The organism is Pedobacter glucosidilyticus (genome assembly GCF_002483235.1).
Classification (GTDB): domain Bacteria; phylum Bacteroidota; class Bacteroidia; order Sphingobacteriales; family Sphingobacteriaceae; genus Pseudopedobacter; species Pseudopedobacter glucosidilyticum_B.
This window is the reverse complement of the sequence record NZ_DLHN01000001.1, coordinates 1-114354: the sequence shown is the minus strand read 5'-3', so window position 1 is coordinate 114354 and position 114354 is coordinate 1. Positions and strand designations below refer to the sequence as shown.

Sequence of the window (114354 nt, the reverse complement as noted above, 5' to 3'; positions counted from 1 at the left end):
GTTAGGTGGTTAGGTGGTTAGGTGCCAAAACATATTAGCATAAATTGTTTTATAGAATCCTGAAATAATTCGGGATTTTTTATTTTTATAGCATGAGTATAGAAAAATGGGAGACTTGCTCTTCTGAATATATTGTAAAACGCCCATGGGCAACTTTAAGGGTTGATGAATGTAAACTACCTGATGGCAGAATTGCTAAAGAATATTATGTTTTAGAATATCCCAATTGGGTTAATATTGTTGCTATTACTGAGGATGAAAAAGTTATTATGGTTAGGCAATATCGCCACAGTGGAAATTTAGTTTCTATTGAGATACCTGGTGGTGTTATAGATGGGGATGAAAACCCTGCTGATGCTGCTAAGAGAGAACTATTAGAAGAAACAGGCTATCTGTTTAACGATTTAGAATTGGTTTCTACCATTTATCCCAACCCTGCAACATCAAACAATGTTACTTATTGCTATTTGGCTAGAGGTGGCAAAAAAGTGCAGGAACAGGATTTAGATGAGCATGAAGATATTGATATTGAATTTTACAGTATTGATGAAGTAAAACAAATGTTATTGAATAATGAAATCCCTCAGGCTTTACATGTTACTGGTTTGATGTATGCTTTTTTGAAGATGGGAGTGTTGAAGTAAGTCGGGAGTCCGAAGTCCGATGTCCGATGTTGGAAGATTGAAGACTAAAGTTTGGGTTTAATTATTTTTTTGTAAAGCAGGTTTCTTCTTTCATAGCTTACGATAGTCTGGTTTTACGCTGTATTTTTTGGCAGAAAAAGCCAAAAAGATGCCGCTTCAACCCAGTTTATTTACGCAGGTTTTTGCTAGAAATTAGGAAAGAGAAAAATCAGCTAAAACTTAAAACTACTGAGATTTGTTTAAAAAGTCTAGCACTGCTTTGTTAAATAGTTCGGGGTTCTTTAAAGGAGCGTAATGATCTGTCTCTTTTAGAATTAATAATTTAGAATTGGAGATTGATTTTTCTATTAATTCTGAATGTTTGAGCTTTACTACATCATTCTCTCCAGCTATTAATAAAATAGGGATTCCTTGAATTCTATTTAATTGATTTGGTGAGATATTTGGCTCCTCTAAAACTAAATTTATCAATCTAGCTTCAGAATTATTATTTTTTAAAAATGGATCTTGCTGGATTTTTTCCTTTCTAATTTTGAAACTATTAATAACTTCTTCTGATAATGCATCAGTACCATGAAATATATTAGCTCCCATAGTAATTAATTTATCCACTCTATTTGAATGATTTAATGCGAGTAAAATACCTATGTTGCCTCCGTCACTCCATCCAAGAATACTTGCTTTTTTAATTTTAAGCGTATCCATTAAAGTAATTACATCTTTTGAAAAAAGCTCATAAGTATATCTAGACTTACTATAATCTTGACTATTTCCTTGCCCTCTAGAATCTAACGCAATAACATTAAAATAATCAGATAACAACTTTACTTGCTCTCTAAAAGATGAAATAGACTCTCCATTACCATGAAGTAATATCAAAGGTTTTCCTTTACCATAGGTTTCGTAATAAATTTCTCCACTATCAACCTTACAAATCTTTCCTGCATGGATATTATTTCCAAATATGAGTTTTAAATCAGGCTCATCTTCTTCAAACTTATCTCTAATACTAGCTTTTAAAGAAGGTATCATTGCCCTTATATTAATATACAAATGAGAGTTTGAAGCAGAATTCCATTTAGAGAATGATTTCTCTCTATAAAAGCTCTTTTTAAAAATTGATGGATAGGAAGGAATTAGATAAGAATACTTTGTAGAATCAGGTGCTTTATTTAAAATTTCTAACCCGATTGCAATTTTATTTTCTCCTTTTATTCTAATATTATATTTGCTTAAGTCTATACTATTCCAACCACTTTGTTGAGCAACTTTAAAAATAATATCTCTCTTTAAAATATTATCACTAGGCTCGCCATTTACAACAGAATAAATATTCAATCTAACATTCAGATTTTCCAGCTTATTTCTTATCAATAAAAAGTCAATACTTTTTATTAAAATATCACCATCAATATCAATAATAGTGGCTTGTTCTAATCCAGATAAATCATTTTCTACATACATTTTTGTATATGCCCGTGGATTTAAAACTAAATTTCCTTTTGTTCTACCATAAACAACTTCTGATAGCTTTTTTTCATTTACAATAACTTCATTCAAGAAAGTATTAAGATTAGGTTCTAGAATAATTTCTATATAATTTTTACGAGTTAACAATTCAATAGCATTAAATCTTTTTGATTTAAAACCAGTTCTAGATACTACTATAGAATCTTGATTATTTAATAATGATTTATTTATTTTTAGATTAAAAACACCAAGTGAATCAGCTACAGTACCGATAACCTTTCCTTCAATTCCAAAATAAACATAAGGAATTGGATGTTGATTTTTATCCTTAATAATACCCTGAATATTAATGTTTTGTGAAAATACTAAGAGTGATTTGATAATTAAAAAAGCTATTGCTAGAGTAATTTTCATAGGCTTTAAGTAGAGTGATAAGCTAATATATCTTTTTTATGCAGAATCTTTTAGCTAAATAGAATTTGACCACCTAAAAATGCTATTTTTTATTTAAAATCAGTAAAACTTAAATAGCACCAAAACCCCACCTAAACTGAACGCAATGGAAGCAAATACCCTAGCGAAGCTCGGAGTATTGCATACAGTCCAGAAGGGATGGTTTACCACCCGACTGCTTTTGCCGAAGCGATACTACAAGACCTTTTCAAAAAAGATCATAAAACAAAAAAATCCCGTTAAGTGTGTACCTAACGGGATTTCTTCAGAAAATTTAGATTAGCTCATTTTAAGCTTTTTCTGAATATCGTGGACATAAGCTTTAAATTTCTTATCGGTATCTATTAAATCTTCTACGGTTTGGCAGGCGTAAATTACAGTTGAGTGGTCTCTACCTCCAAAGAACGCTCCGATTGATTTTAATGATGTTTTAGTATGGCTCTTTGCCAAGTACATAGAAATTTGGCGAGCTTGAACAATTTCTCTTTTTCTGGTTTTTGATTTTACCATCTCTACCGGAACTTCGAAATATTCGCACACCAATTTCTGGATATACTCCATTGATATTTCTTTGCTTGTGTTTTTGATAAAATTCTTTAGCATTTGCTTAGCTAACGAAATATCTATCTCTTTCTTATTTAAGGTTGATTGTGCAAGTAAAGAAACCATTGCACCTTCTAACTCACGAACATTGTTGTCTATGTTGTGCGCAACATACTCGATAACATCATTTGGAAGTTCAATACCATCTTGATACATTTTCTTTTTCAGGATAGCCATACGGGTTTCGATATCAGGAACAGAAAGATCTGCTGATAAACCCCATTTGAATCTTGAAAGCAATCTTTCTTCTAAACCTGCTAAATCTTTTGGGGCTTTATCAGAAGTGATGATTAATTGCTTACCAGATTGGTGTAAGTGATTAAAAATATGGAAGAAAATATCTTGTGTTTTATCTTTTCCGGCGAAATTGTGTATATCATCCATGATGATAACATCCATTGCTTGATAGAAATTCACAAAATCATTAATGGTATTATTCTTTAAAGAGTCTACAAATTGCTGGCAAAATTTCTCGCAAGAAACATAGATAACCAATTTATCTGGCATATTTCTTTTGATTTCATTACCAATAGCTTGCGCTAAGTGGGTTTTACCTAAACCTACGCCTCCATAAACCATTAAAGGGTTAAATGAAGTACCACCTGGTTTTGCTGCCACAGCATAGCCTGCCGAACGAGCTAAACGGTTGCAATCTCCTTCAATGAAATTCTCGAAAGTGTAGTTTGGATTTAGCTGTGGATCTACCTGTAGCTTTTTTAATCCGGGGATTACGAAAGGATTTTTAATATCCTTATTTAAAGCAACAGGCATAGGGATAGACTGGTTTTTACCTTCAGCCCCGTTACCACTTGAGGGAATATTTGTAGTGTAAGGCTTTTGTGAGGATGATTTTTCTACAACAATGTTATACTCTAATCTGCCAGAATCGCCTAACTGGTTTTTAATTGTCTTCCTTAAAAGACCTACATAATGTTCTTCCAACCATTCATAAAAGAACAAACTAGGTACCTGAATCGTAAGAACACTTCCTTCTAATCTAAGTGGAGTGATAGGCTCAAACCAGGTTTTAAAACTCTGGCTGGGGATATTATCCTTAATGATTTGAAGACAGCTTTCCCAAACATGGGTACAAGTTTTTTCCATATATTTCTTTAATAATCTGATTCTAAATGCGATGGAAGCACTGCGGGGTTGCTTGCTTCCGAGTCTCGAAGATTGAAAAAAAAATCGGTTTAAAAAAGCTAAATTTTGAAATTATTTTCAACCACTTCAATAGCAGAAGAATAAGTTATTTTTTTCTTTTTTTCTTTTGTGAAAACATAATCAATACGCCCCAAGTTAATTCCTGCAAAACCTACTTGATTAACCAAAATTTCTTTACCTGATAGATTTTTTACGCTTTCTGGAGTACTTAAAAATGTATGCGTATGGCCACCAATAATTAAATCTGTAAAGTATATACTTTGGGCTAAAACTATATCAGAAACCTTATTTTCGCGGTATTTAAAGCCCAAATGAGAAAGACATATTACTAAATCGCACTTTTGGTCTTGTTTTAAAAAGCGCTCCATTTCTAAAGCTTTTTTAATAGGCTCGGTATATTGGGTTTCTCCGTATTGTTGTTGGTTTACTAAACCTGTTAACTCTATTCCTAAACCATAAACTCCTATTTTTAAGTCTCCTTTATTAAAAATTTGGTAGCCTTTGGTTTTACCTTCTAATGCGGTATTTGTAAAATCGTAGTTAGCGTTTAGGATAGGGAATTTTGCATGTGGTAATTGTTTAGCAAAACCTTCCACTCCATTATCAAAATCATGATTGCCCATAATAGCGGCATCATACCCCATCATGCTCATCATTTTAATTTCTAACTCGCCCCCCCAATAATTAAAATAGGGTGTGCCTTGGAAAATATCTCCAGCATCAAGCAATAAAACATTCTTTTCTTCTTTCCTAATTTTATTGATGAGTGTAGCTCTAGGGGCAACACCGGCCTTACCTTGGTTACGAGAGCCGTCCATAGGGAATGGGTCTATCCTACTATGCACATCATTGGTATGTAATATGGTAAGTTTTACAAAATCTTCTTCAGCAAATACACTTATCGGATTAAAACCCATTGCTAATAAAGCTGCGGTTGATAGAGAACCTTTTATAAAACCTCTCCTATTTAAGTTTAATTCTTCCATCTTTTACAGGATTTAAAATTTGATTATTGTTTTTAAATGTTGCTAGATAATCTAGCAGACCTTCTCTAAGTTTATACTCATAAACTTTTGTAGATAAGGCTTTGGTAAAAATCTCGCCACCATCGCCACCGTTTATCATATAATCGGAAGTTAAGACGGTATAGTTCTTTTCTAAGTTGATAGGTTCTCCGTTGATTTTAATATCTGAAGCTTTACCATTTTCTATGGTAAATGTTGCTCCTGAAATAGGCTCGCCACCACTATTGGCAATAAAGTTGAAAAACTCTTTGATATTTTGACCAGAGAAAGTAGCCGTTGCAAATGCATTTTCAAAAGGCATCAGCTCAAAAATTTTGTAACGTGGGATATTTCCTTTTGGTAAAGAAGTACGTAAACCACCATAATTGGTATAGGCAAAATCAAACTGAATATTTTTTGATTTGGCACTTACATACATAGCATCTGCAAAGAAATTGTTTAAAGGTGCTTCGGGCTTACCTTTCTGAATTTCTTGAGCTGATACCGCAACAACATCATTCATGATAGAATCTAGCTGTTGTTTGTAGGGCTTATAAAAATTACTTAGGCTAGTATCAGCAGAAAAATCCGAAGAGACAGGATAAATTTGCTTTTGGATATTTTTAACTTGATAATGAACACCACAAGCTTGTAATAATAGTGCTGCAAAAGCAACTATTAAAAATTTAAATTTCATATTTTAATTGAGTTAGTGTTTTAGTATTCTCCAAATACTTCTCTAAAAGTATCGGCAATTTCGCCTAAAGTTGCATATTCTTCAACTGCGGCAAGTAAAAAAGGCATTACGTTTATGTTATCTTCTGCCGCAAGCTTTAAATCGGCTAGTTTTTGTGTAACGGCTTCTTGATTTCTTCTTTCTTTTAATAGCTTAATCTTCTCAATTTGTGTTTTTCTGATGCTGTCATCAACCCTAAACACATCTTGTCTAATGCTTTCTGCTTCTTGATATTTGTTTACACCCACAATAATTTGCTCGCCATTTTCTATAGCTTTTTGATAATCATAAGCAGCTGCGGCAATTTCTCCTTGTACAAAACCATTTTCTATGGCTTGTACAGCCCCACCCATATTATCTATCTTGTCTATATATTCCTGAGCTAATTTCTCTAATTCATCTGTAAGAGATTCTATAAAATAAGAACCTGCCAAAGGGTCTACCGTTTGTGTAACACCTGTTTCAAAAGCAATAATTTGTTGTGTTCTTAAAGCTATTTTAGCGGCTTCTTCTGTTGGCAGAGATAAAGCTTCATCAAAACCATTGGTGTGTAAAGATTGAGTGCCGCCCAAAACGGCAGCCAAAGCCTGATTGGTTACCCTTACTATATTATTTTGAGGTTGTTGTGCAGTTAAGGTTGAACCACCTGTTTGGGTATGAAAACGTAATTGTTGTGCCTTACTATTTGTTGCTCCTAAAGATTTGGTGATGTTTGCCCACATTCTTCTGGCTGCTCTAAATTTGGCAATTTCTTCAAAAAAATTATTATGGCAATTGAAAAAGAATGATAAACGTTGTGCAAAAAGATTTATATCTAAGCCTTTATCTATGGCTGCTTGTAAATATGCTTTTCCGTTTGACAAAGTAAAGGCTAACTCTTGTACTGCTGTTGAGCCCGCTTCTCTAATATGATAACCAGATATTGAAATGGTATTCCATTTTGGAAGCTCTTTGCTGCAATACTCAAAAACATCCGTAATAAGACGCATTGAGGATTTTGGCGGATAGATATAAGTACCTCTTGCTGCGTATTCTTTTAAAATATCGTTTTGGATAGTTCCTGAAATTTGAGATAAATCTGCTCCTTGTTTTTTTGCTAAAGCGATGTACATAGCCAGTAATGTAGCTGCTGTGGCATTAATAGTCATGGAAGTAGTAATATCCGCAAGCTTGATACCATCAAAAAGTATTTCCATATCTGCCAAAGAATCTATGGCTACACCTACTTTACCCACTTCGCCTTCGGCCATATCATGATCAGAATCATAACCTATTTGTGTGGGTAAATCAAAAGCTACAGATAAGCCGGTTGTACCTTGCTGCAGTAAATAATGGTATCTTTTGTTTGATTCTTCGGCAGTAGAAAAACCTGCGTATTGGCGCATTGTCCATAATCTACCACGGTACATATCTTTTTGTATGCCTCTGGTGAAAGGGAATTCGCCAGGTTTTTCAATATCCTGCTTAGGCTGATGATAAACTTCTTTAATTTCAATACCTGAAGTTGTTTTATTGATTTTATCAGCCATATAATGATGATTTACATTTCTTGAATATCTTTCTTAATCACTAACAAAGCTAACTCGTAAGGGTTTTCCTCGATACTATCTAAACGAGAAAAAACAACTTTACTTAAATCAACAGCACTTGCATCAGCCGGAAGATTTTTTACTGCCGAGTTGATGATGCTAATTGTATCATCTTTTACTCTTTTGATGATTTGCCAAGCATCATTGGTAAGATAAATTTGCTGAGCTAAGTTGTGCTGATATTCTGCCCTAACTTCTGTTAAAATTAAATTTTGCATTTCTTTTGCAGACATCCCAGAAACATGCAATCTTAACAATAAGTTTGATGGATTGATACGCTCTATAAAAAGTGTCATTCTTTCATAGGCTTGTAGCCTAAGCGGTAAAACATCTTTAAGTACAGATGAGCGATATTCCAATTCTTTTAAATTGTAATAAGCGTCAAACTGGCTTTTAAATAAGAAGTAAGAGCCTAGAATAACAAAAAAACCTGATAATGTGTATTTTAAAATATCTAGTAAAAACGTTAAAGCATCCATTCTAAATTGTAAAGTATTGGTAAAATTGATTCTTGTGAAAACAAAAATCTGCATTTTACCTTATATTTGTGCAACAATAAAATAATTATTATGAGTACAGCAGTAACAGCAGTTTCACCTGTAACATTAACCGAAGGTGCGAAAAAAGAAGTGAAAAAGTTAATGGAACAACAAGAATTAAGCGAAGAATTTGGTTTAAGACTTGGTGTTGAAGGTGGTGGTTGTGCCGGAATGAATTATGTTTTGGGTTTTGACCAAAAGAAAGAAGGTGATACAGAATACGATATAGATGGTATAAGATGCTTCATGAATAAAGCTCATGGCTTGTATTTAGCAGGCATGGAGGTTGATTTTCAGCAAGGATTAAACGCCAGAGGCTTTGTTTTTAATAACCCAAATGCGGCTAAAACTTGTGGCTGCGGTACCAGTTTTTCTGTTTAAAGAATTAGTTTTTAGTTTTGATAATAAGAGACTGTCTTCTAAAAGGGCAGTCTCTTTTTTTTATTATAAAACAGCCTCAATAAATTTAGACATTTATTGAGGCTGTTTAGCTTTTACTATAAAATTAGCTTTCTTTATTTCTAAAGTGTTTATTAAGTTCCGACTTATAATTTTTCGCCATGTTGCGAAATATCTAAACCTGCATCTTCATCTTCTTCTGAAACTCTTAATGGACTAATGATATCTGTTATTTTTAATAATAACCAAGAACCAAAGAATGCAAAAATAGATACACCTATTAAAGCGCCTAAATGCACTAAGAATAAATGCGTTTCTCCAAAAATTAAACCGTTACCTGTTTCATTTGCTCCGTTAATAGATTGATGCGCAAAAACACCGGTTAACAACATACCAACCATACCACCAACGCCATGACAAGGGAATACATCTAAGGTATCATCTATAGAAGTACGTGTTCTCCAATCTACAATTAAATTACTTACAACGGCAGAAACAACACCTATAATTAATGAATGAGGAATAGTAACAAATCCTGCGGCTGGAGTAATTGCCACTAAACCTACTACCGCACCAATACAAGTACCCATTGCAGATGGCTTTCTACCTTTATAAGAATCAAAAAATATCCAAGCAAGAGCTGCAGCGGCTGATGCTGCCATGGTATTGGCTAAAGCTACTGTAGCTAATGTTCCGGCACCATAAGCAGAACCACCGTTAAAACCAATCCAGCCGAACCATAAAAGACCTGTACCTAATAAAACATAGGTAATTCTTGCTGGTGAATGACTAGGCTCGTTTCTCTTTTTTAAGTATAAAGCAGAAGCTAAGGCTGCCCAACCTGCCGACATGTGAACTACTGTACCACCAGCAAAATCAAGTACACCTAATTGAAATAATAACCCATCAGGATGCCAAGTAGCATGTGCTAAAGGTGCATATATCACAATAAAAAACAGACAAATAAATAAACAGTAGGAAATGAATCTGATACGTTCTGCAAAAGCTCCGGTAATTAAAGCAGGAGTTATGATAGCAAATTTTAATTGATAAATAGCAAATAATACCAAAGGAATGGTTGGTGCTAATACCCAAGGTTTACCATCTATCACATTACTCATCATAAAAAATGTTCTAGGATCACCAATGATACCACCGATAGAATCGCCAAAAGCTAAACTAAAACCAAATACTACCCAAATAACAGTAATAATTGCCATACAAATAAAGCTTTGAAGCATGGTAGAAATCACATTTTTCTTTTTTACCATACCACCATAGAAAAACGCTAAACCTGGCGTCATGATTAATACTAATGCTGTAGCGCATAACATCCATGCTATATCTGATGAATTATACTCACCAGCAAACATTTCCCCTGGTACGGACGGGTAAAAAATTGTTAATAATGCAATAATTGCAAGAAAAATAAATGGAACTTTTGATAATTTCTTAGCCATTGTATAAGTTTTAGATTTATTACGGCCGAAAATTAGAAATAATTATATGATTTATACTAAACATTATATTTTTTTAGTTTTTTATCAAAAAACATACTGCTTTTTACAATATAAATGAAATTCATTCAAAAAATTAGGGATATTTTTTAGCATTTTTTCAATAAGAATACATTTTACAAATCATATTTTAAGCAATATTTAGTCAAAAAAAACCTTAAAAACATGACTTGAAATCTTATTTTCTATATAAACCCTAAAATATTTTAAAAATATCAGGAAAAACACCAGCTATCAATACCATAATAGCAAGAATCAAAATAAAAAAATCGAAAATCATAGATTTTTTCTTCTTAACTATCAATTCTTCTGGTTTTTTTAGATAAATATGAAGTGGAATATTAAAATAATAGAACAAAGACAATACAGTGGTTAATACTGCAACGATTAATACTGGCGCAAGAAAGTTAATAGCTATAGTTTCAGAAATTAGAGAAGAAAACACTACAAATTTCGCCATGAAACCAACCGTTGGAGGTAAACCAGTTAAAGAAACCATAAACACAACCAAACATGGTGCTATTATGGTATTCAATTTACCCAAGCCTTTCAATTGTTGCAGTGTTTTAATATTAAAACGATCTTCTAAATAAGCTATACTCATGAAAGCACCAATATTGGTGATACTATAAGCAAATAGGTAAAACCACAAATTGCTAGACATGGTGCTATCATCTGGTAAAACCAACAACATTAATAAAAAACCTGTATGCCCTATAGATGAATAAGCTAATAATCTTTTTAAATCTTTCTGGAAAACCGCCATCACATTTCCTACCAGCATGGTTATACCTGCTGCAAACAAAATGATGGTTGAAAAATGTATAGCAACAAGCTGAAATGGCGCTGCCAATCTAAATAAAAATGCAAAAACTGCAATTTTTGGTACTGTTGATAAAAAAGAACTTACAGAAGTAGGTGCTTGCTGATAAGCATCTGGTGTCCAAAAATGAAAGGGAACAAATGATAGCTTAAAACCTATTCCTGCCAATACCATTAGCAATACTAAACTCGCCGAAAAGCTGTTTATTTGTTCAAAAGCTGTGAAAATATTTTCGTTATACAAGTTTAGCGTTCCAGAAAAACCATATAAAAATGTTAAACCATATAACATGATGGCCGAAGCTGTAGCCCCGAAAAGCACATATTTCATACCCGCTTCTGCCTGTAGTTTCTCTTTATTGGTATAAGAAACCATTAGATAAGAAGCTATAGACAACATCTCTATGGATAAAAAAAGCATTAATAAGTTTGCAGATGATATCAGCGTAAGCAAACCTAATACACTGCCTAGGAAAATGGTATAAAAATCATTTATTCCTTTTGGATGGTTTTTAAGCTCTTTATCCTGGTTAAAAAATACTAAAGATATTATTGAAGCAAACAAAGCCAATAGCTTAAACCCAATAACATAGCTATTATGTAAAAACATCCCATTAAACAATAATAAGCTGTTCGTTTGGATAATATTTAACTGAAGAAGATATGCAACAGCAGCTAAAACCAGTGTAAGCATAGTTGCAAAAAATACCAAACGCTCTGCCTTTTTTAGAAATAAATCTATGATAATGACAAGCATAAAGCCTATAGTTATGATAAACTCTGGAATAAAGTAAGACAGAGAGGTTATGATATTCTCCGTTGATTGCGCTATATCTAAACCTGTTTGCATTAGGTAAATAATAAAATAAACTGGTTTACAGATGTGTTGATGATATTAAAAACCAAAGAAGGCATGACACCCAATAATATCGCAAAAAATGCTAATGGTATCAGGGTTAAAATTTCTCTTACATTTAAATCTTTCAATTTTATGAGCCAGTTTTCTTCCTTTACTCTTAGTTGTCCAAAAAACATTCTTTGCAAGGTCCAAAGTAAATAAGCGGCCCCTAACAATATTCCTAAAGAGCCTAAAATAGCCATCCAACGTGGAATAAGGCCATTTACACTTTCTGAGTTAAAAGCTCCTATCAAAGAAAATGCTTCAGCAATAAAAGCAGAAAAACCTGGCAAACCTAAAGAGGCAAAAAAGGCAATCATCACAAAACCTGTATAAATAGGCATGTGCGTGGCTAAGCCTCTAAAGTTATAGATATACCTATCATGAACACGATTGTAAATAACCCCTACAATAAAAAACAACATCACTGATAAGAAACCATGAGAGATCATCTGCATCATGGCGCCACTAATCCCTTCTGAGGTTAGTGATGCCAAACCCAATAATACAAAACCCATGTGAGATACAGATGAATAAGCAATTAAGCGTTTTAAATCTGTTTGTGCTAAAGCAACTAGTGCTCCGTAAAGTATAGAAATTACACCTAACAAACCGATGTAGAAAGAAAGATTTAAGGCTACATCGGGGAATATACTGTAAGCGATTCTGATAATTCCGTAACCTCCTACTTTTAATAAAATACCTGCTAATATGATAGAAATTGGTGTTGGTGCTTCCACATGGGCATCAGGCAACCAAGTATGAAAAGGCACAATAGGCACTTTAATAGCAAAAGCTATAAACACGATTATAAAACCTAATAACCTTGCCGGGATTCCTAAAATATCTTGATGTGCTAGGAAAGAAAAAATACCGTCTGGCACATAGTTTTGTGGGTTCATCATGTGTACGATATTGAAGGTATGGTTTCCGGTTAGAGGGTCTATCACAGAAAAATATAAGCCTGCAATTACCAATAACATAAATACCGAACCTAGTAAAGTATACAAGAAAAACTTAATAGCTGCATATTCTCTTCTTACTCCGCCCCAAATCCCGATAAGGAAATATAAAGGAAGTAGCATCAACTCGTAAAAAACGTAAAATAAAAAGATATCTAAAGCACAAAAAACACCCATGATGGCGGTGTTTAGCAACATCATTAAAGAAAAATATCCTTTATGATTTTCTTTTATTTCCCATGATGATAATGCCCCAATTAACATAACCAATGCTGATAAAAACAAAAGTGGAATAGAAAAGCCATCGACACCTAATAAATAATCTATTTGTAAAGCGCCAAACTTCCCTATATCTAAACGTATCCAAGGTAAATACTCTTTAAACTGATAGCTATCTAATTGATTTACGCCCGTAAAAGCTGCTCCGGTTTGAAATTGGCAATACATATAAGCTGTTATAACTAGCTGTATTACAGCTACAGCAATGGTAAAATATTTATAAGTTTGGCTATACTTTTTAGGCAATAACAAAATCATTAAAGCAAAAAGTAAAGGCGCAAATATTAAAATTGATAATAAACCCATTTTAAAATATCATTAGATATATAAAGAAAGTAATCATGATTAAAAGCATCCAGATGATGTAATGCTGTACTTTTCCGTTTTGGACATTTCTAAACCAAATATTCAAACGTTCTACCACGCTGGCTAAACCATTAACTAAGCCGTCTATAATGTGTACATCAAACCAGTTAGCGATACTTGAAATATGTATAATAGCTGTAGCTGATGAATTTACTAAACCATCTATCACATTTTTATCAAACCAATAATAGGCTTTAGCTTTAAGTAAAATGGGTTTTACGATGGCTGCATCATAAATCTCATTAAAGTACCATTGTTGATAAGAAAACTTATAAACCCAGGTTTGTTCTAAACCAAAACTGAATTTGTTTTTAGCATAAGCCAAATATGTAATCAACAGCAAACCTAGGCTTAAAATATTGATGTAAACAGGCACTAAAATATGATAAATACCACCTACATGCTGTTGTGGTGCCAACTGATGGAATAACCACGATGCCTCTAAACTAAATGGTTGATAGGAGAAAACAAATGCCACACAAAAAACAGCTAATACCATTACTGGATATTTTAACCAAGCATTAGCTTCGTGAATGTGAAATTGATGGTTTTCTACATCTAACAACTGAGGTAGTCTAAAATCGCCAAAGAATACTTTAAAAACTACTCTAAAAATATAAAAAGTAGTTAACCATGAGGTTAATGAAACGATGATTGGAAAAATCCAGAAAATACCACCTTTTACATCAGCCCACTCGAAAACACTAATCAAAATAGCATCTTTAGATAAATAACCTGAGGTAAAGGGTAAACCCGATAAAGCCATGGCTGCTATAATGAAAACAATAGCTGTTATAGGCATACTTTTAAAAAGCCCGCCCATGAAAGTCATATCTTGTTCATCAAACTGTAGTTGATGTTTTTCTTTTAAGTGATGTAATTCATGAATAATGATACCTGCACCTAAAAACAGTAAACACTTAAAAAAAGCATGGGTTACGAGATGAAAAATTGCAGAAGCTTCGTCGCCCACGCCAATGGCCAACATCATAAAGCCTAATTGAGAAATGGTAGAAAAAGCTAAAACCCTTTTGATATCATTTTGAGTAAGTGCAATAGTAGCAGCCATAAAAGCTGTAAATACACCTATTGATGCTATTACGATTAAAACGGTTTCATTAAATAAAGGCGCTATCCTTACCAATAAGAAAACACCAGCAGCCACCATAGTTGCAGCATGTATTAAGGAAGAAACTGCGGTTGGCCCCTCCATAGCATCGGGCAACCAAGTATGTAGTGGAAATTGTGCCGACTTAGCAACAGCGCCAGCAAAGAAACAAATACCTGCTATTGTTAACCAATAATCAGGCATCATGTTAAACGGACTTACCCACATGCCATTGGTAACAAAAGAAGATGCAATTAAATTACCGCTACCAAATAAAGCCTCGATATCTAGTGTATGGAAATGGCTTAGCATAATCATGATACCGGTTAGAAAACCTAAATCGCCAAGCCTATTCATAATAAAAGCTTTTTTATTGGCCAAAACAGCTTTTTCCTTAGTAAACCAGAAACCTATCAACAAGTAAGAGGAAAAACCTACCAATTCCCAAAAAATATAAATCAAGAAAAGGTTATCGGCTAAAACCAAGCTCAGCATAGAGAAACAAAACAAGCTTAAATAGGCAAAATAACGTGGTTTAAGCTTATCTTTTGCCATATACTCTACGGAGTAGATATGAACCAATAAGGCTATTAAGGTGATTAATAATAGCATGATAACCGTGAGGTTATTCAATAAGAAGCCTAAACGGATATCAAAATTATTAAAAGCTATCCAAGGGATAGAAAAATGAAGCGTTTTACCAAACCAAATCTTTATAAAAAGGATAATAGCTGTTATAAAACTTGTTGAAATACTAGTTATAGCAATAACTGATGCAAAACGCTTAAAAATTAAACTCAAGAAAAAAGATAATAATGGAGCACAAACAAGTAAGAAAGCTAAAATTAGCACTACTTGATTTGATATGTTGATGATATTATCCATTAACCTCTTAAAGAATTAGCTTTATTAGGGTCGATGGTTTTTACCCTTTTAAAGAAGTTTAATATGATAACCAAACCAACGGCTACAGAAGCAGCAGCCAAAACAATAACAAATAAGGCAAAAAGCTGCCCATTGTTATTGACAACATCGTATCTAGCAAAAGCTACCAAATTTAAGATAGAAGCATTTATCATCAATTCTATACCAATTAAAACTTGTATGGCATTTTTTCTAGTGATAACTGCGTAAATACCTAAACAAAATAAAATAGCTGCTATAAATAAAAAATGCTGCAAACTAATCATTAGTAGGCTCCTTTCTAGCTAAATGAGCTGCACCTACTAAAGTCATCATCAATAAAATAGAAATCAACTCGAAAGGCAGTAAAAATCTTCCCATAATATTCACCCCAATGTTATGAACATTACTGGTTTGTGCTTTGTCTATCAATAATTTGTTTGATTTTATCCAATCTAATTGCTCAAAATCAACTAATAAAATGGCGTAGCTTATGATGGCTAGTAAGGCTATAGTGATTATAGTTGCTGGAATTCTGTTTGCAGAGAGAGCTTCTTTCTTTAGATTGATGATATTGTCTAAAGAATCTTTTGAAGAAAGCATAAAAACAAACAAGAGCATGACCAATACACCACCAACGTAAATAACAATTTGGGTTAGGGCTACAAAATCTGCTAAGGCAAAAATATATAATCCTGCTACGCTTAACAGTGTAACAAAAAACATAAAAACAGAACGCACCAAGTTTTGACTAGCTACTACATAAACGCCACTTAAAATGGCTATCGCTGCAAAAACGTAAAATACTATCTGTTCTACCATATTATATTTTTCTGATGGATGGCTTAATCGCCAAACAAAAGAAATGTGTTTATTCTTTATTATCTTGCTTAAGTGCTGCTAATTTTGCCGCTTGTCGTTCTGCCAATTGTTGTTCTAATGCCTGTCTTTTTTCTTCTGCCTCGACATCAGTCATGGTTGCAAATTTATAATTCAAATCAGAAATATGAGGCACACTTCTGTCGTATTCGCTTGTCATGGTGATACATTCTGTTGGGCAAACTGTAGTGCATAAACCGCAATACATACATTTGGCCATATCGATATCAAACTTTGGCGCATACAATCGTTTAACAGAGCCATCGGAGGTTTTGCCTATAGCTTCTGTGGCTTTAATAGATTCTATATCAATACAATTAACGGGGCATATTTTTGCGCATAAATCACATACAATACAATCATCAATTTCTACATGTAATTGATATCTACCTACTTCTGGTACAGGTATAGTTTCTTTTGGATATTGAACGGTTACTATGCCCTCTGTTTGATCAAAATATCCGCTTTCTTCTACAGATTTTATTTTCTTATCCGCTTTAGCGTTAAAAAAATGCTTGATGGTTAAGGTTAACCCTTTCCATGCTGTAGTAAATCCGTTTAAAGCTTCTTTTATCATATTAAAACAACAACAGCCTCCATAAACCTGAAATAACTAAACATGCAAAAGCTAAAGGCGTGAGCACTTTCCAACATAAACTCATCAATTGGTCTACCCGTAAACGTGGTAAAGTCCATCTAATCCACATTTGGGCTGCAACTACAAGCAAGCTTTTTATCAACACCCAAAATACACCCCAAAACATACCTGTAGTATAATCTGCTAGTTTTAAACTTCCGATATTTGGTAAAGGTGTATTCCAAGCACCTAAAAATAAGGTTACACCAAACATGGCTACTAAAAACATCATAGCATATTCTGCTAAGAAAATAAAGGCAAATCTTAATCCGGTGTATTCTGTATGGAAGCCTCCAATCAATTCAGATTCCGCCTCTGGAATATCAAAAGGTGCTCTGTTACACTCGGCCAATGAAGCTATAAAGTAAATGATATAAGCGATGATTAAATGTGGTGCTTGAAAAACATTCCATGCTAATATGCCACCAATGTCTTTAACATCCCAAAAGCCAAAAAATCTTATTTCTTGTTGAGCTAAAACACCTTGATTTAAACCAATAAGCTGTAAATCTAGCGTCTGAGCTATCATAACCGCAGCTATAATGGCAAAACCAATAGGAATTTCGTAAGAAACTATTTGCGCTACAGAACGTACCGCACCAATTAAACTATATTTATTGTTTGAACCCCAACCGGCCATTAAAATACCCAAAGCTTCAACTGAAATAATGGCGAATACATAAAAAACGCCTAAATTCATGCTTACAGGTGTTAAACCTGGAGCCCAAGGTAAAGCTGCAAAACCTAAGTAAACGGCTACAAATATGATGACAGGTGCTAAAGTAAAAAGTACTTTATCTGCAACGGTAGGAACTATAAATTCTTTTTGAATAAGCTTTAGAATATCGGCAATGGTTTGCATCCAACCAAACTTACCTACTTCCATTGGACCAAGTCTGTCTTGAATAAAAGCCGATATTTTCCTTTCTGCATAAACGCCAAATAGAGAAAACACTGCAATAAATGCAAAAATGAGGCTTGCGGTAAGGATATAGAGGATGTAAAAGTCCAATCTTAAACAGCTTAGTTTATTAAGATTGCAAACTTAATGATTTAGATTCTAAAATGCCCCTAAGAATGATAAAATAGCTTATTTATCCCAAATATTTTTTTGAACGAGGTTGATTTTGTCCCCAAAAAATATTTTAGTGCTACGCTCAAAAGATGGTGTTTTATCAGAAACATAAAATTCATCTTTAGGTAGCTCTACAGTAGGGTTAATGAGATTTAGTACCTCTAATTGCCTTTTAACATCATCAGCAACAATATCTGCCGTACTTAATACTTCAACTTTTTCGTGATAGTAAGCTTCTATTTCCTTTTTTATTAAGGGATAATGGGTACAAGCTAAAATAAGCGAATCTATTTTTTTAAGCTTTGGCGATGATAAATAAGAGTTGATAATTGTTTGACTGATGTTGTTTTCAAAAAAGCCTTCCTCTATCATAGGAGCTAGCAAAGGGGTTGCTAAAGATTTAACTTCTACAGTTGGCTTTGCCTGTTGAATTTTTAGGGCATAAACATTAGAACGTATGGTAGCTTTGGTAGCTATTACCCCAACTTTTTTATATTCATGATGATTCACGATATAATCAACAACTGGGTCTATCACATTAAAAATGGGTAACTCTTCTCCCAAGAAGTCTTTTAAATCCTGATAACCCAAAGAGGACGCTGTATTGCAAGCTATAACAATTACTTTACAACCTTTTTCTTGCAAAAACTTGCCAATTTTAAGACTGTAGTATTTTATAGCTTCCGGAGATTTATCGCCGTAAGGCATGTGTGCAGTATCTCCAAAATAAATAATTTTTTCATGCGGAAGTACTTTTCTGATAGCACTAGCTACCGTTAGCCCACCAATGCCAGAATCAAAAATACCTATGGGTTGTGTTTTTTTCATGTAATTGGTTATAAGCTACAAATAAAATAAAAAAATGCGAAGCCTTATAAATTGACTTCGCATTTAGACGTTTTACAGTGCTTAAAGCAATATTATTTTAAACCTAATTTAGTTTTAACATCTGCAATGATATTGATACCACCATCAAAGTAAACAATACCTGGTTGGGTTGTATCAAAAACATAAGCATAACCTTTTTCTTTAGCTACTGCTTTTACAGCATCTTCTGCTTTTTTAAGAATTGGATCGTATAACTCACCTCTTTTTTTCTCGAAATTTTCGCCGGCTTTTTGTTGAAACTCTTGGATTCTTTTCTCTAAGTCTTGAATTTCTTTGATTTTCATCTCTTTCATAGCATCGCTTAAAGTTTTTTCTTTAGATTGATAATCTTGAACTTTAGCTTGATACTCTGAATACATTGTTTTACCGTCTGTATCTAAGGTGGTTTTATACGTTTCTAATTGTTTGTCTGCTGTTGCTACTTCTGGCATAGCTTTAATAAGCTCTGCGGAATTGATATAAGCAATTTTCTGTTGTGCATTAGCCACATTCCCAGCAAAAAATAAACATCCTGCTACTAACGCAATCTTAAATAATCTTTTCATTTCTATTTGTATTTTTTGTTTTTACGAGTTTATAATAAATTTTCCTATTTAGCAAATGAACCTGGCTTATATCCTAATCTTGTTATAATATCATTACTTCGATCAAAATTGGGCCTAGCAAAAAGCATGGTTACAGAAGCTTTGTCTAATATCATATCTAGTCCTTCTCTGGCTGCATATTCTTCAATTGCTTTTCCTATTTTTTCTTGAATGGGTTTGATTAATTTTAATCTTTGTTGATAAAGCTCTCCTTCAAAGCCAAAGCGTTTTTGCTGTAGCTCTGTAGCTTCTTGTTCTTTTGCTTTGATTTCTTCTTCTCGCTTGTTACGCATCTCATCGGTTAATAAAACCTGATCTGCTAAATAAGCTTTATTTAAGGTTTCTACTTCCTGAAACTTTTTATCAATTTCTTTTTGCCATTGTTCTGATAAACCATCAAGCTGTTTTTGTGCCGATGAATATTCTGGAACATGCTTTAATATATAGTCTGAATCAACATAAGCTAAACGCTGTGCAAAAACTCCAACGCTACTTATAACGATTAATAAAACAGATATTATATATCTCATGATTTTAATTAGTTAAATCCTCCTAATTGTTGTGCTATACTGAATGTAAATGGCTGTCTACCTCCTTCTTGTTGACCGGGTATTCTATCAAAGGCAAAACCATAATCTATGCCCAATAAACCAAATATAGGTAAGAATATTCTGGCACCTATACCAGCAGATCTTTTTACGTTAAATGGATTAAAGTCTGCAAATCTATTCCAAGTGTTACCACCCTCCATAAATGCTAAGGCAAAAACCTGAGCAGATTCGCTTAAAGTAATAGGATGTCTTAACTCTAACACATATTTATTAAAAATAGGGCTACCTGCTGTTGTTACAGCCCCTTCTGGTACAACAGCGTTATTGGCATAACCTCTTAAGCCAATAACTTCAGACCCTTGCAAAAAGTCGAAGCCCTGTAAACCATCTCCACCCAATCTAAACCTTCCGAATGGTGCTTGCCCAACTGCTTTGTTATAAAAGCCAATAAAACCAAATTGTGCTTGTGCTTTTAATATCATTTTACCATAAACTCTTTGGAAAAATTGAGATTCGAATTTCCATTTGTGGTATTCTGTAAATTTATACCTATCTGAAGTAGCTAAGTTATCGTAATTTTTACCGTTAAAAGATGAGTAAGGTAAAGTAGCTTGTACAGTAAATTTAATATTTGAACCCGATGTTGGGAATATAGGTGCATCGATAGAGTTTCTACTGAAAACTTGAGACAAACTTAAATCGTAAGAATCTCCGTTTTCAAACAAATAACCTGCATAATTCTTTAACCTAAACTGTTGTAAGTTGGCAGAGTAATCTACCCTAAAGAAGTCATCTGGCCATTTCAACTGCTTACCTAAACTAAATGTTAAGCCATTCAGACGGATTTTTTGCTGAATTGGGTTAGAATTAGCTAAACCATTACTTTGTAAAGATGTAAATGCACTTATACCAAAATAAATAGGTTTTTTACCTCCAAACCAAGGCTCAGAAAATGAGAAACTGTAGGATTGGTAGAATTTACCATTGGTTTGCCCTCTAATGCTTAGTTTTTGCCCATCTCCTTTTGGTAATGGTTTATAAGCTTTTAAGTTAAATAAGTTTTTTGCAGAGAAGTTATTAAAAGTTAAACCTAAAGTACCCACTACCCTGCCACCTCCAAAACCTCCTGAAAGTTCAATCTGGTCTGATGGTTTTTCTACTACTGTATATTGAATGTCTACCGTACCATCTGCTGGGTTAGGAATAGGTTTAATATCTACTTTTTGCTCATCAAAATTACCTAATTGGGTAATTTGTCTTTGCGAACGAATTAATGCGTCTTTAGAAAATTTCTGGCCAGGTTTTGTTCTAATCTCTCTTAAAACTACTTGGTCATTGGTAAGCTCGTTACCTTTTAAAATAATTTTATTGATGGTATACTGCGGACCTTCAAATATTCTGATTTCCAAGTCAATGGTATCATTATAGATTTTTGTTTGTACTGGGTCTACGTTAAAAGTTAAGTAACCATCATTTAAATAAAGAGAAGAAACATCATCGCTATTAGGACTAGAGCGTAAAGTTTTCTCTAATTTTTCTTCGCTAAAAACCTCTCCTTTTTCAATTTTTAAAACTTGTTTTAAAACAGATGTAGGATACTTTGCATTACCCACAAAGGTTACATCTCCAAAATAATATTTAGGTCCTTCGTGTACCTTCATGTCTATATTGATAGACTTTTTATTGTGCGGATAAATGGTATCAGAAACGATTTCTGCTTCGCGATAACCTTTTTCTCGCATCTTGGCTACCAGCTTATCTTTATCTTCTTCGTACTTCTCCTGAATAAATTTACCAGAACCAAAAACTTTATACCATGCTTGCTCATGTGTTTTTTTCATGAATTTCTTAAGCTTAGCATCAGAAAATTCTTTGTTACCTTCTATATTGATAGCATTTACTTTTACTTTATTATTCTTATCAACTTTAACATTAACAATTTTACTGTTGGCATCAGAAGTATCTGCTTTGTAGGTAATATCTATTTCTGTATTGAGGTAACCTTTTTCAAAAAAGTGCTTTTTTATAATAGCATTAATGGTTTTATTTAAATTCTCATTAACTACCTTGCTTTTTTGATTATTGAGTTTTTCTTGAATTTCTGTAGTTTCTGATTTTGTTAAACCGGATAATTTAATAGATGATACACGAGGTACCTCAACCAAATTAAGATCAAAGTAAACAGAGTCTCCTTGAATTTTTGCTATAGAAAGTTCAATGTCTTCAAACAAACGCTGATCCCATAGATTTTTTACTGCGGCAGAGGTAGCTTCACCTGGCACCATAATTCTATCGCCAACAGCCAATTTAGAAATGGTAAGCAAAACAGCGGTATCCAAGTAATTTACACCGTTGATTTTAATACCTGCAATAGTGTATTCTTTTGGATTAAGGTATCCTATTTCATCATCTGAGGCTTTTGGAGTGTTATTTCTTGAAGACGGACGTAGTTGTGCAAATCCAGAAAAACAAAGATTGATGAATATAATGGCTAAAAATAATTTCTTCATTTATTTACGTATCGTGGCTAAATTAACTTTATTCTTTGTTAAAATTTGTTAAAAGTAAAATTTAGCTAATTTGTTCGCTTGTTAAACCGAACCTTCTTTCTCTTTGTTGATAATTAAAAATGGCTTCAAATAGGTCTTCTCGCCTAAAATCTGGCCAAAGCTTGTTGGTAAAATATAATTCGGCGTAAGCTAATTGCCAAAGCAAATAATTACTAATTCTATGTTCTCCGCTGGTTCTTATCATTAATTCTGGATCAGGTAATTGATGTGTAGAAAGATAAGATGAAAACAAAGCTTCTGTTATATCCTCTTCTTTTATATTACCTGCTACAACATCAGCAGCAATTTTTTTTGATGCTTCTGTAATTTCCCATCTAGAACTGTAAGATAACGCTAGGGTTAAGGTTAAACGTGTATTACCGGCAGTTTTTTCCATAGCTTCTTTTAGTTCTTTATAACATCTTGATGGTAAAGCTTCTAAGTTTCCTATGGCATTCAATCTTACATTATTTTCCATTAAGGTTTTAGTTTCTTTATTGATGGTACTTACCAAAAGCTCCATTAAAGCGGTAACTTCTAATTTTGGTCTGTTCCAGTTCTCGGTAGAAAAAGCATAAAGGGTTAGATTTTTTATACCCAACTCTGCTGCACCTTCTACGGTATCTCTAACGGCTAAAACACCGTTTTTATGGCCAAATACTCTTAATTTCCCTTGCTCTTTTGCCCATCTTCCGTTACCATCCATAATGATAGCAACATGGTCTGGTAATTTAGAAACGTTAATTTGATTTCTGAAACTCATCTATTTGTGTAAGATATTTTAACTAAAACAACGGACAATTTTGACGCACAAAGGTATAAGATAAGGTAATACCCGCAAATAGGAAAGTATCGTTTTTTCTAAAATCGCCTCTTTGTATACCTTTTACATCCGGGGTGGCGGGGTTACCTAACTTGTTTTGACCTAATGAACGGTCTGCAAGTGCGGCCCTATCGGTACCGTAAGGTATGTTTGGATATCTCTGGCTCACGTCATCTAAATAATCTGTGTTGGCTTTTCTAAAGCCAAACTCTGCTGCTATATTAAGTTTTTCATTAATTCTATACTTTACACCAGCTCCTAAGGGAATAGCTGTTGCAATTGTTTTGTATGCCACATCCCCAGGCTGTCCTTCTGTATTGAATAGTTTTAATTCAACTTCTCTGCCATTTAAAGTGGTTTTAGGATTAAAAGCAAATGCAGATACTCCGCTAAATATAAAAGGTGTAATTCTTGATTGACCAAAGTTAAAGCCGTAATCAAAGAAATTAAACTCTACCAATAGACTTCCTTCGGTAATGTTTGAAAAAAAATTTAAATTTCTTTCTCGATCTTGTTCAAAGTTTGACTGAGCATCATTTGCACTGATTCTTCCACTCAGGATTGAAAACTTTAAAGACCAGTAACCATCAAAATTTCTTTTTACCGAGCCACCTAAACCCAGGTTATTAAATTTATAAAATTTGTGTTGATTTAAGTCTCCTTGATAGGCCATTCCCCCGGCACTTATTCCTAGCTCCCAAGTTTGAGAAAAAAGTTTAAAAGTACTTATTCCGTAAAGAAAAAATGTAAGCCAAAAGGATTTAATCATTTAAAGATTTAGTAGTTTCTGGTGTCTATTCCCCAAAGTAATTTGTTTCTTAACGTTGATAAATAAGTTTCATTGTTTAACCTCACAAGGTTGATATCAAAATCAGCTCTTTTAACACTTATCCTGATAGATGAATCTACTATTTCTGTCCTAGAGTCGCAGGTTATCAAATACTTAGAACTTCTACCTTCAATTTCAAAAGTTAAGGTATGAGCATCCGATAAAACGACAGGTCTTACGTTAAGATTATGCGGAGATATAGGTGTTATCACCATATTTCCAGATCGAGGAAATACAATTGGACCACCACAACTTAAAGAATAAGCTGTAGAACCGGTTGGTGTAGCTACAATTAAACCATCGGCCCAGTAAGAGTTTAAAAATTCGCCATCTTGATAACAATGAATAAGCATCATGGCAGAATTATCCCTTTTATGAATGGTTAAATCGTTAAGTGCAAAATTAAGGTCTTGAAACAGATTTTGGTTTGATTCTACTTTGAGTAACCGTCTTACATCTAAAGTAAATTTATGATGAATGAGACCTTCTATTGCTGTCTTGATTCCTTCTTTACTTACACTTGCCAAAAAGCCCAGTCTGCCAAAGTTTATACCTACCATCGGAATTCCAGAATCTCTAACAAAAGTTACCGTATCTAACATGGTTCCATCACCACCAAGGCTTATCATAACATCTACCTTGTTTTTAATATCTGTATGTGTTTTAAATGTACCAAATTGTTTGGGTAAGAATAATTTATCTTTTACGAATTCAAAAAAATCTTGATAAACAAAAACTTCAACCTCATGCTGTACCAAACAATCAAAAACCTGCTGTACATAGGGTAAAACCGAGTTATTAAATTGTCTACCGTAAATTCCAATGGTCATTACTTTATATTTTATATCAGTGGATGAGGATTAATTTCTTATCAGCTTATATCAATCAAAACTTAAATAATTCATCAAAGAATCAAAACGATCTTTAGAGTCATTATCTCGCTGTAAATGATTAAAAGTAGCTTTTATGGTATAATCATATCTTAAAAAAGATGCAATTATTGGGCTTATATCGGTTTTATTAACTTTTATGGTAATTTCTAATTTTGTAGAATTGGCAACGGTATCTATATAAGAGCTTAAGATTTGTGCATTATTAGATTCTACAATTTGTGCAATATGCGATAAAGAATTGTTGCGGTTACTGATTTCTAAGATGATAATTCCACCAGGATCTGCTACGGAAGTAATTTTTGCAAAATAAGCTGTTAAAGTATTGATAGAGATTAATCCTAAATAATTCATGCTACTATCTAAAACAGGCACAGCAGTTAATTTTTGCTCATAAAACAGCCTAATGACTTCATAGATATGTTGATCTTCGTAAACGAAAGGATTTATTAAAGATAAATTTACGTTTCCTACGGTTGTATCATAATCAGGTATTTCTATGATATCTTCATCAGAAATTAAACCTAAAAATTGAGTTTCATTTACAATGGGCAAATGATTTAGCCTAAACTCTGCCATGCGATCTTCAACTTTCTGAATGCTATCAGAAGTTTTTATGGGTGGTATCGCATCTGATATGAGCTGCGCTGCAATCATTGATTTTCTATCTTTTCTAAAACTTTATTTAAAATCTGATTAAATTCTGCTGGCTGTTCCATCATTGGGGCATGGCCGCATTTATCTATCCAGTATAACTCAGAATTTGGCAATAAATTGTGAAACTCTTCTGCTACTTCTGGCGGGGTAATTCTGTCATTTTTACCCCAAATTAAAGCAACTGGAAGTTTTATTTTGTGTAAATCTTTAGACATGTTGTGCCTGATGGCTGATTTAGCCATAGCTAAAATCCTGATAACTTTATTTCTATCGTTTACGGTTTCAAAAACTTCATCAACCAATGCTTTGGTTGCTGTAGCTGGGTCATAAAAAGTAAATTCTACTTTTTCCTTTATAAAATCGTAATTTTCTCTTTTTGGAAATGAGCCACCAAAAGAGTTTTCATATAAACCAGAACTTCCTGTTAAAACCAATGCTTTAACAAATTCTGGATGTGAGGTAACAAAAACTAAACCAACATGCCCCCCTAAAGAATTCCCTAAAACAATCATGTTTTGAAATTTCTTATACTTCACAAATTTATGCACAAACTTAGCCAAACTTTTTACTCCGGTGGTAAGTAGTGGTAAATCATAAATAGGTAACATAGGGATAACTACTCTGTATCTGCTTTTGAACTCTAAAATAACTTCTTCCCAGTTACTTAAAGCCCCCATTAAACCATGGAGCAACAATAAAACCTCTCCTTCTCCTTCCTCTATATATTTGAAACCGTTTTCTTCTTTAATTGTGAACTCCATAAAAAAATATATCTCGATAATTTATATCAGCTGCTAAAATAGTAGTCTGTTTTTAATTTGGGTACAAAACCTTATTAAATGTTTATAAAATTAATATTTTAAGCGGTTCACTAAAGAACTATTTTATTAAAATTTAAGATAAAAGATTTTTGATACACGCTGATATCGCTTTTCCATCTGCTTTACCAGAAAGTTCTTTACTGGCAATCCCCATTATTTTTCCCATTTCTTTAACAGAAGTTATACTTAATTTCTCTATCAATTGCTTGATATAAGCACTTAACTCTTCTGTAGATAATTGTTTTGGTAAATAATGTTCAATCACTTCAATCTCCTCTGCCTCTATTTGATATAAATCTTCTCTGTTTTGACTTTTATAAATATCTGCCGATTCTTTTCTTTGCTTTACTAGCTTTTGTAAAACTTTAACTTCTGCTTCTTCTGTTATTTCAGATGAGGCTCCTTTCTCTGTTTTGGCTAATAAAAGAGCTGATTTTATAGCTCTTAAAGCTCTTAATTGAGCTTCATTCTTAGCTAACATAGCAGCTTTAATATCTTGATTAATGGTATTTTCTAAAGACATAATAATAAGGATTAAGACCTTCTTTGTTGAAATTAAAAACTAAATTAATTATTTTTTAGATGATGACTAGTACTTGCTTGCGAAGTTGGCATAATCACTAGATCATTAATATTAACATGTGCTGGCCTTGTAGCTATAAAAACTATGGTTTCTGCAATATCTTTAGCTAGCAAGGGCTCATAACCTTCATAAACTTTAGCTGCTTTTTCTTTGTCGCCACCAAATCTTACTATAGAAAACTCTGTTTCCACAGCACCCGGATGTATTGCACTCACTTTTATACCATGAGGTAACAAATCAATTCGCATAGCTTTGTTAAGCGCATCAACAGCGTGTTTGGTAGCACAATAGACATTTCCATTAGCATAAACTTCTTTTCCGGCAATAGAGCCCAAGTTTATGATATGACCCGATTTTTTGTTTACCATCCAAGAAGAAACTATTTTAGAAACATACAACAGCCCTTTAATATTGGTATCTATCATGGTTTCCCAATCTGTTAAACTCCCTTCATGTATAGGGTCTAAACCTTGGCTTAAGCCTGCATTATTAATTAAAACATCAATATTGCGCCAAGCATCTGGTAAATTATTTAAATTTTGGGTAACGGCTTTGTTATCTCTAACATCAAAATTTAGAGCTATAACTTGTATTCCAAAATTTTGTTCGAGACTTTGTGTTAGACTTTCTAATTTATCTTTTCTTCTTCCTGTAATGATGATTTTATAATTAAGTGCTGCAAAAGCTTTTGCACAAGCCTCACCAATACCTGATGTAGCACCTGTTATCAACACAATTTTAGACATAGCTTATTTTTTGCGAAAATATGATTTAAAATATGGCTCTTACTCGAAATATAAACTAAAAATAAAGTTTCTTAAAAAAAGTTTGTCTAAAGGGGTAGAATATGGATCTTCTCCTCTGCGTAAAACACTATTTATAGAATTAGAAATTTTTATTTCAGGTGATAGCTTAAAAAACTCAAAATATAAATCGAAACCTAAACCGGCTTCGTAGGAAAGTATACCTTGTTGGTTTTTAAGAAGTTTATTGAAATAGGTATTATCAGCATCATCGGCATTTTTTTTTGCACCAATATCATACCCGTATTTTAACCCACCTATAAGATAAGCTCTAAAGTTGCCTTTTCTATCAGATTTTAATTTTAGTAATAAGGGGAAATCTATCATCGTAGAAGACACTGCTCTTCTGGTAAACCCTTCTGGTGATGGAACTGTTTCTTGCTCATACTTGTTTCCACTCTCAAATTCGTAATCTATAACCCTATCGGCAAAAATTAAGGTAGGTGTAAATCTTAAATCCAGATGTTTGGTTACATATAAATTAGCCAATAAACCAATACCAAAGCCAGGATTTAAACTAGAACTAACACTTTTTAAACGCTCTGTTATACTGTTATCTACTAAATTATCACGCCAATTTAAACCTTTTTGTATTTTATATTCTGATTGAATATACTGAAAAGTAAAGCCAAAATGTAAGGTTTCATCATCTACCCCACCACCCCAATTACCTTGTGCTTGCGCACCAATTGCAAAAAAAATGGTTAATAATAGAACTGATAAACTTTTTATCATTTAACGCCTGTGTAAATAGAACAAATGCCAAACGCTAAAGGACGACATTTGGTATCTTTGTAGCCAACTTTTTTCATCAAATCTGTAAATCTGCTTCCATCAGGAAAAGCTTCTACAGATTCTGGTAAATAGCTATAAGCACTAGCATCTTTAGAGAAAATCTTACCGATTGTTGGGGTGATATAATGAAAATAAAAATTATATAATTGTTTTATAGGGAATGCCTTGGGCTTAGAAAACTCTAAGATAACGGCTTTACCACCTGGTTTTAAAACCCTTAGCATATCGGCAACACCTTTTTCCAGATTTTCAAAATTTCTAACTCCGTAAGCAACTGTTACAGCATCAAAAGTATGGTCATCAAATAAAAGTTTTTCAGAATCTCCAAGTCTTACCTCAAAAACTTCGCTTTTATTTCTTTTGATAATTTTCTCATCCGCAATGTTAAGCATCCCTTGAGAAATATCTACACCAATAATTTTTTTAGGTTTTAAAATATCTAAAGCCTCAAAAGCAAAATCTCCGGTACCTGTTGCTACATCTAAAATATACTGTGGCTGATCTTTTAAAAGCTCTTTTATTGCTTTTTTTCTCCAGATAATGTCTATCCCTAAAGACAAGAAATGATTTAAAAAATCATAAGTCTTAGATATATTATTAAACATGGTGGCTACTTGCTCTTTTTTTGTAGCCTGCTGATTTTTATATGGGGTTACGTTTTCTGCCATTATTGTGCACAAAGATAAAATATATTTTACGAGCTAAGATTTTTTTAAACGATGATTTATAAGTTGCCTTACCATACTCGGTAATTTAAACCTCAAACTCAAGTGTTTTGTTCAGTAAAATCATAACTTATTAAATTTATACAGCAAAGCACTAATAAATAAACAGGATATATTGAACTAAAAAACTAAACCTTACCTTTACAGGATGATTATAAAATCGGCAGAATTTACTGTTAGTAATACCAAAATAAGCAAGCTACCACCACCAATATTGCCAGAATATGCTTTTATTGGTCGTTCTAACGTGGGTAAATCATCGCTCATTAACATGTTATTAAATGCAAAAGGCTTAGCTAAAACATCGCAAAAGCCTGGTAAAACTCAATTAATAAATCATTTTTTGGTTAACAAAAATTGGTATGTGGTTGATTTACCCGGCTATGGTTACGCCAAAAGTTCTAAAAGCAACAGAAAAGAGTGGGCTAAATTTATCAGAAACTATCTAGAAAAAAGAGAAAGCTTACAATGTGTTTTTGTTTTGATAGATAGTAGGCTTGAACCTCAGAAAATTGATATAGAATTTTGCTGCTGGTTAGGAGAAAGAAGCATACCTTTTATATTGCTTTTTACAAAAGCTGATAAACAATCTAACGTAAAATCACAGCAAAATATGGCGGCATTTAAAAAAGCGCTGCTTGCCTTTTTTGAGGAAATACCACAAATGATTTTAACATCATCAGAAAAACAATTAGGAAAAGAAGATGTATTAAACTTTATCCAAGAGGTTAATCAGAATTTTATTGCTCCACAATTTGATTTTGAAGAAGAAGAACAGGAATAAAGCATGAAGAAATATTTATCATTAGTAACTTTTTCGCATACCATTTTTGCAATGCCCTTTGCCTTTATTGGCTTTTTTCTGGCTGTAAACACCACCACTCATTCTTTTTCGTGGTTTAAGTTGCTTTTAATGGTACTTTGTATGGTATTTGCCAGAAATGCTGCCATGGCATTTAACAGATATTTAGACAGGGAAATAGATGCTAAAAACCCAAGAACAAAAGTGCGTGACATACCTTCTGGAAGAATATCAGCTACCCATGCACTTATTTTCACCATTGCTAACTGCTTACTTTTTATAACCACAACATGGTTTATCAACATGCTTTGTTTTTGGCTTTCGCCGATAGCTTTACTAGTTATTTTAGGCTACAGTGCTACCAAGAGATTTACCGCTTTATGCCATTTGGTATTAGGTTTAGGCTTATCATTAGCACCAATTGGCGCTTATTTGGTTGTAACCGGAGAATTTGCCCTTTTACCAATCATGTTTTCTTTAGCAGTTTTATGCTGGGTAAGTGGTTTTGATATTATTTATGCTTTACAAGATGAAGAGTTTGACCGAGGTGAAAAACTGCACTCTATACCCTCTTATTTTGGTAAAAGTAAGGCTTTATGGATTAGCAATATTTTACATATTTTATCTGCCTTGTTTGTAATAGCACCCATTTTTATTGCTGCTGATAATTTTTCTTGGCCATACTATTTGGGCTTAATCATCTTCGTCAGTATGCTTGTTTATCAACATCAACTAGTTAAACCAAATGATTTAAGCCGCGTAAATTTTGCCTTTATGACTACCAATGGTATTGCTTCTGTTGCTTTTGCAATTTGCTTTTTATTTGATATTTACTACCGTTCGTTATGATTATAGAAAAGAAAAAAAGAACCTATCTTCCTGAAAATCTAGAAATTAAATGGGATAATTTAGAACCCATATTTCAGGAATTATTACATAGAGAAATTAATTCTCCAGAAGAATTAGAAACATGGCTAAAAAACAGAAGCGAACTTGAAGCCGCTTTAGAAGAAGATTTCGCTTGGCGATACATCAAAATGACTTGCGATACCGCAAATGAAGATTTAGTTAAAAGCTTTCAATATTTTGCTACCGAGATTGAGCCTCAAATAGCGCCATTAAGCAATCAGTTAAATGAAAAATTAGTAGCTTCTCCATTTCTAAATCAATTAAATCAAGATAAATACTTTATTTACTTAAGAGGAGTTAAAAAAGCTTTAGCCCTTTTTAGAGAAGAAAATATCCCTTTGCAAACCGAGCTTCAGGTAGAACAGCAAAAATATCAAGCTATTACCGGTAGCATGTCTGTAACTTTAAACGGACAAGAATACACTTTAGAACAAGCTTCAAATTTCTTAAAAGATTTAAACAGAACTACCAGAAAAGAAGCTTGGGAAAGTATTACAAATCGCCGTTTAGAAGATAAAGATAAATTAGATGAGCTTTTTAACAAACTAAAAGCTTTACGTCATCAAGTAGCTTTAAATGCTGGCTTTGATAATTTTAGAGATTACATGTTTGAATCTTTAGGCAGGTTTGATTACAATGCGCAAGATTGCTTTGATTTTCATGAGGCAATAGCAAAAGAAATTGTTCCTATTTTAGCCGAGCAAGCAGACGAAAGAAAAAAAGCATTACAATTATCTAACTTAAAACCTTGGGATACAGAGGTTGATACATCTGGTAAACCCGCTTTAAAACCTTTTGAAAATGGTCAAGAATTGATTGATAAATCTATCCAATGCTTTAACAAATTAAACCCTGTCTTAGGCAAAAAACTAGCAATCATGAAAGCCAATGGTTTTTTTGATGTGGAGAGTAGAAAAGGTAAGGCTCCCGGTGGATATAATTATCCTTTAGCAGAAACAGGTGCTCCTTTCATTTTTATGAACTCGGCAGGTTCTTTTAGAGATTTAACTACCATGGTACACGAGGGCGGACATGCCATCCATACTTTTGTTACTGCGGATTTAGAATTAAATGATTTTAAACACTGCCCTTCTGAAGTAGCAGAACTAGCTTCTATGTCTATGGAATTAATTTCTATGGACCATTGGGATGAGTTTTTTGCAGACCCAGAAGAATTAAAAAGGGCAAAAAAATATCAGCTTAAAGATGTTTTAAAAACGCTTCCTTGGGTAGCCGTAGTTGATGCTTTCCAGCATTGGATTTACACCAACCCAGAACATACTACGCAAGAACGAACCCAAGCATGGAAAGAAATATTCACCAGATTTGGAGCCAACTTTGTTGATTGGACCGAAAACGAAGAAGCATTAGAAAATCTGTGGCAAAAACAACTACATATATTTGAAGTTCCTTTTTATTACATAGAATATGCCATTGCCCAGCTAGGTGCCATAGCTGTTTGGAAAAATTATAAAGAAAACCCAGAAAAAGGTTTAAATAATTATTTAGAAGCTTTGAAATTGGGATATACCAAATCTATAAAAGAGATTTATAAAACAGCAGGAATTGAGTTTAACTTTAGTGCAGGTTATGTAAAAGAATTAGCTTATTTCATAAAAGACGAACTTAAAAAGCTAGATTAAAATAAAAGCCGATTTTGTATCGGCTTTTATTTTTAAAACTATCTATGCTATTGCTGCCAACAACTGTGCAGAAGCATTTTTGGTATCTACTTTTGTAATAATGGTTTGGATGATGCCATTTTCATCGATAACAAAAGTTTTTCTATCTGTCCCCATATATTTCTTACCGTACATACTTTTTTCAACCCAAACACCGTATTTTTCTACAATATCCTTTTCGGTATCTGCTAGTAAAGTAAAAGGGAGTTCAAACTTGTCTACAAATTTTTTATGAGATTTTTCATCATCTGTACTTACGCCTAAAACTTCAAACCCTTTGGCTTTTAAACTTTGATAGTTGTCTCTAAAATCACAAGCTTCCGCAGTGCAACCTGGTGTATTGTCTTTTGGATAAAAATATAAAACAACTTTTTTTCCAATAAAATCACTTAAAGAAACCGAGTTTCCATATTGGTCTGTTGATGTAAATGCTGGAGCTTTATCTCCTTCTTTTAATTCCATTTTAATTTGTTTTTTAGCTTATCTAAAGAAATTTAATTGAATTGTTTTTGTGTTTTTCTTCATGTCACTAACAACTAAGGTAAAAGTATGTTTGCCAAAGCCCGTTCTTTCATCAAAGTTATGCCAAAGCAAACCTCTTTTATAATCATATTCCATCAAAATCCATTTTCCATTGATATAGCCTTTAAACTCCTTTATTCCCGATAAGTTATCGCCTATTTTAAAAGAAATAGCTTTTTGTAAAGATAGATTAGCATGATCAACTATATTGATAGGCGTTACATTTGGTGCTATGCTATCAACCTTTAAATAAAATCTTCCGAAAGATTTTGGATAAGCTCTAATGTATCCATTTGTTAATTCGCCACCTTGATAAATACCGCTTTCATTTACAATAACCAATTTATCTTTCATCTTATTTAATGATGAATCTACTTTTAATAAGAGTTCAAAAGCTTGGTGTAAAGGAGTTAATTTGTTATGGATGATGTGTATTGGCGACAAACTGTTACTAGTTTTAGCAGATTTTGAATATGTGAAATCAACATCATCATAAAAAGTTCCTTTTAAAAATTTAATTGCTATATCTTCTTTTATAAAGGTATTTTCTTGCTCGTGGTTAAATAGTGTCCCCCTAGCTTTATAGGGAGAAGGTAAGTTTGTATCAATACTTTTGATTTTAAAGTTTAAAACAGCTTCGTTCCCATTAGCGTCTTTTACTAAATATTTAACATCGTGGATATTATTATCCTGCAAGTAAATAATACCATTATTGACAAGAGTTTTATGGAAACTGGTTTTACCGCCTTTACTTATAAAGCCTTTTTCTATGACTCTGCCAGATGATATTTTACTAGGATAATCTATATAAGCGTTTACAGCTCTAGTTTGGTCAAAATAAAACTGATCTGCCTGTGTTTCATAAATTTTCTCGTTATCTAACCAAATTGTTGTACTGTAAATACCGTTTCTATTTCCAGAACCATTCATCAAGTCATGTGTTACTAAACCAAAACCAATTTTACCAGAGACATTAACTACACTTACCTTATTTAAAGTGTATTTTCCGTTTGTACCCATAGTTTGGAAATATTGTTTGGGAGTAAACTCATTAAACGGAGCATGATTGATTTTATAAATGTAAAATCCGTTTATTTGGGGTTTAACATCATCCTGTATCTTAATGCCTAAAGCCAATGGATTAATAGTTTGTTCGGTTTTGGTGTTTCTAACTTCAAAATGTAAGTGCGGCCCAGCAGAACCACCAGTATTTCCAGACCAAGCAATAATATCTCCCTTTTTAACAGGTATTTCTATTGGGGTTAACGGAAAATCTGCTTCAAAGCTTTCTCTTAGATATTGATAGTTTTTAATTGCTAAACTTATCTTACTGTTAAACCTTTGTAAATGAGCATAAACACTGGTTAATCCGTTCGGATGATTGATATAAACTGCATTTCCAAAACCTCCAATTTGCACTCTTAATCTAGAAATATATCCATCAGCTACGGCATAAACCGGGTAACCTTCCCTCTGGTTGGTTTTAATATCAATTCCAGAATGAAAATGGTTTGTTCTTATTTCTCCAAAAGTTCCTGATAAAAAAAGTTTAAGATCTAGAGGGTTTAAAAAATAATTGGGTGGTATTTCTGGAAGTTTATCTGGTTGAGAAAAAGAAGAAATAGGAAATAAACAAAAAACAAATAGTGCTGCTCTAAAAAATCTCATAGAAAGTGATATTATTTAATCTCGAAGTTTAAAAGCTCTTTATTTTCAATATAGCCTTTCAACCTATCTCCCATATTAATTTTACCTACGCCTGCGGGGGTTCCGGTAAAAATCAAATCGCCTTTTTTTAAAGTAAAATACTGTGAAACAAAACAGATGATTTCATCAAAGCTGAACATCATGTGGCCGGTATTGCCTTGCTGCTTTAATTGGTCATTAACTTTTAAGGAAAAATCCAAATTATTTAAATCTTTAAACGCATTGATAGGTAAAAACTCGCTTATTGGAGCAGAGTTATCAAAACCTTTAGCTAACACCCAAGGTAAGCCTTTGGATTTTAATTCTGATTGTAAATCACGAGCTGTAAAATCTATTCCTAACCCAATTTCTTCATAGTACTTATGGGCAAATTTTTTAGCAATGTATTTCCCTTCTTTAGATATTTTTAAGACTAATTCAACCTCGTAATGAATATCTTTTGAGAAATCTGGATGATAAAATGGCTTATTACCTTTTAATAAAGCTGTATCTGGCATCATAAAAATAACAGGTTGCTCTGGCACTGCATTATTTAACTCTTTTGCATGTTCTGCGTAATTACGTCCTATAGCTATAATTTTCATTTATAATCCAAATGTTTTTAAAAAAAAAGCCCCAATTGCTTAGCAATTGGGGCTTAAAGTTAAGTCTTTATTTATAATACCGAGATTCTTTTAATAATAGATTCTGAGCCAGCAACCACTCTAACAAAATACAAACCGCTACTTAATTTAGTATTTAGGTTAAAAGAATTTAATTGCTCACCTGCAGCAACTTTCTGAGATAAAAGTGTAACTACCTCATTACCTAAAACATCTAAAATCTTAACAGTTACCTGATTCTCTTTACTAAGTGTATAAGCAATGTTGATGTGAGTAGAAATAGGATTAGGATAAATTCTAACGTTATCTAGAGGTTTTTGTATTTCTACACTAGCACTTACACTTTTATTATTTTTTATCACTAAACTTTTACCAGGTGTATTGATGGATTTTATTGCAGAAACTTTTATCATAAAAGACTGAAAATCTGCGGCGATTGGAGGTAAAAAAGTTGGTCTGTTTGGTCTACTATCTTTTAACTTGATTGTGGTTTTAGTAGAGTCAATAATACTTTTTATATCGTTTACTACAGCGAAAGACACACTAGTGTAAAGCACAATAGTGATAGCTGTTATAAACGTTATGATGAAGTATTTATTTTTCATTGTTTATTATTCTCATCAAAAATATAAATAAAATTATAACAATAATTAAACTTCGTTAAAAAACATGATTTTTTTAACAGTATTTAACATCTGTTTATATTTACTTTTTAACTCGTACGTAAATATGCGGTTAAGGTTGTGTTTGTTAAGAAGTTGAATTACTTTTGTTTCCGACTAATACATACAAATGTGTCTGCACATAAAGATTTAAATAAATTAACCGCTGCCGGTGTTTTAATTAGTTTAGGAATAATTTATGGTGATATTGGTACTTCGCCATTATATGTTTTTAAGGCTATTATAGGCAACAGAATAATAACAAAAGAGCTTATTTATGGGGGTTTAAGTTGTGTTTTTTGGACTTTAACTTTACAAACAACACTTAAATATGTAATTATTACCTTAAAAGCTGATAATAAAGGCGAAGGTGGAATTTTCTCTCTATACTCTTTGGTTAAAAGAAAAGCTAAATGGCTAGTTATACCAGCTATTATTGGCGGTTGCGCTTTACTTGCCGATGGGATTATTACACCTCCAATTACGGTTTCATCAGCTATAGAAGGTTTAGAAATTCTTTATCCAGGCTTACAAACCATTCCCATTGTAATTGGTATTATAACTGGTTTATTTATTATCCAACAATTTGGAACCTCATTGGTAGGCAAAGCATTTGGACCAATCATGTTTATTTGGTTTAGTATGATGGGTGTTCTAGGCTTAAGCTATTTGATAAAATCTCCTGATATTATTGAAGCTATCAACCCTTATTATGCTTATAATTTACTGGCTAACTATCCGGCTGCATTAGCCATTTTGGGGGCTGTTTTTCTTTGTACCACAGGTGCAGAAGCTTTATATTCTGATTTAGGACATTGTGGTAGAAGTAATATCAGAATAAGCTGGATTTATGTTAAAAGCTGCTTAGTTTTAAATTATTTAGGCCAAGGGGTTTATTTGATGAGCTTACAAAATGAGCTATTAGATAATCGGAATCCTTTTTATAGAATGATGCCAGATTGGTTTTTAATATTTGGTATTGCCACTGCAACTGTAGCTGCGGTTATTGCAAGCCAAGCTTTAATTTCTGGTTCTTTTACATTGATATCAGAAGCAGTGCGGTTGAATATATGGCCTAAGGTTAAAATCAATTACCCAACAGATCAAAAAGGACAACTTTATGTACCAAGTATGAATTGGTTGCTATGGTTAGGTTGTATTGTGGTTGTATTATACTTTAAAAGATCCGAACACATGGAGGCAGCTTATGGTCTTTCTATTACCATAGCAATGCTCATGACCACCATTTTATTATCAACTTATCTTAGCAAAAAGAAATATCCTATTTATCTTATTGTCTTATTTTTAGCAGTTTATATAAGTATAGAAGGAGTATTTTTTATTGGTAACTTAGCTAAATTCTTTCATGGAGGTTGGTTTACAGTGTTACTTGGTGGGATATTATTCTCTGTCATGTGGGCATGGTACTCTGCAAGAAAGATTAAAAACAAATTTTTGAAATTTGTTGAAATAGAGCAATATTACGACATCATTAAAGAATTAAGTGAGGATGAATCGGTTCCAAAATATGCCTCTCAACTAGTTTATCTTACAAGTGCTAATTTTCCATCAGAAATTGAATCAAAAATTATATATTCTATCCTTCAGAAAAAACCAAAAAGAGCAGATGTTTATTGGCTTGTTCATGTTGATGTTGTAGACGAACCTTACAGATGTGAATATAAAGTTGAACATTTGGTAGAGGGTAAATTAATCAGAATAGATTTTAAACTAGGCTTTAGAATAGAGCAAAAAATAAGTACTCTTTTTAGAAAAGTTGTAGAAGACTTAGTTAAAAATAATGAGGTTGATATTACTAGCCATTACAAATCACTAAACAAACATAAAATAGTTGGCGATTTCAGATTTGTAGTTTTAGAAAAAACCCTTTCTAGAGCCAATAATTTATCTTTTTGGGATAAACTTATAATGGGATACTATTTTAACCTTAAAAAGGTCAGCTTATCAGAAGAGAAAGGTTTTGGCTTAGATTTAAGTTTTGTTACGCTTGAAAAAGTTCCTTTAATGGTTACGCAAACAGAAAAGATTGATATTACAAGAATAAACTAGCCATATATAATTCTAATTTATTTAGTTAAAGAGCTTTTAATTTAGCTTCTTTACATATATTCTTTTCTAGATTCTTTGTCTTTATCTGTTTTTGATTTCAGTATTAGTTCAACCTCAGCTTTAGATTTCACAAAACCTTCTGGATTATTTTTTTTCCAATGGTATTCGTTCATGAAATAATATATCCCAATACAGGTAATAAAAATTAATGTTATTAAAGTTTTCATCTCAAATTCATTTAAAGTAACTTTTATTCAATTTTAAGTCCCAAAATTTGAGAAGGCCGAAAAGGTAATCCATAAAAAATTACAACAACTCATTAAACTAATATAAAACGCTGTAAAACAACAACTTAAAGTAACATAATTTCAAACAATAGGCTAGAAATAGGCAAATAAATACCTATTGTGTAGAAAATTATCTATCATACTAATTTAACGTAGCTAAAGCGGATTTGATTATTACTGTGTAATATTGATGAGATTTGAGGAAATTTACAGCCTTACTATTCTGTTTGTATTTGATTAAGTTTACTTTTTCTTATTCCGTAGCAAAAGTAAATCACAAGACCAATGCCTAGCCATATTAGAAATCTTAACCAATTGGTATATCCCAATTCTGTCATCAAATAACTACAACTTAAAAGCCCCAGAACAGGTATTAAAGATAGATTTTTAAGAAAAGATAATATAGCCATGGTTATAGCCAAAATCATAAATAAGTAAAAAGGAATTTGTTCTTTAATAATTTCCCAGCTTTGGTTAAAATTAAAAAGATTTAAAATTTGATTATAAAAAGCTGCACCCAGGGTCATCATTAACAATGGAACAATATACTTTCCATTGATATAAGGCATTTTAAACCTTTTTTTACTACTTGTATCTTCATCTTTTGGTAAAAGTAAAACTCCTCCGCAAACCAACACAAAAGCAAATAAAGTTCCTATACTTGTTAAATCGGTTACTTCTGTTAAGTTCATAAATAGTGCTGGTATTGCTACAACAAGCCCTGTAACTATGGTTGAAAAAGAAGGTGTTTTAAACTTAGGATGTATTCTGGAAAAAGCTTTTGGGAGCAAACCGTCTCTACTCATGCTCATCCAAATTCTGGGTTGCCCCATTTGAAAAATTAGTAAAACACTGGCTGTGGCAATAACCGCACTAACAGAAATGATATAACCAATCTGATTTAACCCCACTCTTTCAAAAACAAAAGCCAGAGGATCAGACACTTGTAATTCTTTATAATTAACCATTCCTGTAAGTACTAAGGCAATTAAAATGTAAAGTACTGTACAAATAATCAAAGAGTATATCATTCCTTTGGGTAGGTCTTTTTGCGGATTTTCACATTCTTCGGCAGTGGTAGAAATAGCATCAAAACCAATATAGGCAAAGAAAACTCCAGATACACCTTTCATCATACCACTAAAGCCATTTGGCAAAAAGGGATGCCAGTTGGCAGGTGTTACATAAAAAAAACCTACCACAATAACCGCTAAAACCACAACTATTTTTAATATAACCATAGCATTAGTAGCTCTTTTAGTTTCTTTTATACCAATATATACCAAAAAAGTTATTAAGAATACAATCAATAAAGCAGGTATATCAGCAATAATTTTTAAGCCACCAATACTTGGGGCACTTGTCCAAGCTTGAGCAGCGTTTAAAGTATTTTCACTAAGGGTATTTAAAGAAACTCCTCTCTTAATTAACGTTAGTACTTCTTCATTCGCTTTAAAGGCACTTAAATAATCCATGGTAAGGTAGGCTGGGATATGAATATTAAACCCTTGTAAAAGATTAACGAAATATCCACTCCAAGAAATAGCAACTGCAATATTACCAATAGCGTACTCCATCAATAAGTCCCACCCTATAATCCAAGCTATCAACTCTCCAAAAGAAGCGTAGGCATAAGTGTAAGCACTGCCAGAAACTGGTATCCTAGAAGCAAACTCAGCATAACAAAGTGCAGAGAATCCACAAGTTATTGCGGTTAAAACGAAAAGTATAGAAACCCCAGGACCTCCGTTATAAGAAGCTTCTCCGATAGTAGAAAATATACCTGCACCTATTACTGCAGCTATACCCATGAAAGTGAGGTCTTTTACTTTTAAAACTTTATTTAAACCATGATGCTCACCATCATTAAAGCCTTCTTTGCTATCTTGCAGTATTTTAGCAATACTTTTCTTTCTTAGTAAATCTTTCTTCATATTGAAATCTCAACAAAATAAAGATTATTGTATCATTTACAGAAAGAAAATAAAAAAATGAGCTATAATTTTTACATCCACTCTATTAATGAAACTCCTAACCCAATAACAGTTTGTTTATAGTTATAATCAATCATGGTTTCACCATAACCTTCAAATAATTGGAAATGGCCCTTCAAATAACCCTTTATTGGGAAAGCCCAATCTAACTGAATATTACCCCTATTGCTTTTATTTAATGAATGACGACCTATAAAAGTAAATATATGCTTACCTTTTGCATGTATAACTGTCATATCTCCACGACCAGTAAAATCTAAAATAGAAGGATTTTCATCCTCTTCATCTCTAAGCCTTATCCATGGTCTAATATAAATTTGCCAGTTGTCTTTTTCAAAAGCAGTATGAAAGATAATTCTATTCCAACTTCTAGATAACGGAACAATTCTTCCGTTTGATTGATGATTAAGCGCAACACCAACCATTTTATTTTCAAATCCAAACAAATTAAACTTCATAGGGAAGTTTAAAATTACTTCAGGTTCGTAATTGGTTTCTCTAAATGGTCTAGACAGTTCTGAATTATAAACCTGCCAATGCGATTTTTGTGTATAAGCTACCCATAAATCTCCATAACCATTAAATATACCTTCTATAATTTTTGATTTAAAACTAAGCTGAATTTTAGCTTCTACTTTATTGTAAGGCACTACAAGGGGTAAAACATAATCTGGATTTTCACTTGCTGGCTGAAAATTGGGATTGGTACTAAATCTGGTTGGTAAAACATAGGTTGGCTTATAGGGTAGAATTAAAAAAGTACCTTTTCTTGTAGTTGAATCTAATTCCCAGTTATCAGAAAGGGTTCTTTTGATATTTCCATTAGCAAAAACGGGATCAAATACCTGGGCAAAGAGCTTAGAATTAGTAACAAGTAGAATAAAGCAATAGAGGCCAAAGTAAAATTGTTTCATACAAAAATTTTAAATAAATATAAAACAATTTTTGTTTGAAGTATCCAAGAAGTCATCCACAACTTCTTGGATTAGTTTTTAAATAGAATCGTAAATGATAACTTTTTCAAACAACACTCTGAACTCGTCTAAGAAAGCTAAATGTAATGGGTGAGTTTGATAAACATCATGCCCTGCTAAATCCTCAAATAAAGTAATTAAAGAGAAGGTGTAAGTGGTATCAACCACCGCTCTTTCAATAGGAGCTGGTGTTCCAATAAAAATAGATTTAATGGTTTCAATTTTTTCTAAAGACTCTAATCCTTTACGAAAAGTATTTTTTTGATTTTCAGTTGTATCGGCTTTAAGCCAAAATAATACGTGATGAGTAAGCATAAAATATTTTTTTGCCAAAGATAGCATTTGAAAAAAATAATTAATATCGTTTAAATAACCAAAAATAAATACCGATATTTGGGGGATGTGGGAAATAGACTTATCATACAGAGAAGAATACGACTTAGTTTTTGAGCGGCTTAATACTAAGTTGGAAAAACTTAAGGCTAGTAGACCTTTGCCCATCAGTGCTCTTCATAAAATTAAAGAAAGCTTAGTGCTAGAATGGACTTATAATTCTAACTCCATAGAAGGTAATACCCTTAATTTAAGAGAAACACAATTGGTCATTCAAGAAGGGATAACTATAAAAGGAAAATCCTTAAGAGAGCATTTTGAAGCTTATAACCATGATAAAGCTATTGATTATTTATACAACTTGGTTGATGAAAAGTATCAGTTAAGAGCTATTGATATTCTTTCTTTACATGGTTTGGTATTAAAAAGTATTGAAGATGATTTTGCTGGAAGGTTAAGAAACGGTGGCGTAAGAATTTCAGGTGCTAACTTTATTCCGCCCAATGCCAATAAAGTATCAGATTTAGTTGATGAACTTATCAATTTTGTTAATTATAATCCATTAGGTTTAAATGATATTGAACTGGCTACAGTTTTTCATCATAAATTTGTTTGGATTCATCCTTTTTTTGATGGTAATGGAAGAACAGTACGTTTAGTCATGAATTTATTATTGATGCGTAAAGGTTTCCCGCCTGCTATTATTCTTAAAAATGATAGAAAAAAATATTATGAAGCCTTAAACCAAGCTAACAATGGTAGTTACAGTAAACTAATCTTATTAATTACACAGGCCGTAGAGCGTACCCTTAATATTTATTTAAATGCCATGCCAGGTGCCGATGATAACTTTATGGAAATTGCTAATTTGGTACAAGAACCCGGTTTTGATTATGGGCAAGAATACATTAGTTTACTTGCCAGAAGAGGTAAAATTGATGCTTATAAAGAAGGTAAGAACTGGCTTACTTCTAAAGAAGCAGTATTGGCATATATGGCTAATAGAAAACGAAAAAGATAGTTTGTTTTATCATCTCTAAGAAAATTGATTTATCCAGAAAATAGTTTTTACAATTACCCCCTCCATTTTCGTTTAAAATGGAGGGGTTATCATTTATAAGCTAATAATTTATATTTAAAACTTTTCTTAAGCTTTTGTTGGGGTAACTATTAACGATATGAAAAACTCTTAAAAGGTACCGGAGCGTAAGAAAACACTGGATTTACTTTTACAACTTTAAACTCTGTTCTTCTATTTAGCTGATGTTGCTCTTCAGAGCATTGAGTACCATCAACACATTTATTTAAAAGTTGGCTTTCGCCATAGCCTTTAGAACTTAAACGCTTTATCTCTATACCCTTTGTTTTTAGATATTCTTTTGCTGATGCTGCTCTTAGTTCTGATAGTTTCTGATTATAAGCAGCCTTACCTCTTGCATCAGTATGAGATCTTAACTCGATGTTTACATCTGGTGTACTATTTAAAAAAGCAACAACTTTATTTAATTCTGGTTCTGCATCTTTTCTGACTTGATGTTTATCAAAATCATAATAAATATTATTTAGTCTTACCAGATAAGCTTCTTCAACCTTTTCAACTTCAAATTTTACATTAAAAACAATAGACTCTGTAGCCCCTTTAGTGGTTATATCTCCCTCTTGTCTAGAAAAGAATTTATCCATATCTCCTCTTACGGTATAATCTGTTTCTTTATCTAAGTTAAATTTAAAAGATCCATCTTCTGCTGATAAGGTAGATTTCTCCTCTCCAGTATTTTTGTTGATTAAAAATATCTTTAAACCTGCAATTGGGCTACCAGTTCCTTTCTCGGTTACTTTACCATCAACTGCATAAAATTGTTCTTTGGGCTTTTGATAAAATCTATAAATATCATCTGAGCCTTTACCACCTGGACGATTAGAAGATAAATAGCCGCTTAAATTGTCTTGAAAGAAAAATACACCAAAATCATCTCTTGTTGAATTAAATGGAGACTTTAAATTTTCAGGTTCTGTCCAATTATTTTTAACTCCTGTTGATGAAAAAATATCTAAGCCCCCTATAGTAATGTGCCCTCTTGAGGAGAAATACAAAGTACCATCTTTTCTCACAAACGGAAATACTTCATCTTCCTCTGAGTTTATAGTATTTCCACAATTTACAGGTTTTGACCACCCATTGCCTGATTTCTCTGAGTAATATAAATCCATCCCTCCGTAACCGCCTGGCATATCAGAAGCAAAATAAAGAATATTACCATCAGGGCTTAAAGCTGGATGTTGTACAGAATATTCATAAACATTATTATAAGGAAATGGTGTTGCTTCAGACCAAACACCATTTCTTTTAGAGGAAATATAAATGGTTTTTTTGATCACTACATCTTTTAATTTTTTCAGATCTGTATCTTCTACAACACCGGCTCTTGTAAAATATATAATGTTTCCATCAGCACTTATAGTAGCAGGACCATTATGATATTTATCATTAATTTGCTCTGGCAAAAGAGTTAGTTGCATTACACCAGCTGCGGAATCTTTAGCCTGCTCTGCCTGATAAATTTTAAGGAAAGAATTACCTGTCCAGCCATAAACTTTAGCATTTTTATCGCTTCCTGGTGATTTTAGAAACCATCTATCAGATATAATTAAAAATCCGTTATCATAAGCTACTGGAGAAAAATCTGCATGCTCCGTATTAAATGAATTTTCGTTTTCAATATCTACGTTCAAATCTGGATTTTGCAACCATAACCTTGCAGCATCGCAACTATTAGCTAATCTTACAGCGTAATCACTTTTTGCTGGAACACGCTCAGCATACATCAAATAATTACGCTTAGCTTGATCAAATTTACCGTTCTGCTTTAAAATTCCGGCATAATAAATATAATTGATAGGATCAAATCCAGGAAAAGTTAAAACTGTTGCATAAGCTCTTTCTGCGGCAATGGTATTATTTATGAAGCGATAACAATTGGCTAATTTTTGTGCAACCTCCAGGCTAGGGCTTTTTTCTAAAAGTTTTTCATAAATCTCGATTGCAAATTTATAGTCATACTTTTCATAATATTTGTTTGCTTTACCTAAATCATCAGATTTTAACATTTTAGGTGCAACCAACACACCTAAGGTTATTAAGCAAAAACTTCCGCCAATGAATAACAGATTCTTAAGTTTCATATCTAAAAATATCTAGGTGATAAAATTGTTAAATCTCTTTTCCCACCATTTATTATCAAACCTAAAGAGATTTCATGTGTACCATTATTATATCCTCTTATATTAGATAAAGAATAATCATACGCATAACCTAGTCTCCAAGATTTACCTGCAAAAAACTCTAACAACCCCACAACTGCATTGTTAAAATTAGGTGTACCGATAATAGCAGGCTTATCCCACAGTTTTAAAGAAGTACGATAAGAGGCTCCCAACCAAATACGCTCTCCTAGTAAAAAAAAATTATTTATATCAAGGTTAGTAGGTCCTTTAGTATCTTCTCTTAACATAATAGAAGGTTTAAACTTTAAAAAATCAGAAACTTCTACTAAATAACCTGCTGTTAAAAAGTAATTTTGGCTTTGTTTTACTTGCAAGGTTTGAGATGATGTACTAAAATCAACAGCTTTCTCCATTAAATTTATAGCTGATAAACCAATGTATAATTTTTCAGTACTGTAATGAATACCAAATCTGATATCTGGTGCTAATCCGGTTGATTTGCCTGATAAAAATTCAGTATCGGAAATATCATCTATGATAGCTGCGCTACCATTAACTCCTAATTGAGTAAAACCTAATCCTAAACCAAAAGACAACCTCGACTCTCCGGCTAAGGGAATACGGTAGGCTATATTAGCGAAAGCAGAAAATTGATCTTGTATTCCTGATTTATCATTTACCACACTAAGACCTAAACCAATTTTATCATCTGCTACAGCAGCATCTAAAACTAAAGATTGTGTTTTAGGAGCCCCTTCTACATCAACCCATTGGTTTCTGTAAAGTAAACTAAGGTTAACAGTTTCTTTATACCCAGCATAAGCAGGATTTATAACCAAACTATTAAACATGTATTGACTGTATTGCGCATCTTGTTGAGCCCAAACATTTAAACTAGCTACTAGCAAAATGAAGTTTAAAAGGATTTTTCTCATTTCTTATTCATTTTTAAGTAAAGCAATAAATCCTTTATAAACTTTTGGCTCGCCGTTTACATTTACCTTTAATAGGTAATAATACGTTCCAGAACTTAAGCCAGAACCATCCCAAGCTTTGCTATTATTATAATTCTTGATGTTAAATACTTCTGCCCCCCACCTATTCAAAATAATCAATTCGTTATCCGGAAATAAATCAATGTTTTTAATCTCCCACCTATCATTTTTTCCATCTCCGTTAGGTGTAAACGTATTGAAGAAAGTAAAAGGATCATTATTGGTTAAGGTACCTGCAAAAGTTACTGGTATATTTGTAAAAGACTTTAAAGAAGAAAAAGTTAAAGAAGCATCAAAACCATTATTACCTGGTATAGTTTGTGAATTTGATATACCTGCCTTTTCCCACCCTATCAATGGTTTAAGCCAACTTACAATTTGATTAAAACTACCATCGTTAACGGCATTATAGAATAATGTAAAATCGGCAGGTGTATTGCCAGATACATGGTCTAAAACATAGTAATATTTATCATTAACCGTATTTACATCAAATCTTTTTTGTGTAGTTGCGTAACCATCATTAGAAGGATTTCTGTTGATAAAAGTAACACCATAAATATTGTCTGTATTATCTTTTGGACTTACTATCAGATTACTAAGTCTTAAAGTTCCTCCTTCATTAGAACCTAAAGGAAATAAATAATTATCAGTAAGATTGGTTAATCTTTGAAATTTTCCTCCTGTATTGGTGCTAACAAAACCAGTAGTTGTTTTTACCGCATCTGCTTTACCCGATAATATTGTGAGCGTTTTATCATTTAATTTAAGTTCCTTATCGGCTAAGTCTAATGCAACATTAACATCCGTGTTTACATTTAAAGTTTTGAAACCGGTACCAGCAAGGGTTAAAACAGGAAAACGTGTTGTAGATAAGCCCCCTATGGATTGATTTGCTCCTGAAAGCAAGACATTACCAGAAGAAACATTATTAAAAGCCATACCGGACGAATTATTTATCCAGTTACCATAAATACTAATAATTCCATCATTAAAAATAATACCATTACCCGCATTGATAAAATCGCTTTTTACAGTTATCACTCCATTAGCCCGAACAGACAAAGTGCCATTATTAACAAACTGAGCCTGTAATTTAGAAAAAACAGAACCAGATAAAAGGAGAGAAAAAAGTATTAATCTTTTTTTCATCTTAGTTTGTTACTACAAAAGACAAGTTCCCAACAGGTAAATTGATATTACCACCAGAAACATTTGTAAATTTTACTTCTACAATATCGTTGGCTATAATTCTGGCATAAGCTATGATTAAACCATCTGGCAATTCTATATCTGGAGAAACAGAAATAACGCCGCCAGGTAAAGCACCAACAACCGTGTAAGTTTGTTTTAATGAAGGTGTAACCTGTACGGTACCTGCAAGAATTGGTAACGTAGCTTTGATTCCTTTTAAATTAACGTGGATATTAGCCGTACCAACCCTAAGCGGAGACCAGCTACTACCTTGCTTAACATAAACAAAACCAGTAAAACCGTCTAAATATAAATCACCACTATTGCCTAAAGAACTTAAGTTAGGTGCTAGCCCTCCTGGCGGGATACTAGCCCCCACAAACCATTGGGTACCATTTAAAGGAGTTGATGTTACCCCTACATCATTCCATTGTGTACCGTTCCAATAGTTAAATCTTGAGGTACTAAGGTTATAAATCATCATACCATTGGCTGCTGTTGGGTTTGTTCCGAAGCTTGTTTGCAAAGTATTTCTTTGAGCCGTAGTTAAACGTGGTATTAATAAACCTTTAGTTGTAGAAGATATATCCAGAGCTGCACTTTGATATGGCGTGTTAGTACCAATACCAACATCACCAACAGCTTGCGCTTGTACAGTATTTAAACTCAACAACAAATATTGACACACTAAATAGCATGTAAAAACTGGCAAACGAAAAGAGCACATAAAGGCAGGTAGGAATTTATTCATATAGGTTATTAAGTTATCAACATAAAGTTATAAACATTTTCATCAATAAAAAATCTTTATTATAATTATTCTAACAAAGATTCTTTTAATTTTAACCAAATCAACAATAAAGTTTTCAACATCAAAATGTTAATTTCTTAACAATTCTAATCTATTCAATTTCATCAAAATGTTTACTTTAGTGTAATTATTACAACAACCAAGAAATGACTACAGAAATTAGCGACTTAGAAAAAATGGCTTCTCAAGTGAGAAGAGATATTATCAAGATGGTTTATGAATGCCAATCGGGGCATCCGGGGGGTTCATTAGGATGTGCAGATTACCTTGTTGCACTATACTTTAGAGTGATGAAACACAACCCAGAGTTTAATATGGATGGCGCCGGAGAAGATTTATTCTTCTTGTCAAACGGTCATATTTCTCCTGTTTTTTATAGTGTTTTAGCTAGAGCAGGTTATTTTGATGTTGCCGAGCTTAAAACCTTTAGAAAATTAAACTCAAGACTTCAAGGCCATCCAACTACTCACGAGCATTTACCAGGAATAAGAATTGCTTCAGGTTCTTTAGGACAAGGCATGTCTGTTGCTATTGGTGCTGCTTTAACCAAAAAAATAAACAAAGATAATGGTATTGTATTCTCTTTACACGGAGACGGAGAATTACAGGAAGGCCAAAACTGGGAAGCTGCCATGTTTGCTCCTTTTAATAAAGTAGACAACTTAATTTGTACTGTAGACGTAAATGGCCAACAAATAGACGGACCAACATCTAAAGTACTAGATTTAATGAATCTAGAAGCTAAATTCTTGGCTTTTGGTTGGGATGTAATGCACACAGATGGCAACAACATGAAAGAACTAGTAGCTACCTTAGAAGAAGCTAAATCAAAAACAGGAAATGGTAAACCTATCATGATTTTGATGAAAACAGAGATGGGCAAAGGTGTTGATTTTATGGAAGGTTCTCATAAATGGCATGGTATTGCACCAAATGCAGAACAACTTGCCGAAGCATTTACTCAACTAGAAGAAACATTTGGCGATTTCTAATCTTCCATCACCTTTAACCAAAAATTATAATGAAAAAATATACTTATACTGAAAAAAAAGATACTCGCTCTGGCTTTGGCGCTGGATTATTAGAAGCTGGTAGAAAAAACGAAAATATTGTTGCGCTTTGTGCTGATTTAATCGGCTCATTGAAAATGGGAGATTTCCAAAAAGAATTCCCTGATAGATTTGTACAAGTTGGTATTGCAGAAGCTAACATGATTGGTATTGCCGCAGGTATGACTATAGGTGGCAAAATTCCTTTTACCGGAACGTTTGCTAACTTTTCTACAGGAAGAGTGTACGACCAGATTAGACAATCTGTAGCTTATTCGGATAAGAATGTAAAAATTTGTGCTTCTCATGCAGGTTTAACTTTAGGAGAAGACGGTGCTACACACCAAATTCTTGAGGATATTGGCATGATGAAAATGTTACCAGGGATGACAGTTATCAATCCTTGCGACTATAACCAAACAAAAGCCGCTACTTTAGCTATAGCAGAACACGAAGGTCCTGTTTACTTACGTTTTGGTCGTCCAGTAATTCCTGTATTTACTCCTGCCGACCAAAAATTTGAGATTGGTAAAGCTTGGATGGTTAACGAGGGTACAGATGTTACCATCATCGCAACAGGCCATTTAGTATGGGAAGCTATTTTAGCTGGCGAGAAATTGGCTGAAGAAGGTATAAATGCTGAAATTATCAATATACATACTATTAAACCGCTGGATGAAGAGGCTATTTTAAATTCAGTTAAAAAAACAGGCTGTATTGTAACTTGCGAAGAACATAACAGATACGGTGGTTTAGGAGAAAGTGTAGCACAACTTTTAGCAACACAACTACCAACGCCTCAAGAATTTATTGCTGTTAATGATACTTTCGGAGAAAGCGGAACACCAGCAGATTTAATGAAAAAATACGGATTAGATAGCTCTAACATTATTGAAGCTACTAAGAAAGTAATGAAGAGAAAATAATCTTCAAAACATATTCGTTAAAAGCCGAAGTTATGCTTCGGCTTTTTATATTTGGGTAAAGATGCAAATAGAGGATTCAGAAATATTAGAAAAGTTTAACAATCCGCAAACCCAAGAATTGGGTTTTAAATTACTATTAAATAAATATCAACAAAAAATTTATTGGCATATACGTAGGATTGTTATTGAACACGAGGATGCAGATGATGTTGTACAAGATGTATTTATTAAAGTATGGAAAAACTTAGCTGCTTTTCGTCAGGATTCTCAACTTTATACATGGCTTTATAGGATTGCAACTAATGAAAGTATCACATTTTTAAACAAAAAGAAAACCAAATTCAACTCATCTTTTGAAGAACTATCAGAGAAATTAAGCGAAAGTTTAAACGATGATAATTACTTTACCGGAGACCAAATACAAAAAAAACTACAAAAAGCATTATTAACACTTCCAGAAAAACAAAGATTAGTTTTTAATATGAAGTATTATGATGATTTAAAATTTCAAGAAATATCAGACATTTTGGGAACTAGTGTAGGCGCTTTAAAAGCTTCTTATCATCTTGCGGTTAAAAAGATAGAACAATTTTTATTAGCATCTGATTAAACCTTTGTTAAAAAAAACAATCATTAAGAGTATGGACAGAGAGGAAAATAAGGAAAGAGAAATAGATAGCACCTTTTTGAATGATGATTTAAAAAGAAACCCTTTTACTGTAGATGAAAATTATTTTAACCAACTACAAGAAGATATTCTTGCCCAAATAAAACTATCAGCTATAAATAAAGCTGATTTTACTATACCAGAAGCTTACCAAGAGAATCTTACGCAAAAATTGTTAAGTGAAGTTAAATTAGCAGCCCTAAAACAAGAAAGTTCTGATTTGTTTAAAGTTCCTACGCATTACTTTGAAGTACTTGAAGAGCAAATCATATCTAAATCAGTAGATAAAAAAACAAAAATATTTAAATTAAATATCCTTAAATATGCTTCTGCTGCGGTAGTTTTGCTAGCTATAAGTTTTGGTATTTATTTAAATTATCAAGATACTCAAACCGTAGATCATCAATTATCTACCATTCCTGACGAGGAGATTATTAATTATTTAAAATTCCATTCTGATGCTAATGATGTAAACTTAATGATAGAAAATTTAGATGATGTTGCTACCTTTGAAAGCGACTTATATCAGGATATAAATCAGGAATAAGTAATTAACGAAACATGAAAAAGCTTTTATATATCATCTTCATTTTACTTTTTGTAGTTTCTGTTAATGCTATTCAGGCACAAACTCCACAAAAAAAAGGAGAAAGAATTGAAGCCCTAAAAATTGAATTTGTTTTAAAAAAGCTAGAACTTAATGATGAAGACTCTAAAAGTTTTGCTTTTATGTATAAATCTTATTTACAAGAGGTTAACCTCCTTCTTCGCCAGAAAAGAGAAGCTAGAGAAATCAATAAAAATAATCCTCAAAAACTTGTTGATGATGATTTTTATTATGATGAAAAAATGTTCCAACTTAAAAAGCAATACAGAAAAAGATTTCAACAAGTTTTATCTCCAGAACAAATTAAAACGCTTTACATTGCAGAAAGAGAGTTTAGAGAAGAACTCATTAAACATTTGAAAAAGTAAATAGCTTTATGCTGCTTAATAATATGTTTATATTTGAACATGTTAAGCCAAAAGCAATTATTCTTACTTAATACAGCACAAACTTCTGATTTTCCCCGCCTATTAGAAATAGAAAAAGCAGAAGGTATTTATCTTTATGACACTCAAGGAAAAGCGCATATAGACCTCGTTTCTGGTTTTGCTGTCAGCAATTTAGGGCATCGCCACCCCAAAGTAATTGAGGCTATCAAAAACCAACTAGATAAATACATGCACTTAACCGTTTATGGCGAGTTTATACAAACACCACAAGTTAAATTTGCTAGTCAACTAGCCGCTGTTTTACCTAAGCCGTTATCATCAGTTTACTTTACAAATTCTGGAGCAGAGGCTACCGAAGGTGCCTTAAAACTAGCTAAAAGATTTACTAACCGAACAGAAATTATTGCTTTTAAAAATTCTTACCACGGCAGTACACATGGCGCTTTAAGCGTTATGGGGAATGAATATTACAAACAAGCTTATCGCCCCTTATTACCAGATATACGTTTTATCGAGCTTAATCAAAAACAACAAATCAATCAAATCACTACAAAAACAGCAGCCGTAATATTAGAAACCATACAGGGTGAAGCTGGAATTAGAGTTCCAGATAAAGAGTATATCCAAGCTTTAAGAACTAAATGTGATGAAACCGGAACCTTACTTATTCTTGATGAAATACAAACAGGTTTTGGTAGAACAGGAAAACTTTTTGCGTTTGAGCATTTCAACATACAACCTGATATTTTGCTATTAGCTAAGGGAATGGGTGGTGGTATGCCTATTGGAGCTTTTATTGCTTCAAAAGAAGTTATGGATAGCATCAAAGCTAACCCAATTCTTGGGCATATTACAACTTTTGGGGGGCACCCAGTAAGTTGTGCCGCTGGTTTAGCAAGTTTAGAAACTATTTTGAACGAAGGTTATATTCATCAAGTACAAGAAAAAGAAAATCTGCTTAGACAACTCTTAAAACATCCTAAAATAAAAGAAATCAGAGGATTGGGTTTTATGCTAGCTATCCAACTTCATAGCTTTAAACAAGTAGAAAAAGTGAGTGCAAAATGTATTGAAAAAGGCGTTATCATAGATTGGTTTTTACATTGTGATACCGCTATGAGGATTGCTCCACCTTTGATTATCACTAATGAACAAATTAAAACAGCTTGTGAAATTATTCTTCAAGTTATAGATGAAGTAGAAGAATAAAGCAGTAAGTTTTAATTTTTGGAAGCATTTTTGTAACTATTCATTCATATATGGAATACCTTTTAGACGCAAAAGAGTTCTTTATTGCCCGAGGGGCAGATATTGTTCTCACCTTGATTAAAGCTTTACTACTTTTAATTATTGGCTGGCAAGTTGTTAAATTTTTATCCAGAACGTTTAAAAACATCATCATAAAAAAAGGGGTTGAGCCCTCTTTACAAGTATTTTTAAGTAGCCTGATTCATAACGCTCTGATCATTTTACTTATTTTAACGGTACTTTCTACTTTAGGTGTAGAAATGACATCTTTTATAGCCATACTTGGTGCGGCAGGCTTAGCGATAGGTTTAGCCCTACAAGGTAGTTTATCTAATTTTGCTGGCGGTATTTTAATTTTACTAATTAAACCCTTTAAAGTTACAGATGTAATTGAAGCACAAGGTGTTATTGGTTCGGTATCAGAAATACAAATTTTCCACACGGTATTAAAAACATTTGATAATAAAACAATTATCATCCCAAATGGACCACTTTATAACGATGTAATTATCAATTACACAACAGAAGCAAACCGTACTGTAGAGTGGATTTTTGGTATAGGCTATAATGATGATATAGACAAAGTTAAAAGTATTATCAAAGAGGTTATTTTTACTGATAAAAGAGTCATCAATAAAGACAACCCTTACATTTATGTCGGCGCTTTGGCAGATAATTCTGTAAATCTTAAAGTTAGAGCTGTGGTAGAAAACAATTTATATTGGGATGTTTACCAAGATAAATTAGAAGAAATTAAGAAAGCATTTGATAAAGAGGGCATTACCATACCGTTTCCACAAAGGGATTTATATTTGCACCATATTAACAAAACCAATTCTTGATTACAACATTTTGTTTCTTTTGAGTAACCAAGCTTGCAGGGTATGAAAATAACCTTGAGTTAGGCTTATATCAAGATAGTCAATTTTATATTGACCGCATTTTAATGCCATTTCTTTCCGGAAATGTTGCATCTTTTGCTGATAAATTTCTGCATAATCTTTAGGGTTAAGCTTAAATTCTTCACCAGTTTCAACATCAATAAAATGGTGTGGTCTGTTATCAAAATCGAAATTTAATTCATGTTTATCATCTGCAACATTAAAAATTACAACCTCATGCTTATTATATTTTAGATGTTGCAAAGCAGCAAATATGCGGTCTAGATCCTCTTCATGTAGGAAATTTTCGAACAAATCTGAAAATAAAACTACCATAGAACGCTTCGGTATTTGATCTGCAATAACATGTAAATTTTTAACCAACTGCGTTTTTTTTGGGGTAGTTTTTTGTTGCAGGTATTTCTCTAACTCGTGATAAATATATTTTTGATGCACAGGAGTAGATTTTGCTGGAGTATGCAGTTCTATATCCTCAGCAAAAACAGTTAATCCAAAAGCATCTCTTTGTCTTTTTAATAAGTTGATGATACAAGCAGCAGACATAACCGAAAACTGAAACTTATTTATACCTTGCTGAGGGTAATACATAGAAGATGAGACATCAATTAAAATATGACAACGGAGGTTAGTTTCTTCTTCAAACTTCTTGGTAAAATATCTATCAGTTCTAGCAAACAACTTCCAATCAATATTCTTAACAGAATCTCCGGCATTGTAAAGCCTATGTTCGGCAAATTCTACAGAAAAACCATGAAAAGGGCTTTTATGTAACCCTGTTACAAAACCTTCTACAACCTGGTTAGCTAAAATTTCTAGGTTACCAAAAGTTAATAAATCTTGTTGTTTAATCTCTTGAATTGCCATCTTTAAAACTAGTGCTTTTATCTAAAATAAGCGTTAATTTTCAGGATATATTTTAACATCACCTTTCAAAAAAATCAGCCTCAAACAAGTGGATAATTTTCATTTAAAAAATCATACATAAAAAACTGAAAATCAAATATTTAATACCAAAAATTAAACTACCTTTTATTTATCCACATTATCAATAAAATTCGGTTAAAAAAGCTTATTTTTGATTTATTACTAATTTAAATCATGAGCGAAGAAAAAGAAGACAAGTCAAATTATTCGGCAGATAATATACAGGTATTAGAAGGTTTAGAAGCGGTACGTAAGCGCCCGGCAATGTATATTGGTGATACAGGTTTTAAAGGATTACATCACCTTGTTTATGAAGTAGTTGATAACTCTATTGATGAAGCTTTAGCAGGATATTGTTCTGATATCTTTGTTACCATCCATAAAGATAATTCCATCACTGTAAAAGATAATGGTAGAGGTATACCTACTGCAATGCATACGAAAGAGAAGAAATCGGCTCTTGAAGTTGTAATGACAGTTTTGCATGCAGGTGGTAAATTTGATAAAGATACTTACAAAGTTTCTGGCGGTTTACACGGAGTTGGGGTTAGTTGTGTTAACGCACTTTCTACCCATTTAAAAGCAGAAGTTCATCGTGATGGAAAAATCTTTGTACAAGAATATTCTTGCGGTAAACCCCAATATGACGTTAAAACTGTTGGCGAAACCAATATTACCGGAACGATAGTTACTTTTACTCCGGATGATAGCATTTTTACCCAAACTACCGAGTATAAGTTTGATACATTAGCAGGTAGATTAAGAGAACTAGCTTTCTTAAATAAAGGTATCAAACTTAACTTAACCGATGAAAGAGAAACAACCGATGATGGTTCTTTTTTATCAGAACACTTCTATAGCGAAGGTGGATTAAGAGAATTTGTACAATATTTGGATGAAACCCGTACTCCACTTATTCCAGAAGCAATTTACATTGAAGGAGAGAAAAACGGTATCCCTGTAGAACTTGCTTTTACTTATAATAATTCTTACAGTGAGAATGTACATTCTTACGTAAATAACATCAATACCATTGAGGGAGGTACACACGTAGCAGGTTTTAGAAGAGGCTTAACCCGTACTTTAAAATCTTATGCTGAGAAATCTGGTTTATTAAAAAATCTAAAAGTTGAAATAACTGGAGACGATTTTAGAGAGGGTTTAACTGCGGTTATCTCAGTAAAAGTACAAGAACCTCAGTTTGAAGGGCAAACTAAAACAAAACTAGGAAACAATGAAGTTACTGGTGCCGTTGACGTTGCTGTTGGTGAAGCTTTAGGTAACTTCTTAGAAGAAAATCCAAAGGAAGCTAAACTGATTGTAAACAAAGTTATTATCGCTGCTACAGCAAGGGCTGCTGCTCGTAAAGCCCGTGAAATGGTACAGCGAAAGAACGTAATGGGTGGTTCTGGTTTACCTGGTAAATTGGCCGATTGCGCCAATAAAGACCCTATGCTTTGCGAACTTTATCTAGTTGAGGGCGACTCTGCAGGTGGTACTGCAAAACAAGGTAGAGATAGAGATTTCCAAGCTATACTTCCGTTAAAAGGTAAAATCTTGAACGTTGAAAAAGCGATGGAGCATAAAATATACGAGAATGATGAGATTAAAAATATATTCACTGCTTTAGGTGTTAGTATTGGTACTCAGGATGATGATAAAGCTTTAAATATTGAAAAATTAAGATACCACAAAATCATCATCATGACGGATGCTGATATTGATGGTTCTCACATCACCACCCTGATTCTTACTTTCTTCTTTAGATACATGAAAACATTGATAGAGTTTGGAAATATTTATATTGCAGCACCTCCACTTTATCAAGTAAAAAAAGGTAAAGAATTTGAATATTGCTGGAATGATGCACAACGTGATGTAGCTATACAAAGATTAAAAGGAGCAGGTAAAGAAGATAGCGTACACGTACAACGTTACAAAGGTTTAGGAGAGATGAATGCTGAGCAACTTTGGGAAACTACCTTAAACCCAAAAACACGTACCTTAAAACAAGTAAGTATAGATAACGCTGCAGAAGCAGATCATATTTTTTCTATGTTGATGGGTGATGAAGTTGCCCCTCGTAGAGAGTTTATTGAAAAGAATGCAAAATATGCTAATATAGATTTGTAATTAAAACATATTAACATAAAAATAAAATCCCCGATTGCAGATATAAGCTAATCGGGGATTTTTTTATAATCACTATTTCTATAGCTAAGCATTTGCCAGTTCTACTTTCTTTTTATTTATCGGCTGAGGAACTTTTACATAATAACCAGTACCATCATAAGGGCGCTTACGCGGATGCTCTTTGCATGCTGTAGAGCAAGCACCGTCTAACTCCCATCCACATTCATCACATTGGGTAAAATGCTCATTACATTCTGGGTTGGCACAATTAATCATTTTAGGTGTGGTTTTACCACAATTTCTGCACTTTGAAACCACAACCGGGTTAACCGAGTTTACATCAACCGCTATACGGTTATCAAAAACATAACATTTACCTTCAAAATCTTTACCACCCGCTTCTTTGCCATATTTAATAATACCACCATGCAATTGATAAACATTCTTAAAACCCTCATGCAGTAATAAAGCAGACGCCTTTTCGCATTTAATGCCTCCAGTACAGTAGGTCAATATTTTTTTGTCTTTATATTGTGCAAGCTCGTTTATCATGGAAGGGAAATCCCTGAAATTATCAATATCTAGCGTAATAGCATTTTTAAATTTACCTAAGTTATGCTCATAGTTAGACCGAACATCTAAAATAACCACATCATCACGGTCTTTCATTTCCATGAATTCTTTTGGTTCTAAATGCTTTCCTGTTTTCTTTGTAGGATCTATAACTTGAGGGTCTTTTAAACCAGAATGCACAATTTCTGACTTATAACGGCAGTGCATCTTCATGAAAGAAGGTTCATCAACCTCATCAATCTTAAACTCTGTAGCATTAAAACGACCATCGGCATAAATATAATCCATGTAAGCTTTACATTGCTCACGTGTGCCTGATACAGTTCCGTTTAATCCTTCATCCGCAATGATAATTCTTCCGGTTAAACCTAAATCTTTACAAAATTTTAAATGATCTGCCGCGTACTGTTCCGCATCCTGGATGTGGCTATAACAGTAATAAAGAAGTGTTTGGTATGCTTTCATGATTCATTGATACTGCTGTAAACAGTGTTAAATGAGCTGCAAAGGTATATTTTTTTAGGGAGATTATAAAAATGATATACATCAAAAATAATAGCTATCTAGTACTTTAAAAAGAATATGCCAGCTTAAAGCCTTGGTTTAAACGACCGTTCTCTCCAAAAGAAATAGCATAATCTGCTCTTACTGTTAATCGGCTCAAGCCGATATAAAATTCATAATAACTACCTCTATCTGGGCTTCCTAAGTAAGCAGCCCCAGCCAATTCTTGAAGTTTCAATTTACGTAATAATGGTAATCTTCCAATAAATTTAGAGTTGAAATTATGCTCGTAATGGGCCTCAATAAATTGTTTATCAGTGCTATAAGCATAAAAATCAAGAAAGTGGAAACTTTTTAAATTACTATTGAATACCAAGGCATTATTACCCAAAAAATGTTTCCAATCAGGATAATAATTGGTTCTGTTATTCAAAAATTTACCGGTTGAAAAGGAAAAGGATGAGAAACCCCATAGACCTAAATCTAAGCGTTCTTGCTGTATCTCTAGTTCAACAAAATCATAATCGGTTTCAGAACCTAGTATATTTGGTATACCCTTGCGGTAAGAAAGAATTAGCCTAGGGTTTTTGGGTATCTGGTAAATTTTGATTCCCTCTTTAGTAATGTATTGATGATTAAAATTATAAATTAAAGAGCCTGAAAGCCTAAAAGTTGTATGGTCAGGAAATAGTTTACCGCCAATTATAGGATCAAAAGGGTTATTTGAGGTAAAGTTTCTTGTTTTAATATCTCTTAACGAATAATCATAATTATTAGAAACAGATATGTTTTTAGAAAGCTCAACACCTCCAGAGAAATAAAGACCATTTGTAATTTCTCGTCCGGATGATACACTTACATATTCTTTACGATATAATTTCAAGAAATTTTGCTCAAATAATAAAGTATTTAAAGAGTTATTTAAGGTGCTTAAAGTACCATTAGGATTCAAATCTCGATATGTACTTCCTAAACTTAAGTTTACAGCAGCCCTGTTCTTAGGGTCATAAAGCCAGGAAAAAGACAAGTCAGAATTAAGCTCATTATTCTTAAAACCGTATCTAATCTCGGGCCTAATTTGCCACGAGCTACCATTATAGGCGTATTTAATAAACTCAACACCGTATTTGATACCAGGCCCTTCTACCGTATTATAAAATAAAGAAGGTGCAACGGCATCCATATAAAAAGTATACCTTCTATAAGAGTTTTGAAACTTAAATCTGCTAAAAAGTAAAGGATATAACCTTTGTTTCAAGGTAAGTCTATCTAGAGAGTCGAGGTACTTTTTTTCTCCTTGACTATTTTTTAAACTATCATGTTTAAAACTAGCTTTTTGCTCTAAAGAACTAAGTGGAACAGTTCTTTTATTGACAACATAGTTGTTAGAGTTGCTATCTTGAGCCTGAATTTTAAGTACCTCTAAAGGAGCAAAAGTTTTGGCAAAAACCGTATTGTGCATATACCTGTAAGTAGCTACACAAGTGCCACTAAAATAAAAACCTGCTAAATTGCCTTGATAAGTTATTTTTGTTTCTGTAGGATAGTAAGTACTATCAATTTGCAGTAAGTTTTGTTCTATCTTAATTTGGTTAACAAAACTTATTCCTGCATTATTGCCAAGTGTTAAAAACAACTTACAAATTTGTTGAGTATTGATATTTATATGAATATAACCATTAAAGGTAGGTGAAAACCTATTTTTAGGAATAATTTTAATAATATCGATTTTTACGCCATTCTTATCTATTTCTGTTTTCTCTAATTCGTATTTATAAAATTTAAAAGCATTTTTAGCGATAGGAGAAATAAATTTTTTGGGTGTTAAAACTTCAAGTGTAATATAGTCTTTATTAAAATTTAGTTGTAAATCTGCTGCATGTTTAAATTCCCAGGTTCTATATTTTCCTAAAGTTTTGTACGCTTTAACATCTTCTTTTATTTCCCCAGTTTTAGAAAAATAAAGCTTTGAACTAGCTTCATAAAGCGATAAAATTTGCTCTTTATTTGATTCTAATTTCAGTAAAGAAGTTACTTTTTTTCCTAAAAACCTTTTGGGGGCTTTATTCAATACATGCGAATTTTTAAGATAAGCTTCGGCCTCTAGTGTGAGATAGCTATCAACTTTATTTCTTTCTATTACTTTTTTGATAATACTATCAGCCGTATTGGTAGCCTTCCATCTTGGATTAGAAAATCCACACAGGTTACTCAACACTAATAATAATATCAATGCACTACTCTTCATATTTAGCACAGCCAAACAATAATCAATCCGCAAAAGTGTTTTTATTAAATGGTTTTAAAGCCTTAAAGCTAAGTCTACACCACAGCATTCCTCACTACGCTGTACATGCTTAAATATAGCATAAACGCTCAAAAAAGAAAAGTCTTACAGTAAAAAACAAAATCATTTTCCTAACAAAAATTTAGTAAAAATATTAGGCCCAATTATTTTTACTAAATTTGTAACCTATGCAGTCTAAAATCAGTCAGTACACTAGTGAAATAGAGGTTTTTGAACCCAAAACAGCAGATGATCTTGAAAATTTCAGAATAAAATTTTTAGGTACAAAAGGTATTGTAAAAGACCTTTTTGAGGAGTTTAAAACCGTTTCTACAGAAGAGAAGCGTGTTTTAGGAAAAGTATTAAACCAGTTTAAGCAACTTGCAGAGGCCAAGTTTAATGATTTTAAAGATGCTTTTTCTACCCAAAAAGGTCAAAAAGACATCCCTAATGATTTAACGCTACCTGGTTTTGGTGTAGAAACTGGTGGCAGACATCCGCTTTCTTTAGTAAGGAAAGAGATGGTAGAGATTTTTAAAAGACTAGGTTTTATTGTTGCAGAAGGACCAGAAATTGAAGATGATTGGCATAACTTCTCGGCCCTAAACTTCCCAGAGGAGCATCCAGCCAGAGACATGCAGGATACTTTTTTTATCAAGAAAAATAGCGGACAAGATGATGTCGCTTTAAGAACACATACTTCATCAGTTCAGGTTCGTTTAATGGAAGCTGGTAAACCACCTTTTAGGGCGTTAATGCCAGGTAGAGTTTACAGAAATGAAGCGATATCTGCCAGAGCGCATTGCTTCTTCCATCAAGTAGAAGGCTTATATGTTGATGAAAATGTATCTTTTGCTGATTTAAAGCAAACTTTATACTACTTCGTACAAGAGCTTTATGGTGAGGGTACAAAAGTGCGTTTCCGTCCATCTTATTTCCCTTTTACAGAGCCATCAGCAGAAATGGATATTTCTTGTACCATTTGTAAAGGTGATGGTTGCCAAATGTGTAAACAAAGTGGTTGGGTAGAAATTTTGGGATGCGGTATGATTGATCCAAATGTATTAGAAAACGTTGGTATTGACAGTCAAAAATATTCTGGCTTTGCTTTCGGAATGGGTATCGAGCGTATTACCAATTTAAAATATCAAATCAGAGATTTACGTTTATTTTCTGAGAATGATATACGTTTCTTAAAACAATTCCAATCAGAAATTATTTAATGGAGCTTAAAAAATTAACAGCAATCGTAATAGTATTTTTTTTCTTAAATGCTTGTGGCAATAAAGAAAACTTGATTCCGGATGTGCCTGTTAATTATAACGGGTCTTTAATAGGTGGCGAATTAGAAGGTATCACAAGTCCGGGTAATGTTAGGATAGTTTCTAACACAGCGGTAGGTGTTGCTGGGTTAATTTTATACAATAATGCAGGAAATATAAGAGCCTATGACCGTTGCAGTACCGTTAACCCAGTACAAAAAAATGCAGTTATACCTATTGGAGGCAACTTAGCAGAAGATAAAGTGAGTGGTGCATTATTTAATTTACAAGATGGGTCGCCTGCTAAAGCACCTGCTACCATACCTTTAAAGAGATACAGAGTCTCTATAAATGGAAACCTCATATCGATTACAAACTAATGGAAATAGATAAAATCAAAGAAAGCATAAAGAAAGCCGCTCAAGATTTATTTCGCAAATACGGGTATCATAAAACTAGTGTTAACGAGATTGCCAAGAAAGCTAAAATTGCAAAAGCTACTATTTATAAGTATTTCGAGAGCAAGGAGCTTGTTTTACATGCTATTTTGATGGATTATCTTAAGATAAGTGTTAATGATGTGGTGCATCAAAACACTTCAGGAATATCAAAAGAAGAGCATCTTAAAAGCTTAATTTTAAAAGTTAGCAGACTATCCTATACTGTTTGTAATGAGTTTATTGGCTGGGATTTTATCCGGGAATCTACCAATTCTCAAGAATTTCTAAAAAAACTTTCAGACGAATTAGAAAATTTATTATATAACGAATTTATTGCTATTGAAGAGTTTAATGATGGTAATAACTATGCCGAGCGATTAAGATTTTTGATTAAAGCAAGTAAGAGTATCATCTTCTCTTTTGCTTTTACCTCTGTAAGCGATGCCGACGTACGTAAGAATTTCATTTCCTTCCAAAAGGAAATATTACCCTATTTGGTAAAAGCAGCTTTATAAAAAAACAAAACATCTAATTATGTTAACTATACCTTTTTCAGACTTCAAAGAAAATATTAAAAGATAATTAAATAAGATTTCTAAGAACTTTGAAGCGTTCATGATTGATGGAGATGAAAGTAATCAATCATGCCATTGAAAGCATATAATTCTTTATTAGCTACTACACACGAGTTAGGTTCAAAAGTTATGAGAAGCGCTTAGATTCTGCTGTTAAGAAAATTGAAAGAGGAATTTCAAAATCTAAATCAATAATTTCTAAAACTTAGGCTTTTTTACACAGATTAAACATAAAAATCCATAAAATTGTAAATCAAACCCAGCGATTATACAAATGGATAATTCCTTTTATCAATACATTTTTAACAAGCATCAGCAAACAGAAAATGTACCACCAAATTCTGATATAGCAAAATGGGCTATTAAGCTTATCAGCTTGTTATTTCCGCAGTACACTAACTTTTCTTTCGCTCAAGAAGCTGATGTTAAAGTATCGTTTGATAAGTTAGAAGCCGAGTTATTAAGTTTACTTAATGCAACACAAGCATGTAAAGAATGTAATAACGAGGAAATTGCTCAAACCTTCATCAGCAGTATTCCTAAGTTATATGAAACTTTACAAACAGATGTTTCTGCTATGTTAGCCGGAGACCCTGCTGCTAATAATGAATTTGAAGTGATTAGAACCTACCCGGGTTTTATTGCTATTGCCTTTTATAGGATTGCAAATGGCTTATTGAAATTAAAAACGCCGCTTATCCCACGTATTCTTACAGAATATGCGCATTCTAAAACAGGTATTGATATTCACCCAGGCGCAGAAATAGGCGATTATTTATACATAGACCACGGTACAGGAATTGTTATTGGTGAAACAGCCATCATTGGGAATCATGTTAAATTGTATCAAGGTATTACTTTAGGTGCTTTAAGTGTAGAAAAACACATGGCGGGTATCAAAAGACATCCAACCGTAGAAGACTATGTAGTGATTTACTCTGGCGCAACCATTTTAGGCGGCGAAACAATTATTGGTAAAAACAGTATCATTGGTGGTAATGTTTGGCTTACCAAGAGTGTTCCAGAAAACTCCATCGTCTACCATTTATCATCCGTACAAGTAGCAGAAAAAAGTAAGTCGAAGTTTTAGTTATGGCAGGCATTATAGATTTAGTTGGTAATACTCCTTTGGTAGAAATTCAACGTTTAAATCCTAACCCAAACGTTAAAATATATGCCAAATTAGAGGGTAATAACCCCGGAGGTAGCGTAAAAGACAGGGCTGCACTCAATATGATTAAAAGTGCGGTTGAGCGTGGCGATATTAAACCGGGTATGCGTTTGGTAGAAGCCACCAGCGGCAATACGGGTATTGCTTTAGCCATGATAGCTAGATTATTTGATATTGAAATTGAGTTGGTGATGCCTGCAAACTCTACCAGAGAGCGTACGCTAACCATGGAAGCTTTAGGTGCTAGAGTAGTTTTACTAGAGGATATAGAGAAGTGTAGAGATTATGCAGAGGAAAAAGGCGCTAGCGGTGATTATTTGCTTTTAAACCAGTTTGCAAACGCAGATAATTACTTAGCACATTATAAGACTACCGGGCCAGAAATTTGGAGAGATACTCACCATCAGGTTACGCATTTCGTGAGTTCTATGGGTACTACTGGAACTATCATGGGTACATCCATGTATCTTAAAGAACAAAACCCTGATATACAAATTGTAGGTTGTCAACCTACCGAAGGTTCTTCTATACCTGGTATCAGAAGATGGCCAGAAGCGTATCTGCCTAAAATATTTAATCCTGAAAGGGTAGATAGGGTGATAGATGTTTCTCAAGAAGATGCTACTTTAACCACTAGAAAATTAGCTAAAGTAGAAGGTATTTTTGCAGGAATGAGCTCTGGTGGTGCTTGCTATGCTGCTTTAAAGCTGGCTGCCGAGTTAGAATGTGGCACTATTGTGTTTATAGCTTGTGATAGAGGAGACCGTTATTTAAGTAGCGATTTATTTGGCTAATCAGTAAAAATATATTTGGTCTGGTTTTTGGAAGTGTAGTGTTAAATTAAAAACACATCACTATGAAAAAATCATTTTATTTAGCAACAGTGCTTGCAGCCGGGATTGCTTTGCAGGCATGTAATAATCAACAATCTAATCAAGATAGTGTTGATAGCGCAGAAGCCGTTAATGACTCTACACTTACTAACCAACAAGACGACCCCGCAGAATTTATGGTAGAAGCTGCTAGCGGAGGTATGATGGAGGTAGAACTAGGTAAATTAGCTCAAGCTAATGCCAATCATCCACGTGTTAAAAGCTTTGCGCAAATGATGGTTAATGACCATTCTGCTGCTAACACAGAGCTGATGACTTTGGCCCAATCTAAAAACATTACGCTTCCGCAAACTATGGGAGAAGATCATCAAAAAATGATTGATGATTTAAAAAACAAAAAAGGTGTTGATTTTGATAAAGCTTACATGAACATGATGGTTGATGACCATAAAGATGACGTAGAACTTTTTGAAGAAGCCACAACAAGTAAAGATGTAGAAGTAAGCGCTTTTGCAGGTAAAATTCTACCTAAATTAAAGATACATTTAGACTCGGCACAAGTTATACACGATGCCGTAAAACAGAAATAATTTTAAAATTTTATAAAAGCTGTCTGAAAATACACAGGCAGCTTTTTTTATTTCAGAATAAAACATATACCATTTTGGTTTTTGGTATAAAAATTACTATTTTAGAGCATATATATTTAATTAGCCATGAAAAAAGAACTCTTAGATTTTTCTTTATTGATAGATGAGCACTTTGAAATAGCCGATGAGCCACAAATAAGCTGGTTTGCTTTTTTATTAGCTTTATTTAAGTAGTTGAAGCTTACTTTTAGTAATTTTTACAACTTAATGTAGTAAATTAATTTCAGTAAAAGTTATTAATCATGTATAATAATGTCCTTTAAACTAATCAAACACAACTGTTTTGTTATCTAAAACAAAAACTCTATCATCAAAAACTAGCTGAATAGCTTTAATTAAAACAGCTTTTTCTATTTCTTTTCCGGCTTTAACCATGTCTGCCACGCTAAATGTATGGTTTACTGGGATGGTTTGTTGCGCAATAATTGGCCCTTCATCCAATTGGTTGGTTACAAAATGCGCTGTAGCACCTATCAATTTTACACCTCTGTTAAAAGCTTGTCTGTATGGGCTAGCACCTATAAAAGCAGGTAAAAAAGAATGATGAATATTGATGATACGATCTGGAAAATCAGCTATAAAACTTGGTGATAGGATGCGCATGAATTTAGCCAAAATCAGATAATCAAAATGGTATTGATAAATTTGTTGTTTAATTTCTTCCTCAAAAACTGATTTATCTTTTCCTTCATGATTAATGAAATGAAACGGGATCTCGAACCTTTGGCAAATATTTTCTAAATCCGGATGATTGCCAACAACTGCTTCAACATTTGCACCTAATGTTTTGAAATGATTTCTGATGAGGATATCACTTAAACAATGATATTCTTTGGTTACTAATAAAACAACTTTTTTAATGGGATTTGGATTAACCTTTATACTTGCATCCTCTGGAAGTACAACTTTTAAAGCGTCATGTAAATCAGACGCATGCTCGTGAGCATCAACTACCAGGCGAGCAAAAAAAACACTAGCTGTGGTATCTACAAACTCTCTCATGGATAAGATATTGATGCCATGCTTAGCCAACACACCTGATATCAAAGCAACTAATCCTATTTTATCTTTACACTGAATAACTATAACCATACAGTAAAATTAAGTTTCGAAAATAGCGAATATCTTCTAACAACTTATATTAAAAATATCTTGCTTAAGATTAATTCTTATCAACTTTAATACTTAAGTGATAAGAATTTGAAGTGATGGATTGGTGTTTGAAAATCTATAACTTTTTAGCGTATAGATAACCTAAATCTTTTAATTTTAAAGCGTTCAAGTGTAATTAATCTCTTCTTACCTTTCCGATATTTACACCTGCAGATTGGTTATAGTTATGTATTTTATAGAACATTAAATCTGCTATGCTGATAGCTTTCTTTTTTGCTTCATTAGCAATGGGGCCTTCAAAAAATTGGTCTACTGTTTCCATAAAAATATTTTTCCAACTATTAAAAGCTTCGTGGTTTAAAGGTATTTTCTCGTTTAATCTGAAATGAGCATCCATAGGGTTACCCGTATACCCCACCTCTCCTAATAAAGTAGAAGCCCAAAACTTATACATAATAGGTAAATGATGTTGCCAGTTAACCTTAGCCACATCGTTAAAAATGTGTCCTAGTTGTGGGTCTTTTACGGCATTATCATAAAAGGTATCTACCAGTAGTTGAATATCATCTATACTTGCTATATCTTTTTTCATTTTTTCCTATTTCAAACAAACATCTACAAAATATCAGTCAAAAAAAATGATCTTAATCAGTTTACTCTTTTCAATACTAAAGTTAAAGATTCATAATCGATTTTTGCTTGGTAATCCATTAAAATATCACCACCAATTACACCTATTACTGGGGGTAGGTTTAGTTGCTCATAAGCATATTTAACAGCAGATAAATCAAATACTGGTGCTTCGTAATTTTTTATAAGGAAATTGCCTATTTTCAATTCGGAAAAATTGGCTACATATCTTTCCATGGTAGTAGTTCCTAAACCAACGGCATGTTGGTTTGGAAGATGAATAATATCATTTAAAGCTAAAGATTCAATGATTTCTTTATCAAAAGCACTTTTAGAAGCTCCGGTATCTAAAACAGCTTGAAAATTTCGCCCATAAACAACAACTTCCACCAAAAGGTGGAAGCCGTCGCCTTGTAGATTTATGAGCTCTAACGGAATGAGGACCTCAACCCGCTCCTCTCCTTCGGAGAGGGAGCTGTCTGTATTGTTGCTCTTCAAGTCTTTTTTTCTTTATGTATTTTATTATTACCCTAAAAAGTTAATCCTCATTTCAGGAAAGTCCTTCTCCTTTAGAGAGGGGTTTAGGATGAGGCTCTCTTTATTACAATTCTAAAACATTATTCATATTACGAACTGCATCAGCACTCTTATTAAACTCTGCTTGCTCTGCTTCAGATAAATCAAAGTTTACAATTTTTTCCCAACCGTTTTTACCTAAAACTACTGGTACAACTAATGAAATATCACTCTGACCGTATTCTCCATTTAAAGCAACACCACAAGAGATTAATTTTTTCTCATCACGAACGATAGACTCTACCATTGCAGCAGTTCCTGCACCTGGTGCATACCAAGCAGACGTTCCAATTAGTTTAGTTAAAGTAGCACCACCTACCATGGTAGCGGCAACAATTTTATCTTGTTGTTCTTGACTTAAGAAGTTGGTTACCGGAATGCTATTCCAAGTTGCATGCTTAATTAAAGGAATCATCGTTGTATCTCCATGACCACCAATTACAACAGCATTTAAATCTGCCGGTGAGCAACCTAACTCTTGACTTAAGTAATACTTAAAACGAGCAGAATCTAATGCACCACCCATACCTAAAATACGCTCTTTAGGTAAACCTGAAGTTTTTAAGGTTAAGTAGTTCATGGTATCCATTGGATTAGAAACTACAATGATGATGGTATTAGGAGAATATTTAAGAATATTTTCTGTTACTGATTTTACAATTCCAGCATTTGTACCAATTAACTCTTCACGAGTCATTCCGGGTTTACGTGGCAAACCAGAAGTAATAACAACAACTTCAGAATCGGCAGTGGCAGCATAATCATTGGTAACACCTTTAATTTTAGTATCAAAGCCTAAGTATGATGCTGTTTGCATCATATCAATAGCTTTACCCTCTGCAAAACCTTCTTTAATGTCTAATAAAATTAACTCTTCTGCTAATTCTCTTCTAGCGATATTGTCTGCACAGGTTGCTCCTACTGCGCCTGCTCCTACTACCGTAATTTTCATGATTTTATATTGAAATGTTTAATTGTTTAAATGTCGACCGAAGTTACTAAAAACCAATTCTTTTAAGAAATAGATGCAAAAATTATCGTCATGTAAGTGTATAATTTAAAAAATCATTATTTATTCTTAACGTTTAAGGACGCAAAGACTTTTTATACTAAGATTTATTCCTTCTGTTTTATTTCGGATTAGTATGTAAGATGTACAAATTTAAAGATACCTGAAAATCAAGATATTTAAATCTATGTCATGAGAAATGATAAATGTAGAACCTTAATTTAGAAACAAAAAAGCCCCCAATAAGTGTCTAACTTTTTGGGGGCATTGCATATAAGCGACTTACGTATTTATTGATATAAGTTATGACGTAAAAAATGATCAATAACCACCAAGGCTGTCATAGCTTCTACAATGGCAACAGCCCGGGGTACCACGCAAGGGTCATGCCTGCCTTTTCCTTTAATTTCTGCAGCATCACCATCTTTATTCACTGTTTGTTGATTGGTCATGATGGTAGCAACAGGCTTAAAAGCAACCCTAAAATTGATATCCATACCATTAGAAATACCACCTTGTATACCACCAGAAAAATTAGTTCTGGTAATGACATTTCCTAGATGATTCTTTTCAAAAATATCGTTATGCTCTGAGCCACGCATGGTAGAACCATCAAAACCAGAACCATAATCAAAACCATGTACCGCATTGATGCTTAACATCGCTTTTCCTAAATCTGCATGCAGCTTATCAAAAACAGGCTCGCCTAATCCAACCGGGCAATTTTTAATGATACAGCTTACTTTACCTCCTATGGTATCGCCTTCTTTCCTGATTTGATCTATCAGATTAATCATTTCTTTCGCTGTTGCAGGGTCTGCACATCTTACAATATTACTTTCTCTTAAGGCTTCAAATGCTTCTACCGAGCTGAAATCAATATGTGGTGCATCTATAGTACCTACAGAAGAAACATGAGCTACAACATCAATACCCACCTTTTTTAAAGCTAATTTTGCGATAGCTCCTGCTGCTACACGAGCTGCGGTTTCACGAGCTGATGATCTTCCACCTCCTCTATGATCTCTTATCCCATATTTATGCTGATAAGTGTAATCCGCATGTGAAGGTCTGAAGGTGTCTTTGTTATGATCGTAATCTTTTGATTTCTGATCTTCATTTGGGATGACTATAGCGATAGGCGTTCCTGTGGTTTTACCTTCAAAAACTCCTGAAAGTATCTGACAGGTATCCGACTCTTTTCTTTGAGTAGTAATTTTAGATTGACCAGGTTTACGTTTATCCAACTCGTACTGAATAAAATCTAGGTCTAGCTCTATATTTGGCGGACAACCATCTATAATAACACCTATAGCCGCTCCATGCGACTCGCCAAAAGTGGTAATTCTAAATACTTGTCCGAATGAATTTCCTGCCATGTTTTTATTTATTATCAGTTGTTGATTATTATTTAGAGCGATTAAATCGCTGTACCATGTTAAGCACTTGTACAAACGAGCGCAAGATCATATTCTATAATACAAACCAGCGCAAGAAATACCCAGCTACTTTTTATGCTGTACTTTCTAATTTATACTCTAATCAATCCAGACTAAATCCAATTTTTTTAACATCTTCCCAATAGCTTGGATATGATTTCTCTACCACGTTTGCTTCTTCTACTTCAACCTCTCTAACCAAGCTTGCTAAAGGTGCAAATGCCATTGCCATACGGTGATCTTCGTAAGTAGCAATACTGATTTTATCTGGAAAATGTAATCCGCTACAATCTAAAGTATAATTCAGGTTTTCTTCTATCAATTTCACTCCTATCTTAGCCAACTCGTTTTGTAAAGCGGCAACACGGTCTGTTTCTTTAATTTTTAAAGTTTCCAAGCCTGTGAAAGTAGCCTCATGACCTAGTGCAGCACTACAAACGATAACGGTTTGAGCTAAATCCGGACAATCTTTTAAATCAAAGAATTTTTCGCTGAGCTGATGTGGAACTTTTTTAATGATAATGCCCTCATCGCTATAAGCCGTTGCAATACCAAAATGCGCCATGATAGTAGCAATAACACTATCACCTTGTAAGCTGTTTTGCCTTAAATAAGGTAATGTAATGGTGGCTTCATCGGCCAAAGCTGCAAAAGCATACCAATATGATGCTGCGCTCCAGTCGGGCTCAACAATCAAAGTACTGCTTTCAAACTCTTGGTGTGTAATAGTGATTTGATTACCTTCCCATGTATGCTTAATACCACATTGAGTTAAGAAACCTAAAGTCATTTCAACATAAGGTCTTGAGGTTAATTCGCCCTCAATTTCTAAAGTTAAACCTTCTTCTAATGCCGCTGCAACCAATAGTAAAGAAGTAATGTATTGTGAGCTGATATCTCCTTTAATACTTACCTTGTTTTGCGTTTGTTTAAAAGCAGGAGCTATTTGTAAAGGCGGAAAGCCTTCACTTTCTACATAGGTAATTTGCCCACCAATGTTGTTTAAAGCATCAACCAGAATACCAATAGGACGTTGCTTCATCCGCTCTGTACCTGTTAACACCGTTTTGATTCCTTTAACAGTTAGGTAAGAAGCTAAAAAACGCATAGCAGTACCTGCCGGACCAACATTTACTTCTGCTGGTTCTTGGGCTAAACTGTTTAAGATTTGGTTAAGCGTTACGGTATCGGCAGCAGCAGAAAGGTTTTCTACTTTAACCTTTCCGCCACTTAATGCCTGTATGATAAGCGCCCTATTACTTTCACTTTTAGAGCCCGTTAACCTAACGGTCTCCTGTATTTGTTTTGGAGCTTTACTGATGAGGATATTTCCGCTCATTAGTTTAGTTCTGTTTTAGCGTTCATGATTTCGGTTTGCTTACGAATAGACTCGCCGTGTATCAATTCTAAAACCTTTTCTGTAAAATCTTTTTCTAATTTTAAAGCAGAAGCTAAAGCAGTTCTTTTCTCTAAAATTTCTTCCCAACGGTTAACTTGTAAAATGGTTACATCGTTATCTCTTTTGTACTCACCAATTTTCTCTACTAAAGCCATACGCTCGCCCAGCTTTTGTAAAATTTGATCATCAATTCTATCAATTGCATCTCTTAAACCTTGTAATTTATCGGTAAACTCTGGGTTTGAAGAATCTGCTTTTCTGATGGTTAAATTGTTAACAATTTCAGTAAGAGCAGCTGGCGTAACTTGTTGCTTAGCATCTGTCCATGCAACAGAAGGATCTATGTGCGACTCAATCATTAAACCTTGCATATCTAAGTCTAATGCTTGTTGAGAGATGTAAGGAATTAAGTCTCTTGTACCGCAAATATGACTTGGATCGTTTAGGATAGGTAATTCTGGCGCTAATGTTTTAAGGTGGATAGCTAAATCCCACATAGGCTCGTTTCTGTAAGCTGATTTCTCAAAAGAAGAGAACCCACGGTGGATAGCTGCTAATTTCGTGATTCCAGCTCTGTTGATACGCTCTAAAGCACCAATCCATAAAGCTAAATCTGGGTTGATAGGGTTTTTAACCATTACAGGCACATCAACACCTTGTAAAGCATCAGCGATTTCTTGTACTGTAAAAGGGTTTACCGTAGAACGAGCACCAATCCAAAGGATATCAACACCTGCTGCTAAAGCTTCTTCAACGTGTTTTGCTGTTGCTACTTCTACTGCTGTAGGTAAACCAGTTTCCTCTTTAGCTCTTTTTAACCATTGTAAACCTATGCTTCCGATACCCTCAAATTCTCCCGGACGAGTTCTTGGTTTCCAGATACCTGCTCTTAAAACACTTACTTTACCTGTGTTTTTTACTAAATGAGCAGTTGCTAATAATTGCTCTTCTGTTTCTGCACTACATGGTCCAGAAATGATTAATGGCTCGCTAGATACTTTCATCCAGCTGCTTAGTGGTTGTATGTTTAAGTTAAGTTTCATATCTATTTTATTACTTGATTATCGGTTATTAATTATGAGTTGTTAGTTGACAGTTTAACAATTGCAATTCATCTTTGCTCTTTTATCTTTCTTCTTCTTTACACTTTATCATTCTTTTTATACTCGCCCATGATGCTAAAGTTACTGGTATGTTTTAATGAATCACGAATGGCTTTATCATACTGCTGATTATCTTTCCACTCCACATCTACATAAAAATTATATTCGTTTCTTTTACCCAAAACTGGCATGGATTGGATTTTACTCATATTGATATTGTTCTCAGCAAAAATATTTAATACAGCCGCTAAAGAACCCACATTATTATTTACCTGAAAACATAAAGAAGCCTTATTAGCATCTTTGATATCTACGTTTTTATCGGTAAGGATTAAAAAACGAGTATAGTTTTTCTTATTAGACTCTATCCTACGTTCTAAAATTTCTAGACCATAAAGTTTAGCTGCTAAATTATTTGCAATAGCAACGGTATCTTTCAACTGCTCTTCTTTAATTTTTTTGGCACAAGCAGCAGTATCACTACTTTCTACTACTTTTAAATGAGGGAAATCATCCAAAAAATCATTACACTGGCGAATAGCAATAGGGTGTGAGGTTACGGTTTTTATATCCTCGAACTTTACTCCAGGAAGTGCCATTAAATGCAATTGAATGTGTAGATAAACCTCACCTATTACCGGAAAATTATACTCTCTTAGTAAAGTGTAATTAGGCAATAAACTTCCGGCAATGCTATTCTCTATAGCCATCACTACATAGTCAGCCTCACCTGCTTTAAGTTTCTGGAAAGTTTCTTTAAAAGAGTTGCACTCTATGGTGTCTATATCCTCTCCAAAAAACTTAAATGCGGCTTCTTCGTGAAAAGAAGCCTTAATTCCCTGTATTGCAACTCTTTTTTTTGCGCTCATGCTGATTTAAAAAAAAAGACCCGGTCTGCGTAGGCCGGGTCTTTGTATTTTTATAAGTCTATTACAACATACTATGCCCGGCTCTTATTTGAATAATAAAAGTAACCGAAGTAATATGTAGCGTTAAATTTCATTTTTTGTTTATTGGATGCAAATGTACACACTTATTTTTCTTATGCAATATTTTTTTTACATTTTTTATTTAACAAGATAAATTTTAAAAGTAGTAAACCATTAAAAAGTTTATTAGCGCTTATATGCCCAACTTCAATCCTAAGACTTTATACCATCTTAAATTTTCTCTGTTTAACACGAGGTTACATTCTCTTATAAAGATTACAAAAATTGGAAAGCTATATTACCCATTTAAAACTGCTAGCTCTTCTAAAGCTTTAGCTAACACGGTTTCTGAATTTGTAGAGAGATTTAAACTAAGTGCATATTGATGACCTTTTGCATCCATTTTAAGTAAACACTTTCTCAAAATATTAATCATTTTCTCTGTAGATTGTGTACTTAAAAAGTCTTCAAACTGATATTGTAAAAAAACTAAGCATAAAGCATTTTCCATCATTTGGACTTCTTGATCATGCTTAATCCTATGCTTTAAAATAATTTGTTTTACTCGGTAACAAACCGTTTCATCAAAACCTACTTCTCTTAAAATAGACAGGGCTTTATTGACATGGAAATTAGCTAATTCCTTCCTCCACTTCAGATAGCCTTCTCTCCCATGAGGGTATTTATCACGAGGTATTTCCCAGCGTCCTATATGCTGACATTTTGAGGCCAATAATAACTCTACACTTGCTATAGGTTGAAGTATTAAAATCCATTCGTTTAATTTCTGTGCTAAAAAATATTCTTGTGGAAACGTAACTCCATTATAAGTAAATGTTCTTGGATCTTGCTGGTTATAACTATCAAATGCTGCAAGTGCAGCTTCTGTGTTTTTCATTTTGTACTAGGTTGATTTAATTTCTTAAAGGTAAATATATTTTTTAAAACTCAAATCTTATATTTAAAAAAATGGTTTAGCTTTTGCTATGAGTAATTTTAATTATGCTTAACCTTAAATGATTAAAACTAAATCTAAAATTCCTGTATTTTTTTGCATTCCTGATATCACTGGTTTTACAAGATTTATGACAAGTGTTGATCATGATTTTGCACATGAGTTTATTCCGCATTTATTGCAAACGCTCATCAAATCAAATATTTTAGAATTAAGTATTGCCGAGATTGAAGGTGATGCTATTTTTTTTTATAAAACTGGCAGACTACCTTCTGTACAAAAAGTTGCACTTCAGTGTAAGGTTATCTATGATACCTTTAATCAATTTATAGCTTCTTATGAAAAAATAGATGAAAAAAATTATCACAAATATCTAGCTCATCAAGAAATTGGAATTAAAGTTATCATACATTACGGTAAAATTTCTATTTCAAACATCGAAGGGCATTTTAAATTGATGGGCGAGGATGTTATTCTGGCTCATAAATTATTAAAAAACAGTATACAACAGCATAATTATATCCTTTTATCGCAACAGTATACAGATAAGCTGAGGGATAAGAAAGTTGTTAAAAACTGGTTTAACTGGGATAAGCTAAAAAAAGGAACCGACCATTACGAACATTTCGGTACGGTGTTTTATCACTATATCGCTTTCGCTGATGTTAAAAAGCTTAATAAGAGAAAAGCATAATTAACAAAAATCCTACAGCACAAAGGACCAAACCACCCATAAAAATATTGTATGAAGTGGTTAACAGCTTATACTTTCGTACCAATACTACTCCAAGATGGTAAATATCTACCGTCATGCTATCATAAAGTTCATCTTTCTCTTTTTTAAGCTCTTTGATATGGCTCACAAATTCATTGATTTGTATTTGAGCAAAATTGCCAAAAAATAAGATACTGCTGTTTTTATTATCAAGCTCGAATTTTTCTTTACTGGTAATGTTTGGCCTTGCCGATAGAATAGCAAACACAACAGAAAGTAAGCTACTAATTACTAAGAAAGCCATAGGAAAGACAAATCTCACGCTGGCAAAAGTACCATCACCTGTAAAGGTATAGCCAGAACCAAACAGCGTGATGATTAAGGATACAATGATGGTATTGATACTAATCATGATATTGGCTTTATTATCTGCAATAGAGCTTAAATTGATATGATAATCGTAAACAGAGCGATACAAAGTTTCTATACCTCTACCTTCTTTTTTAGATTTTACTTCTACTCCTTTCTCTTTTAAATGTAGTTTAAACTGGTCATTTTTTAGTTTTTCTAACTGTTTCCTTTGCTTTTTTAAATTTTTCTCTTTGCCTTCACCATAAGTTTGTAAAGCATAAGTTGTTTTAAATTTTTTATGGATGAGAAAATGCAACTGCCCCTCAGCCCATTCTAAATCAGAATAAGGCTTTTTAAGGCTTTGCTCCCATTCTACCCTCAACAGTTCTGCATTTTTACAAAACTGCTTTTTACCCATATTGATACAATCGGCATCGTGTAAAATTTCTTCTGTTAAATTACTTTCTGGAATATTTATATGGGTACTTTTAATCAAATCAGTAACCTTGTTTAAACGTTTTTCATCCAATTTACTTCTTAAAAAAGTCTCTGCAATTTTAACGCTTTCTTCTTCGTGGTCTTTGTATTTTACGGTATATCCAGCATCATGAAACCATGCTGCAAGCAGCAAATCTTCTTTATCCTGAGTACTTAATTGATAATGATCGGCCATTTCCTGGCAAGCCTCTACCGTATCTTTGGTATGGTTAAAATTGTGGTAAACCAACTCGTTGGGTAATTTATCTTTAAATAAATCAAAAACATAAACTTCTGTTGCTTTCAATAAATCAGATGGTGCTGTCATGGTTATATATTTTGTTAATGGTATAGGATTTGATTTGTGTGCTACAAATTATTTTTATGAATAAGGTTTTTATCATACCTTTTATAATTTCATCTTTACTTATCATATCCTGTACCAATTCTTCTTTTAAGAAAAATAAAGCACAGGCTATTCAAAAATCATATATCAAAAATTTCGAAACCATTAACCTCGATTATCAGCTTAAAGAAATTTCTGGAATCACCTTTGTTAACGATAGTTTAATAGCCGCAGTAGAAGATGAAAATGGTATTGTTTACTTTCTTGATCTTCATCAAAAAAAAATCATCAGAAAATTAATTTTTGGAGAGTCGGGAGACTTTGAAGACATCACAAAAGTAAATACCGATCTTTTTATCATCAATAGCAAAGGCAATTTAACCCAAATTGTTTCTTTTGAAGATAAAAACCCTAAAGTTATAGCACATAAAACAGCTTTTAAAAAGAAAAATGATATTGAATCTATCGTTTACGACGAAGCCAAACACCAATTATTGATTGCTGTAAAAGCTGAAGATTTAAAAGGCAACGAAAATAAAAAAGCAATTTACACTTGCTCTTTAACAGATTTTAAGGTGGATGAAAATCCTTATTTAAGTATATCTCATCAAAAACTTTTAAACATTTTTAAAGGAGACCGATGGGAAGAACTATCTAAGGCATTTCTTAAAAAACTTGGAAACGAGAATCTTAATAAAGTTTTTTCTCCTACAGCATTAGCTATACATCCGCAAGAAAAGGATTTATACATTTTATCATCAACCAATAATTTTATTGTGGTTATACATCAACAAGAAATTAAGCAGGTTATATCTTTGGTTGGTAATGCTTTTACACAACCAGAAGGTATGGCATTTAATAGTAAAGGAGAGCTTTACATCTCTAACGAAGGAAAAAAACTCAGTGGTAATATTTTAAAAATCACATCTATACATGACAAATAAGTTTAAAATATCATTTATCGTTCTCAGTAGCTTTTTGTACGCTGCTTGTACAACTTATAAACCTTTTTATGCTAAAAAAGAAAAGGAATGGAAAACAGCCAACAATCCAGATACACTAAGTCTTAAATACACTGTTTTTTTGGTTGGCGATGTAGGTAACCCCGATTTGAATAAACAAGAACCTACATTGAAACTTATGGAATCGCAGATGTTTAATTACGATACCGTGGTTTCTAAAACTGGCAGCGATACGCTTATCAAAAAATTATCTAACCCTAAAGATGTAGCTATTTTTTTAGGTGATAATATTTATGATAATGGTTTACCAGAGCCTGATGATTATGACCGTGAAGAAAAGGAAAAACGATTGGTAGAACAACTAAAAATTGTTAAAGAGTTTAAAGGACGTAAAATATTTATTCCAGGTAACCACGATTGGAACCATAGCCGGCCGGGCGGACTTGCCGCTGTAAAACGCCAAGAGCAATTTGTAGAGCAATACTTAGATAGTACCGATGTATTCATCCCAAGTAATGGCTGTGCCGGACCTGTAGAAGTACGCATGAATAAAGATTTGGTAATTATTGTTCTGGATAGCGAATGGTGGTTACATAAATACAGCAAATCTAACCGATACCAACAAGGTTGTACAGCTATTTCTAAAGAGCAGGTACTTACACAAGTAAAAGATATCATCTTAAAAAATAAAGGCAAAAATATTCTCTTTACACAACATCATCCGCTGTTTTCTAATGGTAAACATGGTGGTTATTTTACCCTGATTGATTATATATTTCCATTAAGCTTGGTTAAAGATAACCTTTATATCCCATTACCTATTGTTGGTTCTTTGTATCCTCTATTAAGACAATACGGTTTGTCTCGTCAGGATATTTCTAATAAAGATTATCAGCAACTAAGAAATGGTTTACTTTCTATACTAAACAATGCAGAAAATGTAGTTTTTGCTGCCGGGCATGAACACGCTTTGCAGTTTACCAAATACCAAAACTTAAATCATATCATTAGTGGTGCAGGCAGTAAAAATAGCGCCCTTTTTAAAGGAAACGATGCTTTATTTGGGCATGGTACAAAAGGCTTTGCCCGCTTAAACTATTATACCAATGGCCAATGCTGGGTAGAGTTTTGGGAGCCTGTAGGAGATGGCTCTACCGGAAAACTGGTATACAGAAAACCATTATATGCCACCGCACCTACCAAAGCAGAAATAAAGGAAGAGGACTTGCTAGACCTTCAAGATTCTATGAAATATGTAGCCGTAGGTAAACAGTACAGAGCTTCTAATTTTAAAAAGAAAATTTTGGGCGAGCATTATAGAAACGTTTGGGCTACACCAGTAGAAATTCCCTATTTAGACTTAACTAAATATGCCGGAGGCTTAAAGCCTTTACAGCTTGGTGGCGGTAAACAAACTACTTCTTTACGGATGATTGGCAAAGACAGCATCCAATACCAATTTAGAACGGTAAACAAAGATCCTTCTGATTTATTACCAAATGGTTTTGAAACCACTTTTGCTGATGATTTCTTGCAAGACCAAATATCTTCTGCCCATCCTTTTGGTGCTTTAACCATACCAGAAATGGCTAGTGCTGCCGGAATTTATCATACCAAACCACAATTGGTTTACATGCCATATTCCAGATTATTAGGCCCTTATTTATCAGAAGTTGGTGGTAAAGTTGGTATTATTGAAATAAGACCCGATGAAAATTTATCTCTATATAAAAACTTTGGGAGGACTAAAAATGCCATTGGCACAGAAACCTTATACGAAAAATTAAAAGAAGATAATGATAACGAGGTTGACCAAAAAAGCTTTTTAAAAGCCCGTTTATTTGATATGCTTATTGGCGATTGGGACAGGCATGAAGACCAATGGCGCTGGGCCGAGTTTGAAAAAGACAAAGGTGCTATTTACAGGCCTATCCCTAGAGACCGCGACCAAGTTTACACCAAATTTGACGGCTTACTACCTTCGCTTTTTAAAAGCTTTGTGGCAGACATACAACATTTTGGTTATGAAATTAAAGACCCTGCCGAACTCTCTATTGCCGCCCGAAATTTGGATAGAAATTTCTTGAACGAGCTTAACCTTAAAGATTGGCAGAAAATAGCCAAAGAACTACAAACAGAACTTACTGATAGTGTAATTACATCATCTATAAAGGCTATGCCTAAAGAAGCTTTTATGGTTTCTGGGAATGAGATTATTGAGAAACTAAAATCAAGACGTAACCAATTATTAGATGTTGCAATATCTTATTATAAAACCTTAGCTAAAGAAGTTACCATTGTTGGGTCTGATAAATATGAATATCTGGAAATTATAAGAGAAGCCGATAGCACTTTGGTTTGCCTGTATAAAACCAGAAAAGAAGGTAATATTGATACCTTAATTTATTCCAGAAAGTTTGACAACAGCCTTACCAAAGAGCTTAATTTTTTCCTTTTGGATGAACGAGATAGCGCTGTAGTAAGAGGCAACTCCAAACATCCGTTAAAAATTAGAATTGTTGGCGGAGACGGGAAAGACCGTATAACAGATACTTCTGATGCTGGTAAAATAGTTATTTATGATACACCAGAAAATAACATCAGCGGAAGCAAAAACACCAAAATTGTATTATCCAACAAAGCTTGGATTAACCAATACACCCCAAATTGGTTTAAGTATGATAAAGCGGGCATTGCACCTTCTGTAGATTATCCAAATGGTTTAGACGGACCATCTTTTGGCTTATCTCATCAAATAAAACGCTATGGTTTTAGGAAAGACCCTTATGCTTTTGAGCAAAAAATAACCGCTTTATACGCCCCTAAAAACGGAGCTTTTGAGGTGAAATACCGTAGTATCTTCCACTCTTTATTTGCTAAAAAATATGATTTGGTGTTTAGTGGAGATTTTGCCGGACCAGCTTACAGCTTTAATTATTACGGTATTGGCAATAGTACACCTAATGAAAATCAAGTAGATTTTTATCGTGTACGCTCCAGAGCTTTACAAGCCAATGCTTATTTCCAGTACCGTTTATCTGAAAGGGCCAAGTTTGGTATTGGGCCAGGACTTGCTTATGTGGATATTATGAAAGATAGACCCAATAGCTTTATTGGCAATTTGGCAGATGATTTCGCTAATACAGATAAATTTATTACGCTAAAATCTTATGCTGATTTTGATTTGAGAGATCGGAAAATAAATCCACAAACCGGTTTTAGGTGGTTAAGTACCATCAATTATATCTGGCAAACCAATGCAGAAAAGTATAAACATCTAAACTTATATACCAGTTTTAGTGGTTATGCTACGCCTAATATTTCTTTCCCGGTAACTTTTGCTGTTAGATTGGGGGCAGAAACCAATATTGGCGATTACCAATTTTACCATGCCAGCTCTTTAGGAAATAATGAAAACTTAAGAGGCTTTAGAAATCAGCGTTTTTCTGGTAAAACAGCCTATTTTGCTAATACCGAAGTGAGAATACCTGTTACCAAAATACGTGGCTATATTTTAACCGGAGATTTTGGTGTATTTGGTTTTTACGATACTGGCCGCGTACACTCTGCCGAAATAGAAAGTAATACTTGGCATCAAGGTTATGGACCGGGTGTTTGGTTAAACCTTTTTGATAATATTTTTATAAGTTTAGGCTACGGATTTTCCAGAGAAGATAAAGTGCTTTCTTTTAATACCGGATTTAGATTTTAATTAATTTTATCATCATGAAAAAAGAAAACTTCTCTCTAACTGGTAGTAATCAACATACTATCATAGGAGACATAACTTATAGTGCAAAACCAACAAAGCAGGTTGCCATTTTTGTGCATGGCTTTAAAGGTTTTAAAGATTGGGGAGCTCATCATTTGGTGGCTCAGTATTTTGCTTTACATGATATTCATTACGTAAAATTTAATTTTTCGCATAGCGGCGTCAATCCAGAAAACCCTGTAGATGTTAATGATTTAAATCTCTTTGCTGCTAATACACCTAGTTTTGAACTTTTTGATTTAGATCTTGTCATCTCCTATACAAAACAAAAATTTCCTGATGCTGAACTTATTTTAATTGGACATAGCCGTGGTGGTGGCATCAGTATTTTAACAGCTGCAGCAAATGAAAGCATCCATAAATTAATCACTTGGGCAGCTATTGATAGTTTTAGTAGCTTATGGAAAAAAGAACAAGAGGCAGAATGGCGAGAGAAAGGAAAAATTGAGGTTTTTAACGCTCGTACTAAAGAATACATGCCTTTAAATTTATCTCTTTTACAGGATGTTGAACAAAATGCTGATAAACTGAACTTCAAAACCGCTGTTGAGAAACTAGTAAAACCTTGGCTTATTATTCATGGTAATGATGATATTAATGTCCCTTTAAGTGTTGCACAAAATTTCTTAAAACTTCATCCAAAAGCTAATTTCCAAGAAATAGATAAAGCTAATCATGTATTTGGAGCTAGTCATCCCTACAAAGAAGATCAACTACCAGAACAATTAAAACAAGTTTGTGATGCTAGTATTGCTTTCATAAAATCTTAACTAATCATCTTCAATTTTTTTTGAGTTTCGGCTTTATAATTTCTGCCGATTGGGAGCTCTTTATTATTGATTTCAACGGCATAAGCATAATAACTATCTATTTTAGATATAGAAACAATGAAAGAACGGTGAATTCTTACAAACTCATCTTCTGGTAACAGCTCTTCTATCAAACTAATTTTTTGTTTAGAAATAAGCTCTTTATTTTGGAGAACAACTTTTATATAGTCTTTCTGACTCTCTATCCATAAAATATCTTTGATAGCAATTTTCATCATTTTACGGTCTACTTTTAAGTATAGAAAAGTATCCTTTTCTACCAAAGTAGACTGCTGACTGAATACAATTTGCTGTTGTGCCCCAAAATGACGCAATACTTTATCCATAGATCTTAAAAACCTATCAAAAGAGATGGGCTTAATTAAGTAATCCACAGCTTCTAACTCAAAACCTTCTACTGCATATTCTGTAAAAGCAGTTGTAAAAATAATACGAGGTTGCTTCTTTAGACTTTTCACCAAATCAGTTCCCTTAATGCCAGGCATCTGGATATCTAAAAACATTAAATCAACTGGTTTTTGCTGTAATATTTTAAAAGCCGAAATACCATCGTTGCAGGTAGCTATAATTTCTACTTCAGAAAAATTACTGAGGTAATTTTCTATGACCTCAATGGCATGAGGTTCATCATCAACAATTAAAACTTTAATTTTCATGATTGTTATTGCCTCTACTTAAATCAATATCCAAAACAATTAAAAACATATCTTCATCCTCTTTTATTTTTAGCTCATGCGTGTCGGGATAAATTAGCATTAACCGCTTTTTAACATTAGTTAAGCCAATATTACCAATATGCTTATCTTTTGAGATGGTTTGTGGTTTGCTATTGGCTATTTTAAACTTTAGTTTGTGATTTTGGATGGTTAGATCCATTTTTATCCAAGATTCTCCAACTTGCTCGCTAACCCCATGTTTAAAAGCATTCTCTACCAAAGGAATTAACAATAAAGGAGCTATTTGTTGCTCTTGAATTTGCCCGCTAATACTAAAATTTAACTCTAAACGGTCTTCATACCTAAGTTTCTCTAAGGCGATATAACTTTCTAAAATTTCTAAATCTTTCTTTAAAGAGATATACTCCTTATCGCACTCATAAAGCATATATCTTAATATTTCTGCTAAGCCTAAAACAATATGAGGTGCTTTTGGCGATTGATTGAGCGTTAGAGCATATAAATTATTTAAAGTATTAAACAAGAAGTGAGGATGTACTTGTGCTTTTAAAAAATTAAGTTCAGCCAATAAAGCTGCCTGCCTACGCTCATACCAAAGCTTGAATAATTTAATAGCAATGGCAATCCAAACAACCAAATTTGAACCTTTTACAGCATTAACAAAATAATAAGGATTAGTAAATTGCTCCCAAAAGCTTCCTTGTATTTTCATCCATTCATCCTGCATCCCCATAGCTTTTAAAACTTTATCTATATAGGGGTCTACAATAAATATGTCTATAATACGCGTTAAAAAAGCTAAGGAAATTGCCAAGAACATCACCAAAATAGCAAATAGGACATGCTTACCTTTTAGTAGAAATTTGGGTATAAAATAATAAGCCAAACTATAAAAGTAAACCAGATGTACAGGCATGTAAAACAGGTTATTTCTGAAAGACATGAAATAACTGGGCTTATTTATACCGTATATTAAAGTAAGTGCAGCAAGTACCAATAGCCAAAATAAGATGTGAATCAGGACTCGCTTATAACTGATTTTTTGAAAAGAATAAACCTCTTGAAGCATCATCTAAAATAAAGAAGACTTTTATAAAAATCATTATTAATAGATAAACAGCATGAGTTTATCGACTAACAGCAGCTATTTATAGTTATCTACCTAAATTTTACCTATAAAAGGCGTTCAAACGCTATTTAAAGATTTGTGAATTCTTGATGAGGTATTCTACCGTCATGGTTATCATGAATGGTTAAGCTTCTACAATTTTGGATTCATTAAAATTATAACAACATGAAAACATTCATCATTACTGTAGTACTTGCCTTTTATGGCTTTAACATTATAGCACAAGAAAAAACAGCTATCAAAGAAGGGAATTGGGTAATTGTATCCAATATTAAAACTCCAAAAAATTCAACCGTTATGTTTTATAACGATAAACAAGAACTTATTTATAGCGAGGTTATTACCAATAAAAGGCTGAATATTGAAAAGAAAAGAGTAAAGCTTGCGCTAAATCAAGTTCTTAAAAAAGCAATGGAAACAGAAAAAGTTATATTAGATAAAAACTTAGTTATTACTGCTCTGAAAACTAAATAAACTTATTCTTTTTCTACCCAATTACCATCTGCCCTGATGATTTCTATCAATTCATCCAGGGCATTTTCTGTATTTACATTTTTCTGGATAACTTCTTTACCACGATACAAGGTTATCTTACCCGGACCAGTTCCTACATAACCATAATCAGCATCGGCCATTTCGCCAGGGCCATTAACAATACAGCCCATAATACCAATTTTTATTCCTTTTAAATGATCCGTACGGCTACGTATCATTTGAGTGGTTTCTTGCAAATCAAAAAGGGTACGTCCGCAAGAAGGACAAGAAATATATTCTGTTTTAGAGATACGGCTGCGTGTTGCTTGTAAGATACCAAAAGAGGTAGAAACAATAAATTTAGATGACAGTTGTGGTGCATCTATCCAAACGCCATCACCAAAACCATCTAATAATAAAGCGCCTAAATCTGTAGCTGCATAAAGCTGAGCTTTTAAAGCTATATCTTCCTGATTTTCATCAGCAAATTGATAACTTCTTTTGATGATGACCGGCGTATCTATACCTGCTTGGGCTAGTTTAAAGAAAAACGCTCTTTGATCTGCCATGCCATGTGTTTCATTGGTTTCTAAAACAAAAACCAAAGTTTTATCGAAAGGAATTTCAGCGAAAGCATCCTTATCTAAATCTTCACGCTTTATTTTTACCAAATTAAGCGCAGTATCTCTTTCTGTTGCGCTTACATATTCTTCTAAACTAAATAGCGGATGACAATTGGTTTTATTTTTCAATTGCTGCCAAGTAGTATAATCAAAAAGCTGTTTTAAGTTACCCGGAAAGCTAAAAGAAGGCAATTGGCTACCCATATAGGCAAAATCGATAGATTGATCGCCCATATTGTATTTATCTAAAGCTGCGGAATAGATGTATCCTGCATCAGCCAATACAAATGGATCTTTCAGGTTCTTATCAGATATATCTAAAATAACTCGTGGAACTTGATGACCGCCAATAAAAGTATTTAGCTCGACAGAAGGACGCTTATTATACTCGAAAGGAGAAAAATAATCTGGAAGTTCAACATCATTAGCATTTTTTAATTGCGTTTTTTGATGTTTACGTTCCTCATATCGTTGTGCTAAAACTCGGGCAACTGGTATTTCAAATTCTGGTTCTTCTGTTAAAGAAACTCGGATGGTATCTCCCAAGCCATCCTCTAACAAAGTACCGATGCCTACGGCAGATTTTATCCTACCATCTTCACCATCACCAGCTTCTGTAACACCTAAATGCAAAGGATAATTCATCCCCTCTTTAGCCATGGTGGCTACTAATAATCGGTAAGCTTGCACCATCACTTGCGGATTACTAGATTTCATGGAGATCACCAATTGATGGTAATCTAACTCATGACAAATGCGTATAAACTCCATTGCCGACTCTACCATCCCTTTAGGAGTATCGCCATACCAGCTCATGATACGGTCTGATAGCGAGCCATGGTTAGTACCAATACGCATAGCTGTACCATGTTCTTTACAGATTTGTACCAGCGGAGCAAATTTCTTTTTAATACGTTGAAGTTCTATTTCATAAGCTTCTGGTGTATAATTAAGCTCTTCAAATTTCTTTTTATCGGCGTAGTTACCTGGGTTTACTCTTACTTTTTCTACAATTTTTGCTGCAAGTTCTGCCGCATTTGGTGTGAAATGTATATCGGCAACTAGTGGTGCGTGGTATCCTTTTTCGTGTAAACCTTTTCTTATTTCTGCCAGGTTTTGGGCTTCTTTTATAGATGGTGCTGTAATTCTTACATACTCGCAACCTGCATCTATCATCCTGATACTTTGAGCTATAGAGCCTTCGGTATCCATCGTATCAGTAGTAGTCATAGACTGTAGCCTGATAGGATGATTGCCACCCATAGGAACATTTCCTATAGAAACTTCTAGCGTGTTAAATCTGGAGTATTGGGTTAAAGAATTACAATAAATACCTTTTAAAGACATTGCCGCCTCTGCATCCATAAAATAAAATTTAAACAAAAATAAAGGATTTTATTAAAAGCCTGCTTTTTAAAATTTGTTTTAGAAAAAGCATAAAATTTATGCTTTTAAATTAAACGTTCTTTGATAACAAGCGTACTAGCCCAAACATCGTGTAAACATTGCTGCTTCTTGTTTAAAAAACTATAGAAATAGCCCATAAACAGAATTAAAGCACTGATGATTTTGGCTGTATTTCTTATCAATATTTGGTTAAAGGATGGTTTTAGGCCATCTAAATTGGTGACTTTTATATTTAGCAAACGCTTACCTATGGTAAACTGAGTTTTAGTTTCTGTAATGATTTGATAAACAAATTTGAGTAGCGGTAGCACTATTAAATTGGCTAATAAAATAAGTTGCACTGTGTCTTCTTTATCAAAAGCTAGGATATAAATAAACTCGGCAACAGCCACCACAAATAAAACCAAAAACCAATCTATGGCAGTGGCTAAAAGGCGTAAATCAAAACCGGCAAAGTATTGCGGAGCAGTAAACTGCTGCTTAAACCCCAGTAAACTTCTTAACTCTTCAAACTCATGAGCTTCTTTATAATCATCCATACCGGGCTTTCTTACAAAAGCATCGGGCTTAACATCCAAAGCTTTTAATTCTTCTAAACTAAAAGGTCCTTCGGGTTTTCCCTTTATCACCAAGGTATAGATTTTGGTCTCCATTGTCTTTTAAATTATTGACTGCTTATTTTCTTAGGTGGTGCTTCTTGCTTAGCTGGTGGAGCGTTCTCTTTCTTAACAATTGGAGCTATCTTAGGCTTAGATGGACTAGTATTCACCTTAGCTTTACCTGTAACAGCTTTAGACTTTGTGGTATTAACTTTTGTTATTGGCTTTTTACTTGCCGCTTTCTGAACTATTTTCTTAGCAATAATTTCATCCTTAGATTTTGGTCTATCCTTTGGTTTCCAGCTAAAGTTTGGTAATGTTTTCAGCTCTTCTGTAACATCTTCTATAGGATAATAAGTCATCTCTGGCTTTCTTATAAAAGTGATAGACATTAAACTATCGTTGGTAAAGTTAATCCGCATACGGGCAGCCAGCGTTCTAGACATACTATTATATGCTGTACTATCCTTTGGGAAATAAATACTTTCGGCATTACCATCCACAAAAACACGGTCTAGTTTTTCATCTACAAAATAACCTTTCATCATTTTACCTGCAACTTGGTTAAAATAGGCAGAATCCTGCTCGGTATTAACAACAATGGCATTTCTAATCATGTCCATATTGTCCATTTTCTTATTTACCATTTGTAGGTACATGGTATCGGCAGAAATTTGGCTACCCTGCGCCCATACCATAGGCGATTGGTATATTCTTAAAGTAGAATCTCCGTAACTGAAGAAAGCAGAATCAGATCTGGCCTGTAAATCAGATTTAAAAACCCGCACTTTACGCCAAGCACTTACAACCCTAATTTTTGTGGTATCATTCTCCAAAGCATAAATACTATCTTTTTTGATGCTATCTATCACAAACTGCTTTCGCAAATTGGCTTTTATTAAAACAGAATCTACTTTAATGGGCTCCAAATTTTTCTCTTCAGCAGGAGGTTTGCTTTGCACAACAGTTTCTTGTGCAGGTGCTTCATCGCTTTTATTCTTTCGCTTTCTGCTTCGTTTAGGTGTCTTTTCTTCCTCAACAGCTTTAACTGTAGCTTTTTGTTCTGGCGTATCTTCAATAATAACTAGATTATTGGCTTTCAGCGTATCAGTAGCTAAAGAGTCGACTTGATTAAGGCTTTCTAATTTTGGTGGAGTTAAAGCTGTACTATCTAAACTGGTTTTACTACTATCAGCCGCCAAACTGTCTGCCAGTGCCGCTAAAGCCTTAGCTTTTTGTAAAGCATAAAGCTCCTTTTTTCTGTAAACTTTACTATAAAGGGTATCTGCCGACATCCAGATGCTATCTTTAGAAACCGAGTCTTTTTCTGTTACAAAAACGATATAAGCATTTTGGGTAACCGTAATACTTTCATCTTTTTTAAGGTAATTTCCTAAATCTCCTCTTAGTTCTACTTTTTGAGCGGTATCCACAAAAAGAATATTTTTAACCGCCCTGCCATAGCCTACTTTTCCATCGTAAAACAAACTATCCCCTTTTAAACTTTTAGAGTTTTGGGTGTATAAATTTTTTTTTCCAAAAGCAGCCTGCTCTGTAGCGGTATTGTACTGCCCATTTTCTGTATATAAAGTATCGTCTTTACCGTAAATATTGGTTGGCCCATAGAAATAAGCAATTTTACTGAGTGAATTATAGCGTAAAGTATCAGATTTTATTAAAACCTCGGGTGTTTTTACCCTTACGTTATATCTAAAATAGGCATCGCTAGAGCTAGAAAAATAATAACCATTGGTGCTGGTTAAAGTATTATCTCCGTTTACAATTTTACCGCCATTAGTATAAGTACCTACCTTGCTGGCCATATTGTAAGTTAAATTATTGGTGGTTAAAACCGAGCCTCTATCCACCATCCTTACATTATTGGTTAATACCGCCATCTTGGTATTTCCGTTATAATTCAGCAAATCAGCAAAAATATTTACGGTGTCTGCTTGGTTAATATGTACATGTCCAAAAGCATCAAAGCTATTTTTTTCTATATAAAAATAAGCGCTATCGCAAATTAAAGTGGCGTTATCTTGCTGAAAAACAGGCCTAATAACCTTCTGAATATTTTGTCCGTTCCTTTTCATCCCGATAAAAGACTGCGATTGTAACAGTTCTACACGAGTGATTTTTTGTGCCTGTACCATTTGCACCAACACCAGAATAAACAATAAAAGGGAATACTTTTTCACAAAGCAAAATTAGTTTTTTGGTAACGATTTTAAACGGTTAAATTTGATTGATGTTATGGCAACTAAAATCTTTTCAGGATTTCATTAAATCCGAAGGCTTAATTGGGCCTAAAGATACTGTTTTGCTGGCAGTTAGTGGTGGTAAAGACTCTGTTGCGATGGCTCATTTATTTAAGCAAGCTAAGCTTTCTTTCGCTATAGCACATTGTAATTTCCAGTTGAGAGGTGCAGAATCTGACCGTGATGAGCAGTTTGTAGCACAATTAGCCAAAACTTTAGAAGTACCTTTTCATGTAACTAGTTTTAATACTTTGGCTTACGCTGATGAACATAAAATAAGCACCCAAATGGCGGCTCGGGATTTAAGATACCGCTTTTTTGAGGAAATAAAATCTGCTTTTAATTATCAAAAAATTGCTATAGCTCAACATCAAAATGATGCGATAGAAACTGTGATTTTAAATTTAACGCGAGGTACAGGTATTGCCGGCTTACATGGAATTAAATCAGAAAGGCAAAATATCATCAGGCCCTTAATGATTTTTAAACGTGAGGATATTGATGGTTATATTGCAGAGAATAAGCTAGATTTTGTTGAAGATAGCTCTAACAGCTCTACCAAATATATCCGAAATAAAATCAGACATCAGATTATCCCTGTGATGAAAGAGATTAATCCCTCTTTAGAAGATACATTCGAAAAAAACATCGCTTATTTCTCCGATTTAGAAAATTTTGTAAAATCCAACATCCAAGATTATCGGCAAAAGCTGTTTCAAAAACATCCCAAAGGATATCAAATTAGCATCCAAAAATTAAAAGAAATACCTGCTTTACATTTTGTTTTAACGGAGTTATTATTGCCTTATGGCTTTAATAGCACCACTGTTGCTGACATAGTACAAGGCTTAGATAAAGAAAGTGGCAAGACTTTTTTTGGTAAAGATGATGTTTTATTGATTGATAGAGATTTTCTTTTTCTGCAAAAAATACAGCAACAACAACATACCAAGCTGATTTTAAATGAAGATGATTTGATGCTATACTTTCAAGACTTCATCATTACGCAAGAAATTGCTGATTCTTGTTTCAATCATCATCCGAATACAGCTTTTGTTGACACCAACAAGCTAAAATATCCTTTAAAACTTAGAAATTGGCAAGAAGGCGATAAATTTATGCCTTTAGGAATGAAAGGATTTAAAAAGCTGAGTGATTTTTTCATCAGCTTAAAAATACCGCTTACACAAAAACATCTGATTCCTATTTTAGTTAATGCTGATGATCATATCATCTGGATTGCGGGTTACCGTTTAGATGAAAGATTTAAAATAACTGCCGATACTAAAAAAATAACTAAATTCGAATTAAAGAATATAAAGCCATGATTCATTATTACCCTTTTTATGAAAAACAATACCTTGGAAGAGATTACTCTTTTATAAGCATTAGGTTAGTAATGGCTATTTTTTGTTTCTTGGCTTACTATTGGACAGAAAATAAAGATAAAAACGGCGATTTATTGCTTCTTGTAGGCTGTGGAATTTTAGCTGTTAGCGTATTGATGTTGTTTTTACTTCATTACCGCACTATTGTAAACAACAAAGCTATTTTAATTGATGGATTATGGACTACCAGATTGGTTAAAATAGATTTAAATAGCATTGTTAAAGTTGAAAGAGGCGAATACAGCAAGTATTTTCTTAATAACCCCGTATATAATTTACACAGAAACGGTTCTATTAAATTTTATGCTGGCGGTAAAGATGCCATCCGCTTAACAGACCGAGATGGATTGATTTACGTGATTGGTACCCAAAGACCTGCAGAACTTTATCAGGCTATTATGGAGGAGATGAAAAAGTAGGTTGAGGAAAGCGGAAGGCTGAATGCAGAACGTTTTCTTTCACATAGAGAATAAAAGAAGCAAACTATTATTACTTCTCTTGGATTTAAATTTGGCTAAGTGTTCATCAAAATCAAAACTTTCTACACATGGGCTATTTAAGCCCTCCTGAATGGCATTTTTTAAAGCAGCAGTCTTACTTTCTTCGTCTTCTAAAGACGAAGTCCGGCTCTAATCACCTCACTAACATTTTTATATTTACCGGCTGTAACTTGGCTATTCACAAATTGCTCAAAATAATCACCTAGAAATATTGATGTATTTTTCATATTCAAATTTCCCATTGAAATCACCAATTTTTGGTAATTATTGCAAATTGGCTCCCGTATCTACTTGAAGGTTTGATTTTTATGTCACCCCTACGGGGTTCTTAAATCATTTACCTTGAAAATCCTATAATGATGTCAGTCCTACGGACTTGTTGCTTAACATCATAGCAAAAAATCTAAATTAAACATTAAGGGCAACCCAGCTTTGTGACCTCTGCGAACTCTGCGGTTAAAAAATTAAGAAACATAGAAGAAGGTTTAAAATTAAATGTATTTGGTAAATATGTATTGAGAATATGATAGATATTTGATTTTTATTTCACCCCTAAGGGGTTCTCCCCATCTATTCTTAAAATGCTATCATCATGTCAGTCCTATGGACTTGTTTCATAACATCATAAACTAGAGAATCTAAATCAAACATTAAGGGCAACCCAGCTTTGTGACCTCTGCGAACTCTGCGATTAAAAAATCAAGAAACATAAAAGAAGGTTTAAAATTAAATGTATTTGTAAATGCGTATTGAAAATATGATAGATATTTGATTTTTATTTCACCCCTAAGGGGCCTACTCATCGTTTACTTTTAGAATGTTTAATAACTCTGCATATAATTTATACAGAAACGGTTCTATTAAATTTTATGCTAACCGTAAAGATGCTATCCGCTTAACAGACCACGATGGATTGATTTATGTGATTGGTACCCAAAGACCGACAGAACTTTATGGAGGAGATGAAGATTAAGGATTAGAGAATAAATTTAACAGCTATATCATTAGTATTATTTTTATAACTTAAATCCACTAAATCAATAAATCTTTCTGGATATTAAATAATAAAATAATTTTGCGCTTTACTTTGTCTAAATCATGTTGTTTATGCAAGTACTATTTTTAATTGGAATCAAAAAAATATTTTGACTTATCTAACCATATTTTTATACAAAATTCTCTTATTCTAAAATTTCAAACTCCACATCTAATTGATGGAGTAGCTTAACAATAGTGTCTTTACAAATATCATGAGCTTCTACTCTAAGTATATGATCACAATCTTCTAAATCAAAATTCACCACAGCATTAGGTAAAATCTTAACAATTTCACTAACAATAATATTTGCTGTTACTTTGCTTGTAACGTCTGTTTTAAATACTTCTATGTTCATGTAAAAAATAAACATTTTATATTATGACCTGTACTACTCGCTTATCTAGTATTACTTTAATAATCTTAAATGCTCAAATATTAAATATTGATTAACTATAATTTATAATAAAAATGTAGTACGTCCTCCTCATGGGTTGGGGCCGTTTTACGATAAAAATCTAAAGCATAATCATCTACTCTATCGGCCTGTACAAATATTTCTTCATAGCCTTCATTTTTAAAATACACTTTTACAAAGCTTATCAACTGTTTACCTATACCTTGTCTTTGCAAATTGGTTTTAACAGCCAAATCAAATATATATGCCAATGGCTTTGTTGCGTAGTACTGCTTTAAAGTATAAATTGTTAAGCCACCTATTACATTATTATCTATCATAGCTACAAAAACATGAAAATCTGATGTTGCCAAAAGATTTTCTAAATGAGATTGAGGTGGTATATCAAAATTTCTCATTTCAAATACATCTTCAAAAAGCCTAATTAAGCTTATGAATTGAATATTATCAGTTGCATTTAGTTTTTTAACAATTACTTTTTTCATCTTCTTTTTAAACTGCATCCATAATCTTATGTTACATCCTATTGAATATAAATACTCTTTTGCATCTCTATCTGCTATAATCGTGTTTGATTGCTTTATGTAAGTTGGTTCTCTATGGACAAATAACCTTAAGAAATTATATAGACATGCCAATCACTACCAATCCATTTACGGTTCTGTTAAGTCTTATACTGTGATAATTTATTAAAAATCAGGATAGCTTCAGTGTTTATGAGCTTATCTTTCTGGCAAGATGGGTAAAATAACATAGTTGTTATAAATACCACTATTACAACTGTTATTTTTATAATTTTTTGTAATTGATACATTTTTGATATTTGTGATCTTAAATACGATTCACAAATTTCTTAAAAGATGTAATGCCAAAAATTGCCATTTGGCAAAAAATTATTTTTGTCTTCTGATTCTACTTAAAGAGTATTGCGTAATACCTAAGATATTAGCCAATTGATGTTGTGGAAGTTTTTCAAAATTCGGAAAATTTTTTAAAAGGTATCCATAGCGTTCTTTAGCATTAAGCGTTTGAAAAGCTCTTACAGCATCCATGGCTATGATAAATCTGGTTTCCCAAAGCCGGTGCATAAAGTCTTGCACCGGTTTGTATTCATAAATTAAAATTTCTAAATCACTTGCTTTTATTGCGTAATAAACTACCGACTCAATAGCTACAATATTATAATCTGTTGGTATCTGAAGCCTTAAACTTTTAATTTCTACAGCTAGCTCTCCAGGCGCTTCAATCCAAACGGTATGCTCTTTATGGTTATCAGTATAATAACTTCTTAAAAAGCCACTTTCTATAAAATAATAGCTATCAGCAATCTGACCTTTTTTAATTAAAAACCTATTGGGTTTAAGCTCACGTCGCTCAAATTTTGATGTTAATTTCTGAATAAGCTCATCATCAAGAGCTATATTCATTTTAAGGTATTTAATAAGGTCTGCATTCATTATGGTAATTTAATAGGCACTATTTATCCCTTTTTTGAAAACATTTCAACGATTTTGATAATTAATCATCCAGCTAATTCCAAATTTATCTTTAAACTCCGCAAAATAAGCCCCAAAAAACATATCTGCAAGTGGCATAGAAACATTTCCGCCATCAGAAAGCTCATCAAACAATCTTTTAGCTTCGGCTCTTGTTTCGGGTTCTAAACAGATATACATATTATTTCCGGATGTTAATGTAAAACCCATTTCTTGCGGCGCATCTGTTGCCATAAGGATGTGTCCTCCTAAAATGGGTAACTCAACATGTAAAACCATTTTTTTAATTTCTTCCGCAACAGGCGGCTGTCCTGCCTCTGCGGGGATGTCTCCAAAACGCTTGATACCATTGATGAAATCTGTTTTAAAAACTGATTTATAAAAGTTAAAGGCTTCTTCTGTTTGTCCCGCAAAATTTAGATAAGTTGTTGTTCTGGCTCTGTTAATAGGTTTATTTTCTTTTCTTAATTGAAACTTGGCTTTAAGATATTGGTCAAGGTTTTCAAGAGCCATTGTAAAGCCTTGTTCAAAGCCCATTTCAATAACTTTTTCTAAATCTGATAACTTCTCGTAAGTGGCCGTAATGTTTACCATTGTTTTATCATCAGCCTCTGTAAATACATTTGTCCAGTTTGTTCTAGGCATTTCTGTATTTACATAACCATTTTCATCGCAAAAAGCATCTAAACCCGCAAACATTTCATGTTGTACTATTTTGTAATAATCATTTTTACACCAATGCTTTTCATTTTCCGGACTCACCATAGCATATAACCACATACCTCCCTCTCTAAAATCCATTGATTTGGTTTCAGTACGATAAGGTTTAGGTGCCCACCATTGGTCAAGAATTTCTGGATTAGTCCACGCTTCCCACACCAATGGTAGATTAGCATCAAATTCACGTTGTATATTAACCGTATTGGTTTCTTTGTTTACAATAAAGTCAAATTTTAATAAGCTGTTCATTTTCTTTCATTTTTAATTGTTGATAATAAATGGTCAAGTTGTTTAAATTTACTTTCCCAAATTCTTCTGAATTGTTCTAACCATATATCAATTTCTTTCATTTTATCGATTTCTAGTGAGTAGTAAATTTCTCTACCTTGATGTTCTTGTTTTACAAGCTCGCACTCTGTTAAAATCTTAAGATGTTTGGAAACAGCTTGTCTGGTAGAATCAAAGTGTTCGGCAATAGCATTGGGTGTCATTGCCTGTAAAGCAATTAGGGTGATAATTGCCCGTCTGGTAGGGTCTGCAATAGCCTGAAAAACATCTCTACGCATCTTATATAGTCTTGTAAACCATTAATACCACACCACAATCAAACGGCTTAGAAAACGTTAAATCCAATTTTTGGGATGTTTCCACATCCTGAAAAATGGGTAAGCCTTTGCCAAGTATAGCCGGATTTACGAATAAATGTAATTCGTCAATTAATTTTTCTTTAATCAATGAGGAAACAAATTTAGCCCCACCATACACGATGATGTCATGACCGGGTTGTTGCTTTAGCAGGTTAATTCTTTTAACAAAATCTCCATTTTCTACCTCTGTATAATCCCATTCAGATTTTAATAAGGAACTGCTAAAAACGATTTTAGGTGTTTCTGAATATTTAATCCCTGCTTCTTGTTCCGGATGATGCTCATCTTTTGCTACTAAAGCCCAATGTGGTATAAAACCCATTGCTAAATTTTTTCCGAGCAAAATCATATCAACCGGTTTGGTGATTTCGTCTACATATTCTTTAATATCATCAGTCCAATTGGATGTTATCCAATCCATTTCTCCATTAGGTCCTGAGATAAATCCATCAATGGATGTTTGTACTTGTAATTTTAATTTTCGCATTGTTATGAAACTTTAATTATGAAACTAATCAGTTGCAAATATATATGCAACTTTTCGGTTTCACAAATATTTTACTCATTTTTTATATACTAAATAATCAAAAAGAAAATTATAAAGTCGGAAGTCTGAGGTTAATACTATACTGTGGTAAAATAAAAAATTGTAAAAATTTAAAAACAAAACAGCCCAAGGTTTAAACCTTGGGCTGCTACGTTAAAACATTAAAATTCAATTAAGACCCACAAGACAAGCAACCATCTTCCATACTACAACTTGCGCCTTCTACCACAACTTCTGGTGTTTGTACCAAAGGTTCCATTTCTTTGCCAGCCTGACTTTCTACCGAAAACTTAACTGCTTGTGTAGCAGCTTGTGTTCTCAAATAATACATTCCTGTTTTTAAGCCTTTTTTCCAGCTATAGAAATGCATAGAGGTTAATTTTGCGGCGGTTGGAGTGCTAATAAATAAGTTTAAAGACTGAGATTGACAAATAAATGCTCCTCTATCGGCAGCCATATCAATCACGTTTCTCATCTTAATTTCCCAAACTGTTTTATATAAATCTTTGATATGTTGTGGTATAGACTGTATATCTTGTACCGAGCCATTGGCTAAAATAATAGCATCTTTCATTTTACTATTCCAAAGATTTAGCTCTACTAAATCTTTTAATAAGTGCTTATTTACAACTACAAATTCTCCACTTAACACCCTTCTGGTGTAGATATTTGAGGTGTAAGGCTCAAAACACTCGTTATTTCCTAGAATTTGCGAGGTTGATGCTGTTGGCATTGGCGCCATTAACAAAGAGTTTCTTACCCCTGTTTTTACCACTCTTTTTCTTAAAGCTTCCCAATCCCAACGGTTACTTTCTAGCTGCACTCCCCATAAATCAAACTGAAACTGTCCTTTAGAAAGTGGCGAACCTTTAAAAGTTTCATAAGGTCCTTCTTTCTCTGCTAAATCAGCCGAAGCTGTCATCGCAGCAAAATAGATGGTTTCAAAAATATCTTTATTCAACTGTTTTGCCTCATCACTCTCAAAAGGCATTTTTAACAGAATAAAAGCATCGGCCAAACCTTGTACACCCAAACCAATTGGTCTGTGGCGCATATTAGAATTTTTAGCCTCTTCTACCGGATAGTAATTATTATCTATAATTCTATTTAGGTTTAAAGTTGCCTGATAACTTACTTCATAAAGCTTCTGGTGGTTAAAAGTACCATCTACAACATAACGAGGCAAAGAAAGTGAAGCTAAATTACAAACTGCAACTTCATCTGGAGAGGTATACTCAATAATCTCGGTACATAAATTAGAGCTTTTTATAGTACCTAAATTTTGTTGATTTGATTTCTGATTGGCAGCATCCTTATACAATAAATATGGCGTACCTGTTTCTATCTGCGAATCAAGAATGGCAAACCACAACTCTTGTGCTTTGATGGTTTTTCTAGCTCTTCCTTCTTGCTCATATTGCTGATATAATGCTTCAAACTCGGCACCAAAACAGTCGGCTAAGCCTGGTGCTTCATGAGGACAAAACAAACTCCAATCGCCATTGGCCTCTACCCTTTTCATAAATAAATCAGACATCCAAAGGGCATAAAACAAATCTCTAGCTCTGTTTTCTTCCTTACCGTGATTTTTCTTTAAATCAAGAAAATCAAAAATATCTGCATGCCAAGGCTCTAGATAAATAGCAAAAGCACCTTTTCTTTTACCACCACCTTGGTCTACATAACGGGCTGTATCGTTAAATACTTTCAGCATTGGAACAATACCATTACTGGTTCCGTTGGTACCGCTGATGTACGATCCCGTTGCCCTAACATTATGGATGCTTAAACCAATACCTCCGGCACTTTGTGAAATCTTGGCAGTTTGCATTAAAGTGCTGTAAATACCTTCAATACTATCATCTTTCATGGCTACCAAGAAACAGCTAGACATTTGTGGTTTTGGCGTACCCGCATTAAATAAAGTTGGCGTAGCATGGATAAACCAACGCTCGCTCATGAGTTCATAAGTTTTAATAGCGCTAGCTAAATCATGTTTATGAATACCTACTGCAACACGCATAAATAAATGCTGAGGACGCTCTACAATACGACCATTAAGTTTTAGCAAGTAAGAGCGCTCTAAAGTTTTAAACCCAAAATAATCGAAGCTAAAATCTCTGTCGTAAATGATGGTGCTATCTAAAATTTCAGCGTTTTCTTTTATCACCTCCCAAACATCATCAGCAATTAAAGAGGCTGGCTTAGAAGTTTTTGGGTCTTTATATTCATGCAATAACCGCATGGTTTCTGAGAAAGACTTAATGGTATTTTTATGTAGGTTAGAAACCGCAATGCGTGAAGCTAAAATGGCATAATCTGGATGACGCGTAGTTAAAGAAGCCGCTGTTTCTGCCGCCAAGTTATCTAGTTCTGATGTTGTTACGCCATCATATAAACCATCAATTACTTTTTTTGCAACTTCTACAGGATCAACAAAATCTGCATTTAAGCTGTAGCTGAGTTTCTCTATTCTTGAGGTTATTTTATCAAATTTTACGGATTCTGTTCTTCCGTCTCTTTTTATTACGAACATTCTTTTTTAGTTTGTTAGTTAGATTGTTAGGTGATTAGGTTTTAGTTGGTTAGATTGTTAGGTGGTTAGTTGGGAGCTTAAAACCTAACTAAGCAACTACCCGATAATTCATCGGGACTAACCATCTATTTAAAAATCTTCTTCTAATGAAAACGCCTGGTCTTCTTTGCTGCTTAGTACCCCGCTTTTTTGGTAATCGCCAACACGTTTTTCAAAGAAATTGGTTTTTCCTTGCAGGGATATCATCTCCATAAAATCAAAAGGATTTGAAGCATGATATTTTTTATCATAACCTAATTCTACCAACCATCTATCGGCTACAAACTCAATATATTGCATCATTAAGCGAGCATTCATCCCAATTAGATTGACAGGTAATGCCTCAGAAATAAATTCTTTTTCTATTTCTACAGCTTCAGAAATAATTTCATAAACTTCTTCTTTGCTCAACTTATTTTGAAGCATGCCGTAAAGCAAGCAAGCAAATTCGCAGTGTAAGCCTTCATCTCTTGAAATAAGCTCGTTACTAAAGGTTAAACCTGGCATTAAACCTCTTTTCTTTAACCAAAAAATAGAGCAAAAACTACCGCTAAAGAAAATACCTTCTACGGCAGCAAAAGCTACTAAACGTTGTGCAAAAGTGCCTTTTTCTATCCATCTTAATGCCCATTGCGCTTTCTTTTGTACACATGGAACCGTATCTATGGCATGTAAAAGATGTGTTCTTTCTTTTGGATCCTTGATGTAAGTATCAATTAATAAAGCATAAGTTTCTGAGTGGATATTCTCCATCATGATTTGAAAACCATAAAAGCACCTAGCTTCTGGCACCTGTACTTCGCTCATGAAATTAACAGCTAAGTTTTCATTCACGATACCATCACTAGCAGCAAAAAATGCTAAAATATGGCTAATGAAATGTCTTTCGCCATCGTTTAGGTTTTCCCAATCTTTTTGGTCGGCAGATAAATCTATTTCTTCTGCTGTCCAAAAACTGGCTTCGTGGCGTTTGTACATCTCCCAAATTGCGGGATAATTGATGGGCAGAATCACAAAGCGATCCTTGTTTTCTTTAAGTAATACTTCTTCCTGTTGCATGGTTTTAATTTTTAAATTTTACAAACAGGAATTGACAAAAGACAACATAGACCCTGATAGGTATTGAGGGTTTAGAAGAGCTTTTATCAAAACCTTTTACGTGAAAGTCTTGACAAATCCTACTCGGCAGGTCTCCTGGCTTATCTGTCTACTAAATGCCTTCCCATTTTACTTACAAGCAAAACAGTGACCTGATATTTAGCAAATTTTTGATTTCAAATTTTAGTTGAAAAAACAGAAATACAGTTGCAACGTCAGCCCATGATTTTAACATGGTTCCCTTTTAATACCAAAACAAATTTGGTAACCTGAATAAGTAATGTTAAAGAACTATTTCAAAAGTATGACTAATAAAGCTAGTAAAGGCAATGAAGTTTTAAACAATAAGGAAACTTATTCACAACCTGCCTATAAAAACAAAAAAGCGCCTTTTTGGGGCGCTTCCTTCCTATTCTGAATTACTGATTTTTATTTTTTAAGACCTATTTCTCTTAAACGCTCGTCGAGGTACTCGCCAGCCGTCATATCTGTGTAAGCTTTAGGATTTTCTTCATCAATACAAGAAGTTAAACAAGTTAAATCCATACCTGATTTTGGATGCAAGAAAAACGGTACCGAGTATCTTGAGCTCTTCATCAATTCTCTTGGCGGATTTACTACACGGTGTGTAGTTGACTTTAACTTGTTATTGGTTAAACGTTGCAACATATCACCAACATTAACTACGATATCTTCGCCATGAGCTTTAACTGCAAACCAATCTCCATTTCTGGTTAAAACTTCTAAGCCATCAGCACTAGCGCCAATTAATAAAGTAATCAAATTGATATCTTCATGCGCTCCTGCTCTTACTGCATCCGCAGGTAAAGCATCTGGATTTTCAATCGGAAAATAATGTATAGCTCTTAATATAGAGTTTCCGTTATGTACTTTATCCTCAAAATAATCCTCAGGTAAACCTAAATAAACTGCTATTGCTTTTAAAAGTTGTTTACCTGCATGCTCTAATTTTTTATAAATTTCTTTTGTAACCATATTAAACGCTGGCACTTCTTCTACTGAAACGTTATCTGGATATTCTTCTTTAATAACATCACCATCTTCCACATACTGACCAGTTTGCCAGAACTCTTTTAAATCTGGTGTTTTAGAGTCTTTGGCTTTTTCTCTACCTTTTGAGGTATAGCCGCGTTGCCCTGCAAGCTCCACTTTTTCGTATTTTAATTTGGTTTCTTCGGGTAAACTAAAAAACTCTTTCACTTGTAGGTAAAGGTTATCAATTAGCTCTTTACTTAAGCCGTGATTGGTGATGGTAACAAAACCCGTATCGTTAAAAGCTTTGCCAATATCATCAGAAAACTGCTTCTTCTGAGCTGCCGTACCATACAGATAATCGTTTAAATCTAAACGCGGTATATTTATTGATGTAGCCATGTTAGTGTTTTTTGTGTGATAACAAATGTAAGTTCAAAATGTGGATAAACCTATATCTACAACAAATACAACTATACAAAACTTTGATAATCATTTGTTTGAGTTTTCCACATTTTTATAAAGGTAATTAATTTTTCAAATTATATATGAAAGAAATTTTTGAATGGGACAGGGTTTTCATGAATGATTTACCTTACGTGTTTTTACTTGAGGTCTTATTCAGATGCCTGGTGATGTTTATAGTTGTACTTATTGCACTTAAACTTACAGGCAAAAGAGGGATTAAGCAACTTTCTATTTTTGAACTGGTTATTATTATTACTTTGGGCTCTGCAGCTGGCGACCCTATGTTCTATGAAGATGTAGGCTTAATACCTGCCATTACTGTATTTATTTGTGTACTTGCCTTTTACAGAGCCATTACCTGGGCTTTAAAATTTAAAAAATTTGAACACTGGATAGAAGGTAAACCTGTTACGTTAATTGTTGACGGAGAATTTGTTAAACAAAGAATGGAGAAAGAAGATATTGCTGTAGATGAATTTTATGCAGAATTAAGAATGGAGCATGTTGACCACCTAGGACAAGTGAAATTGGCTATTTTGGAAGTTTCTGGAGAGATTAGCGTATTTTTTAATGCTGATGAAGAGGTAAAATATGGACTCCCTATTTTGCCTCACGAAATTAGAACTCCGTTAAAAAAAATCGCAGAAAACGGCATGTATGCTTGTAACACTTGCGGCAAAGTTTATCAGCTTACCATTTGCGAAGAAGCAACCTGTTCTAACTGCCACAAAAAACATTGGATAAGAGCCAGAAATAATCTTAGAATTTCTTAGGTTAAGTAAACACCATCAGGCTCATTATTTTCATCTAACACTACCTCAATATGCTCTTTTAAGACTGTAGAGAGTTGTAAGCCAACAAAATCTGTAGCTACCGGGAATAGTTTATGACTTCTATCTATTAAAACTACAGACCTTAATTTTTTTAAGGGGATATTTAAAAATACGCCTAAACCATAAGCGATTGTTCTGCCGCTGTTTAAAACATCGTCAACTAAAACAATGACTTTATTTTGGCAAGCTTCTATAGGAATATTGATAGAGGATTCTAGCTTAGAGCTCTCTTTATTAAGCTCTATTTCTGCCAAGGTAATCTTAAAATGAGCTATTTCCTTTAATACTTTTTCTAATCTTAAAGCAAACCTATAACCTCTAGATACCACACCTGCAAGAATAATTTCTTGTTCTTCTATATTGTCTTCTAAAATTTGATAAGCAATACGGTTAATTTTCTGCTGTATTTGCGTATGATTAAGAATAAGTAATCGCTTAGTTGGCATAGCTGCTATTTTTGGCTCAAATTAACTAATTCTGTTTAAACCTTTAATGTTTTTTAAAAATTAATGTAACTAACGATGCTATGGTAGCGTCTAAGTTTTAAAAGGTTTACAAATTTGTCTTAATAAATTTTTAGTGTGTGTGTTAATGCTAAGAGGTTGTCAATAATCGAATCCACTTTATGTGGCTGGTTTCAATTGTCATCCTGAGCAGAGTCGAAACATAAATTAGGCTTCGACTCCGCTCAGCCTGACACGAATTATTTGATTTGACAGCCTCTTTTCTTTTAATAAGGATAATAAACAAAGTTTGCTCCTTCTGGCACTACTACAAACACACAAGCATAGTCATCGGCATTTTTATAGCTACTTAAAAAGGCGTCTTTCTTAGTTTCCTGAATAATACCTCTTTCTATAAACTCTTCTAAAGTTGAAGCTTGTATCGTCCAATCTGTAGCTAATTCTGCCCTATCTAAAATAATTTCACCAATATGAACCTCATGCTGGTGAGCAATAAATATAGGATAGGCTGATAAGCCTTCTACCATAATTTCTATGGCAACTTCCCTAATGGCATCTTTATAATTTGCTAAATCTTTTTTTAAAGAAAGTAAAGGACTTTCCTGAGGCTTCTGATTTTCCCCAGCAGCCGGATTCCCCATTAAATCTTCTTGATTCATTTTTTCAATTCTAATAAAACCACATTTTCTACATGTTGTGTTTGAGGGAACATATCCACAGGTTTAATTCTGCTTACTTCATATTTCTCTTTCAAACGCACTAAATCTCTGGCTTGTGTTGCCGCATTACAGCTTACATATACAATTTTATCAGCCTCCATTTCCATTAAACGCTCTACTACATCCGGGTGCATTCCTGCTCTTGGAGGGTCTGTAATCACCACATCAGGTTTGCCATGTTGGGCTATAAAATCGGCATTTAAAACATCTTTCATATCGCCAGCATAAAACTTCGTATTGTTTATCCCATTGATTTGTGAGTTTACCTTTGCATCTTCTATAGCCGTTGGCACATACTCTACCCCAACAACTTCTTTAGCATGCTTAGCTACAAAGTTGGCGATAGTGCCTGTACCAGTATACAAATCGTAAACCAATTCTTTACCTGTTAAACCAGCAAATTCTCTGGTGATTTTATACAATTCGTAAGCTTGTAAAGAATTAGTTTGATAGAATGATTTAGGTCCGATTCTGAATTTCAAACCTTCCATTTCTTCATAAATGAAAGGTTGGCCGTGGTATAATAAAATATCCTGATCAAAAATGGTATCGTTTTTCTTTTGGTTGATGATATACATAAGCGAGTTTACCTGAGGGAAACTTATCTTTACAAAATCCATCAAAAGCTCTACTTGTCCTTCTTCCGGATAGGCAAAAACCACAACAATCATGAGCTCTCCTGTAGATGAAGTTCTGATGATTAAATTTCTTAATGCCCCTTCATGAGCTCTTAAATCATAAAAAGAAATTTGATTGGCTAAAGCAAAATCGCGGACGCTGTTTCTGATTTCATTAGAAGGAGAAGCCTGAAGCCAGCAATGCTGAACATCTAATATCTTATCAAAGCGGAGCGGCACATGAAAACCTAAGGCATTCATTTCCATAGCTTCGCCAGAAGCAACATCTTCTTGGGTTAACCATCTTTTATTAGAAAAAGTATACTCTAATTTATTACGGTAATAAGTAGTTGCTGCCGATGCTAAAATGGACTCGGTATGTGCAACATCTAAACCTGCGAGCCTTTGCAGAGCATCAGTAACAGATTTTTGCTTGTATTTTAATTGTGCGTTGTAATCCATGTGCTGCCATTTGCAGCCTCCACAAGTTCCAAAATGTATGCAAAACGGCTCAACCCTATCTGCAGATGGTTGGTGCAGGGTATGCACCTTAGCTTCTGCAAATTTTTTCTTCTTTTTATAAACTGCAGCATCTACAATATCGCCTGGGATAGCTTTTTCTATAAAAACCACCAAATCCTGATGTCTTGCTACACCTTTGCCTTCTTCTGCAATATCAAAAACTTCTAATTGCTCAAATATTTTTTGTTCGCCCAAAACTTTATGCTGTTTAAGCTGGCAAAATTAAGGTTTTAAAAAGATTATTCAGCATGAATAAATTTATCAATACTCTAGGCATTAGCCAAAGCCCTATCCAAATGTACGTAACCGCCATCTACATGAATCAGCTGGCCGGTTGTATGACTAGATTTTTCTGACAATAAGAATGCTACTGTATTCGCTATTTCTTGTGTGGTTGTCATCCTATTTTCTAAAGGAATATTAGCCGTAATCTCTGCTAATTTTTCTTTAGCGTTGGCTAAGGTTTCTATCCATTTAGCATATTGCGGAGTCCAACACTCAGCAACAATAACAGCATTAACCCTAATACCATATTTGAGCAACTCAACAGCCCATTCGCGGGTTAAAGCATTTCTTCCCCCATTAGCTGCGGCATAACCAGAAGTATTACCTTGACCGGTTTCTGCTGTTTTAGAGCTGATATTAACAATACCGCCTTTAGATGCTTTTAAATAAGGTAAAGCATGATGGGCCAATAGATAATAATGCACTAAGCTATGGTGTAAACTTTTCACGAAGCCCTCGTAAGAGCCATTTTCCAGACCTACACCATCATTTAAACCTGCATTATTCACCAAGCCATCTATCCTACCAAAAGCTTTTATAATTGTATTTATAGCTTCTTCACAGGCGGTAGGATCTGACAATTCTGCTTGCACACAAAATGCTTGTCCTCCTGCTTTAGCAATATCATCTGCTAATGATTGATTATCAGCTTGGTTTCTTCCTAAGATAACCGGGATAGCACCTTCTTGAGCTAAAACTCTACATACTCCCTCACCTATACCTTTGGCTCCGCCAGATACAACAATAACTTTATCTTTTAATCCTAAATCCATAATGCTTAGCCTTGATACGCCTTAACATGCTGCTTAGAAGTTCCTAAGCCATCTATACCCAACTCTACTACATCTCCTGGTTTTAAATATACCGGCGGATTAAAGCCTAAACCAACACCATGTGGCGTTCCTGTTGAGATGATATCTCCAGGCAATAAAGTCATGAAATGGCTTAAATAACTTACCAGTTTTGGTAGGTTAAAAATCAAATCATCGGTATTTCCGTCTTGGAATATTTTATCGTTTACTTTTAACCAAAGTCTTAGGTTGTTTACATCAGCTATCTCGTCTTTTGTAGCTAACCATGGGCCAATAGGGGCAAAAGTATCACAACCTTTACCTTTATCCCAAGTACCACCACGCTCTAATTGAAACTCACGCTCGCTAACATCATTATGTAAACAATAGCCTGCGATATAATCCATCGCATCTGCTTCTTCTACATAGCTTGCTTTTTTACCAATTACAAAAGCCAATTCTACTTCCCAATCTGTTTTAACGGAGTTTTTAGGGATGATGATATCATCATTTGGACCAACTAAAGCCGTGGTAGATTTAAAAAATAAAATAGGCTCTGCCGGGATAGGTGCATTTGTTTCTTTAGCGTGTTTAGCATAGTTTAAACCAATACAAACTATTTTTGATGGTCTAGCAACAGGAGAACCTAATCTTTCTGATGCAGAAACCTCTGGCAGCTTGCCTTCATTTTCTTTCAAAAAGGCAGCTAATCTGTTCAAACCATCGTTTTCAAAAAATGCCTCGTTATAATCTTCACCAAATGCAGATGTATCATATCTTTTATCATTAATAATAACACCTGTTTTTTCTTTTCCTGCTTGTCCGTATCTTATTAATTTCATTTCAATTGTATTTATTAAGTTCTTCTTTAATGAAGCTTTAGTTTATTTAGTTATTTAATTTTATAAATCCACCGTCTATAGGATAATCATTACCAGTAATAAAACCAGCTTCATCACTACATAAGTATAATGCTAATGTAGCAATTTCATCCACACTACCCATTCTGCCTATAGGCTGAGATTTAGATAATTTCTCGAACATTTCTTGTTCTTTGCCCGGATAATTTTTTGCTATAAAGCCATCTACAAAAGGCGTGTGTACCCTTGCCGGAGATATAGAGTTACATCTGATATTTTGATGAAGAAAGTCTTTAGCAACGCTTAAAGTCATGGCAAAAACAGCTCCTTTACTCATGCTATAGGCAAATCTGTCATTTATACCTACATAAGCAGCAATAGAAGCAACATTTAAAATAACACCTTGCTGCGCTCTAATAAAATAAGGTAAAGCCTCATGCAAACAGTTGTAAGTTCCTTTTACGTTTACTTGATAAACGCGATCAAAATCTGCCTCGCTGGTATTAACTACATTGCCAACATGTGCTATTCCGGCACAATTAACCAGAATATTCATGTTACCGATTTTTTCAAATACAGATTTAACAACTTGCTGATGGGTAACATCACAAACAAATGCAAATGCTTCTCCACCATCTTCCTGAATACGAGAAACAGTGCTGTTGGCTTGCTCCTGATTAACATCTAAAACATAAACTTTAGCCCCTTGCCTTGCAAAAGTTATTGCTATAGCTTGCCCAATACCGCTTCCTGCTCCTGTTACAACGGCTGATTTACCTTCTAATGAAAACACTTTTCTTTATTTTAATGATTACAATTATATAAACTTATAAACTCACGCCTCTTTTCCAAGGGATAAAATCGTCTTGATTTAAGAGAACGGCCTTTGGTGTAATTTCGCCACTTGCAGCTTTGATACAATATTCTAAAATCTCTTCTCCCATTTCTGCAATGCTCTTTTCACCTCTGATGATAGCTCCAGTATCAATATCAATAATATCAGACATTCTTAAAGCTAAACCAGAGTTGGTAGCCACTTTGATAACCGGACAAACCGGATTACCTGTTGGTGTACCCAAACCTGTAGTAAATAAAATTAAGGTTGCCCCGCTAGCTGCTTTTCCTGTAGTAGCCTCAACATCATTACCCGGTGTACAAACTAAATTTAAACCTGGTTTTACGGCTGGTTCTGTATAATCTAAAACATCTACTACAGGTGCTGTACCTCCTTTTTTGGCTGCCCCAGTACTTTTTATAGCATCGGTAATTAAACCATCTTTAATATTTCCTGGCGATGGATTCATGTGAAAGCCCGAGCCTACTGCATGTGCTTGGGCATCATAAGTTTGCATTAAATGGATAAACTTTTCTGCAATTTCTTTCCCTTGGCATCTGTCTATCATGTTCTGCTCTGCACCACACAGTTCTGGAAACTCTGCCAACAGAACTTTAGCTCCTAGAGCTACCAATAAATCTGCGGTATAACCAACCGCAGGATTGGCAGAAATTCCGCTAAAACCATCGCTACCGCCACATTTAACCCCTACTGTTAAAGCTGATAAAGGTGCTGGCTTTCTTCCAATTTTATTAATTTCAACCAATTGAGAGAAAGTTTGCTGTATCGCATCTTTGATCAATTGCTCCTCGCTTTTACTTTGTTGTTGCTCAAAAACCAATAAAGGTTTATTAAAATTTGGATTGTATTGCTTTAAATCATCCAAAAAGTTTTGCGTTTGCAGATGCTGGCAGCCCAAACTTAGAACAGTTACGCCCGCAACATTGGGATGATTGGCATAAGATGCTAATAACTTACTGAGCAGCTCTGCATCTTGTCTTGTACCACCACAACCACCTTGGTGATTGAGGAATTTTATCCCATCAACATTTTTAAATAAACGTTCTGTGGGTTGTACGGCATTTAATTCTAGCGATAAGTTTTGGATATCTTTACCTGCTTCTACAGCTTCTCTCAATGCCTTTGCATACAGTTTATACTTATCGGTGACAGCATAACCTAAACTATGATGTAAGGCTTCTTTAATCACATCTAGATTTCTGTTCTCACAAAATACTGTCGGAATAAACAGCCAATAATTTGCTGTACCTACACGTCCATCCTCACGATGATAACCTAAAAAAGTCTTATCAATATATTTGCTTACATCTGGTTTTTCCCATTGGTAGTCGACCTCCCTATAAGCATAATCTTCTGCTGCATGTTTAAGATTGTTTACAGTCATTAAATCTCCTTCATTTACAGACATCTGAATTTTCCCTACCAAAACCCCATACATGATGACCTCATCACCGGGCTGCATGGCATTTAAGTAAAATTTATGCTTAGCCGGAATATCCTCTTTAAGGGTTAAAACCTTACCGTTAAAATCTACCGTTAAACCTTTTTCTAAATCTTGCAGCGCTACCAGCACATTATCCTGTGAATGAAGCTGTAAATACTTCTTGCTCATATTATTTTAAATCAAAAATCTTATCCATTAAAACCCATTTTTCACCTTCTTTTGCAAAAGGTAAAGGCTGTTGAAAATCCCACATGAGGGTTTCCCATTCTTGTACTTTAGCGTTCTGCGCATCAGCTTTTGACTTTTTATCAAAAGAAAAATTATCGTCAACCTCCATCACCATCAATAACCTGTTTCCGGTTCTATAAATTTCCATATCTCTGATACCTGATGAAATGATACTAAAAGTAACCGCAGGCGGAACTTTTTTATGCCATGCTTCATACTCGGCAATTAACTTAGGATCGTCTTTTAAATCAAGTGCTAAACAATATCTTTTCATTTTTTTACGGTTGAAACTTTATGACCATGAACAGCAAATATTAAAACTACAAAAAAGCAAAAGGAAGGAACTATATAACCTAATTGGATATTGCTATATAAATCACTTACATGTCCAAAAATGAGCGGTAGAATGGCTCCACCCACAATAGACATGATAATGAAACTGCTTCCTAGCTTGGTATCTTCTCCTAACTCTTTTATCCCTAAAGAGAAAATAGTTGGGAACATGATTGACATAAAAAATGCAATGCCGATAACGATATAAATAGATGCTAAACCTGTAATATACATGGCTAAAACACTTAAAATCATACATAATATAGCATAAATAGCTAGTAAAACAGGAGGCTTCACAAATTTCATGAAGAAAGTACCAACAAAACGCCCTATCATGAAGGCCATTCCTACTCCAAAACCAGCGTATTCTGCTGCTTTCATTTCAGAAATTCCGGTTGCATGTGTAGCGTAAAGAATAAAGAAACTGAAAACGCAAACTTGCGCACCAACATAGAAAAATTGAGCTGCAATAGCCCAGTTTAAATGCTTATGCCTAAAAACAGTTAAAGATGAACCAGAAGTACTTTTTTCCTCTTCTTTAATTTCTGGAAGTTTCATGAAAAAGAAAATAACAGCCACCACTAAAATAACAGAGCCTAATATAAAATAAGGCATTTTAACGGTTGCTGCTTCTGCTGCAAGGGCCAACTCTCTGGCTTGTGGTGCCATTAAAGCTAATTTTTCTTCAGGCAAGCCTTCTGTTAAAATGATTCTTGCCCCAATGATAGGCGCTAAAGTAGCCGCCAAGCCATTAAAAGATTGCGCCAAATTTAAACGCTGTGTAGCTTTTTCTGGCGGCCCTAATAAGGAAGCATAAGGATTAGCTGCTGTTTCTAAGATGGTTAAGCCACATGCAATGATAAAAAGTGCTACCAGAAAAAAAGTATAAGATTGCAGGTTTGCCGATGGAATGAACAAATAAGAACCTATAGCAAATAACATTAAACCTAAAATGATACCTGCTTTATACCCTTTTTTCTTAAGTAAAAATCCTGCTGGCAAAGCCACAACGAAGTAAGCTATAAATACAGCCGAATCTACCAATGAAGCCTGTAGAGTGGTTAAACTGAAAGCTCTTTTTAAATGTGGTATTAAAATAGGATCTAAATTGTGAACAAAGCCCCACATGAAAAACAAAATTGTTATCATGATGAAGGCAAAGTTTGTTGAGCCCTTTGTTGGTGTAGTCATTTAATTTGGTTTAATAATAATTGAGAATCCAAATTAAATAAACTTATTTTTATAAAACAAAAATTTTATATTATGGAATTAATAGCTAGTTTTGATTTCATGATACAAGTTATAAACCGGGCTATAGACATTATAGAATATGTGGCTAATAACCCTAAAGAGCCTAAATTAATGGGGCACATTGCTGCTGACTTAAGTTTAAATACGGCAACTTGTGCTAATATTGTTAAGACTTTAGTAGACCGTGGCTTTTTAAAAAAAGCCGATAAAGAAAAAGGCTATTTGCTTGGAGATAATTTTACAGAAATTGCCAGTGGTTCTTTTGGCTACAAACAACTACTAGAGCGAGCTGAACCTCAATTATTGCTTGCCCAAAAAACACTTCAAGAAAATTGCTTGATAGCTGTATTGAAAGAAAATAAACGTATTATTTTAAAACATCATATTGCCAACCAACTGATACAGGCTACCACTGCCGATGAAAAAAATGCTTATGATGCCTCTACTGGCAGGTTATTAGTTGCCATGCTTCCTGATCAAGAACTAGCCCAATACATCAAACGCTTTGGTTTGCCCGATAAATCTATTTGGCCAGAAGCTTCTTCCAGAACACAATTGCTTGAGCAAATTGCTATCATTAAAAAGCAGGGTTATGTTTTAATTGAAGATAGTGTACAAGTTATTGGTATAGGAACGCCTATTTACCAAAACGGAAAAGCTGTTGCAGGCTTTAGTATTTATATGCCAGCATTTAGGTTTAATCATGAAATTAAAGAATTGATGATAAAAACTGCTTTGGAAGCTGCTCGACGTATTTCTACTATGTAGTTTGCTTACAAAGCTTATTGCCAGCGTAAAATTGATTTAAAATCTGATATGGATACTAAATTTTTCTGCCGAATAACTAGCAAAAACCAATATCATGAACACGCCATTTAACTATTTAAACTTCTGTAATAAGCCAAACTTTCTATCATCAAATCTTTAGAAACTACTTGATTATATAAACAGTTTCCTATTTTATTTGGCAAAGAGAAATTGATATTACCAGCGCTGTTCTTTTTATCATGTTGCATAATGGCTAATAAATCATTTTCGATACCTTCTTTAAGCTTGTATTTTGGAAAGAATTTTAATATATCTTGAACGATGGTTTTAAAATCTTCTTCTTCTAAGATACCTGTCATGTGCGCTAAATACGATTCGCATATCATCCCTACAGCGATGGCTTCGCCGTGTAAAAGTGGACTGCTATCATGCGCTAAAGACCAAGATTCTACTGCATGCCCAATGGTATGACCAAAGTTTAAGATTTTTCTCAAACCTTTTTCAAAAGGATCTTCTAAAACAACTTTATTTTTAATTGCTACGGATGCATGTATTTGCGCTGTGCTGATGTCTTTTGCATGGGCCAAGCTGATGATATCCTGATAATAAGCGGCATCAGCGATGATACCATGTTTGATAACTTCTGCAAAACCAGAGATGATTTGTCTTTCTGGTAAAGTTTTCAAAAAATCAGCACAAATGATTACTGCCTGTGGCAAGGCAAAAGTACCTATGATGTTTTTTACATTCTCTATATCGATACCTGTTTTACCTCCAACAGAGGCATCCACCTGAGAGAGTAAAGTGGTAGGAATCTGGATAAAATCTATCCCTCTTTTATAAGTTGATGCAGCAAAGCTTCCCATATCGGTAACTACACCACCACCTAAATTTATCACTACGGCATTTCTATCAGCTTCAAAATCCAGCAACATCCTCCAAATACCTATGCAGTAATCAATATTTTTATTTTCTTCGCCGTAAGGGATTTCTATAATATCAAAATTGTCTAAAGCTGGTAGTTTGTCTTGTAAAACTGGTAAACAAAACTGCCCGGTATTTTCATCGGTGATGATAAATACTTTGGAGTAATTGCCTTGCTGAAGAATATCTTGTAAAACTTGTAAGCTATGATCAAAATATACCTGATAGGTACTGCTTTGGATAGGATTCATATAATTTTAATGGTTTTATGATTAAATTTTACGGTATCACCTTTACGCACTTTTAAGCGCTTACGGTAATCGGTAACGCCATTGTATTGTACCAAACCGTCCATCACTACAGCTTGCGCTTCGCCTCCCGAAGAAACTAAGTCAGTTGCTTTTAGAAGCTGTATCAGCGGGATAAACTCGCCTTCTAGTTTAAATTCAATCATTGGTGCAAACTTACAAAAATGAATAACAATTTAGAGGTTTCTTAGTAAACCGTTTCTGCTAAAATATAACTGTAAATTATCTGGGGCAGTCATTAAATAGGTTTGTAACCCTAATTCTTGAGCTGTTTTAAGATGCTGTGGACTATCGTCTATGAATAATGTTTCCTCTGGATTTAGATGGTGAGTATCTAAAACATATTCAAAAATATCTGCATTGGGTTTACGCATCCTCAGTAAATGAGAATAATAATCTTTAACAAAGAAAGACGAATTATCTGTTAAACCAAAATCTGCTTTGAGATACTTCATAATCCACTCATAATGGATCTCGTTATTATTACTTAATAAAAAAGTTGGATACTGAGCTTTAATTTTCAATAGCAAATCATGATTTCCTTCCGGGACACCCAGCAATAAGGTATTCCAGGCATCATCAATTTGCTTATCAGTAAGTGCTGGCTGTTTTGCTTTGCGTCTGATACCATCACGCCACTCGGCTGCTGTGATGTTACCTTTTTCAAACTCATCAAACAACGGATCGTGAGCTTTATGCGCAAAAAATTCTTCAATATTTTGGATGCCTAAATCTATAAAAGCTTGTTGTGTTCTTTTAAAATCTATGTTGAAAATAACGTTACCGTAATCAAAAATAATTGTTTTTACTGCCTTCATGATACATCAAAGGTATTAATCTTTCGTTTGATTATGGATAGATTTTTGTATGAACATTCAAAATCAAAGGATAAAACATGAATCATATACACGAAGAAATGATGAGAAAAGCCATTGCTTTAGCAGAGGACAACCTTAAAAATTTTAATGGTGGACCATTTGGATGCGTGATTGTTAAAAACGGCAAAGTGATAGCATCAGCAGCCAACAGTGTTAATAAAGATAACGACCCTACTGCACATGCGGAGGTTAATGCCATCAGGCTGGCTTGTAAAAATCTTAAACAAGCAGATTTGAAAGGAGCTATTTTATATACCAGTGCCGAACCTTGCCCTATGTGTTTGAGTGCCATTTATTGGGCCAATATTTCAGAAGTTTATTATGGCAATACCCGTACAGATGCTGAATGGGCTGGTTTTGGTGATGAGTTTATTTATGAAGAGTTGAAGCTCTCTATTGCCGAAAGAAAATTATCTTTCAAACGTATTTTACCTGCTGAAAGCATTGTCAGTTTTGAGAAATATCATGAATTGGACGAACAGGATAAAGCAAAAATTAAGAATGGGAGCTTGTAATGCTTTCGTAATGAATATTTTGCAAGTATTTTAAATTTATTTTTTAGAATTCAACGGCAAATTCGTAACATTGCATCCGCAAATCAGTAATGATTTTCAGCACCTATAGCTCAGTTGGTTAGAGTAGAAGACTCATAATCTTTTGGTCCCTGGTTCGAGCCCAGGTGGGTGCACAAAAAAATCCTAAAACCGCTTTTACAACACGTATAAGCGGTTTTTTTGTTCGCAGTTTTAAAGCACTAACAAGTTTAACCGCCATTTGCGAACGATTACCTTAAAAAAACACCCAGATTGTTCAACAGCAAAAACTAAGTAGATGTGTTTGAAATCAATATATTCTGCCCAGAAGAGGAATATATACTTAAACGCTGTTATAAGTTTTCACTTTTTATAACGATATCGTAAATCAATAACAGATGAGATGTGTTTCTTAATTGAGGTATTGAATATTTTAAATTTCGGATTGCCATTTGAAAAGGCAAACCGAAATTTGTGGGTTTAAACCACCTCGCTTGACAAACAAACTATTATTTTGTCATAGCAAACACAGTAAAGCTATCACGATTACTTTGTTCATAGCGAACGTAGTGAAGCTATCCCTTCATGCAGGTTACACCATTATTTTGTCATCGTAAGTTTGTAGAG

General features: G+C 33.7%; 110 protein-coding genes, 1 tRNA gene, 1 pseudogene and 1 riboswitch. Of the genes and pseudogenes, 33 read left to right on the top strand and 79 right to left on the bottom strand.

Translation table 11 applies throughout. From position 1 onward, the window contains the following. Positions 1 to 92: 92 nt before the first annotated feature. Positions 93 to 644 (top strand): NUDIX hydrolase, encoded by a 552-nt coding sequence (locus tag B2745_RS00565; RefSeq protein ID WP_304062291.1) that lies wholly within the window; start codon positions 93 to 95, stop codon positions 642 to 644. A 225-nt stretch (positions 645 to 869) separates the two neighbouring features. Here the strand turns inward: B2745_RS00565 and B2745_RS00560 are convergent, their stop codons facing one another. The 6 genes from B2745_RS00560 to B2745_RS00535 all read right to left on the bottom strand — a co-directional run bounded on the left by B2745_RS00560 (position 870) and on the right by B2745_RS00535 (position 8196). Next, positions 870 to 2528, bottom strand: coding sequence for an alpha/beta fold hydrolase (locus B2745_RS00560; RefSeq protein WP_304062290.1), 1659 nt, complete (start codon positions 2526 to 2528; stop codon positions 870 to 872). Positions 2529 to 2846: 318 nt separating this feature from the next. Continuing rightward, complete coding sequence (gene dnaA / locus B2745_RS00555; protein WP_026903927.1) at positions 2847 to 4274, bottom strand: chromosomal replication initiator protein DnaA; 1428 nt, start codon at positions 4272 to 4274, stop codon at positions 2847 to 2849. Between the two features lie 98 nt (positions 4275 to 4372). Continuing rightward, positions 4373 to 5320, bottom strand: coding sequence for a bifunctional metallophosphatase/5'-nucleotidase (locus tag B2745_RS00550; RefSeq protein WP_304062289.1), 948 nt, complete (start codon positions 5318 to 5320; stop codon positions 4373 to 4375). Beyond that, positions 5298 to 6035, bottom strand: coding sequence for a 5'-nucleotidase C-terminal domain-containing protein (locus tag B2745_RS00545; RefSeq protein WP_304062288.1), 738 nt, complete (start codon positions 6033 to 6035; stop codon positions 5298 to 5300). The genes B2745_RS00550 and B2745_RS00545 overlap by 23 nt, the downstream gene beginning before the upstream one ends. A gap of 20 nt (positions 6036 to 6055) precedes the next feature. Then, entirely contained in the window at positions 6056 to 7603 is a 1548-nt protein-coding gene (locus B2745_RS00540) for an acyl-CoA mutase large subunit family protein (protein WP_304062287.1), read from the bottom strand. Positions 7604 to 7614: 11 nt separating this feature from the next. After that, positions 7615 to 8196, bottom strand: a complete 582-nt coding sequence (locus B2745_RS00535; RefSeq protein WP_304062282.1) for a hypothetical protein — start codon at positions 8194 to 8196, stop codon at positions 7615 to 7617. Between the two features lie 36 nt (positions 8197 to 8232). Between B2745_RS00535 and B2745_RS00530 the strand changes: the two genes are divergently transcribed. Further along, entirely contained in the window at positions 8233 to 8583 is a 351-nt protein-coding gene (locus B2745_RS00530) for a HesB/IscA family protein (protein ID WP_026903932.1), read from the top strand. A gap of 164 nt (positions 8584 to 8747) precedes the next feature. On the opposite strand, the gene B2745_RS00525 is transcribed toward B2745_RS00530, so the two are convergent. The 21 genes from B2745_RS00525 to ubiE form a co-directional block, all read right to left on the bottom strand. Continuing rightward, on the bottom strand, positions 8748 to 10061 hold the full coding sequence (locus B2745_RS00525; RefSeq protein WP_304062278.1) for an ammonium transporter: 1314 nt from the start codon (positions 10059 to 10061) through the stop codon (positions 8748 to 8750). Positions 10062 to 10314: 253 nt separating this feature from the next. Further along, complete coding sequence (locus tag B2745_RS00520; RefSeq protein WP_304062277.1) at positions 10315 to 11790, bottom strand: NADH-quinone oxidoreductase subunit N; 1476 nt, start codon at positions 11788 to 11790, stop codon at positions 10315 to 10317. Further along, positions 11790 to 13385: a complex I subunit 4 family protein gene (locus tag B2745_RS00515; RefSeq protein WP_304062275.1), complete on the bottom strand. Its 1596-nt coding sequence runs from the start codon at positions 13383 to 13385 to the stop codon at positions 11790 to 11792. The genes B2745_RS00520 and B2745_RS00515 overlap by 1 nt, the downstream gene beginning before the upstream one ends. 1 nt (position 13386) lies before the next feature. Further along, complete coding sequence (gene nuoL, locus B2745_RS00510; protein WP_304062273.1) at positions 13387 to 15438, bottom strand: NADH-quinone oxidoreductase subunit L; 2052 nt, start codon at positions 15436 to 15438, stop codon at positions 13387 to 13389. After that, positions 15438 to 15743 (bottom strand): NADH-quinone oxidoreductase subunit NuoK, encoded by a 306-nt coding sequence (gene nuoK, locus B2745_RS00505; RefSeq protein WP_304062271.1) that lies wholly within the window; start codon positions 15741 to 15743, stop codon positions 15438 to 15440. The genes nuoL and nuoK overlap by 1 nt, the downstream gene beginning before the upstream one ends. After that, positions 15736 to 16278 (bottom strand): NADH-quinone oxidoreductase subunit J, encoded by a 543-nt coding sequence (locus B2745_RS00500; RefSeq protein ID WP_304062269.1) that lies wholly within the window; start codon positions 16276 to 16278, stop codon positions 15736 to 15738. Before B2745_RS00500 ends, nuoK begins: the two co-directional genes overlap by 8 nt. Positions 16279 to 16327: 49 nt before the next feature. Beyond that, positions 16328 to 16912, bottom strand: coding sequence for a 4Fe-4S binding protein (locus B2745_RS00495; protein ID WP_304062268.1), 585 nt, complete (start codon positions 16910 to 16912; stop codon positions 16328 to 16330). A 1-nt stretch (position 16913) separates the two neighbouring features. Continuing rightward, entirely contained in the window at positions 16914 to 17984 is a 1071-nt protein-coding gene (locus tag B2745_RS00490) for a complex I subunit 1/NuoH family protein (RefSeq protein ID WP_304062267.1), read from the bottom strand. A 78-nt stretch (positions 17985 to 18062) separates the two neighbouring features. Next, positions 18063 to 18875: a glutamate racemase gene (gene murI / locus B2745_RS00485; protein ID WP_304062266.1), complete on the bottom strand. Its 813-nt coding sequence runs from the start codon at positions 18873 to 18875 to the stop codon at positions 18063 to 18065. Between the two features lie 92 nt (positions 18876 to 18967). Continuing rightward, positions 18968 to 19480: an OmpH family outer membrane protein gene (locus tag B2745_RS00480; protein ID WP_026903942.1), complete on the bottom strand. Its 513-nt coding sequence runs from the start codon at positions 19478 to 19480 to the stop codon at positions 18968 to 18970. Positions 19481 to 19524: 44 nt separating this feature from the next. After that, the gene (locus tag B2745_RS00475) at positions 19525 to 20049 is read right to left on the bottom strand and encodes an OmpH family outer membrane protein (RefSeq protein WP_304062265.1); all 525 of its coding nucleotides are present in this window, start codon (positions 20047 to 20049) and stop codon (positions 19525 to 19527) included. 8 nt (positions 20050 to 20057) lie between these two features. Continuing rightward, positions 20058 to 22580 carry an outer membrane protein assembly factor BamA gene (gene bamA, locus B2745_RS00470; RefSeq protein WP_304062262.1) on the bottom strand — a complete coding sequence of 841 codons (2523 nt, stop codon included), beginning with the start codon at positions 22578 to 22580 and terminating at the stop codon, positions 20058 to 20060. Positions 22581 to 22641: 61 nt separating this feature from the next. Next, a complete protein-coding gene (locus B2745_RS00465; protein WP_304062260.1) occupies positions 22642 to 23382 on the bottom strand; it encodes an isoprenyl transferase in 741 nt (246 codons plus the stop codon). Positions 23383 to 23404: 22 nt separating this feature from the next. Beyond that, a complete protein-coding gene (locus B2745_RS00460; RefSeq protein ID WP_304062257.1) occupies positions 23405 to 24211 on the bottom strand; it encodes a DUF6089 family protein in 807 nt (268 codons plus the stop codon). 8 nt (positions 24212 to 24219) lie between these two features. Next, positions 24220 to 25101 carry an NAD kinase gene (locus tag B2745_RS00455; RefSeq protein WP_304062254.1) on the bottom strand — a complete coding sequence of 294 codons (882 nt, stop codon included), beginning with the start codon at positions 25099 to 25101 and terminating at the stop codon, positions 24220 to 24222. A 51-nt stretch (positions 25102 to 25152) separates the two neighbouring features. Then, positions 25153 to 25818, bottom strand: a complete 666-nt coding sequence (locus B2745_RS00450) for a CBS domain-containing protein (protein WP_304062251.1) — start codon at positions 25816 to 25818, stop codon at positions 25153 to 25155. Further along, a complete protein-coding gene (locus tag B2745_RS00445; protein ID WP_304062249.1) occupies positions 25815 to 26579 on the bottom strand; it encodes an alpha/beta fold hydrolase in 765 nt (254 codons plus the stop codon). Before B2745_RS00445 ends, B2745_RS00450 begins: the two co-directional genes overlap by 4 nt. A 133-nt stretch (positions 26580 to 26712) precedes the next feature. After that, positions 26713 to 27162 (bottom strand): GatB/YqeY domain-containing protein, encoded by a 450-nt coding sequence (locus B2745_RS00440; protein ID WP_304062246.1) that lies wholly within the window; start codon positions 27160 to 27162, stop codon positions 26713 to 26715. Between the two features lie 44 nt (positions 27163 to 27206). Continuing rightward, positions 27207 to 27968 (bottom strand): SDR family oxidoreductase, encoded by a 762-nt coding sequence (locus B2745_RS00435; RefSeq protein WP_304062243.1) that lies wholly within the window; start codon positions 27966 to 27968, stop codon positions 27207 to 27209. Between the two features lie 39 nt (positions 27969 to 28007). Next, a complete protein-coding gene (locus tag B2745_RS00430) occupies positions 28008 to 28760 on the bottom strand; it encodes an outer membrane beta-barrel protein (RefSeq protein WP_304062240.1) in 753 nt (250 codons plus the stop codon). Continuing rightward, positions 28757 to 29488: a bifunctional demethylmenaquinone methyltransferase/2-methoxy-6-polyprenyl-1,4-benzoquinol methylase UbiE gene (ubiE, locus tag B2745_RS00425; RefSeq protein ID WP_026903953.1), complete on the bottom strand. Its 732-nt coding sequence runs from the start codon at positions 29486 to 29488 to the stop codon at positions 28757 to 28759. Before ubiE ends, B2745_RS00430 begins: the two co-directional genes overlap by 4 nt. A 205-nt stretch (positions 29489 to 29693) precedes the next feature. Between ubiE and yihA the strand changes: the two genes are divergently transcribed. Genes yihA through B2745_RS00410 form a run of 3 tightly spaced genes read left to right on the top strand, consistent with a single transcriptional unit; the run spans position 29694 to position 32899 of the window. Next, on the top strand, positions 29694 to 30329 hold the full coding sequence (gene yihA, locus B2745_RS00420) for a ribosome biogenesis GTP-binding protein YihA/YsxC (RefSeq protein WP_026903954.1): 636 nt from the start codon (positions 29694 to 29696) through the stop codon (positions 30327 to 30329). A 3-nt stretch (positions 30330 to 30332) separates the two neighbouring features. Then, the gene (locus B2745_RS00415; protein WP_304062237.1) at positions 30333 to 31196 is read left to right on the top strand and encodes a UbiA-like polyprenyltransferase; all 864 of its coding nucleotides are present in this window, start codon (positions 30333 to 30335) and stop codon (positions 31194 to 31196) included. Beyond that, positions 31193 to 32899, top strand: coding sequence for a M3 family oligoendopeptidase (locus tag B2745_RS00410; protein ID WP_304062234.1), 1707 nt, complete (start codon positions 31193 to 31195; stop codon positions 32897 to 32899). Before B2745_RS00415 ends, B2745_RS00410 begins: the two co-directional genes overlap by 4 nt. A 42-nt stretch (positions 32900 to 32941) precedes the next feature. On the opposite strand, the gene bcp is transcribed toward B2745_RS00410, so the two are convergent. The 4 genes from bcp to B2745_RS00390 form a co-directional block, all read right to left on the bottom strand. Further along, a complete protein-coding gene (gene bcp / locus B2745_RS00405; protein WP_304062233.1) occupies positions 32942 to 33400 on the bottom strand; it encodes a thioredoxin-dependent thiol peroxidase in 459 nt (152 codons plus the stop codon). 18 nt (positions 33401 to 33418) lie between these two features. Continuing rightward, positions 33419 to 35128, bottom strand: a complete 1710-nt coding sequence (locus tag B2745_RS00400; protein ID WP_304062231.1) for a M23 family metallopeptidase — start codon at positions 35126 to 35128, stop codon at positions 33419 to 33421. An 11-nt stretch (positions 35129 to 35139) separates the two neighbouring features. Then, positions 35140 to 35751, bottom strand: coding sequence for a fumarylacetoacetate hydrolase family protein (locus B2745_RS00395; protein ID WP_304062227.1), 612 nt, complete (start codon positions 35749 to 35751; stop codon positions 35140 to 35142). A gap of 71 nt (positions 35752 to 35822) precedes the next feature. Continuing rightward, positions 35823 to 36374, bottom strand: a complete 552-nt coding sequence (locus tag B2745_RS00390; RefSeq protein ID WP_304062225.1) for a T9SS type A sorting domain-containing protein — start codon at positions 36372 to 36374, stop codon at positions 35823 to 35825. A gap of 189 nt (positions 36375 to 36563) precedes the next feature. Here B2745_RS00390 and B2745_RS00385 point away from each other — a divergent pair, with 189 nt between their 5' ends. After that, positions 36564 to 38501 (top strand): KUP/HAK/KT family potassium transporter, encoded by a 1938-nt coding sequence (locus B2745_RS00385; protein WP_304062221.1) that lies wholly within the window; start codon positions 36564 to 36566, stop codon positions 38499 to 38501. Between the two features lie 50 nt (positions 38502 to 38551). Here the strand turns inward: B2745_RS00385 and B2745_RS00380 are convergent, their stop codons facing one another. From B2745_RS00380 to B2745_RS00365, 4 genes are all read right to left on the bottom strand, one after another. Beyond that, the gene (locus B2745_RS00380) at positions 38552 to 38674 is read right to left on the bottom strand and encodes a hypothetical protein (protein WP_304062218.1); all 123 of its coding nucleotides are present in this window, start codon (positions 38672 to 38674) and stop codon (positions 38552 to 38554) included. 332 nt (positions 38675 to 39006) lie between these two features. After that, positions 39007 to 40722, bottom strand: a complete 1716-nt coding sequence (locus B2745_RS00375; RefSeq protein ID WP_304062215.1) for an APC family permease — start codon at positions 40720 to 40722, stop codon at positions 39007 to 39009. 71 nt (positions 40723 to 40793) lie between these two features. Further along, positions 40794 to 41696: a phospholipase A gene (locus tag B2745_RS00370; protein ID WP_304062212.1), complete on the bottom strand. Its 903-nt coding sequence runs from the start codon at positions 41694 to 41696 to the stop codon at positions 40794 to 40796. A gap of 78 nt (positions 41697 to 41774) precedes the next feature. Continuing rightward, positions 41775 to 42071 carry a Dabb family protein gene (locus B2745_RS00365; protein ID WP_304062209.1) on the bottom strand — a complete coding sequence of 99 codons (297 nt, stop codon included), beginning with the start codon at positions 42069 to 42071 and terminating at the stop codon, positions 41775 to 41777. 151 nt (positions 42072 to 42222) lie between these two features. On the opposite strand from B2745_RS00365, the gene B2745_RS00360 reads away from it, so the two are divergent. After that, the gene (locus B2745_RS00360) at positions 42223 to 43110 is read left to right on the top strand and encodes a Fic family protein (protein ID WP_304062206.1); all 888 of its coding nucleotides are present in this window, start codon (positions 42223 to 42225) and stop codon (positions 43108 to 43110) included. 149 nt (positions 43111 to 43259) lie between these two features. Here the strand turns inward: B2745_RS00360 and B2745_RS00355 are convergent, their stop codons facing one another. From B2745_RS00355 to B2745_RS00340, 4 genes are read right to left on the bottom strand one after another with little or no spacing between them, the layout of a single operon-like run. Further along, positions 43260 to 45272 (bottom strand): OmpA family protein, encoded by a 2013-nt coding sequence (locus tag B2745_RS00355; protein ID WP_304062204.1) that lies wholly within the window; start codon positions 45270 to 45272, stop codon positions 43260 to 43262. A 2-nt stretch (positions 45273 to 45274) separates the two neighbouring features. Then, on the bottom strand, positions 45275 to 46249 hold the full coding sequence (locus B2745_RS00350) for a PorP/SprF family type IX secretion system membrane protein (protein ID WP_304062201.1): 975 nt from the start codon (positions 46247 to 46249) through the stop codon (positions 45275 to 45277). 3 nt (positions 46250 to 46252) lie between these two features. Continuing rightward, the gene (locus B2745_RS00345; protein ID WP_304062198.1) at positions 46253 to 47461 is read right to left on the bottom strand and encodes a gliding motility-associated C-terminal domain-containing protein; all 1209 of its coding nucleotides are present in this window, start codon (positions 47459 to 47461) and stop codon (positions 46253 to 46255) included. Position 47462: 1 nt separating this feature from the next. After that, entirely contained in the window at positions 47463 to 48173 is a 711-nt protein-coding gene (locus B2745_RS00340) for a hypothetical protein (RefSeq protein WP_304062196.1), read from the bottom strand. Between the two features lie 287 nt (positions 48174 to 48460). On the opposite strand from B2745_RS00340, the gene B2745_RS00335 reads away from it, so the two are divergent. From B2745_RS00335 to B2745_RS00305, 7 genes are all read left to right on the top strand, one after another. Further along, complete coding sequence (locus B2745_RS00335) at positions 48461 to 49306, top strand: transketolase (RefSeq protein ID WP_304062194.1); 846 nt, start codon at positions 48461 to 48463, stop codon at positions 49304 to 49306. A 29-nt stretch (positions 49307 to 49335) separates the two neighbouring features. After that, on the top strand, positions 49336 to 50289 hold the full coding sequence (locus B2745_RS00330) for a transketolase family protein (RefSeq protein ID WP_304062191.1): 954 nt from the start codon (positions 49336 to 49338) through the stop codon (positions 50287 to 50289). 61 nt (positions 50290 to 50350) lie between these two features. Next, positions 50351 to 50899: an RNA polymerase sigma factor gene (locus B2745_RS00325; protein WP_304062188.1), complete on the top strand. Its 549-nt coding sequence runs from the start codon at positions 50351 to 50353 to the stop codon at positions 50897 to 50899. A 31-nt stretch (positions 50900 to 50930) separates the two neighbouring features. After that, a complete protein-coding gene (locus tag B2745_RS00320) occupies positions 50931 to 51503 on the top strand; it encodes a hypothetical protein (RefSeq protein ID WP_304062186.1) in 573 nt (190 codons plus the stop codon). 14 nt (positions 51504 to 51517) lie between these two features. Continuing rightward, positions 51518 to 51931 (top strand): hypothetical protein, encoded by a 414-nt coding sequence (locus B2745_RS00315; RefSeq protein WP_026903971.1) that lies wholly within the window; start codon positions 51518 to 51520, stop codon positions 51929 to 51931. A 39-nt stretch (positions 51932 to 51970) separates the two neighbouring features. Beyond that, on the top strand, positions 51971 to 53161 hold the full coding sequence (locus tag B2745_RS00310; protein WP_304062183.1) for an aspartate aminotransferase family protein: 1191 nt from the start codon (positions 51971 to 51973) through the stop codon (positions 53159 to 53161). Between the two features lie 50 nt (positions 53162 to 53211). Next, complete coding sequence (locus tag B2745_RS00305) at positions 53212 to 54042, top strand: mechanosensitive ion channel family protein (protein WP_304062180.1); 831 nt, start codon at positions 53212 to 53214, stop codon at positions 54040 to 54042. Here the strand turns inward: B2745_RS00305 and B2745_RS00300 are convergent, their stop codons facing one another. Then, positions 54043 to 54966 carry a DUF58 domain-containing protein gene (locus B2745_RS00300; protein ID WP_304062177.1) on the bottom strand — a complete coding sequence of 308 codons (924 nt, stop codon included), beginning with the start codon at positions 54964 to 54966 and terminating at the stop codon, positions 54043 to 54045. 234 nt (positions 54967 to 55200) lie between these two features. On the opposite strand from B2745_RS00300, the gene gyrB reads away from it, so the two are divergent. After that, positions 55201 to 57159, top strand: a complete 1959-nt coding sequence (gyrB, locus tag B2745_RS00295) for a DNA topoisomerase (ATP-hydrolyzing) subunit B (protein ID WP_304062175.1) — start codon at positions 55201 to 55203, stop codon at positions 57157 to 57159. Positions 57160 to 57243: 84 nt separating this feature from the next. On the opposite strand, the gene B2745_RS00290 is transcribed toward gyrB, so the two are convergent. Together B2745_RS00290 and B2745_RS00285 are read right to left on the bottom strand one after the other, a co-directional pair. Next, a complete protein-coding gene (locus B2745_RS00290) occupies positions 57244 to 58197 on the bottom strand; it encodes a rhodanese-related sulfurtransferase (RefSeq protein WP_304062173.1) in 954 nt (317 codons plus the stop codon). Between the two features lie 106 nt (positions 58198 to 58303). Beyond that, the gene (locus B2745_RS00285) at positions 58304 to 60484 is read right to left on the bottom strand and encodes a DUF5686 family protein (protein WP_304062169.1); all 2181 of its coding nucleotides are present in this window, start codon (positions 60482 to 60484) and stop codon (positions 58304 to 58306) included. A 227-nt stretch (positions 60485 to 60711) separates the two neighbouring features. Here B2745_RS00285 and pheS point away from each other — a divergent pair, with 227 nt between their 5' ends. From pheS to B2745_RS00255, 6 genes are all read left to right on the top strand, one after another. After that, positions 60712 to 61746 carry a phenylalanine--tRNA ligase subunit alpha gene (pheS, locus tag B2745_RS00280; protein WP_304062166.1) on the top strand — a complete coding sequence of 345 codons (1035 nt, stop codon included), beginning with the start codon at positions 60712 to 60714 and terminating at the stop codon, positions 61744 to 61746. Further along, positions 61746 to 62165 carry a Rieske (2Fe-2S) protein gene (locus B2745_RS00275; RefSeq protein ID WP_036692376.1) on the top strand — a complete coding sequence of 140 codons (420 nt, stop codon included), beginning with the start codon at positions 61746 to 61748 and terminating at the stop codon, positions 62163 to 62165. The genes pheS and B2745_RS00275 overlap by 1 nt, the downstream gene beginning before the upstream one ends. Next, complete coding sequence (locus B2745_RS00270) at positions 62165 to 62740, top strand: TetR/AcrR family transcriptional regulator (RefSeq protein ID WP_026903979.1); 576 nt, start codon at positions 62165 to 62167, stop codon at positions 62738 to 62740. The genes B2745_RS00275 and B2745_RS00270 overlap by 1 nt, the downstream gene beginning before the upstream one ends. A gap of 334 nt (positions 62741 to 63074) precedes the next feature. Then, complete coding sequence (gene epsC / locus B2745_RS00265; RefSeq protein ID WP_304062163.1) at positions 63075 to 63890, top strand: serine O-acetyltransferase EpsC; 816 nt, start codon at positions 63075 to 63077, stop codon at positions 63888 to 63890. A gap of 2 nt (positions 63891 to 63892) precedes the next feature. Then, on the top strand, positions 63893 to 64765 hold the full coding sequence (gene cysM, locus B2745_RS00260) for a cysteine synthase CysM (protein WP_304062160.1): 873 nt from the start codon (positions 63893 to 63895) through the stop codon (positions 64763 to 64765). Positions 64766 to 64827: 62 nt separating this feature from the next. Continuing rightward, entirely contained in the window at positions 64828 to 65394 is a 567-nt protein-coding gene (locus B2745_RS00255; RefSeq protein ID WP_304062157.1) for a DUF4142 domain-containing protein, read from the top strand. A gap of 324 nt (positions 65395 to 65718) precedes the next feature. Here B2745_RS00255 and purU read toward each other — a convergent pair whose 3' ends face one another. The 9 genes from purU to B2745_RS00210 all read right to left on the bottom strand — a co-directional run bounded on the left by purU (position 65719) and on the right by B2745_RS00210 (position 74550). Then, positions 65719 to 66546 carry a formyltetrahydrofolate deformylase gene (gene purU / locus B2745_RS00250; protein ID WP_304062154.1) on the bottom strand — a complete coding sequence of 276 codons (828 nt, stop codon included), beginning with the start codon at positions 66544 to 66546 and terminating at the stop codon, positions 65719 to 65721. Positions 66547 to 66742: 196 nt separating this feature from the next. Then, positions 66743 to 67159, bottom strand: a complete 417-nt coding sequence (locus tag B2745_RS00245) for a group III truncated hemoglobin (RefSeq protein WP_304062151.1) — start codon at positions 67157 to 67159, stop codon at positions 66743 to 66745. 56 nt (positions 67160 to 67215) lie between these two features. After that, the gene (locus tag B2745_RS00240; RefSeq protein WP_304062148.1) at positions 67216 to 67695 is read right to left on the bottom strand and encodes a retropepsin-like aspartic protease; all 480 of its coding nucleotides are present in this window, start codon (positions 67693 to 67695) and stop codon (positions 67216 to 67218) included. A 103-nt stretch (positions 67696 to 67798) separates the two neighbouring features. Continuing rightward, a complete protein-coding gene (mdh, locus tag B2745_RS00235; protein ID WP_304062145.1) occupies positions 67799 to 68725 on the bottom strand; it encodes a malate dehydrogenase in 927 nt (308 codons plus the stop codon). Between the two features lie 347 nt (positions 68726 to 69072). Next, on the bottom strand, positions 69073 to 70161 hold the full coding sequence (gene aroC / locus B2745_RS00230) for a chorismate synthase (RefSeq protein WP_304062142.1): 1089 nt from the start codon (positions 70159 to 70161) through the stop codon (positions 69073 to 69075). 163 nt (positions 70162 to 70324) lie between these two features. Next, entirely contained in the window at positions 70325 to 71560 is a 1236-nt protein-coding gene (locus B2745_RS00225; protein WP_304062140.1) for a 3-phosphoshikimate 1-carboxyvinyltransferase, read from the bottom strand. After that, positions 71560 to 72663: a chorismate mutase gene (locus tag B2745_RS00220; protein ID WP_304062137.1), complete on the bottom strand. Its 1104-nt coding sequence runs from the start codon at positions 72661 to 72663 to the stop codon at positions 71560 to 71562. The genes B2745_RS00225 and B2745_RS00220 overlap by 1 nt, the downstream gene beginning before the upstream one ends. A 98-nt stretch (positions 72664 to 72761) precedes the next feature. Continuing rightward, the gene (locus B2745_RS00215) at positions 72762 to 73592 is read right to left on the bottom strand and encodes a prephenate dehydratase (protein ID WP_304062134.1); all 831 of its coding nucleotides are present in this window, start codon (positions 73590 to 73592) and stop codon (positions 72762 to 72764) included. 358 nt (positions 73593 to 73950) lie between these two features. Continuing rightward, a complete protein-coding gene (locus tag B2745_RS00210; protein ID WP_304062132.1) occupies positions 73951 to 74550 on the bottom strand; it encodes a DUF4202 domain-containing protein in 600 nt (199 codons plus the stop codon). Between the two features lie 118 nt (positions 74551 to 74668). Between B2745_RS00210 and B2745_RS00205 the strand changes: the two genes are divergently transcribed. Continuing rightward, positions 74669 to 75301, top strand: a complete 633-nt coding sequence (locus tag B2745_RS00205; RefSeq protein ID WP_304062129.1) for a DUF2652 domain-containing protein — start codon at positions 74669 to 74671, stop codon at positions 75299 to 75301. Here B2745_RS00205 and B2745_RS00200 read toward each other — a convergent pair. Continuing rightward, positions 75282 to 76478, bottom strand: coding sequence for a Pycsar system effector family protein (locus B2745_RS00200; protein ID WP_304062126.1), 1197 nt, complete (start codon positions 76476 to 76478; stop codon positions 75282 to 75284). The genes B2745_RS00205 and B2745_RS00200 overlap by 20 nt on opposite strands. 56 nt (positions 76479 to 76534) lie before the next feature. Here B2745_RS00200 and B2745_RS00195 point away from each other — a divergent pair, with 56 nt between their 5' ends. Genes B2745_RS00195 through B2745_RS00185 form a run of 3 tightly spaced genes read left to right on the top strand, consistent with a single transcriptional unit; the run spans position 76535 to position 82000 of the window. Continuing rightward, entirely contained in the window at positions 76535 to 77440 is a 906-nt protein-coding gene (locus B2745_RS00195; protein ID WP_304062123.1) for an SdiA-regulated domain-containing protein, read from the top strand. Continuing rightward, on the top strand, positions 77430 to 81170 hold the full coding sequence (locus B2745_RS00190; RefSeq protein ID WP_304062120.1) for a metallophosphoesterase: 3741 nt from the start codon (positions 77430 to 77432) through the stop codon (positions 81168 to 81170). Before B2745_RS00195 ends, B2745_RS00190 begins: the two co-directional genes overlap by 11 nt. A gap of 14 nt (positions 81171 to 81184) precedes the next feature. After that, the gene (locus B2745_RS00185; protein WP_304062118.1) at positions 81185 to 82000 is read left to right on the top strand and encodes an alpha/beta hydrolase; all 816 of its coding nucleotides are present in this window, start codon (positions 81185 to 81187) and stop codon (positions 81998 to 82000) included. Here B2745_RS00185 and B2745_RS00180 read toward each other — a convergent pair. Both B2745_RS00180 and B2745_RS00175 read right to left on the bottom strand, forming a co-directional pair. Beyond that, entirely contained in the window at positions 81997 to 82716 is a 720-nt protein-coding gene (locus tag B2745_RS00180; protein WP_304062115.1) for a LytR/AlgR family response regulator transcription factor, read from the bottom strand. The two genes, B2745_RS00185 and B2745_RS00180, sit on opposite strands and share 4 nt — an antisense overlap. Further along, positions 82706 to 83680, bottom strand: coding sequence for a sensor histidine kinase (locus B2745_RS00175; RefSeq protein ID WP_304062112.1), 975 nt, complete (start codon positions 83678 to 83680; stop codon positions 82706 to 82708). The genes B2745_RS00180 and B2745_RS00175 overlap by 11 nt, the downstream gene beginning before the upstream one ends. A gap of 351 nt (positions 83681 to 84031) precedes the next feature. On the opposite strand from B2745_RS00175, the gene B2745_RS00170 reads away from it, so the two are divergent. Continuing rightward, positions 84032 to 84340, top strand: a complete 309-nt coding sequence (locus B2745_RS00170) for a hypothetical protein (RefSeq protein ID WP_304062109.1) — start codon at positions 84032 to 84034, stop codon at positions 84338 to 84340. A gap of 2 nt (positions 84341 to 84342) precedes the next feature. On the opposite strand, the gene ispG is transcribed toward B2745_RS00170, so the two are convergent. The 3 genes from ispG to B2745_RS00155 all read right to left on the bottom strand — a co-directional run bounded on the left by ispG (position 84343) and on the right by B2745_RS00155 (position 89122). Next, on the bottom strand, positions 84343 to 86328 hold the full coding sequence (gene ispG, locus B2745_RS00165) for a (E)-4-hydroxy-3-methylbut-2-enyl-diphosphate synthase (RefSeq protein ID WP_304062107.1): 1986 nt from the start codon (positions 86326 to 86328) through the stop codon (positions 84343 to 84345). Positions 86329 to 86414: 86 nt separating this feature from the next. Beyond that, a complete protein-coding gene (locus B2745_RS00160) occupies positions 86415 to 87023 on the bottom strand; it encodes an RDD family protein (RefSeq protein WP_304062104.1) in 609 nt (202 codons plus the stop codon). Positions 87024 to 87034: 11 nt separating this feature from the next. Next, positions 87035 to 89122, bottom strand: a complete 2088-nt coding sequence (locus tag B2745_RS00155) for an OstA-like protein (RefSeq protein WP_414691912.1) — start codon at positions 89120 to 89122, stop codon at positions 87035 to 87037. 95 nt (positions 89123 to 89217) lie between these two features. On the opposite strand from B2745_RS00155, the gene tilS reads away from it, so the two are divergent. Together tilS and B2745_RS00145 are read left to right on the top strand one after the other, a co-directional pair. Next, positions 89218 to 90555, top strand: a complete 1338-nt coding sequence (tilS, locus tag B2745_RS00150; protein ID WP_304062098.1) for a tRNA lysidine(34) synthetase TilS — start codon at positions 89218 to 89220, stop codon at positions 90553 to 90555. Next, positions 90552 to 91034 carry a hypothetical protein gene (locus tag B2745_RS00145; RefSeq protein ID WP_304062096.1) on the top strand — a complete coding sequence of 161 codons (483 nt, stop codon included), beginning with the start codon at positions 90552 to 90554 and terminating at the stop codon, positions 91032 to 91034. Before tilS ends, B2745_RS00145 begins: the two co-directional genes overlap by 4 nt. Before the next feature lie 39 nt (positions 91035 to 91073). On the opposite strand, the pseudogene B2745_RS16960 reads toward B2745_RS00145, so the two are convergent. Continuing rightward, a pseudogene (locus B2745_RS16960) lies at positions 91074 to 91342 on the bottom strand (type II toxin-antitoxin system ParD family antitoxin). Between the two features lie 590 nt (positions 91343 to 91932). Here B2745_RS16960 and B2745_RS00135 point away from each other — a divergent pair. After that, positions 91933 to 92088 carry a hypothetical protein gene (locus B2745_RS00135; protein ID WP_304062090.1) on the top strand — a complete coding sequence of 52 codons (156 nt, stop codon included), beginning with the start codon at positions 91933 to 91935 and terminating at the stop codon, positions 92086 to 92088. A gap of 208 nt (positions 92089 to 92296) precedes the next feature. Here the strand turns inward: B2745_RS00135 and B2745_RS00130 are convergent, their stop codons facing one another. From B2745_RS00130 to B2745_RS00085, 9 genes are all read right to left on the bottom strand, one after another. Further along, positions 92297 to 92509, bottom strand: coding sequence for a hypothetical protein (locus tag B2745_RS00130; RefSeq protein ID WP_304062087.1), 213 nt, complete (start codon positions 92507 to 92509; stop codon positions 92297 to 92299). 95 nt (positions 92510 to 92604) lie between these two features. Continuing rightward, a complete protein-coding gene (locus tag B2745_RS00125; RefSeq protein WP_304062084.1) occupies positions 92605 to 93054 on the bottom strand; it encodes a GNAT family N-acetyltransferase in 450 nt (149 codons plus the stop codon). A 408-nt stretch (positions 93055 to 93462) separates the two neighbouring features. Continuing rightward, positions 93463 to 93996, bottom strand: coding sequence for a Crp/Fnr family transcriptional regulator (locus B2745_RS00120; RefSeq protein ID WP_304062081.1), 534 nt, complete (start codon positions 93994 to 93996; stop codon positions 93463 to 93465). A gap of 75 nt (positions 93997 to 94071) precedes the next feature. Beyond that, complete coding sequence (locus B2745_RS16945; protein WP_349681768.1) at positions 94072 to 95034, bottom strand: SRPBCC domain-containing protein; 963 nt, start codon at positions 95032 to 95034, stop codon at positions 94072 to 94074. Continuing rightward, the gene (locus tag B2745_RS00105; protein WP_304062078.1) at positions 95031 to 95351 is read right to left on the bottom strand and encodes an ArsR/SmtB family transcription factor; all 321 of its coding nucleotides are present in this window, start codon (positions 95349 to 95351) and stop codon (positions 95031 to 95033) included. The genes B2745_RS16945 and B2745_RS00105 overlap by 4 nt, the downstream gene beginning before the upstream one ends. A gap of 1 nt (position 95352) precedes the next feature. Next, positions 95353 to 95919, bottom strand: coding sequence for a dihydrofolate reductase family protein (locus tag B2745_RS00100; RefSeq protein ID WP_304062075.1), 567 nt, complete (start codon positions 95917 to 95919; stop codon positions 95353 to 95355). Positions 95920 to 96151: 232 nt separating this feature from the next. Beyond that, complete coding sequence (locus B2745_RS00095) at positions 96152 to 98515, bottom strand: ribonucleoside-diphosphate reductase subunit alpha (protein ID WP_304062073.1); 2364 nt, start codon at positions 98513 to 98515, stop codon at positions 96152 to 96154. A 129-nt stretch (positions 98516 to 98644) separates the two neighbouring features. Further along, the gene (locus B2745_RS00090; RefSeq protein ID WP_304062070.1) at positions 98645 to 99613 is read right to left on the bottom strand and encodes a ribonucleoside-diphosphate reductase small subunit; all 969 of its coding nucleotides are present in this window, start codon (positions 99611 to 99613) and stop codon (positions 98645 to 98647) included. 108 nt (positions 99614 to 99721) lie between these two features. Further along, positions 99722 to 99941, bottom strand: a riboswitch (cobalamin riboswitch). 140 nt (positions 99942 to 100081) lie between these two features. Then, positions 100082 to 101047, bottom strand: a complete 966-nt coding sequence (locus B2745_RS00085) for an isopenicillin N synthase family dioxygenase (RefSeq protein ID WP_304062068.1) — start codon at positions 101045 to 101047, stop codon at positions 100082 to 100084. A 146-nt stretch (positions 101048 to 101193) separates the two neighbouring features. Between B2745_RS00085 and B2745_RS00080 the strand changes: the two genes are divergently transcribed. Continuing rightward, positions 101194 to 101886, top strand: coding sequence for a YetF domain-containing protein (locus B2745_RS00080; protein WP_304062065.1), 693 nt, complete (start codon positions 101194 to 101196; stop codon positions 101884 to 101886). On the opposite strand, the gene B2745_RS00075 is transcribed toward B2745_RS00080, so the two are convergent. The 9 genes from B2745_RS00075 to fucP form a co-directional block, all read right to left on the bottom strand. Beyond that, on the bottom strand, positions 101883 to 102392 hold the full coding sequence (locus B2745_RS00075) for a phosphoribosyltransferase family protein (RefSeq protein WP_304062062.1): 510 nt from the start codon (positions 102390 to 102392) through the stop codon (positions 101883 to 101885). The genes B2745_RS00080 and B2745_RS00075 overlap by 4 nt on opposite strands. 284 nt (positions 102393 to 102676) lie before the next feature. Continuing rightward, positions 102677 to 103069, bottom strand: coding sequence for a hypothetical protein (locus B2745_RS00070; protein WP_304062060.1), 393 nt, complete (start codon positions 103067 to 103069; stop codon positions 102677 to 102679). After that, positions 103066 to 104463 (bottom strand): 23S rRNA (uracil(1939)-C(5))-methyltransferase RlmD, encoded by a 1398-nt coding sequence (gene rlmD / locus B2745_RS00065; RefSeq protein WP_304062057.1) that lies wholly within the window; start codon positions 104461 to 104463, stop codon positions 103066 to 103068. The genes B2745_RS00070 and rlmD overlap by 4 nt, the downstream gene beginning before the upstream one ends. 74 nt (positions 104464 to 104537) lie before the next feature. After that, on the bottom strand, positions 104538 to 105326 hold the full coding sequence (locus B2745_RS00060; protein ID WP_304062054.1) for an SDR family oxidoreductase: 789 nt from the start codon (positions 105324 to 105326) through the stop codon (positions 104538 to 104540). 5 nt (positions 105327 to 105331) lie between these two features. Then, complete coding sequence (locus B2745_RS00055) at positions 105332 to 106186, bottom strand: fumarylacetoacetate hydrolase family protein (protein WP_304062051.1); 855 nt, start codon at positions 106184 to 106186, stop codon at positions 105332 to 105334. 46 nt (positions 106187 to 106232) lie between these two features. After that, positions 106233 to 106997, bottom strand: a complete 765-nt coding sequence (locus tag B2745_RS00050) for an SDR family NAD(P)-dependent oxidoreductase (protein ID WP_304062050.1) — start codon at positions 106995 to 106997, stop codon at positions 106233 to 106235. 34 nt (positions 106998 to 107031) lie between these two features. Then, the gene (locus B2745_RS00045; RefSeq protein ID WP_304062048.1) at positions 107032 to 108672 is read right to left on the bottom strand and encodes a UxaA family hydrolase; all 1641 of its coding nucleotides are present in this window, start codon (positions 108670 to 108672) and stop codon (positions 107032 to 107034) included. Position 108673: 1 nt separating this feature from the next. Further along, the gene (locus tag B2745_RS00040; protein ID WP_026904491.1) at positions 108674 to 109006 is read right to left on the bottom strand and encodes an L-rhamnose mutarotase; all 333 of its coding nucleotides are present in this window, start codon (positions 109004 to 109006) and stop codon (positions 108674 to 108676) included. After that, on the bottom strand, positions 109003 to 110256 hold the full coding sequence (fucP, locus tag B2745_RS00035; RefSeq protein ID WP_304062045.1) for an L-fucose:H+ symporter permease: 1254 nt from the start codon (positions 110254 to 110256) through the stop codon (positions 109003 to 109005). Before fucP ends, B2745_RS00040 begins: the two co-directional genes overlap by 4 nt. A gap of 72 nt (positions 110257 to 110328) precedes the next feature. On the opposite strand from fucP, the gene B2745_RS00030 reads away from it, so the two are divergent. Beyond that, positions 110329 to 111084, top strand: coding sequence for an IclR family transcriptional regulator (locus tag B2745_RS00030; RefSeq protein WP_304062043.1), 756 nt, complete (start codon positions 110329 to 110331; stop codon positions 111082 to 111084). A gap of 107 nt (positions 111085 to 111191) precedes the next feature. Here the strand turns inward: B2745_RS00030 and aroB are convergent, their stop codons facing one another. The 3 genes from aroB to B2745_RS00015 are packed head-to-tail and all read right to left on the bottom strand — an operon-like array spanning position 111192 to position 113134. Further along, complete coding sequence (gene aroB / locus B2745_RS00025; RefSeq protein ID WP_304062040.1) at positions 111192 to 112259, bottom strand: 3-dehydroquinate synthase; 1068 nt, start codon at positions 112257 to 112259, stop codon at positions 111192 to 111194. Then, positions 112256 to 112462 (bottom strand): RNA-binding S4 domain-containing protein, encoded by a 207-nt coding sequence (locus B2745_RS00020; RefSeq protein WP_304062037.1) that lies wholly within the window; start codon positions 112460 to 112462, stop codon positions 112256 to 112258. The genes aroB and B2745_RS00020 overlap by 4 nt, the downstream gene beginning before the upstream one ends. A 30-nt stretch (positions 112463 to 112492) precedes the next feature. Further along, entirely contained in the window at positions 112493 to 113134 is a 642-nt protein-coding gene (locus tag B2745_RS00015; protein WP_304062036.1) for an HAD family hydrolase, read from the bottom strand. Positions 113135 to 113211: 77 nt separating this feature from the next. Between B2745_RS00015 and B2745_RS00010 the strand changes: the two genes are divergently transcribed. Further along, on the top strand, positions 113212 to 113709 hold the full coding sequence (locus B2745_RS00010; RefSeq protein WP_304062032.1) for a nucleoside deaminase: 498 nt from the start codon (positions 113212 to 113214) through the stop codon (positions 113707 to 113709). 99 nt (positions 113710 to 113808) lie between these two features. Next, positions 113809 to 113882 (top strand) — tRNA-Ile (locus B2745_RS00005). The last annotated feature ends 472 nt before the right edge of the window (positions 113883 to 114354 follow it).

Bases quoted from the DNA above. Each gene is read 5' to 3' on its own strand.
- B2745_RS00565 (WP_304062291.1), top strand. From the start codon at position 93: ATGAGTATAGAAAAATGGGAGACTTGCTCTTCTGAATATATTGTAAAA.
- B2745_RS00560 (WP_304062290.1), bottom strand. From the start codon at position 2,528: ATGAAAATTACTCTAGCAATAGCTTTTTTAATTATCAAATCACTCTTA.
- dnaA (WP_026903927.1), bottom strand. From the start codon at position 4,274: ATGGAAAAAACTTGTACCCATGTTTGGGAAAGCTGTCTTCAAATCATT.
- B2745_RS00550 (WP_304062289.1), bottom strand. From the start codon at position 5,320: ATGGAAGAATTAAACTTAAATAGGAGAGGTTTTATAAAAGGTTCTCTA.
- B2745_RS00545 (WP_304062288.1), bottom strand. From the start codon at position 6,035: ATGAAATTTAAATTTTTAATAGTTGCTTTTGCAGCACTATTATTACAA.
- B2745_RS00540 (WP_304062287.1), bottom strand. From the start codon at position 7,603: ATGGCTGATAAAATCAATAAAACAACTTCAGGTATTGAAATTAAAGAA.
- B2745_RS00535 (WP_304062282.1), bottom strand. From the start codon at position 8,196: ATGCAGATTTTTGTTTTCACAAGAATCAATTTTACCAATACTTTACAA.
- B2745_RS00530 (WP_026903932.1), top strand. From the start codon at position 8,233: ATGAGTACAGCAGTAACAGCAGTTTCACCTGTAACATTAACCGAAGGT.
- B2745_RS00525 (WP_304062278.1), bottom strand. From the start codon at position 10,061: ATGGCTAAGAAATTATCAAAAGTTCCATTTATTTTTCTTGCAATTATT.
- B2745_RS00520 (WP_304062277.1), bottom strand. From the start codon at position 11,790: ATGCAAACAGGTTTAGATATAGCGCAATCAACGGAGAATATCATAACC.
- B2745_RS00515 (WP_304062275.1), bottom strand. From the start codon at position 13,385: ATGGGTTTATTATCAATTTTAATATTTGCGCCTTTACTTTTTGCTTTA.
- nuoL (WP_304062273.1), bottom strand. From the start codon at position 15,438: ATGGATAATATCATCAACATATCAAATCAAGTAGTGCTAATTTTAGCT.
- nuoK (WP_304062271.1), bottom strand. From the start codon at position 15,743: ATGATTAGTTTGCAGCATTTTTTATTTATAGCAGCTATTTTATTTTGT.
- B2745_RS00500 (WP_304062269.1), bottom strand. From the start codon at position 16,278: ATGGTAGAACAGATAGTATTTTACGTTTTTGCAGCGATAGCCATTTTA.
- B2745_RS00495 (WP_304062268.1), bottom strand. From the start codon at position 16,912: ATGATAAAAGAAGCTTTAAACGGATTTACTACAGCATGGAAAGGGTTA.
- murI (WP_304062266.1), bottom strand. From the start codon at position 18,875: ATGAAAAAAACACAACCCATAGGTATTTTTGATTCTGGCATTGGTGGG.
- B2745_RS00480 (WP_026903942.1), bottom strand. From the start codon at position 19,480: ATGAAAAGATTATTTAAGATTGCGTTAGTAGCAGGATGTTTATTTTTT.
- B2745_RS00475 (WP_304062265.1), bottom strand. From the start codon at position 20,049: ATGAGATATATAATATCTGTTTTATTAATCGTTATAAGTAGCGTTGGA.
- bamA (WP_304062262.1), bottom strand. From the start codon at position 22,580: ATGAAGAAATTATTTTTAGCCATTATATTCATCAATCTTTGTTTTTCT.
- B2745_RS00465 (WP_304062260.1), bottom strand. From the start codon at position 23,382: ATGAGTTTCAGAAATCAAATTAACGTTTCTAAATTACCAGACCATGTT.
- B2745_RS00460 (WP_304062257.1), bottom strand. From the start codon at position 24,211: ATGATTAAATCCTTTTGGCTTACATTTTTTCTTTACGGAATAAGTACT.
- B2745_RS00455 (WP_304062254.1), bottom strand. From the start codon at position 25,101: ATGACCATTGGAATTTACGGTAGACAATTTAATAACTCGGTTTTACCC.
- B2745_RS00450 (WP_304062251.1), bottom strand. From the start codon at position 25,818: ATGATTGCAGCGCAGCTCATATCAGATGCGATACCACCCATAAAAACT.
- B2745_RS00445 (WP_304062249.1), bottom strand. From the start codon at position 26,579: ATGGAGTTCACAATTAAAGAAGAAAACGGTTTCAAATATATAGAGGAA.
- B2745_RS00440 (WP_304062246.1), bottom strand. From the start codon at position 27,162: ATGTCTTTAGAAAATACCATTAATCAAGATATTAAAGCTGCTATGTTA.
- B2745_RS00435 (WP_304062243.1), bottom strand. From the start codon at position 27,968: ATGTCTAAAATTGTGTTGATAACAGGTGCTACATCAGGTATTGGTGAG.
- B2745_RS00430 (WP_304062240.1), bottom strand. From the start codon at position 28,760: ATGATAAAAAGTTTATCAGTTCTATTATTAACCATTTTTTTTGCAATT.
- ubiE (WP_026903953.1), bottom strand. From the start codon at position 29,488: ATGGCAGAAAACGTAACCCCATATAAAAATCAGCAGGCTACAAAAAAA.
- yihA (WP_026903954.1), top strand. From the start codon at position 29,694: ATGATTATAAAATCGGCAGAATTTACTGTTAGTAATACCAAAATAAGC.
- B2745_RS00415 (WP_304062237.1), top strand. From the start codon at position 30,333: ATGAAGAAATATTTATCATTAGTAACTTTTTCGCATACCATTTTTGCA.
- B2745_RS00410 (WP_304062234.1), top strand. From the start codon at position 31,193: ATGATTATAGAAAAGAAAAAAAGAACCTATCTTCCTGAAAATCTAGAA.
- bcp (WP_304062233.1), bottom strand. From the start codon at position 33,400: ATGGAATTAAAAGAAGGAGATAAAGCTCCAGCATTTACATCAACAGAC.
- B2745_RS00400 (WP_304062231.1), bottom strand. From the start codon at position 35,128: ATGAGATTTTTTAGAGCAGCACTATTTGTTTTTTGTTTATTTCCTATT.
- B2745_RS00395 (WP_304062227.1), bottom strand. From the start codon at position 35,751: ATGAAAATTATAGCTATAGGACGTAATTACGCAGAACATGCAAAAGAG.
- B2745_RS00390 (WP_304062225.1), bottom strand. From the start codon at position 36,374: ATGAAAAATAAATACTTCATCATAACGTTTATAACAGCTATCACTATT.
- B2745_RS00380 (WP_304062218.1), bottom strand. From the start codon at position 38,674: ATGAACGAATACCATTGGAAAAAAAATAATCCAGAAGGTTTTGTGAAA.
- B2745_RS00375 (WP_304062215.1), bottom strand. From the start codon at position 40,722: ATGAAGAAAGATTTACTAAGAAAGAAAAGTATTGCTAAAATACTGCAA.
- B2745_RS00370 (WP_304062212.1), bottom strand. From the start codon at position 41,696: ATGAAACAATTTTACTTTGGCCTCTATTGCTTTATTCTACTTGTTACT.
- B2745_RS00365 (WP_304062209.1), bottom strand. From the start codon at position 42,071: ATGCTTACTCATCACGTATTATTTTGGCTTAAAGCCGATACAACTGAA.
- B2745_RS00355 (WP_304062204.1), bottom strand. From the start codon at position 45,272: ATGAAACTTAAGAATCTGTTATTCATTGGCGGAAGTTTTTGCTTAATA.
- B2745_RS00350 (WP_304062201.1), bottom strand. From the start codon at position 46,249: ATGAGAAAAATCCTTTTAAACTTCATTTTGCTAGTAGCTAGTTTAAAT.
- B2745_RS00345 (WP_304062198.1), bottom strand. From the start codon at position 47,461: ATGAAAAAAAGATTAATACTTTTTTCTCTCCTTTTATCTGGTTCTGTT.
- B2745_RS00335 (WP_304062194.1), top strand. From the start codon at position 48,461: ATGACTACAGAAATTAGCGACTTAGAAAAAATGGCTTCTCAAGTGAGA.
- B2745_RS00330 (WP_304062191.1), top strand. From the start codon at position 49,336: ATGAAAAAATATACTTATACTGAAAAAAAAGATACTCGCTCTGGCTTT.
- B2745_RS00325 (WP_304062188.1), top strand. From the start codon at position 50,351: ATGCAAATAGAGGATTCAGAAATATTAGAAAAGTTTAACAATCCGCAA.
- B2745_RS00320 (WP_304062186.1), top strand. From the start codon at position 50,931: ATGGACAGAGAGGAAAATAAGGAAAGAGAAATAGATAGCACCTTTTTG.
- B2745_RS00315 (WP_026903971.1), top strand. From the start codon at position 51,518: ATGAAAAAGCTTTTATATATCATCTTCATTTTACTTTTTGTAGTTTCT.
- B2745_RS00310 (WP_304062183.1), top strand. From the start codon at position 51,971: ATGTTAAGCCAAAAGCAATTATTCTTACTTAATACAGCACAAACTTCT.
- B2745_RS00305 (WP_304062180.1), top strand. From the start codon at position 53,212: ATGGAATACCTTTTAGACGCAAAAGAGTTCTTTATTGCCCGAGGGGCA.
- B2745_RS00300 (WP_304062177.1), bottom strand. From the start codon at position 54,966: ATGGCAATTCAAGAGATTAAACAACAAGATTTATTAACTTTTGGTAAC.
- gyrB (WP_304062175.1), top strand. From the start codon at position 55,201: ATGAGCGAAGAAAAAGAAGACAAGTCAAATTATTCGGCAGATAATATA.
- B2745_RS00290 (WP_304062173.1), bottom strand. From the start codon at position 58,197: ATGAAAGCATACCAAACACTTCTTTATTACTGTTATAGCCACATCCAG.
- B2745_RS00285 (WP_304062169.1), bottom strand. From the start codon at position 60,484: ATGAAGAGTAGTGCATTGATATTATTATTAGTGTTGAGTAACCTGTGT.
- pheS (WP_304062166.1), top strand. From the start codon at position 60,712: ATGCAGTCTAAAATCAGTCAGTACACTAGTGAAATAGAGGTTTTTGAA.
- B2745_RS00275 (WP_036692376.1), top strand. From the start codon at position 61,746: ATGGAGCTTAAAAAATTAACAGCAATCGTAATAGTATTTTTTTTCTTA.
- B2745_RS00270 (WP_026903979.1), top strand. From the start codon at position 62,165: ATGGAAATAGATAAAATCAAAGAAAGCATAAAGAAAGCCGCTCAAGAT.
- epsC (WP_304062163.1), top strand. From the start codon at position 63,075: ATGGATAATTCCTTTTATCAATACATTTTTAACAAGCATCAGCAAACA.
- cysM (WP_304062160.1), top strand. From the start codon at position 63,893: ATGGCAGGCATTATAGATTTAGTTGGTAATACTCCTTTGGTAGAAATT.
- B2745_RS00255 (WP_304062157.1), top strand. From the start codon at position 64,828: ATGAAAAAATCATTTTATTTAGCAACAGTGCTTGCAGCCGGGATTGCT.
- purU (WP_304062154.1), bottom strand. From the start codon at position 66,546: ATGGTTATAGTTATTCAGTGTAAAGATAAAATAGGATTAGTTGCTTTG.
- B2745_RS00245 (WP_304062151.1), bottom strand. From the start codon at position 67,159: ATGAAAAAAGATATAGCAAGTATAGATGATATTCAACTACTGGTAGAT.
- mdh (WP_304062145.1), bottom strand. From the start codon at position 68,725: ATGAAAATTACGGTAGTAGGAGCAGGCGCAGTAGGAGCAACCTGTGCA.
- aroC (WP_304062142.1), bottom strand. From the start codon at position 70,161: ATGGCAGGAAATTCATTCGGACAAGTATTTAGAATTACCACTTTTGGC.
- B2745_RS00225 (WP_304062140.1), bottom strand. From the start codon at position 71,560: ATGAGCGGAAATATCCTCATCAGTAAAGCTCCAAAACAAATACAGGAG.
- B2745_RS00220 (WP_304062137.1), bottom strand. From the start codon at position 72,663: ATGAAACTTAACTTAAACATACAACCACTAAGCAGCTGGATGAAAGTA.
- B2745_RS00215 (WP_304062134.1), bottom strand. From the start codon at position 73,592: ATGAGCGCAAAAAAAAGAGTTGCAATACAGGGAATTAAGGCTTCTTTT.
- B2745_RS00210 (WP_304062132.1), bottom strand. From the start codon at position 74,550: ATGAAAAACACAGAAGCTGCACTTGCAGCATTTGATAGTTATAACCAG.
- B2745_RS00205 (WP_304062129.1), top strand. From the start codon at position 74,669: ATGATTAAAACTAAATCTAAAATTCCTGTATTTTTTTGCATTCCTGAT.
- B2745_RS00200 (WP_304062126.1), bottom strand. From the start codon at position 76,478: ATGACAGCACCATCTGATTTATTGAAAGCAACAGAAGTTTATGTTTTT.
- B2745_RS00195 (WP_304062123.1), top strand. From the start codon at position 76,535: ATGAATAAGGTTTTTATCATACCTTTTATAATTTCATCTTTACTTATC.
- B2745_RS00190 (WP_304062120.1), top strand. From the start codon at position 77,430: ATGACAAATAAGTTTAAAATATCATTTATCGTTCTCAGTAGCTTTTTG.
- B2745_RS00185 (WP_304062118.1), top strand. From the start codon at position 81,185: ATGAAAAAAGAAAACTTCTCTCTAACTGGTAGTAATCAACATACTATC.
- B2745_RS00180 (WP_304062115.1), bottom strand. From the start codon at position 82,716: ATGAAAATTAAAGTTTTAATTGTTGATGATGAACCTCATGCCATTGAG.
- B2745_RS00175 (WP_304062112.1), bottom strand. From the start codon at position 83,680: ATGTCTTTCAGAAATAACCTGTTTTACATGCCTGTACATCTGGTTTAC.
- B2745_RS00170 (WP_304062109.1), top strand. From the start codon at position 84,032: ATGAAAACATTCATCATTACTGTAGTACTTGCCTTTTATGGCTTTAAC.
- ispG (WP_304062107.1), bottom strand. From the start codon at position 86,328: ATGGATGCAGAGGCGGCAATGTCTTTAAAAGGTATTTATTGTAATTCT.
- B2745_RS00160 (WP_304062104.1), bottom strand. From the start codon at position 87,023: ATGGAGACCAAAATCTATACCTTGGTGATAAAGGGAAAACCCGAAGGA.
- B2745_RS00155 (WP_414691912.1), bottom strand. From the start codon at position 89,122: ATGGTACAGGCACAAAAAATCACTCGTGTAGAACTGTTACAATCGCAG.
- tilS (WP_304062098.1), top strand. From the start codon at position 89,218: ATGTTATGGCAACTAAAATCTTTTCAGGATTTCATTAAATCCGAAGGC.
- B2745_RS00145 (WP_304062096.1), top strand. From the start codon at position 90,552: ATGATTCATTATTACCCTTTTTATGAAAAACAATACCTTGGAAGAGAT.
- B2745_RS00135 (WP_304062090.1), top strand. From the start codon at position 91,933: ATGTTTAATAACTCTGCATATAATTTATACAGAAACGGTTCTATTAAA.
- B2745_RS00130 (WP_304062087.1), bottom strand. From the start codon at position 92,509: ATGAACATAGAAGTATTTAAAACAGACGTTACAAGCAAAGTAACAGCA.
- B2745_RS00125 (WP_304062084.1), bottom strand. From the start codon at position 93,054: ATGAAAAAAGTAATTGTTAAAAAACTAAATGCAACTGATAATATTCAA.
- B2745_RS00120 (WP_304062081.1), bottom strand. From the start codon at position 93,996: ATGAATATAGCTCTTGATGATGAGCTTATTCAGAAATTAACATCAAAA.
- B2745_RS16945 (WP_349681768.1), bottom strand. From the start codon at position 95,034: ATGAACAGCTTATTAAAATTTGACTTTATTGTAAACAAAGAAACCAAT.
- B2745_RS00105 (WP_304062078.1), bottom strand. From the start codon at position 95,351: ATGCGTAGAGATGTTTTTCAGGCTATTGCAGACCCTACCAGACGGGCA.
- B2745_RS00100 (WP_304062075.1), bottom strand. From the start codon at position 95,919: ATGCGAAAATTAAAATTACAAGTACAAACATCCATTGATGGATTTATC.
- B2745_RS00095 (WP_304062073.1), bottom strand. From the start codon at position 98,515: ATGTTCGTAATAAAAAGAGACGGAAGAACAGAATCCGTAAAATTTGAT.
- B2745_RS00090 (WP_304062070.1), bottom strand. From the start codon at position 99,613: ATGCAACAGGAAGAAGTATTACTTAAAGAAAACAAGGATCGCTTTGTG.
- B2745_RS00085 (WP_304062068.1), bottom strand. From the start codon at position 101,047: ATGGCTACATCAATAAATATACCGCGTTTAGATTTAAACGATTATCTG.
- B2745_RS00080 (WP_304062065.1), top strand. From the start codon at position 101,194: ATGAAAGAAATTTTTGAATGGGACAGGGTTTTCATGAATGATTTACCT.
- B2745_RS00075 (WP_304062062.1), bottom strand. From the start codon at position 102,392: ATGCCAACTAAGCGATTACTTATTCTTAATCATACGCAAATACAGCAG.
- B2745_RS00070 (WP_304062060.1), bottom strand. From the start codon at position 103,069: ATGAATCAAGAAGATTTAATGGGGAATCCGGCTGCTGGGGAAAATCAG.
- B2745_RS00060 (WP_304062054.1), bottom strand. From the start codon at position 105,326: ATGGATTTAGGATTAAAAGATAAAGTTATTGTTGTATCTGGCGGAGCC.
- B2745_RS00055 (WP_304062051.1), bottom strand. From the start codon at position 106,186: ATGAAATTAATAAGATACGGACAAGCAGGAAAAGAAAAAACAGGTGTT.
- B2745_RS00045 (WP_304062048.1), bottom strand. From the start codon at position 108,672: ATGAGCAAGAAGTATTTACAGCTTCATTCACAGGATAATGTGCTGGTA.
- B2745_RS00040 (WP_026904491.1), bottom strand. From the start codon at position 109,006: ATGAAAAGATATTGTTTAGCACTTGATTTAAAAGACGATCCTAAGTTA.
- fucP (WP_304062045.1), bottom strand. From the start codon at position 110,256: ATGACTACACCAACAAAGGGCTCAACAAACTTTGCCTTCATCATGATA.
- B2745_RS00030 (WP_304062043.1), top strand. From the start codon at position 110,329: ATGGAATTAATAGCTAGTTTTGATTTCATGATACAAGTTATAAACCGG.
- aroB (WP_304062040.1), bottom strand. From the start codon at position 112,259: ATGAATCCTATCCAAAGCAGTACCTATCAGGTATATTTTGATCATAGC.
- B2745_RS00020 (WP_304062037.1), bottom strand. From the start codon at position 112,462: ATGATTGAATTTAAACTAGAAGGCGAGTTTATCCCGCTGATACAGCTT.
- B2745_RS00015 (WP_304062036.1), bottom strand. From the start codon at position 113,134: ATGAAGGCAGTAAAAACAATTATTTTTGATTACGGTAACGTTATTTTC.
- B2745_RS00010 (WP_304062032.1), top strand. From the start codon at position 113,212: ATGAATCATATACACGAAGAAATGATGAGAAAAGCCATTGCTTTAGCA.